General features: G+C 66.8%; 94 protein-coding genes, 3 tRNA genes and 1 pseudogene (1 of these 98 running past the window's edge). 46 read left to right on the top strand and 52 right to left on the bottom strand.

What is annotated here, in order from left to right; translation table 11 throughout:
- Positions 1-949: the 5' portion of a leucine--tRNA ligase gene (gene leuS, locus A5678_RS02730; protein ID WP_068038244.1), read on the bottom strand. The gene continues 1,964 nt to the left of window position 1, outside the view; the window shows 949 of its 2,913 coding nt (coding positions 1-949); its start codon is at positions 947-949; its stop codon lies off the left edge, out of view.
- 179 nt (positions 950-1,128) lie between these two features.
- Between leuS and A5678_RS02725 the strand changes: the two genes are divergently transcribed.
- Positions 1,129-2,289 carry an LpqN/LpqT family lipoprotein gene (locus tag A5678_RS02725; RefSeq protein WP_068038014.1) on the top strand — a complete coding sequence of 387 codons (1,161 nt, stop codon included), beginning with the start codon at positions 1,129-1,131 and terminating at the stop codon, positions 2,287-2,289.
- Between the two features lie 64 nt (positions 2,290-2,353).
- Positions 2,354-2,695 (top strand): hypothetical protein, encoded by a 342-nt coding sequence (locus tag A5678_RS02720; protein ID WP_068038011.1) that lies wholly within the window; start codon positions 2,354-2,356, stop codon positions 2,693-2,695.
- An 18-nt stretch (positions 2,696-2,713) separates the two neighbouring features.
- Here the strand turns inward: A5678_RS02720 and A5678_RS02715 are convergent, their stop codons facing one another.
- The gene (locus A5678_RS02715; RefSeq protein ID WP_068038008.1) at positions 2,714-3,319 is read right to left on the bottom strand and encodes a YqgE/AlgH family protein; all 606 of its coding nucleotides are present in this window, start codon (positions 3,317-3,319) and stop codon (positions 2,714-2,716) included.
- Positions 3,320-3,461: 142 nt separating this feature from the next.
- Here A5678_RS02715 and A5678_RS02710 point away from each other — a divergent pair, with 142 nt between their 5' ends.
- Both A5678_RS02710 and A5678_RS02705 read left to right on the top strand, forming a co-directional pair.
- A complete protein-coding gene (locus A5678_RS02710) occupies positions 3,462-4,781 on the top strand; it encodes an MFS transporter (RefSeq protein ID WP_068038240.1) in 1,320 nt (439 codons plus the stop codon).
- The gene (locus A5678_RS02705; RefSeq protein WP_068038005.1) at positions 4,781-5,554 is read left to right on the top strand and encodes a TIGR03084 family metal-binding protein; all 774 of its coding nucleotides are present in this window, start codon (positions 4,781-4,783) and stop codon (positions 5,552-5,554) included. The genes A5678_RS02710 and A5678_RS02705 overlap by 1 nt, the downstream gene beginning before the upstream one ends.
- 72 nt (positions 5,555-5,626) lie before the next feature.
- On the opposite strand, the gene A5678_RS02700 is transcribed toward A5678_RS02705, so the two are convergent.
- Positions 5,627-5,947 (bottom strand): DUF2710 family protein, encoded by a 321-nt coding sequence (locus A5678_RS02700; protein ID WP_156746740.1) that lies wholly within the window; start codon positions 5,945-5,947, stop codon positions 5,627-5,629.
- 69 nt (positions 5,948-6,016) lie between these two features.
- On the bottom strand, positions 6,017-7,807 hold the full coding sequence (locus tag A5678_RS02695; protein WP_068038002.1) for a DUF5631 domain-containing protein: 1,791 nt from the start codon (positions 7,805-7,807) through the stop codon (positions 6,017-6,019).
- Positions 7,808-7,889: 82 nt separating this feature from the next.
- Here A5678_RS02695 and A5678_RS27425 point away from each other — a divergent pair, with 82 nt between their 5' ends.
- Complete coding sequence (locus A5678_RS27425) at positions 7,890-8,033, top strand: hypothetical protein (protein WP_167374087.1); 144 nt, start codon at positions 7,890-7,892, stop codon at positions 8,031-8,033.
- A 5-nt stretch (positions 8,034-8,038) separates the two neighbouring features.
- Here the strand turns inward: A5678_RS27425 and A5678_RS02690 are convergent, their stop codons facing one another.
- The 6 genes from A5678_RS02690 to A5678_RS02665 all read right to left on the bottom strand — a co-directional run bounded on the left by A5678_RS02690 (position 8,039) and on the right by A5678_RS02665 (position 12,152).
- Positions 8,039-8,350 (bottom strand): DUF2694 family protein, encoded by a 312-nt coding sequence (locus tag A5678_RS02690; protein WP_067737733.1) that lies wholly within the window; start codon positions 8,348-8,350, stop codon positions 8,039-8,041.
- Positions 8,347-8,664 (bottom strand): ESX-1 secretion-associated protein, encoded by a 318-nt coding sequence (locus tag A5678_RS02685; protein WP_068037999.1) that lies wholly within the window; start codon positions 8,662-8,664, stop codon positions 8,347-8,349. The genes A5678_RS02690 and A5678_RS02685 overlap by 4 nt, the downstream gene beginning before the upstream one ends.
- Before the next feature lie 51 nt (positions 8,665-8,715).
- Complete coding sequence (locus A5678_RS02680; protein WP_068037996.1) at positions 8,716-10,071, bottom strand: DUF4226 domain-containing protein; 1,356 nt, start codon at positions 10,069-10,071, stop codon at positions 8,716-8,718.
- 125 nt (positions 10,072-10,196) lie between these two features.
- Positions 10,197-10,559, bottom strand: coding sequence for a DUF4226 domain-containing protein (locus A5678_RS02675; protein ID WP_068037993.1), 363 nt, complete (start codon positions 10,557-10,559; stop codon positions 10,197-10,199).
- A 16-nt stretch (positions 10,560-10,575) separates the two neighbouring features.
- Positions 10,576-11,385, bottom strand: coding sequence for a C40 family peptidase (locus A5678_RS02670; RefSeq protein WP_068037990.1), 810 nt, complete (start codon positions 11,383-11,385; stop codon positions 10,576-10,578).
- Positions 11,382-12,152, bottom strand: coding sequence for a helix-turn-helix domain-containing protein (locus A5678_RS02665; RefSeq protein ID WP_068037988.1), 771 nt, complete (start codon positions 12,150-12,152; stop codon positions 11,382-11,384). Before A5678_RS02665 ends, A5678_RS02670 begins: the two co-directional genes overlap by 4 nt.
- Before the next feature lie 143 nt (positions 12,153-12,295).
- On the opposite strand from A5678_RS02665, the gene A5678_RS02660 reads away from it, so the two are divergent.
- The 4 genes from A5678_RS02660 to A5678_RS02645 all read left to right on the top strand — a co-directional run bounded on the left by A5678_RS02660 (position 12,296) and on the right by A5678_RS02645 (position 15,511).
- Complete coding sequence (locus A5678_RS02660; RefSeq protein WP_068037984.1) at positions 12,296-12,712, top strand: WhiB family transcriptional regulator; 417 nt, start codon at positions 12,296-12,298, stop codon at positions 12,710-12,712.
- Positions 12,713-12,800: 88 nt separating this feature from the next.
- The gene (locus A5678_RS02655) at positions 12,801-14,183 is read left to right on the top strand and encodes an acyl-CoA dehydrogenase family protein (protein WP_068037982.1); all 1,383 of its coding nucleotides are present in this window, start codon (positions 12,801-12,803) and stop codon (positions 14,181-14,183) included.
- Positions 14,184-14,210: 27 nt separating this feature from the next.
- Positions 14,211-15,182 carry a pirin family protein gene (locus A5678_RS02650; protein ID WP_068037978.1) on the top strand — a complete coding sequence of 324 codons (972 nt, stop codon included), beginning with the start codon at positions 14,211-14,213 and terminating at the stop codon, positions 15,180-15,182.
- Positions 15,179-15,511 carry a GNAT family N-acetyltransferase gene (locus A5678_RS02645; protein WP_068037976.1) on the top strand — a complete coding sequence of 111 codons (333 nt, stop codon included), beginning with the start codon at positions 15,179-15,181 and terminating at the stop codon, positions 15,509-15,511. The genes A5678_RS02650 and A5678_RS02645 overlap by 4 nt, the downstream gene beginning before the upstream one ends.
- Before the next feature lie 97 nt (positions 15,512-15,608).
- Here A5678_RS02645 and A5678_RS26945 read toward each other — a convergent pair whose 3' ends face one another.
- The 4 genes from A5678_RS26945 to A5678_RS02630 all read right to left on the bottom strand — a co-directional run bounded on the left by A5678_RS26945 (position 15,609) and on the right by A5678_RS02630 (position 18,849).
- Positions 15,609-16,097 (bottom strand): hypothetical protein, encoded by a 489-nt coding sequence (locus A5678_RS26945; protein WP_156746732.1) that lies wholly within the window; start codon positions 16,095-16,097, stop codon positions 15,609-15,611.
- Positions 16,098-16,108: 11 nt separating this feature from the next.
- Positions 16,109-16,531 (bottom strand): hypothetical protein, encoded by a 423-nt coding sequence (locus A5678_RS02640; protein ID WP_068037973.1) that lies wholly within the window; start codon positions 16,529-16,531, stop codon positions 16,109-16,111.
- A gap of 3 nt (positions 16,532-16,534) precedes the next feature.
- Positions 16,535-18,412 carry a hypothetical protein gene (locus A5678_RS02635; protein ID WP_068037971.1) on the bottom strand — a complete coding sequence of 626 codons (1,878 nt, stop codon included), beginning with the start codon at positions 18,410-18,412 and terminating at the stop codon, positions 16,535-16,537.
- A gap of 354 nt (positions 18,413-18,766) precedes the next feature.
- Positions 18,767-18,849: transfer RNA gene (locus A5678_RS02630), tRNA-Leu, on the bottom strand.
- 243 nt (positions 18,850-19,092) lie between these two features.
- On the opposite strand from A5678_RS02630, the gene A5678_RS02625 reads away from it, so the two are divergent.
- The 7 genes from A5678_RS02625 (at position 19,093) to pknB (ending at position 28,948) form a co-directional block, all read left to right on the top strand.
- Positions 19,093-20,709, top strand: a complete 1,617-nt coding sequence (locus A5678_RS02625) for a DUF3662 and FHA domain-containing protein (protein ID WP_068037968.1) — start codon at positions 19,093-19,095, stop codon at positions 20,707-20,709.
- A gap of 124 nt (positions 20,710-20,833) precedes the next feature.
- Positions 20,834-21,301: an FHA domain-containing protein gene (locus A5678_RS02620; protein ID WP_046183038.1), complete on the top strand. Its 468-nt coding sequence runs from the start codon at positions 20,834-20,836 to the stop codon at positions 21,299-21,301.
- Positions 21,302-21,377: 76 nt separating this feature from the next.
- Positions 21,378-22,883, top strand: coding sequence for a PP2C family serine/threonine-protein phosphatase (locus A5678_RS02615; RefSeq protein WP_068038235.1), 1,506 nt, complete (start codon positions 21,378-21,380; stop codon positions 22,881-22,883).
- Positions 22,880-24,289 (top strand): FtsW/RodA/SpoVE family cell cycle protein, encoded by a 1,410-nt coding sequence (locus A5678_RS02610; RefSeq protein WP_068037965.1) that lies wholly within the window; start codon positions 22,880-22,882, stop codon positions 24,287-24,289. The genes A5678_RS02615 and A5678_RS02610 overlap by 4 nt, the downstream gene beginning before the upstream one ends.
- The gene (gene pbpA, locus A5678_RS02605; protein ID WP_068037962.1) at positions 24,286-25,764 is read left to right on the top strand and encodes a D,D-transpeptidase PbpA; all 1,479 of its coding nucleotides are present in this window, start codon (positions 24,286-24,288) and stop codon (positions 25,762-25,764) included. Before A5678_RS02610 ends, pbpA begins: the two co-directional genes overlap by 4 nt.
- Positions 25,761-27,077 carry a serine/threonine-protein kinase gene (locus A5678_RS02600; RefSeq protein ID WP_068037959.1) on the top strand — a complete coding sequence of 439 codons (1,317 nt, stop codon included), beginning with the start codon at positions 25,761-25,763 and terminating at the stop codon, positions 27,075-27,077. Before pbpA ends, A5678_RS02600 begins: the two co-directional genes overlap by 4 nt.
- Positions 27,074-28,948: a Stk1 family PASTA domain-containing Ser/Thr kinase gene (gene pknB, locus A5678_RS02595; RefSeq protein ID WP_068037956.1), complete on the top strand. Its 1,875-nt coding sequence runs from the start codon at positions 27,074-27,076 to the stop codon at positions 28,946-28,948. Before A5678_RS02600 ends, pknB begins: the two co-directional genes overlap by 4 nt.
- Here the strand turns inward: pknB and A5678_RS02590 are convergent.
- Positions 28,926-29,612 carry an aminodeoxychorismate/anthranilate synthase component II gene (locus tag A5678_RS02590; protein WP_068037953.1) on the bottom strand — a complete coding sequence of 229 codons (687 nt, stop codon included), beginning with the start codon at positions 29,610-29,612 and terminating at the stop codon, positions 28,926-28,928. The genes pknB and A5678_RS02590 overlap by 23 nt on opposite strands.
- 26 nt (positions 29,613-29,638) lie before the next feature.
- On the bottom strand, positions 29,639-30,382 hold the full coding sequence (locus tag A5678_RS02585; protein ID WP_068037951.1) for a DUF881 domain-containing protein: 744 nt from the start codon (positions 30,380-30,382) through the stop codon (positions 29,639-29,641).
- A gap of 118 nt (positions 30,383-30,500) precedes the next feature.
- On the opposite strand from A5678_RS02585, the gene crgA reads away from it, so the two are divergent.
- Together crgA and A5678_RS02575 are read left to right on the top strand one after the other, a co-directional pair.
- Entirely contained in the window at positions 30,501-30,782 is a 282-nt protein-coding gene (gene crgA / locus A5678_RS02580) for a cell division protein CrgA (protein WP_067208633.1), read from the top strand.
- Between the two features lie 155 nt (positions 30,783-30,937).
- Positions 30,938-31,363 (top strand): PH domain-containing protein, encoded by a 426-nt coding sequence (locus A5678_RS02575; RefSeq protein ID WP_068038232.1) that lies wholly within the window; start codon positions 30,938-30,940, stop codon positions 31,361-31,363.
- Positions 31,364-31,385: 22 nt separating this feature from the next.
- Here the strand turns inward: A5678_RS02575 and A5678_RS02570 are convergent, their stop codons facing one another.
- Positions 31,386-31,934: a peptidylprolyl isomerase gene (locus A5678_RS02570; RefSeq protein ID WP_068037948.1), complete on the bottom strand. Its 549-nt coding sequence runs from the start codon at positions 31,932-31,934 to the stop codon at positions 31,386-31,388.
- Positions 31,935-32,062: 128 nt separating this feature from the next.
- On the opposite strand from A5678_RS02570, the gene cwsA reads away from it, so the two are divergent.
- Positions 32,063-32,497 (top strand): cell wall synthesis protein CwsA, encoded by a 435-nt coding sequence (gene cwsA / locus A5678_RS02565; protein ID WP_068037945.1) that lies wholly within the window; start codon positions 32,063-32,065, stop codon positions 32,495-32,497.
- A gap of 14 nt (positions 32,498-32,511) precedes the next feature.
- Here the strand turns inward: cwsA and A5678_RS02560 are convergent, their stop codons facing one another.
- Entirely contained in the window at positions 32,512-35,685 is a 3,174-nt protein-coding gene (locus A5678_RS02560; protein ID WP_068037942.1) for an adenylate/guanylate cyclase domain-containing protein, read from the bottom strand.
- Between the two features lie 129 nt (positions 35,686-35,814).
- Positions 35,815-36,573: a phthiotriol/phenolphthiotriol dimycocerosates methyltransferase gene (locus A5678_RS02555; protein ID WP_231983557.1), complete on the bottom strand. Its 759-nt coding sequence runs from the start codon at positions 36,571-36,573 to the stop codon at positions 35,815-35,817.
- A gap of 127 nt (positions 36,574-36,700) precedes the next feature.
- On the opposite strand from A5678_RS02555, the gene A5678_RS02550 reads away from it, so the two are divergent.
- Both A5678_RS02550 and A5678_RS02545 read left to right on the top strand, forming a co-directional pair.
- The gene (locus tag A5678_RS02550; RefSeq protein WP_068037939.1) at positions 36,701-38,428 is read left to right on the top strand and encodes an AMP-binding protein; all 1,728 of its coding nucleotides are present in this window, start codon (positions 36,701-36,703) and stop codon (positions 38,426-38,428) included.
- Between the two features lie 15 nt (positions 38,429-38,443).
- A complete protein-coding gene (locus A5678_RS02545; RefSeq protein WP_068037936.1) occupies positions 38,444-39,493 on the top strand; it encodes a rhamnan synthesis F family protein in 1,050 nt (349 codons plus the stop codon).
- A gap of 14 nt (positions 39,494-39,507) precedes the next feature.
- Here the strand turns inward: A5678_RS02545 and A5678_RS02540 are convergent, their stop codons facing one another.
- The 13 genes from A5678_RS02540 to dnaA all read right to left on the bottom strand — a co-directional run bounded on the left by A5678_RS02540 (position 39,508) and on the right by dnaA (position 60,927).
- Positions 39,508-40,209: a GAP family protein gene (locus A5678_RS02540; protein ID WP_082945356.1), complete on the bottom strand. Its 702-nt coding sequence runs from the start codon at positions 40,207-40,209 to the stop codon at positions 39,508-39,510.
- A complete protein-coding gene (locus tag A5678_RS02535) occupies positions 40,206-41,462 on the bottom strand; it encodes a glycosyltransferase (protein ID WP_068037932.1) in 1,257 nt (418 codons plus the stop codon). The genes A5678_RS02540 and A5678_RS02535 overlap by 4 nt, the downstream gene beginning before the upstream one ends.
- A 17-nt stretch (positions 41,463-41,479) precedes the next feature.
- Entirely contained in the window at positions 41,480-42,793 is a 1,314-nt protein-coding gene (locus A5678_RS02530) for a condensation domain-containing protein (protein WP_304528359.1), read from the bottom strand.
- A 163-nt stretch (positions 42,794-42,956) separates the two neighbouring features.
- The gene (pks2, locus tag A5678_RS02525) at positions 42,957-49,337 is read right to left on the bottom strand and encodes a type I polyketide synthase (RefSeq protein WP_082945355.1); all 6,381 of its coding nucleotides are present in this window, start codon (positions 49,335-49,337) and stop codon (positions 42,957-42,959) included.
- Positions 49,338-49,722: 385 nt separating this feature from the next.
- Positions 49,723-49,795, bottom strand: a tRNA-Ala gene (locus A5678_RS02520).
- A gap of 154 nt (positions 49,796-49,949) precedes the next feature.
- A tRNA-Ile gene (locus A5678_RS02515) sits at positions 49,950-50,023 on the bottom strand.
- A gap of 60 nt (positions 50,024-50,083) precedes the next feature.
- A complete protein-coding gene (locus A5678_RS02510; RefSeq protein WP_068037921.1) occupies positions 50,084-50,989 on the bottom strand; it encodes a DUF3566 domain-containing protein in 906 nt (301 codons plus the stop codon).
- Between the two features lie 114 nt (positions 50,990-51,103).
- Positions 51,104-53,620, bottom strand: coding sequence for a DNA gyrase subunit A (gene gyrA / locus A5678_RS02505; RefSeq protein WP_068037919.1), 2,517 nt, complete (start codon positions 53,618-53,620; stop codon positions 51,104-51,106).
- Between the two features lie 35 nt (positions 53,621-53,655).
- Entirely contained in the window at positions 53,656-55,689 is a 2,034-nt protein-coding gene (gene gyrB / locus A5678_RS02500; RefSeq protein WP_068037916.1) for a DNA topoisomerase (ATP-hydrolyzing) subunit B, read from the bottom strand.
- Between the two features lie 255 nt (positions 55,690-55,944).
- A complete protein-coding gene (locus A5678_RS02495) occupies positions 55,945-56,502 on the bottom strand; it encodes a DUF721 family protein (protein WP_068037914.1) in 558 nt (185 codons plus the stop codon).
- A complete protein-coding gene (gene recF / locus A5678_RS02490; RefSeq protein WP_068037911.1) occupies positions 56,499-57,656 on the bottom strand; it encodes a DNA replication/repair protein RecF in 1,158 nt (385 codons plus the stop codon). The genes A5678_RS02495 and recF overlap by 4 nt, the downstream gene beginning before the upstream one ends.
- Entirely contained in the window at positions 57,657-58,856 is a 1,200-nt protein-coding gene (dnaN, locus tag A5678_RS02485) for a DNA polymerase III subunit beta (RefSeq protein ID WP_068037907.1), read from the bottom strand.
- A gap of 538 nt (positions 58,857-59,394) precedes the next feature.
- A complete protein-coding gene (gene dnaA, locus A5678_RS02480; protein WP_068038223.1) occupies positions 59,395-60,927 on the bottom strand; it encodes a chromosomal replication initiator protein DnaA in 1,533 nt (510 codons plus the stop codon).
- A gap of 550 nt (positions 60,928-61,477) precedes the next feature.
- Between dnaA and rpmH the strand changes: the two genes are divergently transcribed.
- The 9 genes from rpmH (at position 61,478) to A5678_RS02445 (ending at position 67,848) form a co-directional block, all read left to right on the top strand.
- Positions 61,478-61,621 (top strand): 50S ribosomal protein L34, encoded by a 144-nt coding sequence (gene rpmH, locus A5678_RS26290; protein WP_073880743.1) that lies wholly within the window; start codon positions 61,478-61,480, stop codon positions 61,619-61,621.
- Positions 61,622-61,644: 23 nt separating this feature from the next.
- A complete protein-coding gene (gene rnpA, locus A5678_RS02475) occupies positions 61,645-62,007 on the top strand; it encodes a ribonuclease P protein component (protein WP_082945354.1) in 363 nt (120 codons plus the stop codon).
- Positions 62,004-62,345: a membrane protein insertion efficiency factor YidD gene (gene yidD, locus A5678_RS26285; RefSeq protein ID WP_082945353.1), complete on the top strand. Its 342-nt coding sequence runs from the start codon at positions 62,004-62,006 to the stop codon at positions 62,343-62,345. The genes rnpA and yidD overlap by 4 nt, the downstream gene beginning before the upstream one ends.
- Positions 62,329-63,432 (top strand): membrane protein insertase YidC, encoded by a 1,104-nt coding sequence (yidC, locus tag A5678_RS02470; protein ID WP_156746730.1) that lies wholly within the window; start codon positions 62,329-62,331, stop codon positions 63,430-63,432. The genes yidD and yidC overlap by 17 nt, the downstream gene beginning before the upstream one ends.
- 81 nt (positions 63,433-63,513) lie before the next feature.
- Positions 63,514-64,062, top strand: a complete 549-nt coding sequence (locus tag A5678_RS02465) for a R3H domain-containing nucleic acid-binding protein (protein ID WP_068037897.1) — start codon at positions 63,514-63,516, stop codon at positions 64,060-64,062.
- Between the two features lie 57 nt (positions 64,063-64,119).
- On the top strand, positions 64,120-64,845 hold the full coding sequence (gene rsmG, locus A5678_RS02460) for a 16S rRNA (guanine(527)-N(7))-methyltransferase RsmG (protein WP_068037893.1): 726 nt from the start codon (positions 64,120-64,122) through the stop codon (positions 64,843-64,845).
- A gap of 80 nt (positions 64,846-64,925) precedes the next feature.
- The gene (locus A5678_RS02455; RefSeq protein ID WP_231983562.1) at positions 64,926-65,822 is read left to right on the top strand and encodes a ParA family protein; all 897 of its coding nucleotides are present in this window, start codon (positions 64,926-64,928) and stop codon (positions 65,820-65,822) included.
- Between the two features lie 23 nt (positions 65,823-65,845).
- The gene (locus A5678_RS02450; RefSeq protein WP_068037887.1) at positions 65,846-66,829 is read left to right on the top strand and encodes a ParB/RepB/Spo0J family partition protein; all 984 of its coding nucleotides are present in this window, start codon (positions 65,846-65,848) and stop codon (positions 66,827-66,829) included.
- 266 nt (positions 66,830-67,095) lie between these two features.
- On the top strand, positions 67,096-67,848 hold the full coding sequence (locus tag A5678_RS02445) for an acetyltransferase (protein ID WP_068037884.1): 753 nt from the start codon (positions 67,096-67,098) through the stop codon (positions 67,846-67,848).
- Here the strand turns inward: A5678_RS02445 and A5678_RS02440 are convergent.
- The 8 genes from A5678_RS02440 to A5678_RS02405 form a co-directional block, all read right to left on the bottom strand.
- On the bottom strand, positions 67,845-69,065 hold the full coding sequence (locus A5678_RS02440) for an N-acetylmuramoyl-L-alanine amidase (RefSeq protein ID WP_068037881.1): 1,221 nt from the start codon (positions 69,063-69,065) through the stop codon (positions 67,845-67,847). The two genes, A5678_RS02445 and A5678_RS02440, sit on opposite strands and share 4 nt — an antisense overlap.
- Positions 69,066-69,200: 135 nt before the next feature.
- Positions 69,201-69,554, bottom strand: a complete 354-nt coding sequence (gene trxA, locus A5678_RS02435; protein WP_068037878.1) for a thioredoxin — start codon at positions 69,552-69,554, stop codon at positions 69,201-69,203.
- The gene (gene trxB, locus A5678_RS02430; protein WP_068037875.1) at positions 69,551-70,558 is read right to left on the bottom strand and encodes a thioredoxin-disulfide reductase; all 1,008 of its coding nucleotides are present in this window, start codon (positions 70,556-70,558) and stop codon (positions 69,551-69,553) included. Before trxB ends, trxA begins: the two co-directional genes overlap by 4 nt.
- Positions 70,559-70,648: 90 nt before the next feature.
- Positions 70,649-71,377 carry a hypothetical protein gene (locus A5678_RS02425; RefSeq protein WP_068037871.1) on the bottom strand — a complete coding sequence of 243 codons (729 nt, stop codon included), beginning with the start codon at positions 71,375-71,377 and terminating at the stop codon, positions 70,649-70,651.
- Positions 71,370-71,981, bottom strand: coding sequence for an RNA polymerase sigma factor SigM (sigM, locus tag A5678_RS02420; RefSeq protein WP_068037863.1), 612 nt, complete (start codon positions 71,979-71,981; stop codon positions 71,370-71,372). Before sigM ends, A5678_RS02425 begins: the two co-directional genes overlap by 8 nt.
- A gap of 64 nt (positions 71,982-72,045) precedes the next feature.
- A complete protein-coding gene (gene murJ / locus A5678_RS02415; RefSeq protein ID WP_231983556.1) occupies positions 72,046-75,666 on the bottom strand; it encodes a murein biosynthesis integral membrane protein MurJ in 3,621 nt (1,206 codons plus the stop codon).
- Positions 75,663-78,044, bottom strand: coding sequence for a hypothetical protein (locus tag A5678_RS02410; protein WP_068037859.1), 2,382 nt, complete (start codon positions 78,042-78,044; stop codon positions 75,663-75,665). The genes murJ and A5678_RS02410 overlap by 4 nt, the downstream gene beginning before the upstream one ends.
- Positions 78,041-78,775 carry an NUDIX hydrolase gene (locus A5678_RS02405; protein ID WP_068037854.1) on the bottom strand — a complete coding sequence of 245 codons (735 nt, stop codon included), beginning with the start codon at positions 78,773-78,775 and terminating at the stop codon, positions 78,041-78,043. Before A5678_RS02405 ends, A5678_RS02410 begins: the two co-directional genes overlap by 4 nt.
- 648 nt (positions 78,776-79,423) lie before the next feature.
- On the opposite strand from A5678_RS02405, the gene A5678_RS02395 reads away from it, so the two are divergent.
- The 9 genes from A5678_RS02395 to eccCa all read left to right on the top strand — a co-directional run bounded on the left by A5678_RS02395 (position 79,424) and on the right by eccCa (position 92,963).
- The gene (locus A5678_RS02395) at positions 79,424-80,860 is read left to right on the top strand and encodes a CCA tRNA nucleotidyltransferase (RefSeq protein WP_068037851.1); all 1,437 of its coding nucleotides are present in this window, start codon (positions 79,424-79,426) and stop codon (positions 80,858-80,860) included.
- A gap of 24 nt (positions 80,861-80,884) precedes the next feature.
- On the top strand, positions 80,885-81,394 hold the full coding sequence (locus A5678_RS02390) for a pullulanase (protein ID WP_068037848.1): 510 nt from the start codon (positions 80,885-80,887) through the stop codon (positions 81,392-81,394).
- Positions 81,395-81,494: 100 nt separating this feature from the next.
- Positions 81,495-81,824, top strand: coding sequence for a DUF2563 family protein (locus tag A5678_RS02385; RefSeq protein WP_068037845.1), 330 nt, complete (start codon positions 81,495-81,497; stop codon positions 81,822-81,824).
- Positions 81,825-81,974: 150 nt separating this feature from the next.
- On the top strand, positions 81,975-82,538 hold the full coding sequence (locus A5678_RS26275) for a hypothetical protein (protein WP_082945362.1): 564 nt from the start codon (positions 81,975-81,977) through the stop codon (positions 82,536-82,538).
- A gap of 1,961 nt (positions 82,539-84,499) precedes the next feature.
- A complete protein-coding gene (locus A5678_RS28275; RefSeq protein WP_368664886.1) occupies positions 84,500-85,186 on the top strand; it encodes a DUF5631 domain-containing protein in 687 nt (228 codons plus the stop codon).
- Between the two features lie 127 nt (positions 85,187-85,313).
- The gene (locus A5678_RS02370; protein ID WP_231983555.1) at positions 85,314-86,240 is read left to right on the top strand and encodes a hypothetical protein; all 927 of its coding nucleotides are present in this window, start codon (positions 85,314-85,316) and stop codon (positions 86,238-86,240) included.
- Positions 86,241-86,421: 181 nt separating this feature from the next.
- On the top strand, positions 86,422-87,264 hold the full coding sequence (locus A5678_RS02365; RefSeq protein WP_068038211.1) for a transglycosylase: 843 nt from the start codon (positions 86,422-86,424) through the stop codon (positions 87,262-87,264).
- Positions 87,265-87,266: 2 nt separating this feature from the next.
- On the top strand, positions 87,267-88,754 hold the full coding sequence (eccB, locus tag A5678_RS02360) for a type VII secretion protein EccB (protein ID WP_068037840.1): 1,488 nt from the start codon (positions 87,267-87,269) through the stop codon (positions 88,752-88,754).
- 3 nt (positions 88,755-88,757) lie between these two features.
- A complete protein-coding gene (gene eccCa, locus A5678_RS02355; RefSeq protein ID WP_068037838.1) occupies positions 88,758-92,963 on the top strand; it encodes a type VII secretion protein EccCa in 4,206 nt (1,401 codons plus the stop codon).
- On the opposite strand, the gene A5678_RS02350 is transcribed toward eccCa, so the two are convergent.
- Positions 92,938-95,805, bottom strand: coding sequence for an RND family transporter (locus A5678_RS02350; protein ID WP_068037836.1), 2,868 nt, complete (start codon positions 95,803-95,805; stop codon positions 92,938-92,940). The genes eccCa and A5678_RS02350 overlap by 26 nt on opposite strands.
- The gene (locus tag A5678_RS02345; protein ID WP_068037833.1) at positions 95,798-96,178 is read right to left on the bottom strand and encodes a hypothetical protein; all 381 of its coding nucleotides are present in this window, start codon (positions 96,176-96,178) and stop codon (positions 95,798-95,800) included. The genes A5678_RS02350 and A5678_RS02345 overlap by 8 nt, the downstream gene beginning before the upstream one ends.
- A gap of 132 nt (positions 96,179-96,310) precedes the next feature.
- On the opposite strand from A5678_RS02345, the gene A5678_RS02340 reads away from it, so the two are divergent.
- On the top strand, positions 96,311-97,528 hold the full coding sequence (locus A5678_RS02340; protein WP_068037830.1) for a sensor histidine kinase: 1,218 nt from the start codon (positions 96,311-96,313) through the stop codon (positions 97,526-97,528).
- The gene (locus A5678_RS02335; RefSeq protein ID WP_068038209.1) at positions 97,528-98,190 is read left to right on the top strand and encodes a response regulator transcription factor; all 663 of its coding nucleotides are present in this window, start codon (positions 97,528-97,530) and stop codon (positions 98,188-98,190) included. Before A5678_RS02340 ends, A5678_RS02335 begins: the two co-directional genes overlap by 1 nt.
- A 16-nt stretch (positions 98,191-98,206) precedes the next feature.
- On the opposite strand, the gene A5678_RS02330 is transcribed toward A5678_RS02335, so the two are convergent.
- Positions 98,207-98,527, bottom strand: coding sequence for a hypothetical protein (locus A5678_RS02330; protein ID WP_231983554.1), 321 nt, complete (start codon positions 98,525-98,527; stop codon positions 98,207-98,209).
- 201 nt (positions 98,528-98,728) lie between these two features.
- Positions 98,729-99,967 carry a cytochrome P450 gene (locus tag A5678_RS02325; protein ID WP_068037828.1) on the bottom strand — a complete coding sequence of 413 codons (1,239 nt, stop codon included), beginning with the start codon at positions 99,965-99,967 and terminating at the stop codon, positions 98,729-98,731.
- Between the two features lie 253 nt (positions 99,968-100,220).
- Between A5678_RS02325 and A5678_RS02320 the strand changes: the two genes are divergently transcribed.
- Positions 100,221-103,469 carry a LuxR C-terminal-related transcriptional regulator gene (locus A5678_RS02320; RefSeq protein ID WP_068038203.1) on the top strand — a complete coding sequence of 1,083 codons (3,249 nt, stop codon included), beginning with the start codon at positions 100,221-100,223 and terminating at the stop codon, positions 103,467-103,469.
- Here the strand turns inward: A5678_RS02320 and A5678_RS02315 are convergent.
- The 6 genes from A5678_RS02315 to A5678_RS02290 all read right to left on the bottom strand — a co-directional run bounded on the left by A5678_RS02315 (position 103,460) and on the right by A5678_RS02290 (position 109,523).
- Positions 103,460-104,788: an SRPBCC family protein gene (locus tag A5678_RS02315; protein ID WP_068037826.1), complete on the bottom strand. Its 1,329-nt coding sequence runs from the start codon at positions 104,786-104,788 to the stop codon at positions 103,460-103,462. The genes A5678_RS02320 and A5678_RS02315 overlap by 10 nt on opposite strands.
- A 10-nt stretch (positions 104,789-104,798) precedes the next feature.
- The gene (locus A5678_RS02310; RefSeq protein WP_068037823.1) at positions 104,799-106,571 is read right to left on the bottom strand and encodes an amidohydrolase family protein; all 1,773 of its coding nucleotides are present in this window, start codon (positions 106,569-106,571) and stop codon (positions 104,799-104,801) included.
- Between the two features lie 116 nt (positions 106,572-106,687).
- Entirely contained in the window at positions 106,688-107,824 is a 1,137-nt protein-coding gene (locus A5678_RS02305) for a phosphotransferase (protein WP_068037821.1), read from the bottom strand.
- A 111-nt stretch (positions 107,825-107,935) separates the two neighbouring features.
- The gene (locus A5678_RS02300; protein WP_068037818.1) at positions 107,936-108,556 is read right to left on the bottom strand and encodes a TetR/AcrR family transcriptional regulator; all 621 of its coding nucleotides are present in this window, start codon (positions 108,554-108,556) and stop codon (positions 107,936-107,938) included.
- A gap of 89 nt (positions 108,557-108,645) precedes the next feature.
- Positions 108,646-109,086, bottom strand: coding sequence for an ATP-binding protein (locus A5678_RS02295; protein WP_068037815.1), 441 nt, complete (start codon positions 109,084-109,086; stop codon positions 108,646-108,648).
- Between the two features lie 59 nt (positions 109,087-109,145).
- A complete protein-coding gene (locus tag A5678_RS02290) occupies positions 109,146-109,523 on the bottom strand; it encodes an STAS domain-containing protein (protein ID WP_068037810.1) in 378 nt (125 codons plus the stop codon).
- 437 nt (positions 109,524-109,960) lie between these two features.
- Here A5678_RS02290 and A5678_RS02285 point away from each other — a divergent pair, with 437 nt between their 5' ends.
- From A5678_RS02285 to A5678_RS02275, 3 genes are all read left to right on the top strand, one after another.
- Positions 109,961-111,010 carry a catalase family peroxidase gene (locus A5678_RS02285; RefSeq protein ID WP_231983561.1) on the top strand — a complete coding sequence of 350 codons (1,050 nt, stop codon included), beginning with the start codon at positions 109,961-109,963 and terminating at the stop codon, positions 111,008-111,010.
- Entirely contained in the window at positions 111,007-111,585 is a 579-nt protein-coding gene (locus A5678_RS02280; RefSeq protein WP_082945350.1) for a cytochrome b, read from the top strand. Before A5678_RS02285 ends, A5678_RS02280 begins: the two co-directional genes overlap by 4 nt.
- A gap of 114 nt (positions 111,586-111,699) precedes the next feature.
- A complete protein-coding gene (locus tag A5678_RS02275; protein WP_068037806.1) occupies positions 111,700-112,593 on the top strand; it encodes a fructose bisphosphate aldolase in 894 nt (297 codons plus the stop codon).
- 1 nt (position 112,594) lies between these two features.
- Here A5678_RS02275 and A5678_RS02270 read toward each other — a convergent pair whose 3' ends face one another.
- Complete coding sequence (locus tag A5678_RS02270) at positions 112,595-113,683, bottom strand: DUF190 domain-containing protein (RefSeq protein WP_068037804.1); 1,089 nt, start codon at positions 113,681-113,683, stop codon at positions 112,595-112,597.
- Between the two features lie 910 nt (positions 113,684-114,593).
- Here A5678_RS02270 and A5678_RS02265 point away from each other — a divergent pair.
- Positions 114,594-115,283, top strand: coding sequence for a DUF732 domain-containing protein (locus A5678_RS02265; protein WP_068037801.1), 690 nt, complete (start codon positions 114,594-114,596; stop codon positions 115,281-115,283).
- Here A5678_RS02265 and A5678_RS27730 read toward each other — a convergent pair.
- Positions 115,272-115,343: pseudogene (locus A5678_RS27730) on the bottom strand (TetR family transcriptional regulator); the annotation flags it as partial. The gene A5678_RS02265 and the pseudogene A5678_RS27730 sit on opposite strands and share 12 nt — an antisense overlap.

Genomic DNA, 115,343 nt, shown 5'->3' with positions numbered 1-115,343 from the left:
GCGCCCGGGTGCCGGTGGAGCGGCCGATCCAGTTGCGCTGCATGGTTTTGACCGGCTCCGGCCAGTCCAGCAACTCCAGGTCGTCGAGCAGCCGGTCGGCGTATGCCGTGATCCGCATCATCCACTGCCGCAACCGTTTCCGGAACACCGGGAAGTTGCCGCGGTCGCTGCGGCCGTCCGCGGTGACCTCTTCGTTGGCCAGCACCGTGCCCAGGCCCGGGCACCAGTTCACCATCGAGTCGGCGCGGTAGACCAGTCGATGGCCGTCGATCACCTCGGCCCGCTCCCCTGCCGACAGCGTGCCCCAGTCCCGACCGTCCTCGAGCGGCCTGGCACCGGAGTCGAACTCCGCGATCAGCTCGCCGATCGGGCGGGCCTTACGGGCCGAAGTGTCGAACCAGGCGTTGTAGATCTGCAGAAAGATCCACTGTGTCCACTTGTAGAACTCGACATCGGTGGTCGAGAAGCTGCGCCGGCTGTCGTGGCCGAGGCCCAGCCGGCCCAGTTGACGCCGGAAGTTCACGACGTTGGCCTCGGTCCGCGTACGCGGATGGGTGCCGGTTTGCACGGCGTATTGCTCGGCGGGCAGCCCGAACGAGTCGAAACCCAACGCGTGCAGGACGTTATGTCCAGTCATCCGGAAGTAGCGGGCGTATACGTCGGTGGCGATGTAACCCAGCGGGTGGCCGACGTGCAGTCCCTCGCCCGAGGGATAGGGAAACATGTCCTGCACGAACAACTTGTCCGCGGGGACCGGAGTGCCATCGGTCGGAGCCAACGAACCGACCGGGTTGGGCACGTTGAACGTCCCGAGCTTCGCCCAATTCTCCTGCCAGGTGCTTTCGATACGGCCCGCCAGCGCCGCGGTGTAGCGATACGTCGGCGCATCGGGGTCCGTTTGAACGGCACCGGAGTTGCTCTCGGCGCCGGTGGTCGGGGGCTCGGTCACCTGAACAGGGTATAAGGACCGCCTCGGGCCGACCGCCGGCCACAGGATGATCTCGGTTCCGTTGCGCACCGATCAGGGGTTCATCCCAGCTCTATTTCGAGCCTATCCACAGCCTTTGACCTGTAGTTACAGTCGGCCTCTAACGACCTGACAGTGCGCCATTGGAAGGACCGAGGCTGATGATCGAGATCGTCCCCGCCCGCCGTGCGCTCCTCGGGGGTATGGTCGCCGGCCTGATGGGCATGGCGGTCTTCACGGGCGCGCAGGCATCGGCGGACCCCTTACTTCCCGCGCCGTCGCCCGCTCCCGCCATCCCGGCGCCACAGAACGCCGCCGTGGTACCCGGGCAGGCGCCCACCAACCGGTTCCTCGCCACCCCGCCGGCGCCGAATCCCGTCGCATCGCCGACGGCCCCGGGTGCGGCCGTGCCGGCGGCCGCGCCCGCCGTGCCGGTGGCCCCCACGGTCACCCCGGCTCCGGCCGCCTCGGGGACGATTCGTGAATACCTGCAGTCGAAGGGGGTTAAGCTCGAGGCGCAAAACCCCCAGGGGCTCAAGGCACTTGACATCACCCTGCCGGTGCCGGCCCGGTGGACTCAGGTGCCCGACCCCAATGTGCCCGACGCGTTCGCGGTGATCGCCGACCGGCAGGGCAGCAGCATCTACTCCTCGAATGCCCAGGTGGTGGTGTACAAGCTCGTCGGCGATTTCGACCCCCGAGAGGCCATCAGCCACGGCTACGTCGACAGTCAGAAGCTGCCGGCCTGGCAGCCCACCAACGCCTCGATGGCCGATTTCGGCGGCTTCCCCTCGTCGATCGTCGAAGGCACATACCGCGACGGCGACATGATGCTGAACACATCGCGACGCCACGTCATCGCCACCTCGGGGCACGACAAGTACCTGGTGTCGCTCGCGGTGACCACCGATCGTGCCGTGGCCGTCGCCGACGCGCCGGCCACCGACGCCATCGTCAACGGCTTCCGTGTGACGGTTCCCGGCGCGTCGGCGCCGGCGCCGGTCCAGACCCCCGCAGCCTCGCCGGTCGGACTGGCCCCGGCCCAGGCACCGACCCCGCCTGTTCCTGCGACGGCTCCGGCTCCACAGGTTCCTGCGACGGCTCCGGCTCCGCAGATTCCTGCGACGGCTCCGGTGGTGCAGGCGCCAGTCACCGCCCCCACCCCGCAGGTTCCCGCCGTGGCTCCGCTCCGGCAAACCTCGGCGACCGCTCCGGTGGGCCTACCCCCGGCGCCCATGCCCAGCCGACAGCCCACACCGAACCTGTTGGCCCTGGTTCCCGGCCTTCCCCCACTCCCGAATTTCTCGTTTCTGCAGCACTAAGCGGTGCAGCGGCTCCCTCGGAGCCGACTGAACGGACCAGTGTCCGGGCTCGTATTGTGAGGCCATGCTGATTGCGGGAGTGCTCTGCATGTGTGCGGCGGTGGCCTCCGCCGGGTTCGGAACTTGGTCATTGGCGCGCACCCAAAATGTCGACCCCACCGCGCTCGCGCTGCGGTCCATGGCGCCGGCGCAACTGGCGGCGGCAATCATGCTGGCCGCCGGCGGTGTGGTGGCGCTGGCCGCCTCCCCGCACACCGCGCTGGTGGTGCTGATCGTCTGCGTAGTCGGCGCCTTCGGAACGGTGGCAGCCGGGTCATGGCAGAGTGCGCGCTTCGCGCTGCGGCGGGAAGCGGCGGCACCGGCCTGCGCGGGGACCTGCGCCGGCTGCACGCAGTCTTGCCACTGAGGTCTGGCGGAGGGCCCGCTAGTTGCGGCTGAGGTCTATCGGGTGGGTGGCAAGCAACGACAGGGGCAACGGCTGCCGGCGCAGCACCTGCGCCCACAGGTCGGACCTCGCCCCCGCCAGGACGTCAGATGGCAACCCCGACAAGACAATCCAGTCGTCGCGTTCGATTTCGCCTTCCAGCTGGCCGATGGTCCAACCGGAGTAGCCCGCGAAAATTCGGACTCCCTCCACCAGTGGAGCGATCGTGTCGGGGTCGGCGTCGAGATCGACCATCACCACGCGGCCGTCTACATGCCGCAACCCGGCCACGCCCTGCGGATCGGCGCCTACCCGCAACGCCGCCAGGCATAGCGCCGCGTCCCGTTTCACCGGGCCGCCGATGAACATCGTCTTGGGCTTGGCCGCCAATTTGGTCCACTGCGGCAGCACGTTGTACACCGCGGTCTCGCTGGCGCGGTTCAGCACCACCCCCAGCGTGCCGCCGTCGTTGTGCTCGACGATGTAGATCACGCTGCGCCGAAACGTCGGTTCGAAAAGGTCGGTGTTGGCAAGCAGCAACGTCCCCGCGCGCACCCGCTGCGCGGCCGGCGCGACATAGTCCTCTGGGTCCTCGGGCGGCGGCACCCAACCATCATCGCATCCGTCGCCTGTCGCCCGGGGGAATCAAGCGCCGGGCGTGAAGATTTGTAGTGTTGGTAAGTCGGCTCGGACGGTGACGAGCTTGCTAGCCCCAATTGTGGAAGTCGGTTTTGTGATCCAATCCCGGATGCACTCAAGCGCACCCGTCGAAATATGGCGGTCAGTGCGCAGTTTGCCAGACTTCTGGCGGCTGCTGCAGGTGCGCATGGCGAGTCAATTCGGCGATGGGCTGTTTCAGGCCGGCCTGGCCGGAGCGTTGCTGTTCAATCCGGACCGGGCCGCCGATCCGATGGCCATCGCACGGGCGTTCACCGTGCTGTTCCTGCCGTACTCGCTGCTGGGGCCGTTCGCCGGCGCGCTGATGGACCGTTGGGACCGACGGCTGGTGCTGGTCAGCGCCAACGTCGGCCGCCTCCTCCTGATCGCCGCGATCGGCACGATCCTCGCCCTCAGGGCAGGCGACCTGCCGCTGCTCTTGGGCGCGCTGTTCGCCAATGGCTTGGCGCGGTTCGTCGCGTCCGGACTGTCGGCCTCGCTGCCGCACGTGGTGCCTCGCGAACAGGTCGTGACCATGAACGCCTTAGCCAACGCGTCCGGGGCCATCGCCGCGTTCATCGGTGCCAACTTCATGCTCGTGCCGCGGTTCCTAGTCGGCGCGGGGGACAAGGGCGCCTCGGCGATCATCTTCGTCACCGCTGTACCCGTGTCGATCGCCTTGCTGCTGTCGTTGCGGTTCGCTTCTCGCGTGCTGGGCCCGGACGACACCAAGCGGGCGATCCACGGACCGGTCTTCTACGCCGTAATCACCGGTTGGCTGCACGGTGCACGCACCGTGGCCCAGCGGCCGACGGTCGCCGCCACGCTGTCGGGACTGGCCGCCCACCGGATGGTGGTCGGCATCAACTCTCTGTTGGTCTTGCTTCTCGTACACCACCTGACCGACCCCGCGGTCGGGGGACTGGGTACCGCTCTGGTGTTTTTCGGCGCCACCGGCCTGGGTGCGTTTCTGGCCAACGTGCTGACTCCGCCGGCGGTCCGTCGCTGGGGTCGCTACGCGACGGTCAACGGTGCGCTCGCGGCCTCGGTGGTCATCGAGGTCGCCGGCGCGGGGCTCCTGCTGCCCATCATGGTGGCGTGCGGCTTCTTCCTCGGTGTGACCGGGCAGATGGTCAAGCTGTGCGCCGACTCGGCCATGCAGATGGACGTCGATGACGCCCTTCGCGGACACGTGTTCGCCGTCCAAGACGCGCTGTTCTGGGTCGCGTTCATCGCCGCGATCACGGTGGCCGCGGCGTTGATTCCGGCCGACGGCCATGCGCCCGCATTCGTGCTGGTCGCTTCGGGGCTTTATTTGGCCGGGCTGGCCATGCACGGCGTCCTGGGCCGGCGCGGCGAACAAGCGAATAATCACTCCCCGGCGGGGGCGACCGACGAGCGGAGGCAATGATGGCGGGTCCCGAACCGATCGTGGCCGACTTACGCGCGGAAAGCGACGAGCTTGACGCCCTGGTCGCTCCGCTGCCCGCCGAACGATGGGCCGATCCGACGCCCGCGCCGGGCTGGACCATCGCGCATCAGATCGGGCACCTGTTGTGGACCGACAAGGTCGCACTGACCTCGGTCACCGACGAGGCGGGGTTTGCCGAACAGCTCGAGGCCGCCGCCGCGGACCCGACGGGCTTCGTCGACGCGGGTGCCGAAGAATTGGCGGGTCTAGCGCCGGCTGAGCTGCTCGCCGACTGGCGGGCGACCCGTGGCCGGTTGCATGAGGAGCTGTTGAGGGTTCCCGCCGGTCGCAAGCTTCCGTGGTTCGGGCCGCCGATGAGTGCGGCGTCGATGGCGACCGCGCGGTTGATGGAGACCTGGGCGCACGGATTGGACGTCGCCGATGCGCTGGGCGTCAAGCGTGCGGCTACCGACCGGCTGCGGTCGATCGCTCACCTGGGGGTGCGCACGCGCGACTACGCTTTCTTCGTCAACAATCTGCCCGCCCCGGCCGAGCCGTTCCTGGTCGAGCTGCGCGGACCCGGCGGCGACACGTGGAGCTGGGGACCGCCGGACGCCGCGCAGCGGGTCACCGGTTCTGCCGAAGACTTCTGCTTCCTGGTCACTCAGCGGCGCCCGCTCAGCTCCCTCGGCATCATCGCCCAAGGGACCGACGCGCAGCGCTGGCTGGAGATCGCACAAGCCTTCGCGGGCCCGCCCGGCGCCGGTCGATGAGCGCGCGAGCGCGCGAAGAGAGCCGGCGCCGATCCGACCCAAGCGCCGGTCGATGAGCGCGCGAGCGCGCGATTACTGCAGCGGTCCGCCGTAACTCGCCCGGTTCTCAGCCTCGGCCTCTTCGCGTAGCGCCGCGATCGCGAGGTTCAGCCTGTCGGCCAGCTCGCCATGGGCGTATCCGGTCATCACGCCGGGGTGCAGAGTCAACTCGAGCAACCGGCCGTCGGAGTTCGCCACGGCATAGATGTCACCGAGATCGACGCTGTAGGTGACGGCCTCGGCCTGGGCCACAAGGGCTTCCCACTTGTCGGCTGCCTCGCTCAGTTCGCGAAGAACTGATTCGACGAGGTCCTTGTCACTGAGATTCGCGCGACCGCCCGAACCCGACACGATCACAGTATGTCGACCCCTCCAACCAGCGTCAATTCAAACTCGCAGGTGCCCGGCGGGCTCGGTAGCGGCCTAGGGGGCGGGTGGTTGCGTGGCGAGTTTCTGATACCAGGCGAGGTGATAGTTCGCCGATACCGCGTCTCCGCTCGCGATGCCTTCGGTGGCGGCCATCAACAGACACTTGAGCAGGAGCGCCGGATTCACGGTCGGATACTGGACCAAAAGCTGGTAGCGCGCCGTATCCAGGTGCACACGCAACACGTCGACCTCTTGATCGATGACAACCGCATCCGCGGCGGCAGCGTCCGCCAACCTCTGCACGATGCGGGGGAGTCCGTCGAACCGGCGTGTGGTCCCGCTCAGTACCGTGGCGAGATCCTCGATGGCGGGCAGGTCGCGCGGTTCCAACGACGATTTCGTCGCGGTGAAGTCGGGCGAACGGCGCAGCGAATCGCCGGGCGCGTAGCTCACGACGCGCGCCGCGTCGCCGATCAAGGCGGTCACCCTGCCAGTGCGTCGCTCGGGCTCCAACAACCGCACGCCCGCTGGAAGGTTGATCCCCGCCGGTATCCAACCGTGGGCAAGGTCGGTTACCAGGACCGTCGTGCCGTCCAGAAGGTCGCCGACCGCCCAATTCAACCGCGGCTCTTGGCGGACCACGAATTCGAGGAGCCGATTCAGCCGGTCAATTTCGAAACCCGTTGCGGCGGTGTCCTTTTGCTGGCGGGTCGGGGCGGCGGGTTCCCCAGCTGCCCCTCGTTGGTCTTGGCCCGCTTCCGGTTCGGCCGGCTCATCCACCAGGGGCTCGGCCTCGGCGATGGCGGGAATGACCTGCGTCTCCTCCATCGAGGCGACCGAGTCCTCGACGGGTTCTGGTGGCTGCGCCTCGTTCTGGGCCGGTTCTTCGGGCACGGCGTGGTGGCGACCATTCTCGGCCGGCGCGCCAATCGCGGGCTCGCTTTCGGTGATTGCGGGGATGATCTGCGTCTCTTCCATCGAGACCGCCGCGGGGTCGTCCCCGGGGACGCGGTCCGGCTCATCAACCACGGGCTCGATTTCGGTGATCGCGGGAATCACCTGCGTCTCCTCCATCGACCCCACCGGGGCGTCGTCCCCGGCGTCGAAGTCGGACCCCCATTCGGGTTGGTCCTGCTCGGTGGTCGACTCTTCGGCCTCCAGGTGGTGGCGACCGTTGGCGACGAGCGGCGCGTCGGCGACGGGCCCCAGCCCGGTGACAGCAGGAATGATCTGCGTCTGCTCCATATCCGGCGCGCTGGCGGTCTGTTCGCCAGGAGTGTCATCGACAGGTGCCTCGACTTCGTCCCCGCCGCCTTGCGGCACGGAAGGAGCCGGCTTGTCGGCGACCCGCCAGCGCGGTTTACGCACACTCCTGGTGGACGCATGGGGCAGGGGTTCCCCCTCCGTGACGGCAGGGATGACCTGGGTCCGGTCCATGTCCCGTGCCGACGGCTCGTCGAGCTGAGGGCGGGGATATCCGGCGATCACCCCGGCCTCCACCGCGCGCAACTGGCGAATCGTCGATTCGACTCGGCGCACGGCGCGGACGCGCGCTTCGTCGATGACCCGAGCCTCCTCCGCCTGACGGGACAGATCGGCCAAACCCGCCCGCTTGACCATCTTCAGCTGCTCGTTCGCGCTGTCGGCGATCCGCTGCAGGTCGGTCTTCAGATATTCTGCGAGCGAGGCGTTTTCGGCGGTGATCGTCGACAGCTCGGCAGGCCAAAGCCCACCGATCACCCACGGGGTGCAATCGATGGGAGAGCTGAAGGCCGGCATCGCCAATGATTCCCGGGTAGCTCTCCGGAGGCGCTGACGCGCCGTCATCCGACCGAAGATCGCCACCGGCTAAGCGTACCGGCATCTGACGAACGGCTTATTCGGTCGGTGAATTGTGCAGCTGTGACGGCCTCGGTACCGTGCAGATATGGCTGAATCTGCCCTGCAGCAGCAACTCGACGAAGTGCGTGCTTTGCTTGCGCGCGCACGAGAGTTGTTCGGCCCCAACCCTGTAGAGCCGCCCACCGATATCGCTCCAGATCCCGAGGCGGCCAAGACCTGGCTGTTGTAGGCCTGCTAGATGGCGCTGTGACGGCGCCGCAGTTTATGCGCCAGTAGCTTCTCGATCGCAGCATCCAGGTCTCGCGGGGTCGGCACCTCGGCCGAGGGGGTGTGTCCGGCCGCGACGATTTCGTCCCGAATCTCCAGCAATGCCTTGAGGCAGGACACGTCAGCGGTCAGCAAAATGCCTCGTGCCAGCGTTTCGGCATCGGTCTCCATCGCCTCTTCGCTCAGCGCAACGCTGTGCATGTACCCGCCGCGGCAGGAGCGGACGAGGATGTGCCCACTCGGGTGAACGGTGTCAAAAGCGGGGTTCGCGTCGGTCATCGACCGCGGTCAGCAATGCCGCGGAAGTCGCGCGCCGCATCCTGCTCGTGCTGCTCCCACATCGCGGCCGACGCCGACAATTTGTCCGCCAGGTCGGCGTGGTCCGCGGCTTGTTGCTCATAGCACTGTCGTCTGAGCTCAAGCAGTTCCCGCCCGGCATCGCGTAGTTCACCGAAGATCGGTCCCAGCGAATCGAGGCTTTCCTGGATCGCCGCGTGCGACGACGGGACCGTGCGCAAGTAATCGGACGTTTCCTGATGGCGCGCAGCGGCTTGACGCAAGTGCGCGGGGACCACATGGATCGGATCTGCCATCCGCTGTCTCCTGTTCACGCCCGCCGGCTCGAACCGGCGAGATCACTATTGTCAGGTGGTCGACGAGGTCGCCGGCCGCGTGGGTGTCGGTGTGTCAGGCTTCGCCGGCGCGGTCATGGCCGCGGCCGGCGGATGTTCCCAGCCTAGAAAGCTCGGGCCGCTCACGGTGGCGCTGTCTTGAATTTGGCCATCGAGAAGGGCTTTTCCGGGCCCGAGAGCAAGCGCGTGTCGGTCGATGAACATCCCGATATCCGCCGGAGTGACGTGCGAGGCGTCGATAGGGTTGGTGACAGCGGTTCCTGGCGGCGGGATCGTTATTCCCTGCTGTTGGAACGCATCTGGTATCGCCGTTCCGCCGACTGCCGCTTTGATCGCAGCTGCCAGCTGGGGGCTGGCAGCCGTCACCGTTTCCCCGTCGGGCAGGGTCACCGTGGTCGGACCAGCAGGTGACGAGTCGCCCTCCACCGCCGCCGCTTCCTCGTCAGTGTCGCTCGGTTGATCTGACGAAGCGTCGGGCTTCGGATCCGCATGCTCCGCGGAGTCCAGTAGGCCTTCGTCGTCGAGGCCTTGCAGCGCAGGATCCGTTCTGTCGTCACCCTGCAGGTCGGGAAGTGGCAGGCCACTGGGTATCGCGCCCAAACTCGGCAGGCCCGAAGCGAAGTTGGGCATTGGCGGCGGCAGCACAGGAGCCAGGGGCGCCGCCGGAGCGGTCGCCACATCCGGCACAACGCCTCCCGGCAGATCATCGGTTGCCGGGCCCGGATCGTCGGCGAACAACGAATTTAGCAGCGGATCCCGTCCGGGGTCCTCTGTCATGGCAGAGTCGGCGCCGTCCGTCGCGGCCGACGGGCGTTCGTCGGGACTGTTCGGTTGGCCCTTGGATGCGTCGTACAGCGATGTCCAGGCGGCCATCAGGGCCGACTTCGACGTGTCGTCGAGGCTCGCGTTGAGAACCACCGCACGAATGTCTCTGAGCTTGCCGATCAGAAATCTCTGGAAGTCGCGCGCACCGGCCGGAGTGTCCAGGTCCGACCGCGTTCGCACCGCGGCTTCGGTGTCTTGCTGCAACTTGGTCAGCGCTTGGCTGCCCTCGACGGCGTTGAGGTGGGCGTTCAAGATGGCCGTGATCACCTGCATGTCCAGCTGGGAACTGGCCGAATTCTGGTGCGACAACGCCACTTCGGCGTGCGCGATCGCTTCCGCTGCCTCGCCCTTCTCCCGATCCGGTGCGGCTGCGTCTTGTTGGCGGATCTTGCCGGCGATCGCCTGCAGGTGTTCGGGGCGCGTCGTCGGGGTGATCACCGCGGCCCGCTCACTGGGCGACAGACCCGCCAGCCACGCGTTCGGGTCACCGGTACGGTCTCGGACATATTCCACCGCGGCGAGCAGCTCCTCGTGCGCCGACATCCGCTACGCACGTCCTTGCCGGATGCGTTGCGACACCTCCATGCCCGGCGACAGTACCCAGGCCTTTGCCTGGCGACAATTCACAATGCCGGGCCGCTGTGGATGACACTGCAACCGCAGCCTTGCTAGGCGTTGCCGGCGGCGTACTGGTCTCGAAGGCCTTCCAGCACCGCCTTTTTCGCTCGGCTGAGTTCGCGGGCGCCCTCGACGACCTCGGTGATCTCGCGTTGTTTGGCCAGCAGGAACCTCTGAAATTCGCGAGCCCCCAAGGGCGTATCGACGGCGAGGTTCGCCTGGTGCACGGTGGCGTGCTCGATCTGCTCGGCGATGGCATCCAGACGCCTGCCGCCCTCGCGCATCGCGGCATGCGCGCTGCTGAGCACCTCTGCCAGCACCCGGTCGGCGTCGGCTGCGGTGCCGTGCTGGCCGGCCAGGGCCGACTGCCGCGCCTGCATAGCGGCTACCGAAGGTCCTGCTTGTTCCGTCATCGGCTCACCCTGTGTGTCATAGCGGTCGTCGAATCGCAACGTTGGGGCCTAGCCGGCTGATCCGCACCGAGGCGCCCGAGTACGGCGCTTCGATTACCAGGTTGTTGCCGATGGCCAGCTGGACATGCCCGGCGTGTGGGAACACGAGGTCACCCGGCCGGACTTGCGAACGGGGGACTGGGATCCCGTCGTTGATCTGTTGATAAGTGGTGCGGTCCAGATGAATTCCCGCTTGCGCGTAGCTCCACTGGACCAGCCCCGAACAATCGAACTGGTCGGGCCCGGTCGCGCCCCACACGTAGGGTCGGCCCAGGCGCGACAATGCGGCGCGTACCGCGATGGCGGCACGCCCGTTTGATCCGGCGGGACGGTAGCGCAGAAGTTGGTAACGCAGCGTCCGCAGTTCGGCGAGGCGTCGACGCGCCCGGAAGCGCGCCGACAGGACGTGTGCGTGTTGAGCCCGCAGCCGCGCCACCCGACGGCGCATCGCCTCACGCTGGGCCATCGGCGTCGCCGGAACGACCGCGTCGGCGCGGGCTTCGTCAAGGACGCCCCCGGTCAGATCACGGGCCTCGGCCCGATCCCGATGGGCGCTGGCGATGACGCCCGCCGCGGCAGCGTCGGTGGCGGCGGCACCAGCGAGCCGTTGCCGGCTGTGATCCACCACAAGCCGATAGCCACCGCGCGCCACTCCGTCGTTCAGTCCGGCCGCTCTGTGCAGCAGGTTGCGGTAATGCCCGGTACCCGCGTCCAGCACCGCCGGTCGGGTGCTGCCGACGAATATGTCATGAGCGCGGCTCAGTACCTCTATTTCGCTTTGGCTCACGGCGCCCCCTCGCCCAGTTGGCGTCCCGACTCGACGACGTCGGTGAAGGCGCGCACGCGGGGGAGTGCCCCCGGGGGGATCACCCCGCGGTTGCGGATGTCCCAGAGCTCCTCGACGTCGACCCCGACCAACGCAGCGATGACCGTCTCGGGCAACGATGACTGTGCGCATGCCGCGTCGAAGCGGGCGCTCAAGCTGGCCGGCATCCGTTTCAGCAGGGCCGTACGCGTCGCCTCGAGGGCTTGGAGATGTTTCATCAGCCGGTCCGTGGAGTCCGCGCCCGCGTTCACGGCGACCCGCCACGAGCCGGCGGCGAGCATCTCTGCCTTCACGCACTGAGCGATCACAGACAGAATATACGTCTCATATTCGTTTGATGTTGTCGCAGGCAACCGATCGATGACGGATTTGAGGGCTTCCAGTTGGGCTTCGGCATATCCTTCCAGCACTTCTGTGTCGCTGTGCCGGTCCACGACCACAGGCCCGGTGCGCCTGGCGGGGACGGCGGCCGGCGGTTGCGCGGCCATCAGCCGGGCCAGTTCCGCGGCGGGATCCGCCGCCACCAACAGTCGGGAATAGGTGCCTGGCGGCAGACCCAGACCGTTCTCGACCTTCTGAACTGTGCTTTTGTGCGGCTTGCGGGTACCGCGCTCCAGAAAGCTCAACCCCATGATGCTGACACCGGTCGCGGCGGCGAGGTCGGCTAGCGACCAGTCTCGCGACTCTCGCAACGCGCGGATCGCCGCACCGGCCGATTCACGGCTCACCGCAGGCTCCGGCCATAGGCCGGATAGTACACAGGCCGCAGCGTATCCCTCTGAATATACGTTTTCGTCTCGTTTCTCTTGCGTTCCGCCGCTGTGGTTGTATACGCTTTTGCCTACGTTTCAGGCTCGACAAGGAGACCGACATGGGACACCCCTGCGCTACCAACCCGGAACTGTGGTTCGGCTACCCCGACGACGACGGTGGCGACGGTGCGGCCAAGGCCCGTGCGTACGAGCGATCGGCCGTCGAGGCGCGCATCCAATGCCTGCGGCGCTGCCCGTTGGCGCAGCAGCGCCGGTGCGCCCAACATGCCATCGCGCACCGCGAGGAGTACGGAGTGTGGGCCGGCGTCAAACTCCCCGGCGGCCAATACCGCAAGCGCGAGCAGCTGGCCCAGGCCCACGACGTCCTGCGACGCATCGCGTCAGGCGAGATCAACTCGCGCCAGCTACCGGAGAACGCGGCCCTGCTCGCCAACCACGAACACGAGGCCGTTGCGGTGGCCGCGGTGGTGTTGCATCTGCCCCTGGCGCAAGTGGGGCCCCGTTCCGCGGCCTGACGCTCCGCCCTTGTACGGCCGTTTGTTGACTCAGCCAACGGGGTAGAGCTTCGGCACGAACGAGTCTGTCGACCCAAAGGCGGGATCCATGACGTTCGACCTGACCCCGACGGCGGCGCAGCACGACCTGGCCAGGCGGGCCCACGAGTTCGCCGAAGAAGTGATCCGCCCCGTGGCGCTCCACTACGACCAACGGCAGGAGTTTCCGTGGCCGGTCCTGGAGGAGGCGGCCCAGCGCGGCTTCTACAGCCCGTTGTTCTACCGCGATCTGATCGGCGATCGGACCGGGCTCTCCTTGCCGATGTTCATGGAGGAGCTGTTTTGGGGCTGCGCCGGGATCGGGTTGGCGATCGTGATGCCGGCGTTGGCACTGTCGGCGATCGGGCAGGCGGCGTCTCCGGAGCAGATGTTGGAATGGGCTCCCGAATGCTTCGGCACTCCAGGCGATCTCAAGCTCGCCGCGCTGGCGATCTCGGAGCCCGAGGGCGGCAGCGACGTCCGTAATCTGCGCACCCACGCGCGCCGCGACGGTGACGACTGGATCATCGACGGCCACAAGATGTGGATCGGCAACGGGGGGATCGCCAACGTACACGTGGTCAATGCGGTGGTCGACGAAGAACTAGGCCACCGCGGTCAGGCGCTGTTTGTGGTGCCCGGGGGCACCCCCGGGCTGAAGCTGGTGCGCAAGCTGGACAAGCTGGGCTGCCGTGCGTCCCACACCGCGGAGTTGCTGTTCGAAGGCGTCCGTGTTCCGGGAGCCAATTTGCTTGGGGGACAAGACAAATTGGAGCACAAGCTCGCGAAAGCGCGCGAAGTGGTCGCGGGCGCCAAGCGGTCGGGCTCGGCGACATTGGGCACGTTCGAGCAGACGCGGCCGATGGTGGCCGCCCAGGCCATCGGGATCGCGCGCGCCGCGCTCGAATACGCGACGGCGTACGCCACGGAGCGCGAGGCGTTCGGCGGACCCATCATCGACAACCAAGGCATCGCCTTCCCGCTGGCGGAGCTGGCCACCCAGATCGACGCGGCGCGGCTGTTGACGTGGCGGGCGTCGTGGATGGCGGCCAACAACGTTCCCTTCGAGCGCGGCGAAGGCTCGATGTCGAAGATGGCGGCCAGCGAGGTGGCCGTCAAGGCCACCGAACGTGCGATTCAAACCATGGGCGGCTGGGGGTACATCACCGATCACCCGGTGGAGAAGTGGTATCGGGATGCCAAGCTTTACACCATTTTCGAGGGCACGAGCGAGATTCAGCGGATGGTGATCGCCAACGCGCTGGGCGCCAGCGTCGGCACGCCGCCGCTGCACGTGGTGCTCGAGCCGTCCGGCGGTCCGCTGAACCGGGTCTTCGGTCGCGGCACCCCGCTGCGCTCCCGCGCCGCCGACGCTGCGCTTTCCATGCAGGACCGGGTGCCCGAACCCGTCATGCGGCTGGCCATGAAGGTGCTCCGACCGCCGCGCAAGTAACGAGGTCTGGGTACGGTCAAGTGGACGATGAGCAACCTTGAGTCGGCACCAGTCGAAGTCGCCTGCGCTGCCTCACCGGGCGCGGGCACCGAAGTACTGGCGCCCCGGGAGGTTCCGCTGGGTGGGCCGCGGGCAATGCGCGTGCGACGCACGCTTCCGCAACGGCAGCGATCGCTGATCGGGGCATGGTGCTTCATCGACCATTACGGCCCGACGTCGCAGCGCATGGACGTTCCACCTCATCCGCACACCGGACTACAAACGGTCAGTTGGTTGTTCAGTGGGGAAGTGGAGCACAACGACAGCGCAGGTGTGCACGCGGCGGTACGGCCGGGTGAGCTGAATCTGATGACTGCGGGTGCCGGTATTTGTCATTCCGAGGTGTCGGTTACATCGCCGGCCGCCCTGCACGGAGTCCAGCTCTGGGTGGCGCTGCCCGATTCCGATCGCCACACCGGCCGCGACTTCGCCCACTACGTGCCCGAGCCCGTGTCGCTTGCGGGCGCGACGGCGCGGGTGTTTCTCGGCGGACTGGCCGGAAGCCGGTCACCGGTGCATACCTTCACACCGCTGCTGGGCGCGCAGGTCGATCTCGACGCCGGCGCCTGCCTGGATATCGCTGTCGGCGCGGCCTTCGAGCACGGTGTGCTCTGCGATCTGGGCGACGTCCGTGTGGAGGAGACCGCCCTGACGGTCGCTTCCCTGGCTTACCTAAACCCTGGCCGCTCCTCGCTCCAACTGCGAAACGTCGGGAATGAGCCCGCGCGGGTGCTGGTGCTCGGCGGCACTCCGTTCACCGAAGAACTCGTGATGTGGTGGAACTTCGTCGGGCGAAGCCACGACGACATCGTGGGTTACCGCGAACAGTGGGAAGACGGTGACGAACGCTTCGGCGCCGTCCACGGCTATCGGGGTTCGCTCACCCGACTGCCCGCCCCGCCGCTGCCGGCCACCCGGCTGCGGCCTCGACCCGTAACGCAAAGAAAGGAAACACCATGACCGCCGATAAGACCGGAGCAGATGCGACCGTCAACCTCGAAGAGGGCCGGTACACCATTGCCGTGGAAGGCAAGCAGGTCGGCCTCGCCGACTTCGCCGACCGCGGCGACCAGCGCGTCTTCTACCACACCGAAATCGACCCGGCGTACGGCGGACGCGGCCTGGCGACCATCCTCGTCGAGGAAGCGCTCAACGAGGCCCGCGACGAAGGCAAGCGCATCGTCCCCGTGTGCTCGATGATCGGCACGGTGCTCAAGAAGCACCCCGAGTACGACGACATCACCGACGCCGTCACGCCAGAGATTCAGCGGTGGGTGCAGTCGAGTTAGCCGACGGTAGACGCTGCGGCTCCACACTATCGGCTAATCGACGTGCGGATTCGTATCTAGTCCGCGGTCCGCTCGTCGGCCCTCGTCGGACCTGGGCTCAAGTAAGCCCTCGCTGCTCTCGCCAGCTTGACCAGTAGCTCTCCGCACCCGCACGGCGCAGCGTGCTCAGCTCGTCACAGGTGGCTTCCAATGGCGAAGCGTCGGAAAACAGTTTTTCGACGCGGCCGAGATTCTCACGCATCCAGAGCGCCTCATCTGCAGCAGGCAAATATCGGATCTGTGCGTCATTGTCGACGTATTGTTTAATCAAGCAAGGCCAGGAGTGGTTTTTTCGCGTCAATAGCTGGGCTGGTGCGGCGGAGATTTGTATCCGGTCTCGCTCGTTGATCAGCGAAAACGTCAAGAGGGGTCCCATAATCGTCAAGGAGGCGCTGGGTGCGGGCCCGGCCACATGCGAATCGGTGATCCGGTAACGCGGGTCTAGGTACAGGAAATCAAAGCGCTTCAGGTAAAACTCTATAGTGTTTTCACCTACAGGAACTCGATCTAGCGAACCAAGGTCGGGAGCCTCTGTTTTCAGCAGCACAAACGCCTCGACTAACCTTGCGATGGGCCGAAATACTTGTCGGCGAGGAGCTTTGCCAAGTTGAGAAGTTTCTCGCACGACCCGTCTGCCTTTGCATCGCTGAGCAGGTCCTCGATGCGTTCTAGGTTATCGCGAATCCAAGCCACCATTGCCTCCGGAGAGACGGTGTTTGTCTCATCATAGTTATCCAGATACTGACGAATAAGCGAGGCGCGGAACCAGTTGTCCGGTACCGCGGCCGACTTAGTTGGGGCGAAACTAACCCCAATTTGGCCACGATCGTTGGAAATATGCCAACTGAGTGATGGGCTCGCCACCGTTAGCGAGGCATTGATTGTCGGGTTGCCGGATGTCGACGAGTCGGTAATACGATAGCGGGGATCTAAGTAAAGGAAATCAAAGTACTGCAGGTAGAACTGTAGCAATGTTCTCATTATTTATCGTGCCCCTTCGATCGATGGAAGAAGTACATTGTCACCCACTCGCTGATACCCGTGTGCTTCGAGATATCGAAGTTCTGCAGCGGTGAACGTATTGGGGTCAATGCGATAGAACGGCACCGACAAGGTGACCTTATCGCGATTTGCAATAGCCACGTCGAGTACATGCTGATTAGCTGCCAGTTGCTCGGTGGAGGTCAAGGAGTTCCACGCTGGGCCCAGGTCGAAGTAGCTGGCTCCACGTTGTTCCGCGACCTCAATGTAGGAGGGGCCTCCGTCCGGTGGTCTAAATGGGCCGAGGACGGTTTCGCCGCTGCCGGTCAGGTGTTGCTCGGACAGTGCTCGCAACTCCGGGGTCATGTAGTCGAGCGGATTGTGGAGCACGAACTCCGGATGCGATGGGTCGACCACGACCGGCGGCGGAAGACCGTCCGGCGCCACCGGCACATGCGGACCCGCGGGCCCAGGGTCCGGCGGGAGCTCACCAGTCCCACCGCCCGGGTGGGGCGCGTGCTCGACGACGGGTGGCGAACCAGGGTGGGCGGCGCCCGGCACCGGTTGTCCGCTGACGTCCGGAATTGGCGAGCCATGCGGTGGAAGATCCGCTTCCGCGATCGCCGCGCGCATCTCGGCCGCGCTCAGCGCGCGGGGGAGGACATTGTCGGCGGAAAGACCTTGCAGCGCTTCGCGACTGAAGAGTGTCTTCAGGCCTTGCCAGGCCACCTCCCCGCCGGCCTTGAGTTCGGGGCCGCCGACGGCCAAGGTGATGGCGCTCCATAGCGGTTCGGGGGTGGCTTCTACCTTTCCGGGATCCGGTGTGCGCATGCCGGTCAACTTGCCGCCGCTGAACGCATAGGACGTGCCCGTGGCTTGGTCGAAGAATTCGCCCGCGCCGTTCTTGAGCTGCCCGAAGACCTGCACGGGCTGTCCATCCACGTTGTAGGTGAACGTGAAACGGCCGTCAGCAGTGGTGGTTATCGATGCGGGGTCGATGTTTTTGTAGTCGGGAATCTTGCCCAGATCATCGATCGCGTGGGCCAGGTCGGCTTTCAGCTTGGGCAGGCTCGCGCTGGCCGCCTCGCCTTCGGGTGACCCCGGGCCATGGGTATAGAGGTCGGCCATGGCCTTGTTCAGCGCCTCCTGCGCGGCGCGCACCTTGCCCATCTGATCCACCACCGCTTGGTTGGTGATCTGGCGCAGGTCAGCTAGCGCTTGCGTCTGAAGCTCGGAAGGCTTCGGCGAACCGTCGGCGTCAACATCATGAAGGGGGGCGGGATCGTATCCGTCGGTTCGCAGGTTGCTGAGCGAATTCCGTAAGCCGTCGGAGTAGCCATTGCGTATCGAATGAAGTTGTGCCAGCGCTCCTTTGGTGTCATCGATGGCATCTCTCTCACAATTGTGGATGAGCACATCGAGGGTGTGCCTGTCAGCCGCACTGAGGTGGCTGTCGTTCTCCATTTCGACCGCTTGGCCGATCAAGCCGTCGAGCGTTTGCAGCTGATTCTCAAGCGCCGCGATTTGTCCGGCCGCGGCCTTCTGCGCCTCGGCCAAAGAGGCGGCGATGTTTTCCAGGTCAACGCCGATCCTGGGCAGCTGCAAAGACTGCGCACCGAGCGACTGCGTGACCCGCTGCACTTCGGCGGCGTCGTTGATCGGATGGCCGCCGCCTTGGCGGTTCCACGCTGCGCCGAAGCGGTTGCGGGCTTGCTCGAAGGCGTGCTGGGCCTCAGAGGTGCATCGGCCCGCTCGGTGGAAGGCCTCCGCCAGAGAAGAGATCTGCCCGGGGCTGCCCGATTGCAAGCTTCTGTTGATCGCCCACGGGTCACCGCCGGCCTCGGCAATCAACGCCCCGATGCTTATGTAACGCAGCTGCATCGCACCACCCGTAGCTGCGCAGCGTCACACGCCGTGACGAACATTGCCACCCCTCCTGAGCTGGCAATTACGCTACTAATGCGGATTCGGACGTCAATTCACTACGCCGGCACGGGTTTAGGGGGACGCGGTGGAAGGCCCACGGCTCCGAACCTGGGTACGAGGCGTCGGCGCACGGCGCCATGCCGAATACGCCGCTTCCCGAGTGGGCCCACTGGGAGGACGACGGCGAGGACCACGACGGTGGCGGGGTGCGCTGACGCTCCCACCACGACACCCGGAAAGCACAAAGGCCACGAGCCCCTTGCGGAGTTCGTGACCTCAGCGCCGGCGGCTCGGAGAACCGCTCAGATGTGGGCGAAGGGGGACTTGAACCCCCACGTCCCGAAGGACACTGGCACCTGAAGCCAGCGCGTCTGCCATTCCGCCACTCGCCCGGAAAAACAACCGATGGACCATACCACTCTAATAGCCGCATTCCCCAACCCCCCTGTTCGGGCCTCGAAGCCGTGGGGCGCTGCGGGACAACGCCTCTGAACAGGGCCGACGCAGTTCTCAGAGTTTCGACGGTGCCGCGACATCATGCTGTCCCGATACCATGCTGGAGTGAGAGGTCAACGTGCGAATCGTTTGCCGCGCGCCAGCGACATGCCGCGGCAAGTGCGGGCGAACGCGAGCGCATGAGTAGCCAACGGGGGCTGGCGGCGCGGATCGAGCGCAAGCTCGAGGCGACCGTCGACAACGCCTTCGCCCGGGTCTTCGGCGGGTCGATCGTTCCGCAGGAAGTCGAGGCCCTGCTGCGCCGCGAAGCGCGCGACGGTGTCCAGACGCTGCAGGGCAATCGCCTTTTGGCCCCCAACGAATACATCATTACCCTCGGTAGGCACGACTTCGAGAAGGTGGGCGCCGACCCTGATCTCACGTCGGGCGCTTTCGCTAGGTACTTGGCCGACTATATCCATGAACAGGGGTGGCAAACGTATGGTGAGGTGGTCGTCCGGTTCGAGCAGTCGTCGAACCTGCGGACCGGCCAGTACCGCGCCCGCGGTGCTGTCAACCCCGATGTGCAGCCCCGCCCGACGGTCGACGATCCCGTCCGGCCACAATCAAATAGTGCGTTCGGCGCAGAACGAGGAGTAGCACCAATGACTGACGATTCGAGCTACCGCGGGGCTCAGGGGCCGGGGCGGCCCAGCGATGAGTATTACGACGACCGCTACGGGCGTCCGCAAGAGGGTGGCGCGGAACCGCAGGGGGGACCTGAGCAACGCGGCGGGTATCCGCCCGAGCAGAGCGGCTATCCGCCGCAGCAGGGCTACCCGCCGCCCCGCCACCCCGAGCAGGGCGGCTACCCCGAACAAGGGGGCTACCAAGGGCCGGGTGGCTACCCCGAACAGCGCGGGTACCAAGGCGGCCAGGGCGGCTACCCCGACCAACGCGGCTACCAAGGCGGCCAGGGCGGCTACCCCGAGCAGGGCCAGGGCGGTTACCCGCCGATGTACGAGCAGCGTCCCCCCGCACCCGGCGGGTACGGCGGCCAAGGCTATGACCAGGGCTACCAGGGCGGTGGATACGGCCCACCCGCCGGAGCTCAGCCCGGCGGCGGGCAACAGGGCTACGGCGGGTATGGCGACTACGGGCGCGGACCGGCCCGCCCCGAAGAGGCCGGTTACGCTCCGCCCGAGCAGCGGCCCGCCTACCCCGAACAGGGCGGCGGTTACGAGCAGGCCGGTGGGTACGAGCAGGGCGCCGGGTACGAGCAGGGGTACCAGCAGGGCGGCGGATACGGTCGGCAGGACTACGGCCCCGGCGACTACACGCAGTACGCCGAGAACGTCCCGGGCGGGGGATACCCCGGTCAGGGCGGCGGCTACGGCGAGCCCGCCCAACGCGACTACGACTATGGCCAGCAGGCCGAGTACGCCCAGCCGAGTGAGTACGGCCAGCCCGTCGACTACGGGCAGCCCGCCGGCGGCTATGGCGGTTACGGTGGCGGCTACGGCGCGGCCGGAACGACGGTCACCCTCCAGCTCGATGACGGCAGCGGCCGGACTTACCAGTTGCGTGAGGGCTCCAACATCGTGGGCCGTGGACAAGACGCGCAGTTCCGGTTGCCCGACACCGGGGTGTCACGGCGTCACCTCGAGATCCGGTGGGACGGGCAGGTGGCGCTCCTTTCGGACCTGAACTCGACCAATGGGACCACCGTGAACAACGCGCCCGTGCAGGAGTGGCAGTTGGCGGACGGCGACGTGATCCGTCTGGGCCACTCGGAGATCATCGTCCGGATCCACTAGACCCGCTGGGCTCAACGCTGCCGTGCTTCGCCCCGCGTCGACCGCCGTCCAAGTATCGTGACGTTGCCGATGTGCTCGGGGTCACGGGCGCCAGGGGGACGGCGCAGGACGGAAAGGACGCCAGATGCAGGGACTCGTACTGCAGCTGACGCGTGCCGGATTTTTGATGTTGTTGTGGGTATTCATCTGGTCCGTGTTGCGGATTTTGCGGACAGATATCTACGCGCCCACCGGCGCAGTCATGGTGCGCCGGGGTTTGGCCCTGCGCAGCACCCTGCTGCCGTCGCGGCAACGCCGGCATGCCGCTCGCTACCTGGTGGTGACCGAGGGGGCGTTGGCGGGGGCGCGCATCACACTCAGCGGGCAGCCGGTATTGATCGGAAGAGCCGACGACTCCACCTTGGTTCTCACCGACGATTACGCTTCGACTCGGCACGCCCGGCTATCTCAGCGCGGTTCGGAATGGTATGTCGAGGATCTAGGATCGACCAACGGCACTTACCTTGACAGGGCAAAGGTGACCACTGCGGTACGAGTTCCAATAGGAACGCCGATTCGGATCGGCAAAACGGCGATCGAGTTGCGCCCGTGACCCGCGCTCACGACGATGATGCCGGCGCAGCCGGGATCGTGGGGGCACCTCCCACTCGCGGGGGAGAGTGGCGCCCGTGACGCTGGTTCTGCGATATGCCGCGCGCAGCGATCGCGGCTTGGTGCGCGCCAATAACGAAGACTCCGTATACGCCGGTGCGCGGCTGCTCGCCCTCGCCGACGGCATGGGCGGCCACGCCGCAGGCGAAGTGGCCTCCCAGCTGGTGATCGCCGCGCTCGCTCATCTCGACGACGACGAGCCCGGCGGCGACCTGCTCGCCAAGCTCGACGCCGCGGTGCGCTCCGGCAACGCGGCGATCGCCGCGCAGGTGGAGGCCGAGCCCGAGCTCGAGGGGATGGGCACCACGCTCACCGCAATCCTGTTCGCGGGGGACCGGATTGGATTGGTACACATCGGCGACTCGCGCGGGTATCTGCTGCGCGACGGCGAACTCACCCAGATCACCAAGGACGACACGTTCGTTCAGACCTTGGTCGACGAAGGCCGGATCACCCGCGAAGAGGCACACAGCCACCCGCAGCGGTCGCTGATCATGCGCGCACTGACCGGTCACGAGGTCGAGCCGACCCTGACCATGCGCGAGGCGCGGGCCGGTGACCGCTACCTGCTCTGCTCCGACGGGCTCAGCGATCCGGTGAGCGACGAGACCATCCTCGAGGCGCTGCAGATTCCCGACGTGGCCGAAGCCGCCTACCGCCTCATCGAGCTGGCGCTGCGCGGCGGCGGCCCGGACAACGTGACCGTGGTTGTCGCCGACGTCGTCGACTACGACTACGGCCAAACTCAGCCGATTCTCGCGGGCGCGGTTTCCGGCGACGACGACCAGATGACGTTACCCAACACGTCCGCAGGCCGTGCCTCCGCGATCAGGCCTCGCGACGAGGCCGCCAAACGTGTTGCGCCGCAACCAGAAACGCCGAGCCGACCGCGGTGGCCGCGGCGGCGCATGTTCTTCGTCGTGACACTGGCGGCGTTGTTCGCTCTGTCGGGCCTTGCCATCGGGTGGTGGGTCATCCAGCGCAACTACTATGTGGCCGAATACGACGGCAAGGTGTCAGTCGTCCGCGGCATCCAGGGGTCCTTGTTGGGCGTGCCCCTGCAGAAGCCCTACTTGGTGGGCTGCCTGAGTGCCCGAAACGAACTGTCCCTCATCGGCTACGGCGAATCGAGTCACTCGAACTGCCAGCTGATGACGCTGCGGGACCTGCGCCGTCCCGGCCAGGTTCAGGTTCAGGCCGGGCTGCCGGGCGGCAGCCTGGACCAGGCCGAGTCCCAGTTACGGCAGTTGCTGGCCGAGTACCTGCTGCCCACCTGTCCGTCGCCGCGCGCAACGTCGCCGCCTGGCTCTCCGCGCACCGGGAGCGGCACCCCCGAGTCAACTGTCGCGGCTCCGCCAGCACCGACCACCGCTTCTTCCGGGCCCAGCGGCCCCACCTCTACCAGCACCACCAGCGGCCCCGCGACTCCGTCGCCGGTGGGCCCCACCACCACTTCTCAAACTGTCACCGCGCTTCCAGCGCCTCCACTGCAACCGGGCATCGACTGCCGGACGGTGGCATGACGACACAACTCCAGCCGCCGGTCGCGGTCACGCCTCCGCTGCCCACCCGTCGCAACGCCGAGCTGCTGCTGCTGTGCTTCGCCGCGGCGATCACCGTCGCCGCGTTGCTGATCGTGGAGGCAAACCAGGACCGCGTATTGCGTTGGAACGTCATCAGCTACGGACTGGTTTTCCTGCTCGTGTTCGGGTCGGCGCACCTGGCCATCAGGCGCTTCGCGCCCTATACCGATCCGCTGTTGTTGCCAATTGTGGCGTTGCTCAACGGACTTGGCCTCGTGATGATCCATCGGCTCGACCTCGTCGACAAGCAGCTCAGCGGCCGCCATCACCCGAGCGCCACCCAGCAGATGATGTGGACCCTCGTCGGGGTCGTCACGTTCGCGCTCGTAGTCACATTCCTCAAAGACCATCGGCAGCTGGCGCGGTACGGCTACATCTGCGGAATCACCGGCCTGGTGCTGCTGGTGATCCCCGCCCTGCTGCCGGCATCGCTGTCCGAACAGAACGGCGCAAAAATCTGGATTCGACTCCCCGGCTTCTCGATTCAGCCGGCCGAATTCTCAAAGATCTTGTTGCTGATCTTCTTCTCCGCCGTGCTGATCGCCAAGCGGGGCCTATTCACCAGCGTCGGCAAGCATTTCATGGGCCTGACCCTGCCGCGCCCGCGCGACCTCGCGCCTCTGCTGGCCGCCTGGGTGATCTCGATTGGTGTGATGGTCTTCGAGAAGGATCTCGGTACCTCGCTGCTGCTCTACGCGTCGTTCCTGGTGGTGGTTTACCTTGCGACACAACGGTTCAGCTGGGTGGTCATCGGCCTTGTCCTCTTCGCGGTGGGCAGCGTCATCGCCTATTTCGTCTTCGCGCACGTCCGGGTCCGCGTGCAGATGTGGTGGGACCCGTTCTCCGACCCCGACGGCAGCGGCTACCAGATCGTGCAGTCGCTGTTCAGTTTCGCCACCGGCGGCATCTTCGGCACCGGGCTGGGAAACGGCCAACCCGATACCGTGCCGGCCGCGTCGACCGACTTCATCATCGCCGCGTTCGGTGAAGAACTCGGGCTCGTCGGGCTCGCCAGCATCTTGATGCTCTACACCATCATCATCGTCCGCGGCATGCGCACCGCGATCGCGACCCGGGACAGCTTCGGCAAGCTGCTGGCCGCGGGCCTGGCTTCCACCCTGGCCATCCAGCTGTTCATCGTCGTCGGCGGCGTAACGCAACTCATCCCGCTGACCGGGCTGACCACACCGTGGATGTCTTACGGTGGATCGTCGTTGCTGGCGAACTATGTGTTGCTGGCCATCCTCGCCCGCATCTCCAACAGCGCCCGGCATCCCCTGCGTGGCCGTGAGCGCAAAGATTCGCCGATCGCGGCGGCCAAGACCGAGGTAATCGAGAAGGTATGAACACCTCTCTGCGCCGCATCTCGATCACCGTCATGGCGTTGATCGTGCTGCTGCTCCTCAACGCCACGATGACGCAGGTGTTCGCCGCCGACTCACTACGCGCCGACCCGCGCAATCAGCGCGTCCTGCTCGACGAGTATTCGCGTCAGCGCGGCCAGATCGTCGCCGGCGGCCAATTGCTCGCGTATTCGGTGGCCACCGACAGTCGCTTCCGCTTTCTGCGGGTCTACCCGAACCCGGCCGTCTATGCGCCGCTCACCGGCTTCTACTCGCTGCGCTATTCCAGCACGGGCCTGGAGCGCGCCGAGGACCCGCTGTTGAACGGGTCCGACGAGCGGCTGTTCGGGCGCCGGCTGGCCGATTTCTTCACCGGTCGCGATCCGCGCGGCGGCAACGTCGACACGACCATCAGACCGCGGGTCCAGCAGGCCGGTTGGGACGCGATGCAGCAGGGGTGCGGTGGACCGCCGTGCAAGGGCGCCGTGGTCGCCCTCGAACCGTCCAGCGGCAAGATCTTGGCCATGGTGTCATCGCCGTCCTATGACCCCAACCTGCTGGCGTCGCACGATCCCCAGGTGCAGGCGCAGGCATGGCAGCGCCTGCGTGACGACCCCGACAATCCGATGACCAACCGCGCCCTCTCGGAGACCTACCCGCCCGGGTCGACGTTCAAGGTGATCACCACTGCGGCCGCGCTGCAGGCCGGCGCGACCGACGCCGAACAGTTGACGGCGGCGTCCTCGATTGTGCTGCCCGACAGCACCGCGACCTTGGAGAACTACGGGGGCCAACCCTGCGGCAGCGAGCCCACGGTGTCGCTCAAGCAAGCGTTCGCCCTGTCGTGCAACACCGCGTTCGTCCAGCTCGGCATGCACACCGGATCCGATGCGCTGCGCAGCATGGCGCGGTCGTTCGGCCTGGACACCACCCCGAGCGTTATCCCGCTCCAGGTCGCCGAATCAACCGTCGGGATCATCCCCGACGCCGCGGCGCTGGGCATGACCAGCATCGGCCAGAAGGACGTCGCGCTGACACCGCTGGAGAACGCCCAGGTCGCCGCGACCATCGCGAACGGCGGCGTCACGATGCAGCCCTACCTGATCGACAGCCTCAAGGGCCCCGACCTGGCCAACATCAGCACCACCGTTCCCTATGAGCAGCGCCGCGCGGTGTCACCCCAGGTCGCCGCTAAGCTAACAGAGCTGATGGTCGGCGCCGAGAAGGTCGCACAGCAGAAAGGGGCCATTCCCGGCGTGCAGATCGCATCCAAGACGGGTACCGCAGAGCATGGCACCGATCCGCGTAATACGCCGCCGCACGCGTGGTACATCGCCTTCGCGCCCGCGCAGACGCCGAAAGTCGCCGTGGCAGTGTTGGTAGAGAATGGCGGCGACCGCCTGTCCGCGACGGGAGGTGCACTCGCCGCGCCGATCGGACGGGCTGTGATCCAAGCCGCGCTACAGGGAGGACCATGAGCCCGCGAGTTGGTGTGACGCTGTCGGGCAGGTACCGCCTGCAGCGCCTGATCGCCACCGGCGGCATGGGCCAGGTCTGGGAGGCGGTGGACAGCCGGCTCGGCCGGCGCGTCGCGGTCAAGGTACTAAAACAGGAGTTCTCCCAGGACCCGGAGTTCATCGAGCGGTTCCGCGCCGAGGCACGCACCACCGCGATGCTCAATCACCCCGGCATCGCCCAGGTGCACGACTACGGCGAGAGCCAGTTGGACGGTGAGGGCCGCACTGCCTACCTGGTGATGGAGCTGGTGAACGGCGAGCCGCTGAACTCGGTCCTCAAGCGCACCGGCCGGCTGTCGCTCCGGCACGCGCTGGACATGCTCGAGCAGACCGGCCGGGCCCTGCAGGTCGCGCACGCCGCCGGCTTGGTGCACCGCGACGTCAAGCCGGGCAACATCCTGATCACCCCGACCGGCCAGGTGAAGATCACCGACTTCGGAATCGCCAAGGCCGTCGACGCCGCGCCGGTCACCCAGACGGGGATGGTGATGGGCACCGCCCAGTACATCGCCCCCGAGCAGGCCCTCGGGCACGACGCGACGCCCGCCAGCGACGTCTACTCGCTGGGCGTCGTCGGCTACGAGGTGGTGTCGGGCAAGCGGCCCTTCAGCGGTGACGGCGCCCTGACCGTGGCGATGAAGCACATCAAGGAGCCCCCGCCGCCGCTGCCCGCCGAGTTGCCGCCCAACGTGCGGGAGCTCATCGAGATCACCCTGGTCAAGAACCCCGCGATGCGCTACCGCAGCGGCGGGCCCTTCGCCGACGCCGTGGCGGCGGTGCGCGCCGGACGCCGTCCGCCGCGCCCAAGCCAGTCCCCGCCTCCCGGCCGGGCATCGCCGGCCGCCATTCCGTCCAGCCCGACGACCCGGGCGGCCGCCGTGTCGAGCACCCGGGGCGCGGCGCCCCGCCGATCCCGGCCGTCCACCGGCGGCCATCGCCCGCCCCCGGCCCGGCGCACCTTTTCGTCGGGTCAGCGCGCATTGCTGTGGGCCGCCGGGGTGCTCGGAGCGCTGGCCATCATCATCGCGGTGCTCATCGTCATCAATTCCCGCGCGGACACCCAGCAGCAGCCCCCGCCGCCGACGGTGACCGACACCGGGAGCCCGCCCGCGCCGCCGGCGAGCAACACCCCCGGCGGCTTGGCGCCACGGCTCAATTGGACGGATCGCGGGACGATAAGTAATTCTGGACTGCAACGCGGGCCGGCCGAGCACGGGTGGGGTGAACCACTAACGCTCAGCGCGTCTCCGGCCCGACACGAGATGCCAAGATGACCACCCCTCAGCACCTGTCTGACCGCTATGAACTGGGCGAAATCCTCGGATTCGGGGGTATGTCCGAGGTTCACCTGGCCCGCGACGTCCGCTTACACCGCGATGTCGCGGTCAAAGTGCTGCGCGCCGACCTGGCCCGCGATCCCAGCTTCTATCTGCGGTTCCGCCGCGAGGCGCAAAACGCCGCCGCGCTCAATCACCCCTCGATCGTCGCGGTCTACGACACCGGCGAGGCCGAGACCCCGACGGGGCCGCTGCCTTACATCGTCATGGAGTACGTCGACGGCGTCACGCTGCGCGACATCGTGCACACCGACGGCCCGCTACCCCCGCGCCGGGCCATCGAGATCATCGCCGACGCATGCCAGGCACTGAACTTCAGTCACCAGAACGGCATCATCCACCGCGACGTCAAGCCGGCGAACATCATGATCAGCAGCACCAATGCGGTCAAGGTGATGGACTTCGGCATCGCGCGCGCGATCGCCGACAGCGGCAACAGCGTCACCCAGACCGCGGCGGTGATCGGGACGGCCCAGTATCTGTCGCCCGAGCAGGCCCGCGGCGACAGCGTGGACGCCCGGTCCGACGTCTACTCGCTGGGTTGCGTGCTCTACGAAATCCTCACGGGCGAACCGCCTTTCACCGGAGACTCGCCGGTCGCGGTCGCCTACCAGCACGTGCGGGAGGATCCGATTCCGCCGTCGCACCGGCACGAGGGCATCTCCGCCGACCTCGACGCCGTCGTGCTCAAAGCGCTGGCCAAAAACCCGGACAACCGCTATCAGACCGCCGCCGAGATGCGCGCCGATCTGGTGCGGGTGCACAACGGCGAACCGCCCGAGGCGCCCAAGGTGCTCACCGATGCCGACCGGAGCTCGCTGCTCGCCGCGGGCGGGAACGCCCCTGGCCCGCGCACCGACGCGCTGCCCCGGCAACCCCTCAGCCGTATCGACGACCGCAACGGCGCCTCGGTCGGACGCTGGATCGTCGCGGTCGCTGCGCTGGCGGTGCTGACGATCGTCGTCGTCATCGCCTTCAACACCTTCGGCGGCACCACCCGCGATGTGCAGGTGCCCGACATGCGGGGCCAAGTCTCCGCCGACGCCATTGCCGCGCTACAGAATCGCGGCTTCAAAACGCGCACCCTGCAAAAGCCCGATTCGACGATCCCGCCCGACCACGTCATCAGCACCGACCCCGGCGCCAACGCGTCGGTCAGCGCGGGCGATGAGATCACCATCAACGTCTCTACCGGTCCCGAACAGCGGGAAGTGCCCGACGTCTCCTCGCTGGGTTACGCCGACGCGGTCAGCAAGCTCAAGGCCGCCGGCTTCAGCAAGTTCAAGCAGGCCAATTCGCCGTCGAGCCCGGAATTGCTGGGCAAGGTGATCGGCACCAACCCGCCGGCCAACCAGACGTCGGCGATCACAAACGTGATCACCGTGATCGTCGGCTCGGGACCGGAGACCAAGCAGGTGCCCGACGTAGCGGGCCAGACCGTCGACGTCGCGCAGAAGAATCTCACCGTCTATGGCTTCACCAAGGTCACGCAGGCACAGGTGGACAGCAACCAGCCGGCCGGTGAGGTGATCGGCACCAATCCGCCTAAGGGCCAGATGGTCCCGGTGGATTCGGTGATCGAGCTGCAGGTGTCCAAGGGCAACCAGTTCGTCATGCCCGACCTGAGCGGCATGTTCTGGACGGATGCCGAGCCGCGGTTACGAGCGCTGGGTTGGACCGGGGTGCTGGACAAGGGGCCCGACGTGGACGCCGGCGGCTCCCAGTCCCACCGGGTGGTGTATCAGAATCCGCCGGCCGGCACCGGTTGCAACCGGGACGGGATCATCACGCTGAAGTTCGGCCAGTAGCCGCCGGCTCGGCCGGGAAATAGGGCTGCACCGCCGTCCGCACCTCGTTCTCGAGCCGGCGGACCAGCGTGTCGTCGCGCGCCCACCCGCAGTAGGCGAGCCAGTTGGCGAGCATCCGATGCCCGCCCTCGGTCAGGATCGACTCCGGATGGAACTGGACACCGTGAATCGGTAGCTCGCTGTGCCGCACCCCCATGATGACGCCGCCGCGGGTGCGCGCCGTCACCTCCAGCACCGGGGGCAGCGACTCTGGAATTATGGTCAGCGAGTGGTAACGGGTCGCGGTGAACGGATCCGGAAGTCCTTGCAGCACACCGGTATTGGTGTGGAAGACGCTGCTGGTCTTGCCGTGCAACAGTTCGGGCGCGCGGTCCACCGTGGCCCCGAAGGCGACGCCGATGGCTTGGTGCCCGAGGCAGACCCCGAGCAGGGGGGTGCGCTCGGCGGCACACGCGCCCACCAGACCGATCGAAGCGCCCGCGCGCTCCGGGGTACCCGGACCGGGGCTGAGCAGCACACCGTCGAACCGCGTCGCGACGGCGGCCTCGTCGGAGAGTCTGGTGTCGTCGTTGCGCCACACCTCGGCCTCGACGCCCAGCTGGCCGAGGTACTGCACCAGGTTGAACACGAAGCTGTCGTAGTTGTCGACGACCAGGATCCGCACCGTGTCAGGTTACCGTCCGCCGAAAATCAATAGCCGATGGTTCCCATGGGCTGCGCGAAATGCAGCCGGTCCGGCTCGGTGTGGCCGACGATCTGCACGTCGGGCTTGACCTCTTCCCGATAGCCGAGCCCGAATCGGACCACGTACTGGCGGTACAGGATGACCAAGGGAGCGGCGGCCAGGGCGGCCTGCATGGCGGCTGCGTTGCCGATCGCGGTGACCGTGTAGGGCGGGCTGTAGGTGCGCCCGTTGAGCAACAGGGTGTTGCCGACGCAGCGGGGCACCGAGGTGGCGATGATCCGCTGGTCCTGCATCTGGATCGCCTCGGCGCCGGCGCTCCACAACGCGTTGAGGACGGCTTCGATGTCTTGCTGGTGCACCACCAGGTCGTCGGGGGATGCATCGCGCGGGAAACGGCCGTTGGCGTCCCGTTGGGCGTCGTCCAAGGTGACAGTGAGGCCCGGCCCGTGCACCGGGTTCATGTCCGCCTCGGCGGCGAGCTCGGCGGAGCGTCGCAGCATCGCCGCCAACGCCAGATCCGAGGACCGTCCGTGCGCGGCATCGATCTTGCCGGCCAACGAGTCGCGTTGGGCGTTGAGATGATTCACCGACGCTTGGGCCTCGCGAACCAGATCGACCAGCCGCGGGGCGTCACTGCGGCGAATCTCGGCGCCGCCGGACACCCCGTGGGTGGCAGCGAGGAGCAGGCCGGCCGACAGGCACACCACCGGGACGCCGAAGCGCCATGGTGACCGGCGTCCGTCGCTCATTCTGCTCTCCAATTTCCTGGTCGGCGTGCCAGGTGAGTTAGTCTCGTAGCCAAGCTGTGCGTGCAGCTGCGGTCTTTATCGTTGCACCCCGTCCACTCACCGTCTTGTTGAGGTAATCATGCCCAAGTCCAAGGTCCGCAAGAAGAACGACTTCGCCGTCAGCGCGGTCAGCCGCACGCCGGTGAAGGTGAAGGTCGGACCGTCGAGCGTGTGGTTCGTTGCCTTGTTCGTCGGCCTCATGCTGATCGGACTCGTCTGGCTGATGGTGTTTCAGCTGGCCGCTGTCGGCAGCCAGGCACCGACCGCCCTTAACTGGATGGCGCAGCTGGGCCCGTGGAACTACGCCATCGCCTTCGCTTTCATGATCACCGGTTTGTTGCTGACGATGCGCTGGCACTGAGCGACGCCCGCCGCGGAATGAATTCATTTTCAGGTTGCTCCGTTACTGCGCCAGCAAAATTCCTACCCCCCAATCACACGCGTGTGATTTATCCCCACTGTTGATAGCGTCTGTGGATAACTCCATAGGCCGTGGTGGGAGGGGCTGAGTCGCGCGTGCAGCAAACGCAATGGGAGCCCAGGACGACGGGAATCGCTGGTTGCGGGGCCGCCGGTGTACTGATGGCTATCGCGAGTGTGACCGTGGTCACAGACGCGCCGGGGCGGATTCTGACGGGGATTGCCGCGGTGGGTCTGGTCTTGTTTGCGGGCGCGACGTGGCGCGCGCGACCGAAGCTGGCAATTACCGCCGACGGCTTGCTGCTGCGGGGATGGTTCCGGACGCAGGTATTACGACCCGACGACATCAAGATCATCCGGATCACCGAGTTCCGCCGCTATGGCCGCAAGGTCCGGCTCCTCGAGGTGGAGGCGGCCGACGGCGGCCTGGTGCTCTTCTCCCGCTGGGACCTCGGGACGGACCCGCTGGAGGTGCTCGACGCATTGACCGCCGCCGGTTACGCGGGACGTCACCCGCACTGACCGCGGCGTCCGGCGAGCCGGCCTACGAGATGGTGATCGACTCGATGACGACCGGCTCGGTGGGGCGGTCGTTGCTGTCGGTGGACGTCGTCGCGATCGCCTCGACCACCCGCTGCGATTCGGGGTCCGTCACTTCGCCGAAGATCGTGTGCCGCCGGTTCAGGTGGGGCGTCTTGCCGACCGTGATGAAGAACTGGGAGCCGTTGGTGCCCGGACCCGCGTTCGCCATCGCCAGCAGGTACGGCTTGTCGAATTGCAGTTCGGGGTGGAACTCGTCGGCGAACTTGTAGCCCGGGCCGCCACGCCCGGTGCCGGTCGGGTCGCCGCCCTGAATCATGAAGCCCTGGATCACCCGGTGAAAAACCGCGCCATCGTAGAACGGACCGGAGGACCCGCCCGACGCGTTCTGGGTCGAGTACTCCTTGGTGCCCTGCGCCAGGCCAACGAAGTTGGCGACGGTCTTCGGCGCGTGGTTTCCGAACAAGGCGACTTTGATGTCGCCGCGATTGGTGTGGAGCGTGGCGGTCGCGGTCTGATGGGGGCTGTTGGTCACGGCATGTGAGTCTGCCACTACGCGCGGGCATGCCCGCACCCGGTGTCACTCAAGCGGAGCCGCCGCCGAAACTGCGTCGCGCGCATAACGGTTCCGTCGACGTCCTTATGCTGGCAGTCTGTTCAGCACGCACAGAAAGGCGGCAGATGAGCGCAAGGGCGGAATCCCGGCTGACCCCGCGGGAGCGACTGGCTCGCGGGCTGACCTACTCGACACTGGGTCCGGTGGACGTCACCCGGGGAGTCGTCGGCCTGGGTGTCCAGTCGGCGCAGTCGACCGCATCGCAGATCCGCCGCAAATACCAAGAAGGGCGCCTGGCCAGGGAACTCGCCGCGGCCCAAGAGACGCTCGCCCAAGAGCTGGCCGCCGCGCAGGAAGTGGTCGCGGGACTGCCTCAGGCGCTTCAGGACGCCCGGCGGGGGCAGCGGCGCGGCAGGCGCCCGTGGGTTATCACGGGAGTCGCTGTCGCGGTGCTCGCCGGCGGCGCCGTCGCGTTCAGCTTGGTGCGGCGCTCGGTGCAGGCGAAGCCTCAGGAACCCCAGTCGCGGCCGCCCAGCGTCGACGTGCAGCCGCGCCCCTGAAAGACCGGCCTCTCCTACGGCATCGCGTCGGCCCAGTCGATGTGCCCTTCGAGGCCAAGCGTTCTCGCCATCTCCCGGTAGCGATCTCTGAAATGCGAGTACGCCTCCCTATCGCATCGAGCCCGCGCCAGAAGTGCGCGCATCCGCTGCAGCCAAATCTCACGTATCGCCAGACCCCCATCGGCCGGCGCGACCGCTAACCGCTCGATTGCGGACTCTGCTTCGGCGACGTCACGTTCGGTCCCCCGGTCGAGCAAGGTCTCCACCAGAATGCCCGTAGTCGGAATGCCCCATGAGAGCATCTGTCCGCCGCGGGCGAGGTGGTCGACGGCGGCGCACATCTGCGGTATCGCTAGGTCGCGATCCCCTCGGCGGGCCGCCTCACGCGCCACGTATGCGTCAAGTAGCGGTAGATCGCACAAGAAGTGCCCGCCGCGCAGGAACACTTCGTGGACTTCCGCCAGCAGCTCCTGCCCGCGGTCACGCTCGCTGTCCGTGTGGCGGTGCACCAGCGCAAGCCCCAGGGTCAACCAGGCGAAGCCCAACTGCAGGTTGTCGCCGGACCGTTCGGCAATGGTCAACGCATCCTCGATCTCCCGCACCGCGGAATCGTCGGGCCGCAGCGCGCCGGACGGTATCCCCGCGGAGTAGACGTAGCTGACGAGGGTGACGTAGGACAGCGAGTCGGCGCCGTGCGCCACGGCCAGGCCGCGCCGCAGGTCCTCCTGCCATCCCGAACGACCCAGGGCATAGCGGGCGATGGCGCGCTGCGCGAAGCCGAGCGCCAGGGGAGACCCGAAAAGGAGGTTGCCCTTGGCGGGGTCACCGGCGGCCAGGTCGATGACCCGCTGGGACAGGCGAAGCATCTCAGACCACTCGCCGCTTGCCATCTTGGCGCGGATCGGCGTGAAGGACAGCCCTACCGTCAACGTGGGATCGCCGATGGACTCGACGAGGGTCACGGCCTCCGAAGCCAGCCGCGACGCCTCGGGCACCCGGTCCTGGTACGTGTGATCCGCCACTAGCGCTGCCATGGCGATGGCCAGTGACGCCTTGTCGCCTGCGGCGTTGCACAACCTCCGCAATTCGTCGAAGCGATCGCCAGCCACACTCATACGGACGCGCCAGGCGGTCGCGCACAACATAGTGCGCGGTGCGATGCGCATGGCTGCTCGGTCCGGGTCCTCGGCGGGTAACGCATCGGCGATCTTTCTGGCACTTTCCCAACCCAGACGCGCCGCGGCGATGTCGCGGTAAGTCGCCCACATCGCCGCGCGCATGTGCCACCCGTAGGCATCCCGCAGGTCGCCCGCGGCTTCGAGGTGTTCGGCGATCAGTGCCGCGTTCTGGTCGGCCGATTCCGGCTCGCGGGCCTCGATGGCGGCGGCCAGACGCCGGTGCATCTGGGCGCGGTCGGATTTCAGTTGTGATTCGTAGGCCACGGTGCGGATCAGCGGGTGGCGGAACGCGAACTCGGCTCCCGGAGTGAAACGGACCTGATCAATCAGCGCGGCGCTGAGGAGCCCGTCGAGGGCAGGGGCATTGCCGACCGCGGCGAGCAACTCGGGCGTGAAGCGCGAACCGATCACCGCGGCGGCATTCAGCGTCTGCTTGGCAGCGGGATCCAGACGGTCGATGCGCGCGGCGATGGTGGCCTGCAGGTTCGCCGGAACGGTGACGTCGGCGAGGTCTGTGGCGCACGTGAAACCGCCGCGGTCGCCCTCGAGCACGCCGCGCTCGGCGAGTTCGCGGACCATCTCCTGTGCGAAGAACGGGTTCCCGCCGGCCCGTTCGGCAAGAATCGACTTGATCCCGGTGACCGACGGATCGGCGCCCAACAACTCGTCGAGCAACGTTGCGGTTTCCGACTCGCTCAACGGCGCCAACGAGATCGTCTGCGCGCCAGGTACATTGGCGAGCACACCGCGGTACTCGGGGCGGTACGTGATCAGCACCATCGACGGCGTTTGGGGGATGACGCTGAGCAATTCGGCCAGCAGCGACTCGCTGACCTCATCGATCCAATGCGCATCCTCGACGACGTAGAGAACCGGTTGGGTGCGGGTCAACGAGATTGAGTTGATCAGTGCCGTCAGCCGCCGGCGCCGCGCGTCGGGACGGATCGTGGGGGGCGGCGTCTCCGGGTCTCTAATTCCCATCAGGTCATACAGCAGCAGCACATCTTCATCGGACGCATCGGGCACGCTGGCGCGCACCTGTGCGCGCGCCGCCTCGTCGTCGAGCTCGGTTATCCGGGCGACGTCGCGCAGCAGGCCCGCCGCCACGAGGAAGGGGACATCGCTGGTATGCGACTCGCAGAACACCGACGACACCTCGACACCACGCTGGCGGGCCATCGAGACAGCCTCGCCAGCGAGTCGCGTCTTGCCGATGCCCGCCGGTCCGACAACACAAACCACGCATCCCCGGCCACTCACTGATCGATCCAAAAGGCCGGTGAGCGTGGTGAGTTCGAGGTCTCGCCCCACCAACGCGGCTCGCAGCTGGCCGCTTTCGTCATGCCCGCCGGAAATGCTCAGCAGACGGCGGGCCAGCACCGGGACGTCGCTGCCCTTTAAGTGAACCTCCTCGGCGTCGGCGAGCACGGTGGCGTACTGAACGAGTCGAGCGGTGGATTCGCTGAGCATCACTCCGCCCGGCGGCGCCACCGATTCCATCCGTTGGGCCATTCCGACCTGTTCACCGATTGCGGTGTAACGGAACGGTCCGGAACCGATTTCACCGGCGATCACCTGACCGGAGTTCAGGCCCACCCGCAACTGCAGCTCCACCGCGTCGCGCTCCCGGACCTCGACAGCGAGCCGCTTGATCTCGTCCTGAATACCCAGAGCCGCCAGGCAGGCGCGAACGGCGTGGTCTTCCATTGCTACGGGCGCACCGAATACCGCCATGATTCCGTCGCCGGTGAACTTGTCCACCGTGCCCCCGTAGCGGTGCACCACCTCCGTGCAACGGTTGACCAGTTCGGCCATGATCTCGCGCAACCGCTCCGGACCAACGGCGGTGGCGATGTCCATGGAGTGCACGACGTCCGCGAACAGCACCGACACTTGCTTGTACTCCGCATGCGCGGCGGGCTCGGCAACCGGCGCGCCGCATCCGTGGCAGAACCGCGCATTCTCGGGGAGATCGATGCCGCACGCCTCGCATGCTGCTACGGCCGTCATCCGACCCCTCCGCCAATCCGGGCCCCGCGTTTGCCGGGGTTCTCAAAGAATAGGCCGTTGGACGCTCCGCGAGGGAGTGTTGGCTTCACTCCGGGTGACGCCGGCGCGCGGGATCAAGCGTCGGCCGCCTCAATCCTTAGCAAAGCGGAACAGCCGGTACGAGGCCTCCCCGTTTTCCAGACGGCGGTAAATCAACGAGCCCGGTCCGCCTGCGTAGTCGTGGGCTATGCCGCGCAGAACGGCGATGTTCGGGAGGCGCCGGATGATCTGGTCGAAGAACCGGTTCTTCTCCAGGCCGCGCATGACCTCCGCGTTGATGGCGTTCCCCGAAATCAGGCGCAAGGGGATGGCGGTGAGGTCCGCCTCCCAGGCGGCGATCTGGTCGGCGTAGCGGATGTCGGCGTACAGGAAGTCCCCTCCCGGCCGCAGCACCCGTGCGACCTCGGCGAAGAACCGGGGGACGTTTCGGTAGTTGATCGCGGCTTCGACATTGATCACCGCGTCGAAGGAGCGATCGGGGAAGGGCAGGCTCTCGGCGTTTCCCTGCACGAAGTCCAGACCGGGTAGCTTGTGCCGCTTGCGGCAGAACTCTATGCCGACCGTGTTGAGATCCAGGCCGGTGTAGGAGGCCGGGTGCAGGGTCCGCATCAGATATGAAGCGCCGCCGCCGTGGCCGCAACTGACCTCCAGCACCTGTTTCCCGGTGAGATCCGCTTGGGTCGCCGTGCGGTGGTAGAGCTGAATGGGGTATCGGTCCGGCTCGTCGGAGGCCGCCAGCGGCAAGGCCATGGGCGGATCCTCCTCGTATCCGTAATTGAGGAACAGCACGTCGTCCCTGGTGAGCAGGCGGCTGAGCAACCGATAACCGTATTTGAAGCGCAAATCCAAGAGCTGCAGCGAGATTGGATTGCGGTTCAGCCGCTCGATCAGGCTCTCGGTTGCTGTACGTCGCAGCCGGTCGTCGTCTTCAACGCAAGCCCGGCGCGGTGGGAATGGCCGAGGTAACCTGACGCCCATGCTTAAGTGTCCCATCCCGACACTGCTGGGTGAACGCGCCAGTCTGCAGCCCAACCGGACGGCGTTCACCTTTATGAATTACGAACAAGACCAGGCCGGCATTGCCGAGAGCGTGACGTGGGCGCAGTTGTATCGCCGCGCGCTCAACGTCGCGCAGGAGCTCAGGCTTCACGGGTCAAGAGGTGACCGCGCCGTGATTTTGGCGCCGCAGGGACTCGACTACATCAGCGCGTTTCTTGGCGCACTACAGGCTGGGCTCATCGCGGTTCCCCTCGGTGGCGCCAGCGACGAACGCGTTGGTGCGGTGCTGCGAGACGCATCGCCCTCCGTCGTTCTCACGACGTCCAGCGTCGCGGCCGATCTCGCCCAGCATGCCGGCTCGATGTCCAGTGAATCCGCTCCATCGATTATCGAGATCGACTCGCTGGAACTCGACTCGAAGAAACGGCCCGCGGCGCGGTTCGACATTTCGGCGGACACCGCCTATTTGCAGTACACGTCCGGCTCGACCCGCACCCCCGCGGGCGTTATGGTTTCGTACGCAAACATCATGGCCAATTTCGAGCAGATCAATGCCGGCTTCTTCGGAGACCACGGGGGTGTTGCCCCACCGGATACCACGGTGGTGTCCTGGCTGCCGTTCTACCACGACATGGGTTTGCATCTCGGAATCATCTTTCCCATTCTGACGGGATTCCACACCGTGCTCACCAGTCCGGTCTCGTTCCTGCAGCGGCCGGCCCGGTGGATGCAATTGCTGGCGAACAACATTCACGCCTTGTCGGCTGGGCCCAACTTCGCTTTCGATCTGGCGGCTCGGAAGACATCCGACGACGACCTGGCCGGGCTTGATCTCGGCAGTGTGCTCAGCATCCTCAACGGCAGTGAGCGGGTACAGCCGGCGACACTGCAGCGCTTCAGCGAGCGGTTCGCCTCCTTCAACCTCCGCGACCGAGTGTTGCGGCCCTCATACGGGATGGCAGAAGCGACGCTCTATGTCGCGACCCGCGAAGCGGGTCAATCACCCCGAGTTGTTGATTTTGAATCCGAAACGCTGACCGTCGGCCACGCGAAGCGCTGCCCCAGCGGAACCGGCACGCCCCTGGTCAGTTACGGCGCGCCCCGGTCACCAATGGTCCGCATCGTCGATCCCGAGACCCGCTACGAGTGCCCGGGGGGGACGACCGGCGAGATTTGGGTGCACGGCGGCAATGTCGGAGCGGGCTATTGGCAAAAACCCCACGAGTCCGAGAAGACATTCGGCGCAACGCTCGTCGCTCCGTCGGCCGGCACCCCCGAAGGGCCGTGGCTACGAACCGGAGATATGGGATTCCTCTCCGACGGAGAACTTTTCATCATCGGCCGGATCAAGGATCTGCTGATCGTCTACGGGCGTAACCATTCTCCCGACGACCTCGAGGCGACGATCCAGAGCATCGCGCCGGGGCGGTGCGCGGCGATCTCGGTTCCGGACGATGGCACGGAAAAGCTCGTCGCAATAATCGAGTTCAAGGGTCGGACCGACTCCAACGAGGCGGCGGTTGACGCCTTCGACGCCGTGAAACGCAAAGTCACCTCTGCGATATCCAACGTGCACGGCCTGAGCGTCGCCGATCTCGTTGTGGTAGCGCCCGGTTCGATTCCCATCACCACCAGCGGCAAGGTCCGGAGGGCGGCGTGCGTCGAACGCTACCGGCAAAATGAGTTCGCTCGTCTGGACGCCTAGCACCGCGGGGTTGTTGTGAAGTTTCCGAACCTGGTGCGCACCGAATCGGAGCGCACCGTCGCCGCCGTCCGGCACCGCCTACACCGCAACACTTCTCACTTCATTTGCGAAACCCACCTGCAGCTTCCTCCGCAGCCTCCGGCCGATCGCCGCACCCTCGTTTTCTTCGCTCACTTCGACCCCCAGGGGATCGTCGATCCGTACGTCGCCCATTACCTCACGGCGCTGCACGACCTCGGGGCGACCATCGTCTTCGTCTCCGGCTCGCCCACCCTCACGCCGGAATCGGTCGCTTCCATCCGCTCCCTGTGTGCCGGGATTTACACCCGCCGCACGCTGTCTTTCGACTTCGGCTCGTGGCACCTCGCATGGTCCATCCTCACGCAGCACGGCTGGTCGCTCGATCAGTTCGACCGTTTCGTCGTCGCCAACGACAGCGTGTTCGGTCCGCTCTTTCCCCTTCAAGAGATGTGGGGCTCATTCCACGACGCGGACATGTACGGTGCCATCGAAAACACCCAAATGGTCACCCATCTCCAATCATTTTTCCTGGCTTGGGATCTCAACTCGCGCACCCGCCCGTTCCTCAACCAATTTTGGGATGATTTTCAGTATGTCGTCCACAAAGGCATGGTCATATTTCGGTACGAGATCGGCATCTCCGCGCGTGCTCGCAGAGCAGGGCTGAGCGTCAAACCGTTCGTGTCCGCCGGCGCCATCGAAGCCGCCTACCCCTGCCCCTCGGCATATCCGTGGGCCCGCAGACGGTCCGCGCGAAACAACGGCACCCTTTACTTGTGGGACAGCCTCATCGAGGACTTCCGATTCCCGTTCCTCAAGGCGAACCTGGCGCGCTATGACATGCCGTGGCATGCGTCCATGTCGCACCTGCGCGACGTCATCGAGCAACACACCGCCTATCCTTTCCAACTGATCCAATCGAACGTCGACAGACTCGGCCGGACAGCGCCCTCCCTGTTCAGCGGCTATGCCCGCCCGACGGCCAGTTGGAGACGCCCTGAAGCGCGCGAACGCTTTTCGGCCAGGACTGCCGGTTCAACATGAACGACGCCGTCAGCTCAGATGCTGCTTACACCCGCAACTACCAGCATTAGCCCCACGACAGCGGGGACGACGACGAGAATCCGCCGCCGATGAGCGACAGCCCATTTCTCCAGCTGCACCATGGCCGCCTGAGTTTTCGCCGGCATCACCAAATAGCTGACGAGCGGGACCTCGACGAGAACAAGCACCACGAGGGTGAATATCACGACTGCCCCAAGTTGGGTGCCGATCGCGGCCCTCGAGGAGACGATCATGATGAGCACGACGAGATAGTCGACAGGTGGCACCGTCGATAGCAGGCCGACTGCAAACGCCACCCACGGATTCCCACCTTGCAACGCATGACGGACGCGGGCCCTGAAACGTGCCGGTGCGCTTAGTGTGAGCGGTTTGACGGCCGGCGCCGGCGGGCCGCCCGCGTACGCCGATGCTCCTGCCGCGATCAATAGGGCGAGCACGCCGATGGCGATTTGGAAATAGCCGCCCGTGAAGCGCGCGACCGTGGACCTCATACCTTCCATAACCGCCGGTAGGGAATTGCCGAGCAGTGCAAAGGCGGCAAAGCCTGGAGCAATGCCCGCTGCCAGGCCGCCCACCCAGTATGCAAGTAGGTTGTGCCGGGGCCGGGGTCGTGACATCAAGACTCCGCCGATGACAAGCCGCGTCGGGTCGAGCGACACCCAAAGTGCGATCGCCAACAACGTGCCCCACATCATCTGACGCCCACCCCGAGGGCGGCGTCTTCAAGGAGATCGGCTGCGGCTGCGACGCTTTCGGCAGGCTTGGTCATGTGCCTGGCGATTTCACGGGCTCGGTTCGCGTATTGCGGCGCAAGCAGCTTGCGGAGGTGCGCGGCCAGCGATCCCCCGGTGGTGGTCGATAGGCGCCGGGCGCGGCCGACTCGCATTCGTATGACCTGGGCCGCCCATAGCGGCTGTTCGGCCACGTCCCAGAGGATCAACGTAGGAATCCCCGCCCGCAGGCCCGCGGCCGTGGTGCCTCCGCCACCGTGGTGGACGATCGCGCGGCAGATCGGAAGGACGGCCGTATAGTTCAGCGGGCCCACTAGCCTTACCTGTTCGGGATCCAAGCTGCAGCGGGAGCCGCTCGCGCCGGAATAGATCAAGGCCCGTTCGCCGAGCTCAGCGCACACCGTGGCAATCATGGTGATCGTGTCGGCGGGGGCTTGAACCGGTGTGCTGCCGAAACCGAAGTAGATGGGCGGCGTTCCCGCGGCGATCCACGAAGCCACCTCACCGTCGGCATCCGTCGGCAGGTCCATGGTCAGCGCGCCCACGAAGGGTCGCCGGCCTTTCCACTCCGCCGTGAGCCCCGGGAAGCAAACCGCGTCGTAGGCCTGGATTTCGAGCGATCCGCGCTCCGCCATCCGTTGCACCGCGGGGGCCGCTGTCCGGGGTAGGCCCAATTCACGACGTTGCGCGTCGTCGACGTCCTTGGTGATTCGCCAATACAGCCACCAAGCCGCCCTCAACGTGGAGCGGACCAGGGGAGCCGGCGAGGGTATCGACGGAAGGGCGAGCCGGCCATTGACGCAGATCGGCATGTGGTGGAGTGCCGCACACGGAACGTCGTAGTACTCGGCGACATTGGCGACGACCCCATGGTACGTCTGGCCGGTGACCAGCAGGTCGGCCCCGTCCGCGAGTGAAGTCAGCGTCGTGCTCATCTGCGCCCAGCCCTCGATGAACAGTTCCCTGACGTCGCGGACCAGGTTGACCGGATTCTGCAGCGTGAAGACATGGTGATGAAAATCCGCGAGCGCGTTAACCTGCTTATCCGAATCCGGCCCGTACCCCACCGCACCAAGCCCGGCCGATTCCACGAAGTCCACCAGGTTGGGCGGAACGGCCATGCGCACTTCGTGCCCTCGTCGCAGCAGCTCCAGACCCATGGCGGCGCAGGGCTCGACGTCGCCTCGGGTGCCGTGGGCGGCCAAGACAACCTTCATCGGCGCGGCCCGGCCCGTCAGTCGTCGTCCGCGTAGGCGAGGTCCGTGACTTCAGCCATAGGTGCACCTCCGGGACGGCCGTTCACGACTCGGCTGAAGACGGATTTCAACGCATTCAGGTATCGGGTCACCGAGTCCCTTGCCATGGGATTGTTGGGAAAATTCACCCATATCGACACCTCGTCGAAGAGGCGAATCACCGAGATATACACGTGCGCCGGATCCCTTGGGTCGCAGTAGATCCGGATGTTCGCATCCTTCATGTGCGAGGCGACGGTCGCGGAGAACGGCGGCAGCCCCGTATCCATGTAGTTGACCATGGTGCAGTTGGGACCCCACGGTCTGAGCCACGGCGCCAACTTCAATACGTCGTTGAATGACACATCCGCCAGATCGAGATTCGAATCGAAGGAACCCTGCGCCGCACGGGCGGTCTCTTCAAAAGAGGTCGGATTGACGGGGACAGTCAACGGAACCACGCCGGTGAACCACCCCATCGTGGAGAACTCCGCCAACGACCTGCGCTTGTCGGTCGGAGTAAGTCCGTAATATGTTGGCGCACCGGTGATCGCATATTCGGCTAGCGCCACGCAGGCGAACAAACCGCCGCTGAACCGGGCCCCTGCTTGCGTGCAAAGGGATTCGAATTCGGCTGTCTGGTCCTGATCCATCAGCCGCTCCACCGCGAGGTCACCACCAGTGGGTACCGACAAGTCACCGAGAGGGAGGGGGAAGTCCGGCAGGGTCCCGCCGTTGTCTTCGGCGAACTCGATCCACTTGCGAACCTCAGGGGAGGCCGGGCTCAAGGCCGACAGTCGCTGCTTTTCCCGAATGCAGAAATCGTCGTGACTGGCCGGGGGTGGTGACTGAACGAGCGCCCCGCCCTTAACCAGGACGCGGTAGTTCATCAGGATCTCGGTATACAAGCCCGAGAGGATCGTCGGGTCACAGTGGATGTGATCGACGATCGAGAAAAACGTGAAGTGGTCCGCACGCTGAATGATGCCGAACCTGAAGCAATCCCATTGCACCGGATCAGGGGTGGACAGCACGAACTGGTGCCACTCGCTTGTCGTCATCTCCTCGTGCCGGACGGGCATGAATTCGATGTCGGCGGGATCGTCGATGGTATGCCGGACAATGGTTTCCGCATCTTGGTACACGAACCAACTGTGATACGTCTTGTGCCGGCGAAGGTGTGCGTTGATGACGTAACTCATGGCTCGGATATCGCACCGCCCGGGTTCGTCGCCAGAGCCGATCACTAGCCGGGCGTAGTTGAGGCCCCGGGCCGCATACCGTGAAAAGCCGCGCAGGTGGGCTTCTTGCATGGCACTGAGCGGAACGTCGCTGATCGGGGCCTGCAAGACTTTCTCAACCGAGGCCGGCGACGCTCGCCAAGACACGACCCTGCCCGGCTCTGGTACCCAGTCACGCACCGTTCCCACGAACAGCCCGCGCGCTGGGCCTGCACCTACGAACACTCTTGTCCCTTCAATTCCTTGGGCGAGCGGACATGTCGACGTGCAGTGTGTCGGGGCCGTCGTCTGCCGGCCATTGAGATTCCAGCGTCTCGGATAGCAGCCCGGCCAGGCCCCGAATCGTGGTGATGTCGTTGGTGGTGACGCGTATCCCTGTCTCGGCCTCGATGCGGGTGCGCAACTCGAGGTTGCCCATCGAGTCGAGGCCATATTCGGAGAGGGGGTGATCCGGATCGATGGTTCGCCGCAGGATCAGGCTGACCGCGTCGGAGATCATCCGGCGAAGGCGGATAGGCCGCTCCTCTGGTGGCAGCGCGCACAACTCGCTGAGCAATTCGCCCTTGCCCGCGGATGTCTGGTCCTTGGACCGGAATAGTTCGGCGAACTTGCTGCGCTGCGCGTAGGCGGCAAACCACGGCGTTCCCGTCATCCTTGCGTATCCGGAATACGGGCGGTCGTGGCACAGCAGGGCCTGGAACGCGTGGGCCCCCTCGTCGGCGGTGAAAGCGGTGTCACGCCAGTGCGCCAGGGCGGTGCCTTCGCCGCCCTGTCCGGGACCCACATCGTCACCGGCCTCGGCTCGGCGCTCGGTGGCCTGACCCACCTCGCCCCACAACGCCCAACCGATCGCGGTGGCGGGCAGCCCCTGGGTGCGCCGCCACCGCGCGAATGCGTCCAACCAGCCGTTGGCCGCCGCGTAGGCCGCCTGCCCGGGCGAGCCCACCAGACCTACCGCCGAGGAGAACAAGCAGAACCAGTCCAGGTCAAGAGCGACCGTGGCTTGGTGTAAGTTCCACGCTCCGTGGACCTTTGGCGCCCAATTGCGGTCGATCAGATCGTCGGTCATGTTGGCCAGCATTGCGTTTTCGAACACCGCTGCCGCGTGCAGGACCCCGCGCAACGGAAGCCCGGTCGCGGTCGCGGCGGCGACCAGGCGCGCCGCCGTGCCGGCTTCGGTGATGTCGCCGCACTCCACGTCGATGTCGGTGCCCATCGCCCGCATGAACTCGATCGTTTCCAGCGTCTTGGAATTGGGCTGGCCGCGCGAACTGAGCACGATGCGGCCGCAACCCGCGGCGGCCATCTTCTCGGCGAGGAAAACGCCGATGCCGCCCAAACCGCCGGTGATGATGTAAGAGCCGTCAGGACGGAACGCCGGGACGTGCTCGGGCGGTACCACGACTCTGGTGTGCCCGGACTGGGGCGCGTCGAGCACGAACTTGCCCGTGCGCTCCGCGTCGCTCTTCACGCGCAGAGCCGTGGCCGCAGCGGCCATCGGGTAGTGAATGATCTCAGGTAACGGCGATTCACCGTCTGCCACGTGGCGGTACACCGTGGCCAACAGTTCGTTGATCCGGTTCGGGTGACTCTCGGACAGCCTTGTCAGATCGATGTGATGAAGCGTCATGTTGCGGTGTAACGGGAAGGGGACCGGCTGCGTGTTCGCATGGCCATCGTGCTTACCGATCTCCACGAATCGCCCGCCGGCCGCCAGCGCGTCCAGCCCTGCCCGCTGCGCGGGGCCGGTGAGTGAGTTGAGCACGATGTCCACGCCCTCGCCGTCGGTGTCGCGGCGTACCTGCTGAGCGAATGCGGTGCCGTGCGAGTCGTAGACGTGCTGGATGCCCCCGTCGCGCAATAGCCTTCGCCGCTCCTCGCTGCCGGCGGTGGCAAAGATCTCCGCTCCTGCGGCACGGGCGATCGCGATCGCAGCCTGCCCGACACTACCGGTGGCGCAGTGGATCAGGACACGGTCGCCGGCGGCGATCCTCGCCTGATCGTGTAGCCCGTACCAGGCGATGGCGTGCGGTGTGCTCACGGCGGCCGCCTGGTCATCCGCGAGGCCGGGTGGCAACGTCACCGCGAGGCGGGCGTCACAGGTGACAAATGTTGCCCAGCAGCCGTTTTCGGAGAACCCGCCGACATGGTCGCCCACCCGGTGAGTTGTCACGTCCGGGCCGACCGCGCTCACAATGCCGGCAAAATCCTTGCCGAGCTGTGGTGCATCCCCGTCGCTACCGGAGTCCTGTCCCGAGGCGAAGAGGAGATCGGCGAAGTTGATGCTGGATGCGGTCACCGCGATCTCGATCTCTCCGGGCACGGGCGGAACGCGTTGGAACGCAGCCAGTTCCATTGTTTCCAGGTCGCCAGGCGTGCGGATCTGTACGCGCATTCCGGCCCGCGTGTGGTCCACGACGGCGGTCCGCCGCTCCTCAGGGCGTAACGGGGCGGGCGTCAGGCGCGCCACGTACCACTGGCCGTTGCGCCAGGCGGTCTCGTCCTCCTGCGAGGGCCCCAGCAGCTGGCGTGCCAGCTGCTGGGCGTCGGTGTTCTCATCCATGTCGATGTGGGCGGCTCGCAGATGCGGATATTCAGTGCTGATCGCTCGCACCAGGCCGCGGAGCCCGGCCTGCTCCAGGTTCGTCGTAACCCCGGGCAGCACCGCCTGGGCGGCGCGGGTCACCACGTACAGGCGCGGCGGTTCCGAGTCGAATTCGGTGATCTCCCGGGTGATTCGCACCAGGTGACGCACGTAGTCCCCGCCGCGCAGGGCACACTCCTCGTCCGGGTTGCCGTTCCGGGGACCGGTGAGTATGACTACGCCGGCGACCCCGTGGCCAGCCAGATGGGAGGCGAGCGATTCGGCGTTGGCCCGGTGGTCCGAATGCTGCGGCCACGTCATGGTTATGCAGCCGGCGCCTTCGGCTTTCAACGCATCGGTCAGGCTCGTGGCCATGACCGCTGCCGTCGCAGAAGTGCTGATCAACAAGCAGGCTCCCGGTCCTACCTGGTCCACAGCGGGCAGCGTCCGCTGTTCCCACTCGATGGTCAGCAGCCGTTCGTTCAGCACGCGATCACGGTTGGCCTCCTCGGAGGCGCCGGTGCCGACTTGCAGCCCGCGCACCGCGACGAGGACGGTCCCGTGCTCATCGAGCACATCGAGGTCGGCCTCCAACCCGGGCCCGCTACCACATGTCACCCTCGTATAGCAGTAGCGCGCGGTGCGGGCGGGAGCGTAGGCACGGATCCGGCGTACGCGCAGGGGCAGCAGCAGGCCGGAGCTACCCGCGGCCCGGGCGGCGGAATGTGCCGCCACCGACTGGAAGCACGCATCCAGCAAGGCGGGATGCGCGCCGTAGGCGCTCTGTTGCGAGCGGATCGGGCCGGGCAGCCCGACCTCGGCCAGCAGCGTGCCCACCCCCTCGTCCGCGCGGTGCACCGCGGCCAGTCCGGCGAAAGCCGCACCGTACTGCAAACCGTGCTCGTCGAACTGCTTCCGCAACTCGGCCCCCTCCAGCCGGCGCGAGTGGGCCGCGAGCAGGGCGGGCATGTCGTAAGCCGGCGCGTCCTCATCCGCTGCAACATGCAGCACTGCCGTCGCCCGTCGGGTCCGGGAGCCGGCCTGGAAGGTCTCCACAACGAAATCGACGACGCCCGGCGAGGTCACCGACGCGGCCGCGGATATCGGCGTCTCGTCGTCCAGGAGCAGCGTCGCCTCGAAAGTGATATCCCGGACCTCGGATTGCTCGCCGAGGACGTTATGGGCAGCGGCCCATGCCATCTCGCAATAGGCCGCTCCCGGCAGGACCGGGACATTGTGGATCCGGTGGTCGCCCAGCCAGGGTTGCGCCGCGGTGCCGACCTCACCCTGCCAAACATGGCGCTCCGGCTCGTGCAATCGAACATGCGGCCCCATCAATGGGTGCACCGGGACGGTGCAAACACCGCGTGCCCGCGACACCTGACCGTTGCGGGTCAACAGCAGCGGGCGGTGGTTCCACGTCGGTAGTGGCGCGTCCACCAGCCGTCCCCCCGGGCAGGTCACCGAGAAATCGATTGCGGCGCCGGCACTGTGCAGATCCGCGAGGAATCCGCGCAGTCCGTGCGGCAGCTCCTGATCCCGGCGCATGGCGGCGAGTGCGGCCAGCGGCATGCCGAGTCCGGCGGCAGTCTGCTCGACCGCGTGGGTCAGTAGGGGATGCGGAGCCAACTCCGCGAATACCCGGTAGCCGTCCTCCAACGCCGCCTGCACGGCTGCGGCGAAGCGCACCATGTGGCGGAGATTGTCCGACCAATACCAGGCGTCGCACACGGGTTCCTCGCGCGGGTCGAACGCGGTCGCGGAGTAGAAGGGCACCTCGGGTGTCATGGGTCTGAGCTCCGCCAGCACGTCGGACAGCTCGTCGAGGATCGGGTCGACCTGTGGGGAGTGCGAGGCGACATCGACGGCGATCTCGCGGGCCAACACGTCTCGTTGCTCCCACGCTGCGACCAGATCGCGCACCGCCTCGGTCGCGCCGCCGATCACCGTGGACTGCGGCGAGGCCACCACTGCCAGCACGACGTCGTCGACGCCGCGAGCCATCAGCTCCAGCAGCACTTGCTCGGCCGCCAGTTCCACCGACGCCATCGCCCCGGAACCTGCGATCGTCGACATCAGCCGCGAGCGGCGGCAGATGACGCGTACGCCGTCCTCCAGCGATAGCGCTCCCGCCACAACCGCGGCCGCGGCCTCGCCCATCGAGTGACCGATCACGGCGCCCGGCCGCACCCCGTAGGCGCTCATCGTGGCCGCCAGCGCGACCTGCATGGTGAACAGGGCGGGCTGGATCCGGTCGATCCCGCTCACGGCGGAGGGCGCCGAAATCGCTTCAGCCACCGAGAATCCCGACTCCCGGGCGATCAGCGGCTCCACCTCGGCCACTGTCGCGGCAAACACCGGTTCGGTCGCGAGCAGGTCGGCGCCCATCGCGGCCCACTGCGAACCCTGCCCGGAGAACAGCCATACCGGTCCTCGGTCGTCCTGCCCGACCGTTGGCTGGTATGGGAAGTCTCCTTCGGCGACCTCGGCCAAGCCCCGAGTCAGCTCTTCGAGATTGTCCGCGATAACCGACGTGCGCACCGGCCGGGGCGCACGTCGGCGAGCAAGGGTGTACGCCAGATCGGATGCCGTCAACCCCTGGGGGTGTGCGTCGATCCAGTCGGCGAGCCGCCCCGCGGTTCGCCGCAGTCCGGCGGCCGAGGTGGCTGACAGCGGGAAAAGCAGCGGGCCCGCGATGCCGGCCGAGGCCGGCGCGTATTCGGGTACGTTCCCGCCGGGAGCTTGCTCCACGATCGCGTGCACGTTGGTCCCCGAGAATCCGTACGACGACACCGCCGCGCGGCGGGGTCCGTGGTGGCCGTTGCTGGGCCACGACGTATTGTCTTGTGGCACAAAGAGGTTGGTTTCGATTTGGGCCATTTCATCGGGCAGCCGGGTGAAGTGCAGATTGCGCGGAATCACACCGTGCTGCACCGCGAGGACCGCCTTCATCAGCCCCAGCGCTCCGGCGGCCGACTGGGTGTGCCCGAAGTTGGTCTTCACCGATGCGAGCGCGCACGGCCCGTCGAGGCCGTATACCTCTGCCAGGCTGGCGTATTCGATCGGGTCACCCACCGGCGTGCCGGGGCCGTGCGCCTCGACCATGCCGACGGTACGGGCGTCCACATCCGCCAGGGCCAACGCGGCCCGGTAGGCCTCGACCTGTGCGGCGTGCGATGGCGTCACAATATTCACCGTGCGGCCATCCTGGTTAGCGGCCGTGCCCCGGAGCACGGCCAAGATCCGGTCGCCGTCGCGAAGCGCATCCGGCAACCGCTTGAGGAGAAGCACGGCGCAGCCCTCCCCGGCAACAAACCCGTCGGCGGCGACGTCGAACGCATGGCAGCGCCCTGTCGCAGAGAGCATTCCGATGGCTGAACCCGAACAGGATTTGCGTGGTTCGAATGACACCGAGGCTCCACCCGCCAGGGCGATATCGCTCTCATCGTCATGCAGGCTGCGGCAAGCCAGATGCACCGCCGCCAGGCCGGATGAGCAAGCCGTATCCACGGTCATCGCCGGGCCGCGCAGCCCCATCGTGTAGGCGATCCGGCCGGAGCCCATGGCGAAGCTGTTGCCCATGTAGCCGTACGGCCCCTCCAGGGCGTTGGCCTCGGCGTGCACGAACTGGTAGTCGTCATGCATCAGTCCCATGAAGACGCCGGTCCGCGATCCGGCCAGCGCGTTGCGAGTCAGACCGGCGTGCTCCATCGCCTCCCAGGAGGTCTCCAGCAGCAAACGGTGCTGCGGATCCATCGCGGTCGCTTCGTTTTCGGTGATGCCGAAAAACTCGGGATCGAAACCGGCGACGTCGTCCAGGAATGCGCCCCATTTCGACAGCGACCGGCCAGGCACGCCGGGCTGCGGGTCGTAGAACTCGTCGGCGTCCCAACGATCCGGCGGAATTTCGGTGACCAGGTCGTCACCGCGGAGCAACGCCTCCCATAACCGTTCTGGTGAGTCGATGCCTCCGGGCAGCCGGCAAGCCATGCCGATGACGGCAACGGGAGTGACTAACGGACCCGAAGACATTGCCCATCCTCAGTCCGCACCCCGCTCGATATTGGCCCGAACAAAGCAATTTCCTCCTCGCGGCAAAGGTGCAGATGCGTCGTGGGCCGCCTCATCGCTGGCTGGCACCCTCGCCGTCGCCGGGTTGCCTACTGCGACGTCGATCTTTGGGGTGTGTGGTCGGGCTTGGGCTTTCTCGCAGGTCAGCCGCCCCACAGCGGCTGCGATACACCGGTCACGCGATCGGTGTTTTCACATGTTAGCGGGATCACTATCGACCGGGACGTTAAACGCGCGACGATTCCCGGCGTGGCGTGAGTTACCTGAAATCGGTTTCGGCCGGGCCGTTATGCCGACTCCTACGATGCTCTTTCGCCATGCCCGACGACCGGGCGTCCGCGATCTGTGGAGCCTAGGGGAATCGAACCCCTGACACCCGCCTTGCAAAGGCGGTGCTCTACCAACTGAGCTAAGGCCCCTCAACGTGACTGGGTGGCTGACCGGTCGTGTCGTCCACCGCCACGTGCCAGACCTCGACTCCGCGTCGGGACCGCACCACCACCGCCGCCACCACAGCGATCAGTGTGATGGGCAGGGCAAGTCTTACGCAACGTCTTGACGGGCACATGGTTGTGGGCCTAGGAGGACTCGAACCTCCGACCTCTTCGTTATCAGCGAAGCGCTCTAACCGCCTGAGCTATAGGCCCGTACTCGGGGTACGGCCGAGCGACGAGATTACCGCAATCGCCGCCCCACCCCCAAAAACGCTAGTCGCGGTCGGCCAACGTCACTTCGATGCCGCCGATGAGATCGGTGGTCAGGTTGTAGACGAAGGCGGCGATGGTGGCCATCGCGGTCAGCAACACGATGTTGACCAAACCGATCAACACGGCGCCGCCGAAGATGGTGCCGCTCGAGACCAGCTCGCCGCTGCTGCCGCTGGTGTTGTTCAGCAGGTCGCCGACGTTGCTGTTCAGCTTCGACCAGACGCCCATGCCGCCGAGCACGAGGTACAGGAACGCGACGGCGATCATCCAGACGAAGAACAGGGCAACCGAGAGCAGCAGGGAGACCTTGAGCGTGCTCCACGGATCGATCCGGCGGATCTGCATGCTGGCCCGCACAGGGCCGCGCGGCCGCCGGGACACCTGGGTGTGGCTTTCGCGGCCTTCGCGGCCCTCCCGGCTTTCGGAGCCCGACGAACGGCCGGACCCCAGCGGGCTCGCAGCCTCCGGCGTGCGGTCGGGCGGCGTCTTGCGCTGCGGCCCACGCGGCGTCGGGCCGGACAAGTCCGGCAACTCGCTGGCATAGGCCTCCGCCGGCGGCCCGTCCCCGCGCGCCGGCGGGGCGTCGGTCTCGTGCGGTTGGTTCTTCGCCTGCGGGGGCGCGCCGGCGCCTGGGGCCGCGGTGCCGGAGATGAAGCGGTTCAGCCGCGCCTCCACGCCGGTGGGCGGCCCCGAAGGCCGGGCCTCGGTCGGCGGCTCGGTCTGCCGCTGCGGCGCCTGCGAGGGCCTGGGCCCGCCACGCTGCCACTGCGGTGAATCCGGGGCATCCGGGGCGCGACCGGGCTGTGCGGGCGGCGTCGCGCGGTGTACGCCGGCGCGCTCGGCCGAACCATCCCCATTGAGGCCATCACCCTTTTTGGGGGCGCCCGGCTCGTTCGGTGAGCTCACCCCGACTCCTTTGATCTCCTGCCACGACCCCCGGGGCGATGGCAGTCACATTTTGTCTGGTCGGGCCGAGTCTAATTGCCCGGCTGTTCCCCGGACCCCCGGGATTGTCACCGACTAGCCGTCCGAGTCAGCGGTGCCTTCCGCTTCCTCGACGACTTCGTCCGCGTTTTCCTCGGCGTTGCGCGCGATGGCCAGCAATGTGTTGTCGTCACCCAGGTTCATCAGGCGAACGCCCTTGGTCTGCCGGCCCGCCTTGCGGACCTGCCTCGCCGCGGTGCGGATGACCCCGCCTCCGGAGGTGATGGCGTACAGCTCGCTGTCGTCATCGACGATCAGCGCGCCCACCAGCTTGCCGCGCCGCCGGTCGAACATCACCGTCAGCACGCCCTTGCCGCCGCGGCCCTGCACCGGATACTCCTCGATTGCGGTGCGCTTGGCGTAGCCGCCGGATGTCGCCACCAACAGGTAGGTGCCCTCGCGAACCACGTTGAGCGACAGCAGGTAATCGTCGGTGTTGAACCGCATGCCCTGCACGCCGGAGGTGGCGCGTCCCATCGGGCGCAGCGCCTCGTCGGTCGCCGAGAACCGGATGGATTGGCCGTTGGCCGACACCAGCAGCAGGTCGTCCTCCGCCGAGCACAGCACCGCGCCGACCAATTCGTCGTTGTCGCGCAGGTTGATCGCCACGATTCCACCGGACCGGTTTGAGTCGAAGTCGGTGAGCTTGGTCTTCTTCACCAGGCCGTTGCGGGTGGCCAGCACCAAGTAGGGGGCGTCCTCGTAGCCGCGGATCTGGATGACCTGTGCGATGCGCTCCTCGGGCTGGAAGGCCAGCAGGTTGGCGACGTGCTGGCCGCGGGCGGTCCTGGACGCCTCGGGCAGTTCGTAGGCCTTGGCGCGATAGACCCGGCCCTGTGTGGTGAAGAAGAGGATCCAGTCGTGCGTCGAGCTGACGAAGAAGTGCTTCACGATGTCGTCTTGCTTGAGGCCGGCGCCTTGCACGCCCTTGCCGCCACGTTTCTGGCTGCGGTACAGGTCGGTCTTGGTGCGTTTCGCGTAACCGGTCTCGGTGATGGTGACGACGACGTCCTCGCGGGCGATCAGGTCCTCGTCACTGACCTCGCCGTCGGCCGCGACGATCCGGGTGCGGCGGTCGTCGCCGTGCTTCTCGACGATCTCGGCGAGTTCGTCGCGCACGATGCCACGCTGGCGCTCCGGCTTGGCCAAAATGTCTTCCAGATCGGCGATCTCGGCCTCGATCTTGGCCAGGTCGTCGATGATGCGCTGGCGCTCCAGGGCCGCCAGCCGGCGAAGCTGCATGTCCAGGATCGCCTGGGCCTGGATCTCGTCGATGTCGAGCAGTTCGATCAGCCCGGCCCGGGCGATGTCGACCGTTTCCGACGCCCGGATCAGCGCGATCACCTCGTCGAGCGCGTCGAGCGCCTTGACCAGACCGCGCAGGATGTGGGCCCGTTCGTTTGCCTTGCGCAGCCGGTAGGTGGTGCGGCGGACGATGACGTCGAGTTGGTGCGCGACGTAATGACGGATCATCTGGTCGAGCCGCAGCGTGCGCGGGACCCCGTCGACGATGGACAGCATGTTGGCACCGAAGCTGGTCTGCAGCTGGGTGTGCTTGTAGAGGTTGTTCAGCACCACCTTGGCCACCGCGTCGCGCTTGATCTCCACGACGATGCGCACACCGACGCGGTCGCTGCCCTGGTCCTCGACGTTGGAGATGCCGGCGAGCCGGCCGTCGCGGACCTGCTCGGCGATGGAGGTGATGAAGTTGTCGTGGTTGACCTGGTACGGCAATTCGGTGATCACCAAAGACGTTCGGCCCCTGGTCTCTTCGACCTCCACCACGCCGCGCATCCGGATCGACCCGCGGCCGGTCTTGTAGGCGTCGGCGATGCCCGTCGTTCCGACGATCAGGCCGGCGGTGGGGAAGTCGGGGCCCTTGACGCGTTCCATGCACGCGGCCAGGGTGGCTTCCTCGTCGGCCTCGTGGTTCTCCAGGCACCAGAACACGGCCTCGGCAAGCTCCCGCAGATTGTGCGGGGGAATGTTGGTCGCCATGCCGACCGCGATGCCGCCGGAGCCGTTGGCCAGCAGGTTGGGGAACCGGCTCGGCAGAACCGTCGGCTCCTGCACCCGGCCGTCATAGTTCGGGATGAAATCGACTGTCTCCTCGTCGATTTCACGCAGCATCTCCATCGCGAGCGGAGTCAGCCGCGCCTCGGTGTATCGCATCGCGGCCGGCGGGTCGTTGCCGGGCGAGCCGAAGTTGCCCTGGCCGTCGACCAGTGGGTAGCGCAGCGACCAGGGCTGCGCCATGCGCACCAGGGTGTCGTAGATCGACGCGTCACCGTGCGGATGGTAGTTACCCATCGTCTCGGCGACCGACCGCGCCGACTTGGCGTGGCTGCGGTCCGGGCGGAAGCCCGAGTCGTACATCGCGTACAGCACGCGGCGGTGTACCGGCTTGAGGCCGTCGCGCACCTCCGGCAGGGCGCGCCCCACGATCACGCTCATCGCGTAATCGATGTAGCTGCGCTGCATCTCCTGCTGAATGTCGACCGGCTCGATGCGGTCGCCCGCCTCGTCGCCCGGTGGCAGCGTGGTGTCAGTCATCTATTCCCCTTTGTGGGTTGGCGTGCCTGACTGGGTCAGACATCCAGGAAACGAACGTCTTTGGCGTTGCGGGTGATGAAGCTGCGGCGGGCGTCGACGTCTTCGCCCATCAGAATGGAGAACAGCTCGTCGGCCGCCGCGGCGTCGTCGAGGGTGACCTGGCGCAGCACCCGCACCGACGGGTCCATCGTGGTTTCCCACAACTCCTTCGCGTCCATTTCGCCCAGACCCTTGTACCGCTGGATGCCGTCCTCTTTGTTGATCTTCTTGCCGGCCTTCAGCCCCGCTTCGAGCAGGCCGTCGCGCTCGCGGTCGGAATAGGCGAACTCGGGGTCGGAGCGCTGCCACTTCAACTTGTACAACGGCGGTTGGGCCAAGAACACGTGCCCGTTCTCGATGAGCGGCCGCATGAACCGGAACAACAGCGTCAACAGCAGGGTCGAGATGTGCTGGCCGTCCACGTCGGCGTCGGCCATCAGCACGATCTTGTGATAGCGCAGCTTGGCGAGGTCGAACTCGTCGTGAATCCCGGTACCCAGCGCGGTGATGATCGCCTGGACTTCGGTGTTCTTCAGCACCCGGTCGATGCGCGCCTTCTCGACGTTGATGATCTTGCCGCGCAACGGCAGGATCGCCTGGAACATCGAGTCGCGGCCGCTCTTGGCCGAGCCGCCGGCCGAATCACCCTCCACCACATAGAGTTCCGACTTGCGCGGGTCGGTGGAGCGGCAGTCTGCGAGCTTGCCGGGCAGTCCGCCGAGGTCGGTCGCGCTCTTGCGGCGCACCAGCTCTCGCGCCTTGCGTGCCGCGATCCGGGCCTGTGCCGACGACACCGCCTTGTTCACAACGGTTTTGGCCTCCGACGGGTTGGCCTCGAACCAGTGCGTCAGCTGTTCGTTGCACACCCTCTGCACGAACGACTTGACCTCGGTGTTGCCCAGTTTCGTCTTGGTCTGGCCCTCGAACTGCGGCTCGGCGACCTTGACCGAGATGACCGCCGCCAAGCCTTCGCGGATATCGTCACCGGTGAGGTTGGGGTCCTTGTCCTTCAGCAGCTTCTTGTCCTTGGCGTACTTGTTCACCACCGACGTCAAGGCGCTCCGGAAGCCCTCCTCGTGAGTTCCGCCCTCGTGGGTGTTGATGGTGTTGGCGAAGGTGTGCACCGACTCCGAGTAGCCGCCGTTCCACTGCATGGCGATTTCGACTTCGTGGCCGGGGCCCTTTCCGTCGAAGTCGATCACGCTCTGCTGGATCGGGCTCTTGGTGCGGTTGATGTGCTTGACGAAGTCGACCAGGCCGCCGGGGTAGTGGAACGTGCGGTGCTTGACCTTGTGCGGCGCAGTCGATTCCGCCGCCTTCTCCTCGGCGGACTTGGGCGCCTCGGCCGTGTCGCTGACCACCTCGTCGACGACCTCGTCCTGCTCTACTCGTTCGTCGACGAGATTGATCGTGAGACCTTTGTTCAGGAACGCCATCTCCTGCAGGCGCCGCGCCACGGTTTCGAAGTCGTATTGCGTGGTCTCGAAGATCTCGGGATCGGCCCAGAACCGGATCGTGGTGCCGGTCTTCTTGGTGGCCTCGCCCTGCTTGAGGGTGCCGGGCACGGCGCGGTCGTAGTACTGGAACCACTCGTGGCCATCGCGTTTGATGTTGACTTCCAGGCGGGTGGACAGCGCGTTGACCACCGAGACACCGACGCCGTGGAGCCCGCCGCTGACGGTGTAGCCACTGTTCTCGCCACCGAACTTGCCGCCGGCGTGCAGCTGGGTCATCACGACGTCGACGGTGGGGGCGCCGGTGGCGTGCATCGCCACCGGAATGCCGCGCCCGTCGTCGATCACCTCCACGCTGCCGTCGTCGAGAAGCCGCACATCGACCTTGGTGGCGTACCCGGCCATCGCCTCGTCGACCGAGTTGTCGACCACCTCCCAGATGAGATGGTGCAGCCCACGCTCACCGGTGGACCCGATGTACATCCCGGGGCGTTTGCGGACGGCCTCCAGCCCCTCGAGCACGGTGATCGCTGAAGCGCCGTATTCGTCTTGCGCCTTCTTCTTCTGGGCAGCCACGGTCGGAATGCTCTCCTTGGGAATTCATGCGGGCGGTTCCAGTCACCGCATCAGCCGCATGCCGCCAGTCTACCGTGATGAGGCGTCCGTACCGATTCTCTGGGCGCGTTTCTACCCAGCTAAGCGCGCCGTGCGGGCGATTTTTCTATTCCCGCCGCGTCCCGACGTGCGTCAAGGCACTTCACGTCGTCTTAGCGGCTTTGAGCGGCCTGTTAGTGAAGGGGCGTCTGGGGATCGTCGGCGCCGGTCGAGGCGCTAGCCGTAGGTGTCGCGCGGACCCCTCCCCGCGATGTGACGGGGCCCCTTGCGCCACGACGGCGCGGCGGGGCCGGTGATTTTCAGCGACGTGACCACCCCGTTGCCGACCGCTGCGGCGATCTTGGCCAGCAGCTGCGACTGGATCATCCGCAGCTGCGTGGCCCAGGCGGTGGATTCGGCGGCCACGCTGAGCACCCCGTCACTCAGCGCAGTCGGGGTGGCATGGTCGGCGATCTGCTGGCCTACCACCGACGGCCAGTTGCCGAGCACCGTGCCCTCGGCGACCTGCGTCGACCAACCGCGTTTCTTCGCCAGGTCGCGCGCCAACTTGCCCAACGGTTGCGGATCGCGGACATCGGGTCCGGGGCCCGACCAGCTCCGGCGCTGCCCCGCGACTCGTCGGGTGGGCGGCGGAATCGATCGGCCCCGCCCGGCGTCCTTGCCTTGTGCGCGGGCCGCGGCGCGGGCTTCCTCGAGGGTGCGCCTGACCAGGTCGATGCCGTGCAGGCGACCGGGTTGCACGGCGGCGGAATCTTGTTCGTCGCTGTCGCTCATGACCGCACCGCCGACACCCGACCGAGATCGTCGTCGCGCAAATCGATGTGCACCTGCGTGGCGGCCCACCCCGCGGGAATGTCTTCCAGGACCGCGGCCGTCACCAGCACCTGCTCCGCCGATTCGGCCACCGTCGCCAACGCTCGGCGGCGGGCCACGTCGAGTTCGGCGAACACGTCGTCAAGCAACAACACGGGTTCACTGCCGTCGGCCCGCAATAATTCATACGCCGCCAGCCGGAGAGCCACCGCGAAAGACCACGATTCCCCGTGGCTGGCAAAGCCTTTCGCGGGTTGATCACCCAGCCACAGCTCGAGGTCGTCACGATGCGGGCCGACCAGACACATGCCGCGTTCCAACTCCGCCTCACGGCGTTCGGCCAACGCTGCCAACAACGCGGCCTCGAGAAACTCGCGGTCATTACCTCCGCTGCCCACGCCGGCATGCGCACCGAGGCTGGTGCGATACCCGATCGCCGCCGGCCGGGACGCCGGGGCCAGCAGCTGATAGGCCTTCTCCACCTCCGGCGCCAACTGGTTGACCAGGTCGATGCGCGCCGCCATCAACTCGGCACCGTGCTGCGCCAACCGGCTGTCCCACACGTCGAGGGTGTCCAGGACGCCGCGGTCACCCCGGTGCCGGATCCCGGCGGCGGACTTCAACAACGCGGTGCGCTGGCGCAGCACCTTCTCGTAATCCGCGCGCAACCCGGCGACCGCCGGCCGCCGAACCGTCGCCAGGTCATCCAGGTAGCGGCGCCGCTCCCCGGGGTCCCCGCGCACCAACGCCAAGTCCTCGGGAGCAAAAAGCACCGCGCGCAAAACGCCGATCACCTCACGCGTGCTGCGCACCGGTGACCGATTCAACCGCGCCTTGTTCGCCCGCCCGGCCGCGATCTCCAGGTCGATCGCGCATTCCCTGCCCTCGTTGACCACGATGGTCGAAACCACCGCGCGGTCGGCGCCGGCCCGGATCAGCGGTGTATCGGTGCCTACCCGATGCGATCCCAAGGTGGTCGAAAACCACAGCGCCTCAATGAGATTCGTCTTACCGAAACCGTTGGAACCCACGAACACCGTCCGACCCGGCTGCAGTTCGAGGTCGGCGTGCGCCCAGGACCGGAAATCGCGCAGTCCCAAATGCCGGACGTACACCTATCCGGGCAACCGAACTGGCATCAACAGATAGACATAATCAGTCGGCAGCGCCCCGAAGGGTCCGTTCCCGGTGGGCGGACTGTCATCCGCCGAGGCCGGCCGCAGCAGCGCCGGCTTGCCCGGCGTCGTGAAACCGAACGACACCCGCTCCGAATGGACCGCGGCCAGGCCGTCGGTCAGGTAAGTCGGGTTGAACGCGATCGTCAACGGCTCGCCGACGAAGTCGACGGCAAGGTCTTCCTCCGCCCGACCGACATCGTCGGCGCCGGCGGACAACCGCAGCGAGCCTTCGGAGAATTCCATTCGCACCTGGGCGCCCCGATCGGCCACCAACGCAACGAGCTTGATCGCCTCGGTCAGCTCGGCCACGTTGATGGTGGCCACCGCCGTGTGCTCGGCGGGCAACAATTGGCGGAACTTCGGGAACTCCGCATCGAGGAGCCGTGTCGTACTCCGCTTGCCGTTCCCGCTGATGCCGAGCAGCCCGTCTTTGCCGACTCCGCTACCGGCGCCCAGCGACAACCGGACCTCGGAACCGTCCGCGCCGGCCCTCGCGGCCTCCGCCAACGTTTTGGCAGGCACCAGCACCGCCGCTTCGATGTCGGGAGACGACGCGGACCAAGTCAACTCGCGCACCGCCAACCGGAACCGGTCGGTGGCAGCCAAAACGACCGTGTTGCCTGAGATCTCAACCCGGATCCCGGTCAACATCGGCAACGTGTCATCGCGGCCGGCCGCAATGGCCACCTGGCTGATCGCTTCGGCGAAAAGCTCGGCGGGCAGCGTCCCGGTCTCTTCCGGCAAGCTGGGCAGCGTCGGGTAATCCTCGACCGCCATCGTCGGCAGCGAGAATCTGGCGCTGCCGCAGTTCAGCGCGACGCGATTACCGTCGACATAGAAGTCGACGGCCTTGTTCGGCAACGCCCGGGTGATGTCCGACAACAGCCGCCCCGACACCAAAACACTTCCCGGAGAAGCAATTTCCGCGGCAACCTGCGCTTCGGCGGAAACCTCGTAGTCGAATCCGGAGATCGTCAATCCCTCATCGGACCCGGATAACAACACTCCCGACAACACCGGCACCGCCGGGCGCGTCGGCAGATTCTTCGCCACCCACGACACCGCGTCGGCGAAGGACTCCCGCACCAAACGGAACTTCAAGTCGCTGAGGCCCGCTCTTGTCGTCGCCGCGTCCATAGCGTCCCTTCACCTACCAAGCGTTTTCAAAGTCAGTGGCCAGCCTCTCCCCGCTAGCACGGGGTTCCGCCGCGAACGCCACCGACATGTCATGCCACCGGCGACCGCAACGGCAGTCGAAGAACAACCGTAGATCGTCCGGGGCCATCTTTAAAGCTAATCGCGAAGCCCGACAAGCCCGGTTACCGGCGGATCCTCGACGCCCGGCCGACCGTGCGTCCCCAGCGCTGTATTTCAAAGAAGAAACGACGAATAGATCTCAGTACTAGTAATAAGGGCTGTGCAATCTGGGGACAGCGGCGGTTCGATGCAGCTAGGGGAGGGATCGGGCTGTGGATCACTGCGTGGACAACTGTGTGTCGCGTGTTGAGCTGTTGGGGAGGAAGCATGGCTGTGCACGCGGCGCCGCTTACTACACGGCTGTTTGATTGTGTTGTGCACAGTCCTGCGCACAACCCTTGGCTGTGGCGCCTGTGACAGACGTGCGAGAAGTTTTTTGGAATTTGTGGCGCGGAAATGGGGCCAGGGCACCGTGGCGTCAGCGCTTTGAGCGTTGGCGGATGCGAGTGGTGAGCTCTTTGACGTGATCGAAGACCTCACGCCGTTCGGCCATCTCGGACAAAATCTTGCGCTGCGCGTACATCACCGTGGTGTGGTCACGCCCGAATGCCTGGCCGATCTTGGGCAGCGAGAGGTCGGTCAACTCGCGGCAGAGGTACATCGCGATCTGGCGGGACTGTGCCAATGCGCGCGTCTTGCCGGGCCCGCGTAGTTCTTCCACGGTGGTGTCGAAGTATTCGGCGGTGGCGGCCATGATGGTCGCCGCGCTGATCTGCATCGTGCTGGCGTCGGCGATGAGGTCGCGTAGCACGATCTCGGCCAGGGCCTTGTCGATCGGCGTCTTGTTCAGCGAGGCGAACGCGGTCACGCGGATGAGGGCGCCCTCGAGTTCGCGGATGTTGCGTTCGATGCTGCTGGCGATGAGCTCCAGGACGTCGTCGGGCACCGCAAGCCGTTCCATCTGTGCCTTCTTGCGCAAGATGGCGATGCGGGTCTCGAGTTCGGGGGGCTGGACGTCGGTGATCAAGCCCCACTCGAACCGGGTGCGCAGGCGGTCTTCCAGGGTGGCGAGCTGTTTGGGCGGGCGGTCCGACGAGATGACGATCTGTTTGTTCGCGTTGTGCAGCGTGTTGAAGGTATGGAAGAACTCTTCCTGAATACCTTCCTTGCCCTCGATGAACTGAATGTCATCGACCAGCAGCACGTCGACGTCGCGGTAGCTGCGCTTGAAGGCGACCTTGCGATCGTCGCGCAGCGAGTTGATGAAGTCGTTGGTGAATTCCTCGGTGGAGACGTACTTGACCCGCATCCCGGGGAACAATCGCTGCGCGTAGTTACCGGCGGCGTGCAACAGGTGCGTCTTGCCGAGACCGGATTCACCCCAGATGAAGAGTGGGTTGTAAGCGCGGGCCGGTGCTTCGGCGATTGCTAGAGCCGCGGCGTGCGCGAAGCGATTGGAGGCTCCGATGACGAACGTGTCGAAGGTGTAACGGCGGTTCAGGCTCGTACCGCCGGCGACCGCCGGATCGGCGGCATGCGGACGCTCGGTGAAGTAGTTCGGCCAACTCTCGGGTGCGGCGTCGGCCCCTTCGCCGTTCTCGTCTGCGTCGTCGGTTTCGACCGTGTCGTCTTCCGCGAAGGCCGCTTCGGCTTGAGGAAGCGGATCGCCTTGGGCGATGACAACATCGTTGCCCTCGTCGTCGGGCGGTGCGATGCGCACCCCGAGCTGAATCTGCTGTCCAAGGCGGCGGCTGAGGGCGTCGGTGATCGGGGCGCGGAGGTGACGTTCGATCTCGTTCTGGACGAAACTGCTGGGCACCGACAACAAGGCGAATCCCTCGACGATGGTCAACGGCTGCACCAGGTTGAGCCAGGCGCGTTGCTGCGGTGTGAGGGGAGCGATGAGCGTGGTGCGGTTGGCGGCTACCCCGTCGGGGCTGGATTCGCCATTGAGCTCGGAAACAACCGCGTTCCACACGGTTGTGAAACCTGAACCGGGGTCATCGGTCAACGACGCATCCCCCTGGTTCTCGAGCATCCCGGGTCGAGCAACAACCACGCTTGGTGACAAAGCAACTGTCCACATAGTTATACACAGGTGTGGACAGGATGAGCGTATGCGAGCCAGAACCTACCGGCGACGGCTCGCGATCTCCGTGCTGGAAGAAAACCGTTGACGGCTGTCTAGGCAGCTAGTCGACCCACCATCCTCGCTTCGTTGTGGAGCGTCGTTGCAGTCTAAAACGACACTGGCAGAAGCTAACAGTTTTCCGTGCGGCTGCCAACCGTTCTGCTGCATTCCAATCGGGTTGTTTAGGGTTCCTTGGGCCCCGTTCGACTCGTCACCGTGGTGTGCGTTGGGCCAGGCCAGGTTTGACCAGGCGAAGCGTGGTCAGTACCCTCAAACAGTCGCCCGAAAGTCGGCGATGCGGCTGCGACCCAGGTCCGCCTGGGGACCGCGCCGGCCAGCAGCAAGATTACCTCCGACCGACCCGCAGACGAACCTGAGCGAGACGTCTGGCCGGCCGGATGGAAATGCGAGACACAACGAGGAGAACGTCGTGGCCAAGGGCAAGCGGACCTTCCAGCCGAATAACCGGCGCCGAGCCCGCGTGCATGGCTTCCGGTTGCGCATGCGCACCCGCGCTGGACGCTCGATTGTGTCGAGCCGGCGCCGTAAGGGGCGCCGGGCCCTATCTGCCTGATCGCAACGTCGGGTTTTTCGGCGGTGCTTTCCGCACGCAACCGCATGAGGCGATCAACGGAGTTTGACGCGACGGTGAAGCATGGGACCCGCGCGGCGCAGCCGGACATCGTGGTGCATCTCCGGCGGGTGAACGAGCACGACGAGGCGGTGGCCCCGCGGGTCGGATTGATCGTCGGCAAGTCGGTGGGCTCGGCCGTGGAACGCCATCGGGTGTCGCGGCGGCTGCGACATGTCGCGCGTTCCGTTTTGGCCGACCTTCAGTCTTCTGATCGGCTCGTGATCCGGGCGCTGCCGGGCAGCCGAACCGCATCGTCGGAGCGGTTGGGACAGGAGCTGCGCCGGGGTTTGCGGCGTGCGCTCGCGTCGGCAGGACGGCCGGGGTGACCGGGCCGGAGCGGGCCGCCATCCACACGCTGGGCGCGGTCGCCGCGCGGGGCTTGATTTTTCTGATCCAGCTGTACCGGCACATGGTTTCGCCCCTGCGGCCGGCGACATGTCGCTTCGTGCCGACGTGCAGCCAGTATGCGGTCGACGCGCTGACCGAGTACGGCTTGATGCGGGGGAGTTGGTTGGCTGTGTTCAGGCTCGCCAAGTGCGGACCATGGCATCGGGGTGGATGGGATCCGATACCGGAACGCCCCGGATGTCACGTGAACTTCGAAGATGCCAGCGACGCTTGGGCCCGCCCGGCGGCGCGAGGGGAGAGTGGAACTCTTGTTTGATTTCTTTAGCCTCGACTTCGTCTACTACCCGGTGTCGTGGATCATGTGGGCTTGGTACAAGCTGTTCGCCGCGATGCTGGGACCGTCGAACTTCTTTGCGTGGGCGCTGTCGGTGATGTTCCTGGTTTTCACCCTGCGCGCGCTGCTCTACAAGCCCTTCGTGCGCCAGATTCGCACCACCCGCCAGATGCAGGAACTGCAACCGCAAATCAAGGCGCTGCAGAAGAAATACGGAAAAGACCGCCAACGGATGGCGCTCGAGATGCAGAAGCTGCAACGCGAGCACGGGTTCAACCCCATCCTCGGATGCCTGCCGATGCTCGCGCAGATCCCGGTGTTCATCGGCCTGTATCACGTGTTGCGATCGTTCAACCGAACCACCGGGGGCTTCGGTCAACCGCACCTGTCGGTGGCGCAGAACCGCCTCACGGGAAACTACGTCTTCACTCCCACCGACGTCGGCCACTTCCTGGATGCGAACTTATTCGGGGCACCGATCGGCGCGTTCATGACGCAGCGGACCGGGTTGGACGCGTTCACCTTCTTCAGCCGGCCGGCGGTGATCGCGGTGGGAGCGCCGGTGATGATCCTGGCCGGCATCGCGACCTACTTCAACAGCCGGGCGTCGGTTGCGCGGCAGAGCGCCGAAGCCGCGGCCAACCCGCAGACGGCGATGATGAACAAGCTTGCGCTGTACGTATTTCCGCTCGGCGTGGTCGTCGGCGGTCCGTTCCTTCCTCTCGCGATCATCCTGTACTGGTTCGCGAACAACATCTGGACGTTCGGTCAGCAGCACTACGTGTTCGGCATGATCGAAAAAGAGGACGAGGCCAAGAAGCAAGAAGCGCTGCAGCGCCGGGCGGCCAACGCGCCGGCGCCGGGGGCCAAACCGAAGCGGAATCCCAAGGCGGCGCAGCCAGCCGGCAACGGTTCGGCGACGGCCGGCGAGGGGGAGGCGGACTCCAAGGCGCCCGACGGGGAAGCCCCGGCGGCGAAGCCTCAGGCGGACAAGCCGAGTGGACAAAACGGTGGCGCGCCCAACCGCACCCCGCGGCCGGGCGCGCGACCCAAGAAACGCAAACGCTGACAAGGGAGACATCGCCGTACCGGGCTGCCCTAGGAGGGTGACCCCGATTGGCAGGGACCCGTGGATGAGGGAGTGAAAGACATGACCGACGCAGACACCACCGAAATCGATACCGAACTCGACGCCGAGCGGCCGGCCGAGGAAGGCCCGGACGACTTCGACGACCAGGAGGAGCGATTGGTCGCCGAGGGCGAGATTGCCGGCGACTACTTGGAAGAGTTGTTGGACCTGTTGGACTTCGACGGCGACATCGATCTGGACGTCGAGGGCAACCGGGCGGTCGTGAGCATCGACGGTAGCGACGACTTGAACAAGTTGGTGGGCCGCGGCGGTGAGGTGCTCGATGCGCTGCAGGAGCTCACCCGACTGGCGGTGCACCAGAAGACGGGCGTCCGCAGCCGGCTGATGCTCGACATCGCCAGTTGGCGCCGCCGACGTCGTGAGGAACTGGCCGCGCTGGGCGACAAGGTGGCGCGGCGAGTACTCGAATCCGGGGAACGCGAAGAGCTCGCCCCCATGACGCCGTTCGAGCGCAAGATCGTCCACGATGCCGTTGCGGCGGTGCCCGGCGTGCACAGCGAAAGCGAAGGCGTGGAGCCCGCGCGGCGGGTCGTGGTCCTGCACGACTAGCCGAGTTACAGCGGTGTAGTTCCGGCGCGGGCGATCGCGCGTCAGGCGATGCGGAGGATGTTTCACGTGAAACATGTCGGCCCGGTCGACCCCGACGCGGACCAGCCTGCTTCGTCCGAGCCGGACGCCGCGGTGGCGATCTTCGGTCCACGCCTCGACCTCGCGCGTCGGTACGCGGAACTGTTGGCCGGCCCCGGCGTGGAACGGGGGCTGCTGGGTCCGCGCGAAGTGGAGCGAATCTGGGACCGCCATGTACTCAACAGCGCTGCGGTCGCCGAGCTTCTCGAGGCGGGGGAGCGGGTGATCGACATCGGTAGCGGCGCGGGGTTGCCCGGCATTCCATTAGCGCTTGCGCGTCCCGATCTCGAGATGGTGTTGCTCGAACCGTTGTTGCGCCGCAGCGAATTTCTCACCGAGGTCGTCGAGCAACTAGGGTTAGCCGTCGAAGTGGTCCGCGGCCGTGCCGAGGAACTGTGGGTACGTCACCAGTTCGGGGAAAGGGATGCTGCGGTGTCAAGAGCGGTTGCGTCGTTGGACAAGTTGGCGAAGTGGAGCATGCCGCTGCTGCGGCCCGGCGGTCGGATGCTTGCGATCAAGGGCGAGCGCGGCCGCGACGAAGTTGAACAGTACCGGCGTGTGATGGCTGCATCGGGCGCCGTTGATGCCAGGGTGGTGACATGTGGCGCGACCTATTTGCGTCCCCCCGCGACCGTAGTGGTAGCCCGACGCGGGAGGGAGCCGCGCGGCCAGTCGACACGGATCGGGAAGGCCGGGAACCGATGAGCAATCCGGGAGACTCGCCGGCACCCTCGGGGTCGGCCCCGAGCACCGCGCCCGTACAGGCGCCCGTCGCACCCGACGCCATGGGGGATCCAGCGGCGAATGTTTCACGTGAAACAGCGGACGAATTCGATACCCCCATAGGCGCCGCCGCCGAGCGGGCGATGCGGGTCCTCCACACCACATATCCGCCGCTGCGCCGACCGAGCCACCGCCGGGTCCTGACCGTTGCCAATCAGAAGGGTGGTGTCGGCAAGACCACCACCGCGGTGAATCTCGCCGCGGCCCTGGCGCTGCAGGGCCTCAAGACGTTGGTCATCGATCTCGACCCGCAGGGCAATGCCAGCACAGCGCTCGGTATCACCGACCGGCAATCGGGCACACCCTCGTCGTACGAGGTGCTCATCGGCGAGGTGGCCGTCAAGGACGCGCTGCGGCGCAGCCCGCATAACGAGCGACTGTTCTGTGTCCCGGCGACCATCGACCTGGCGGGCGCCGAGATCGAATTGGTCAGCATGGTGGCGCGCGAAAATCGGTTGCGGACCGCCCTGGCCGAACTGGACGACCTCGACTTGGACTACGTCTTCATCGACTGCCCGCCGTCGCTGGGACTACTGACGATCAATGCGCTCGTCGCCGCGCCGGAGGTGATGATCCCGATCCAGTGCGAGTACTACGCGCTTGAGGGTGTGTCGCAGTTGATGCGCAACATCGAGATGGTGAAGGCCCACCTCAACCCAGGGCTCGACGTCAGCACCGTCGTCCTCACCATGTACGACGGTCGGACCAAGCTCGCCGACCAGGTCGCCGAAGAGGTGCGCCGGTACTTCGGAACCAAGGTGCTGCGCACGGTGATCCCACGCAGCGTCAAAGTCTCGGAGGCTCCGGGTTACAGCATGACCATCATCGACTACGACCCCGGTTCTCGGGGGGCGATGAGCTATCTGGACGCGAGCCGCGAGCTCGCCGAACGCGATTGACCACCATCCGTGAAGGGACAACCATGACGCAGCCGTTACGCAAGAAGGGCGGCCTCGGCCGGGGCCTGGCTTCGCTGATCCCGACCGGTCCCGCGGAAGGCGACTCGGGCCCCGCGACCCTCGGCCCGCGGATGGGGGATGCGGCGGCCGACGTGCTGATCGGCGGTCCGGGTCCGGACCTCGCCCCGGCGGGCGCGGTGTATCGCGAAATCGCGCCGGCCGACATCGAGCCCAACCCGCGCCAGCCGCGGCAGGTGTTCGACGACGAGGCGCTCTCCGAGCTGGTGCACTCCATCCGCGAGTTCGGTCTGCTGCAGCCGATCGTGGTGCGGGCCGTCCCGGGAGCCAAGACCGGCCCGCGGTATCAGATCGTCATGGGGGAGCGGCGCTGGCGCGCCGCCCAAGAGGCGGGACTCGCGACCATCCCCACCATCGTCCGCGAGACGGGTGACGACAACCTGCTCCGTGACGCCCTCCTGGAGAACATCCACCGGGTACAGCTCAACCCCTTGGAAGAAGCGGCGGCATACCAGCAGCTGCTCGACGAATTCGGCGTCACTCACGATGAACTCGCCTCGCGCATCGGCCGTTCGCGGCCGTTGATCAGCAACATGATCCGGTTGCTCAAGCTGCCGATCCCGGTGCAGCGGCGGGTGGCCGCGGGCGTGCTGTCGGCCGGCCACGCCCGCGCCCTGCTGTCGCTGGAGGCGGGGCCCGAGGCGCAGGAGGAGCTGGCCAGCCGGATCGTCGCGGAGGGATTGTCGGTGCGGGCGACCGAAGAGGCGGTGACGCTGGCGAACCGGAGCGGCGCGACCGCTCCGGTGCCCCAGCGGCGGAAGCCGATCCAGATGCCCGGCCTGCAGGAAGTCGCCGACCGGCTGTCAAACGCCTTCGATACCCGGGTGTCGGTCAGCCTGGGCAAACGCAAGGGGAAGATCGTCGTCGAGTTCGGCTCCGTCGACGATTTGCAGCGAATAGTCGACATGATGACCACCGCGAACGCGTGAGCCGCCATACCCTGTAATTACGTCACTGTGACACCGGAGCGGTTACGGATCGGCAACACCGGGCCGACGGCACCGTCGCATTTGCGAAAGCGCGTGGTTTTCAAGGATTTTCGGTAACGACTGGGCCCGGACGGTAACGCGCTGAGCGTTCCGGCGCCGTGATCGGTGGCTCGACGACAAAGCTGGCCGGATTGCGACCTCCTCTCCTATCCTGGAGGGGTTGCCGGTGCCATTGGCTGCAGTACCGCACAGGAGCCAGGAGGCTAGTGTCCGTTCGAATCACCCCCCTGCGCCTAGAGGCCTTCGAACAGCTTCCCAAGCACGCGCGCCGCTGCGTGTATTGGGAGGTCGACCCGGCGACGCTCGGTAATCAGGACCACCTCGCCGATCCGGAATTCGAGAAGGAAGCCTGGCTCTCGATGGTCATGCTGGAGTGGGGGTCGTGCGGTCAGGTGGCGACCGCGGCCGTCGACGACAGAAGCCAGAGTGAACCCCCGTGTCTGGGCTATGTGTTCTACGCGCCGCCGCGGGCGGTGCCGCGGGCGCAGCGGTTTCCGACCGCGCCGGTCTCCGCGGACGCGGTCCTGCTGACTTCGATGGGCATCGAGCCGGGGCAGGCCGCCGACGATCTGCTGCACGGGCTGCTGGCCCGGGTGATCGACGAGCTGGTCCGGCGTGGAGTCCGGGCGCTGGAAGCCTTCGGCCGCACGCCGGCCGCGTCGGAGTTGCAGGACCCGCTCGCGGCGGCCCCGGATGTGCTGCCGGTGTTGGAGGCCGTCGGCGACTGCTCGGTGGACCACTGCGTCATCGACGCGGAGTTCCTGCAGGACGCGGGTTTCGTTGTGGTGGCGCCCCACCCGTACTTTCCGCGGCTGCGTCTCGAGCTGGACAAAGGCCTCGGGTGGAAGGCCGAAGTCGAGGCTGCCTTGGAGCGCCTGCTGGAAAACGCACAGTTGCAAGAGCCGGTCGGAGCCGGTTCCGCGTCAGGAAATACGTTGCGGGGAGCCGAAATCGGCTAAGAGCCGCCGAGCCGGCTGGCGCGTTCGACGGACAATTCATGGGCCAGCAGCTCGGCGAAGGTGAAAGTGCCGGTGGGCCGGTCGTTCTTGCCGAGGAGGTAGAGCCGCTTGACCGCGGCGAGGATACCTTCGGCGATGGCGTCGCGGGTCTGCGTCGAGATCAGCATCGCGCGATCATGCGGATTGGTGATATAGCCGACGTCCACCTGCACCGTCGGCATCCGAGTCAGGCGCAACAGATCCCACGTCCGGCCATGCGTCCGGCAATCCCGTAACCCCGTGCGGGCCACCACTTCTCGTTGAATGAAGTCCGCCAGATTGCGCCCGATCGTGGACACCGAGCCGTGCGAATTTCCGAAATGAAAGGAAGCGACGCCGTTGGCGGCGGGGCTGGGCTGGTTCTCGCAGCGCAAGCTGATCATCAGGTCCGCCCCGACGTTGTTGGCCGTGGCGGCGCGTTCTGCGTCGGACGGACTGCGATTGACCGGCCGCGACAGGAAGGTTTCCATGCCGATGGCCGTCATCCGTCCCTCCAGGCGGCTTGCCAAGTCCCACAGCACATCCGCTTCGCTGACCGGTCCGGACGGACCCTGCATGAGCTCGCCGTGATCCGTGCCGCCGCGACCCGGATCGATGATGATCCGCTTGCCCGACAGCTTGGGTCCTGATCGGCGGACCAGCTCCTCCTCGCGGATCGCGTGCGGCGAGCCACCGGTGACTCGAGAGCTCAGAAAGTACAAGGAGCGCAATGTCTCTGGACCGCAGATACCGTCGGCGGCGAGCCCGTACTCACGTTGGTAGGACATCAACGCGTTGTGCGTCTGCAACCCGAAGTGGCCGTCGACCAGGCCGGTGTAGAAACCCAGGTCCTGGAGCCGGGCCTGCAATGTGGCGACGTCGTCACCGTAGAGCGGGGCACCGAATTGGTGATACAGCGTGCGCGCGCCGAGCCGGTACGACGCCTCCTTCAGCGCCCGGTAGGTGGCCTCGCCTACGATGCCGTCCACCAGCAGTCCGCGTTGCTGCTGGAAAGCGCGCACCGCCTGGTCGAGTTCGACATCGAAGAGCTCGAGGGGTACGTGTCGACCGGTGGTGAGATCGTCCTCGGCGCCGTCCAGCAGCCCTAGCGCTGACAATGTAGCCCGGATTTCGGTCACAGCTGCACTACGGTCACCGCAGCGCAGCGCATCGCCGTATTCACGGCGCGGACTCGACATACCAAAGGCCCTCCGGGACACACTGACAGGCTCGCATCTGAGCAACAGCTAACAGCAATTGTCGCAGATGCTTCGCATATTCGGGAAAACCCCAGGCTGAACGCCGGGGCGTGGTGCGGCGAACTTAGATCACGATCAGCTCAGGTTGGGAACCGCGTCCGAGAGCTCCCGCAGCAAGGCCGCCTTACCCTTGGCGCCGACGATCCGCTTCACCGGCTGGCCGTCTTTGAACAGAATCATGGTGGGGATGGAGACGACTTGGAAGTCGCGCGCGGTCTCCGGATTGGCATCCACATCGAGCTTCGCGACGGTGAGCTGCTCGGCGCGCTCGCTCGCAATTTCCTCGAGAACCGGCGCGACCATCTTGCACGGCCCGCACCAGGTCGCCCAAAAGTCAACCAGCACAGGCTTATTGCTGGACAATACCTCCGTGGAGAACGACGCGTCAGAGACTTCGATTGTGGCCCCGGCTTTTTCGGAGTCGGTCATTGAGGTGCTCCAATCATCTCGGTACTGCCAGGAAATTCAGTTGCGTCGCTTTGAGCGGCCGAGCTCGATTCGACATGTTCGGCCAGCCACCGTTCGGCGTCGATGGCCGCTGAGCAGCCGCTGCCGGCGGCGGTGATCGCCTGGCGGTACGTACGATCCACCAGGTCCCCTGCGGCGAACACGCCCTCGATCGAGGTGGCCGTGGTGCGGCCTTGGACTAGCACGTAGCCGTCGGGGTCGGTGTCGAGAACATCGCGCACCAACTCCGAGCGCGGGTCGTGACCGATCGCCACGAAGACTCCCGTCACGGGCAGCGTGGATTCCTCCCCGGTGAGGGAGTCGCCTATTCGCAAACCCGTCACCGTCTGGTCGCCTTCGACGCCTAGCACGGCCTTGTTGGTCGCAAAGGTGATTTTGTCGTTGGCCCGGGCGCGTTCGAGCATGATGCGCGAGGCGCGGAACTCGTCGCGGCGGTGCACCAGGGTGACGCTGCGCGCGAACCGGGTCAAAAAGGTGGCTTCCTCCATCGCCGAGTCACCGCCACCGATGACCGCGATGTCTTGGTCCCTGAAGAAGAACCCGTCACAGGTCGCGCACGAACTCACGCCACGGCCTAGCAACTCCTGCTCACCGGGCACCCCCAGGTACCGCGCCGCCGCGCCCATGGCCAAGATGACCGCCCGGGCGCGGACGGTTTCTCCCTCGGCGGTCGTCACCGACTTGACCGGCCCCTCCAGCGACACCGACTCGACGTCTTCCATCCGCAGATCGGCCCCGAACCGCAGCGCCTGCTCGCGCATCTGGTCCATCAACTCAGGACCGGTGATGCCGTCACGAAAACCCGGGAAATTCTCCACCTCGGTGGTGGTCATCAGCGCACCACCAAACGACGTCCCTTCGAACACCACCGGCGCCAACTGCGCCCGCGCCGCATACAACGCCGCGGTGTATCCAGCGGGACCTGAACCAATGATGATCACGTCGTGCACAGTGTCGGCGGTCATAGAACCCTTTCAAACGATCGTCCCTGGATTCGTACAAACGCCAGCGTAGGCACGGCTGTTCCCGGGTGTCGGACAACCCATGGCACCACACTAGGGGCGGGGGACTTCGGTGTTGGCCAACAAGCCGGTATCGGCGGCGCTGCAGTTCAGCGCGACCGCGTAGACCGCCAGGCTGTGGGGAGTATCGCCGGCCACCACCAGCACGACGCCAGGGCGGGCGTTGATCTCGACCCGGCGCGCGCCGAGCACCTGCGTGGATGCCGGGTAGCCCAGGCCGGTGAGGCAGGAGGCGCGCCGGGCCGGGTCGTCGAGGGGGCCGTAATCCGGGCTCTGGTTGAGCAGGCCCAGGATCTCGTCCTGCGACAGCGGGACCACCATCGGCGGGGTCGACACGGTGATGTGCTCGGCGGTGACCGGGGTGCTGGGAGCGGGCTCCGGGGCGGTGATCAGCGCCGCGGTGCCCACCCCCACCGCCGCGAGCAGCGCGCCCACGCCCGCCACCATGGCGACGACCCGCGCGGGCCGGACCCGGGGCCGGGCCGAGTGGGCGACCGGCTCATTTGCCTCCGCCGAGGCCAGGGCTGCCGAGATGCGTGCGGTGACCTCGGGCGGGACTTCGGGTGCCGGGCCGGCCCGCAGCGTGGCGACGTCGCAGCGCGCCCGGGTGAGGGCGCGCAGAATCTGCTCGGCCTGCGGGTCATCGCGGACCCGTCGACGTACGCGGGCGGCGGATTCGTCGTCCAGCAGCCCGGCTTGCAGGTCGGCGAGAAGCTCAACCGTCAGGGGCGGCTCGTCGGCTTCGTCGTCGGCTTCACTCATCCGCCCCAGTGTCCGTCATGCGCTGCTTGACGGCCATGGGTGGCCCCGGGTCGGGCGTGGCTTTGAGGTAGCCCAGCAGCTCGGCGAGGCGCATGCGGGCCCGGGCGCATCGGCTCTTGACGGTGCCCTCGGCGACGCCGAGCAGGGCGGCGGTGTCGGCCACCGAGTAGCCCTGCATGTCGACGGCCACCACGGCGGCCCGCTGCTCGACGGGAAGGCGCATCAAGGCGCGTTGCACCGCGATCGCGTTCTCGACCTGGGCCGTGCGATCGGCCACCGGGTAGACGTCTTCGAGCGGGACGGTCGGATGGGCCTTGGTGCGCCGCAGCCGGTCCAGGCAGGCGTTGACGACGATGCGGTGCAGCCAGCTGCCGACCGCGGCGTCATGCCGAAACGCCCCGGCGCCGCGGTGCGCCGAGAGCATGGCGTCCTGCAGCGCGTCCTCGGCATCCTCGGCAGTGCGCGTGGTGAGCCGGGCCAGCCGGTGCAGCTGTCGCTGGTGACGTAGGAACAACTCGCCGAAGGCGTGCCGGTCGCCGGCGACGTGGGCTGCCAGCAGCTCGGCATCACTGCGTTCGCGCTGGATGTCTCGCCGGGAGCCCACGGCCGGACAGTAACCAATCGGCTGCGGGGCGGCACTTCACCGCGGCGGGGCGCTGTGAGCGCGGTCAGGAAGCGGCCTGGACCGTGATCTCGAAGAAGCCGGCCTGGCTCTTACCGTTGGTGGTTCCCAGCGTGGAGATCCACACCAAGAGGTTTGACGTCGGCGCACCGGCGCGGACCGGGATGACGTTGTGACCCGGCTTGAGCGTGAAGGCGGGCGCCAGCACCGTGGTGTCGTTCAGCGCCGCCGGGGAGGCCGTGGCCGACGAGCGAATCTCGACCTTGGTCCCGCTGCTGGGCGTGTCGATGGTGACCTGCCCGACCACGGTGGCGCTGGGCAGCTGCAGCATTAGCCCTTCACCCTGCTTGAAGCTGGGGAACGGGACCGCGTCGGTGTAGACCTCGGTCGCCCATGCGGTGGAGGGGTCGCCGTCGATCGCCTGCCCGGCCGTGCCGGCGTTGTCGGCATCCCCGTCGGGGGCGTAGACCGTGGCCTTGGTCGGCTTGACGACACTGCCTGCGGCCGCGGAACTGGGGGCCGATGACGAGGTGGAGGAGGAGGGGCCGTTCAGTCCGAGCTCGTCTTTGTTGAGGCCGCCGCCGACGTTGCCGAAGATCTTGCTCACCACCGACGCGAGCACCAACAGGGCCACCACGATGACGACAAGTCCCGCACCCACGCCGATGACCACGTTGCGGCGTCGGCGCGCCAGGGTCGCCTCGTCCTGACCCGCGGACGCGCGGGCGGTGGCCGGCGCCGGCGAATCGTCGATCGGACCAAGCACCTCGGTCCGGTCGGCGACCGCCGTCGCTTGTTGCAGGAGATTCAAAAGCGTTGACGCGCTGCGTATCCCGCCGTCCTCCTGAACCGCGCGGACCGCGACGGCCGAGATCTGGAAGGGAATGCTGCGGTCGATGACCATCGGCTCCACGGGCTGGCCCGTCGAATCGCGTCCCGCCGGGGCGAGCCCGCTGCGCACGCTCGACTCCGCGAGCGGCCACCGGTTGACCAGCAGCGCATACAGCGCGGCACCGATCCCGCGGATGTCGCCCTGCGGGTTGGCCTCCGGCATGGTCGCCGGATACGCCAGCACGACGTCGCCCTCGATGCTGACGCGCACCCGGCTCGGGTGGTCGATCGACAACGCGACGCCGGCGCGGTGGGCGGCGTCGGCAGCCGCCGCCAACGACTGCATGGCCCGGACGGCGCCGACGGGCGACGGCGCGGTGTCCGCCACCTCCTGCAGCGAACCGCCCCGCACCCACTCCGAGACGACCAGGCCACCGTGCCCGGTGTGGACCACGTCGAGCACCCGGGCGACGCCGGGCTTGTCGATGCGGCTGAGCCGCAGAGTGCGGGACAGGATTTCCTGCAGCACCTCGTCGGGCAATGCACCGTCGGGGTCGACGAAGGTCAGCGCCACCTGCCGATCCAGCGCGGTGTCCAGCGCCTGCCAGAACTGCAGGGGCGGCGCGCCGCCGTGGAAGACCAGCAGGCGATACCGGCCGCCGGCGATGCGAGCGCCGGGAACCAAATGGACGTCGTCTCCGGCCGGGTCCCCGCCGCGGTCGCGGGGCGCGTCAAAGGGGGCCGGCCCGCCCCGCGACTCGGGCGCAACGTCGCCGTTGCGCTTGTCGGACGGGCGCGAGGCCGCCTGCTCGGGCGGGTGGTCGGCGGGGATGTCGGGTTGGAAGTCGTCGGCAACCGGTCGTGGCAGCTCGGCACCCGACGCGGCACTCTCGACAGGGCGGTCGGTCACCTCCGGTCCTTTCGCTATCCGGGCTGGCATTGCCCGCTCCGGAGGTCTGCGCCGGATCGGCTCCTGGACCGCATTTACCCCAGGCGGGGACGAATTCCTCTGCTCAGGGTACGTGACCGGGGACCGCCCGGACGATCGATCCGGGGTCATCGGTTTGCGGGTAACCGCCGCACGGTCTCCGAGGCGGCGTCTGACGGCGTCCAGTGCAGCCTGCGCCTCCGGGACACGCGCGCGGAGCATCACCGTCGCCATGATCGGCAGCATGATCACTGCCAGGATGAGCAGGCGCAGCAACGAGCCCGCGCCGCCGGCATGCGCGGTCAGCAGGTCGAGTCGCAACAGGCGGTCGGCCACATGGGCCACCAAACCAGCCAGCATCGAGGCGGTGATCGTCACCAGGATGGTGCGCAGCTCGTCTTTGCCAATCAGGTGGCCGCCCTGCGGCAGCAGGGCGTGCCGCAGCAAGAGGTAACCGATGACCGCGCCGGCCAGAAACCCGATGCCGTTTGCCAGCCCCAGATAACCGGCCACCAGCTTGGGATCGCCGGTGAGGTGCGGCGCCAGCACGGATCCGACGATCTTGACGGCCGTGATGACGAGGATGATCACGATCGGCGTCCAGGGCTGCTCGCGCGCGTAGAAGACGCGTAGCTGTAGCAGCACCAGCCCGTACGGGATCAGCGTGAACGCCGACAGGGCGATCGCGGCCCCGAGGTACCCGGCGTCGACCCCGCCGAAGTGGCCGTAGGCGAACAGTGCGCTACCGATCGCCGGACCGCCGACGGTCATGAACGCGACGATCGGGATCAGCGTGATCAGCGTCAGGCGGGTGGCCAGCGACAGGTCGGCAAGCACGGCCTTGGTGTCGTCGGCGGCGGCGTTGCGGCTCAGCCGCGGCATCACCACGGTCAGCACGGTCACGCCGATCATGCCGAACGGCAGCATGAGGACCAGCCAGGTGTAGTTGTAGATCGCGGGGCCCGAGGCCGCCGCCGTGCTGGCGATCTGGTTGCCGACCACCAGACCGAGCTGGCTGATCAACACGTAGAGCACCATCGCGGCGGCCATCGTGCCGAAACGCTTGAGTCGCTCGTCGATTCCCCACAGGGGCCGCAGGTCAACACGCTGGCGGCGCAGCGCCACCAGAAGCACCGCGGTCTGGGCGAAGACGCCCAGCGTGGTGCCGATGCCCAGGACCAGCAGCTTGGTGTTGCCCATCCGAACCGGATCGACGGACAACTCACCGGGGACGGCCGCGTAGACGGCCAAGGTCGCGAGGGCGACGACGTTGTTGACCACCGGCGCCCATGCGGTCGGCCCGAACACGTTGCGGGTGTTGAGGATCGCCATGAACACCGACGTCAGGCCGTAGGCCAGCACCTGGGGGAGCAACAAGTAGGCGAACGCGGTGGTCAGTGGCTGGTTGACCTGCGGGGCGCGGCCGAGCATGAGCCGCACCAGCAGCGGCGCGGCAAGCACCGACAACGCGGTCGCCAGCACCAGCAGCGCGGTCGTCAGCGTGACCAGCCGCCGCACGAAGGCGGCGCCGCCGTCGGGGTCGTTCTGTTCGGCGCGGGCCAGAACCGGCACGAAAATGGCGGTGAAGGTCGCCTCGAGTACCAGCGCGGCCACCAGGTTCGGCAGTTGATTGGCCACCGAGAAAGCGCTGGACAGCGCGGCGCCGAGGATGGCCGCCAGCAGTACGATCCGGGCGAAGCCGGTCAGCCGGCTGACCAGCGTAGCGAACGCCATCGCCCACGACCGCGATACGAGGGCGGCGTCGGACAACTCGGGTCGCCGGCGATCGATCCCCGCGGGGACGGGCGGCAGCGGTCCCGTGGGCGGCGAGCCCGGGATTCGGGGTGGCCGCGGCGCCTGTGGCGGGCGGTGGTGGTGCGGCGCGGCCTGCCGGCGGGCGGAATTCATACTCGGTGCTCTTGCTCGACCCGATCGTCGTTCTGCCCGTCCACGTGCGTAAATCTGGCTCCGGGTGGGTCCGGCCGGTCCAGGTCGGCGCGGTCGGGCTGGCCGCGGAAGCGGTGCCACAGGCGCCGCCCGGCCAGCAATACCAGCACGGCCGCTGCCGTCATGGTGATCGCGAACAGCACCTTGCCGTAGGCGTTGGAATGCACCGACAGCCGAACCGGCTCGCCCAGGCGCATGCCCTCCGGAGTTCGCAGCGTCACGTCGATGGCGACGCGCTGGGTGAAATTCACTTCGATCGGCACCCGCAGCGGTAGGTATCCCGGCGGCAATTCGATCTGGCCTACGTCGGTGACCGACATCCCCGGCGGGGCGTCGACCTGTAACCGCACGCGGATGGGAACCGCCAGGCCGTTGTGCAACGCCAGCGGTAGGGGACTGTGCTCGGTGGCCAGGGTGTAGGAGCCGCCCGGGTTGACGATCGTGACCGCGCCGAACAGGTCGCTGATCGTCTTGCCCACGACGGCCAGGCGCTGCTGGGCCATTCCGTTACGGGTGTCGGGCGGTTCGGATTGGCTCAGCGCGCGCAGCATGTCTTCGCGCAGCGGGGCGGTGTACTGGATGCCGGTCAGCCCAGTGCGCTCGTCGGTGCTCAGCGCCGACGTCAGGCCCCAGAGCCGGCCGACCTGAGCGGCCACCGCGGCGGCGACGTCGTCGCCGAATCGGCCGCGCACGGAGGCGTAAGCCCCCGCCGGCTCGGACTGCTCGGTGCGGGCCGCGGCTTCGGCGACCACCGCCGGAAGCGGTCGCGGTACCGCAAGACCGGACCGGATGGAGGTGGTGAGGGCGGTCAAGATGACGTGGGCGTCGTCGGCCTGCAGGTTCCATGTCGCCGGGGGGACCAAGACTTGGGTGCGGGGCGCGTCGTCGTGGCGCAAGGCGTGCCAGAACATCGAACCCAAGGCGTCCTGGCGGCGCGCGGTGACCGAGTCGTGCGCGAGCCGGACGGTCAGCGACGGGTCCAGGTAGGTGGGGGCGGAGGGGGAACTTCCCGCCCCGGCCAGCGCGGCGCCCACCGCCGGATCGAACGGCGCAACCACCACCTGCGCGGACAGCCGCCGCGGCGCGGTGTCGACGGTCGCGTCGGCGGATCCCTGCGCTTCCCCGGCGGACAGTTCGGCGGCGGCAACGGCGACGGTGCTTTCGTTGCCGCCCAGCAGGCTGACCGCGCGGTTGGTCAGCGGGCCGTCGGGCAACAGCGTCGCGCCGCGGACGGAGGCGACGTCCAGAATGCGGTCGACGATGCTGTTGACGCCGGTGGTGGCGGCGGCGCTGAGCCCTCGATCGTTGACGCGTTGCAGGGCGTCCAGGTCGGCTTGCGCGTAGGGGAGCGGCGCGACGCAGGTGCGGTGCGCCAGGGCGCGCAGCCGGTTGAGCCACTCGGCCGCGGCGGCCTGCCCGGCGCCCGGATGGGTCGGGGTGCCCGGTAGCTGGGCGGGGCCCTCGGGCGAATCGGACACCACGTAGCCCGCGGTCATCGCGTTGACGGTAACGAGCAGGTCGGGGTCGACGGCCAGGCACAACGCCCGGCCGACCGCGCCGTCCGGGTCGACGTCGTGGCTGGTGGCGACCTCGGCCGCGGACAGCAAAATGTCGAGCCGGCCGCCGCTGGCCAGCGAGGTGGCGAGGTCGTCGTCGACCAGACGCACCGGAATGGTGCCGCCGGGCACCCCGGGGGCCAGCCGGGGCCGGTCTGCCAGGGGCCACAACATGGTGATCCACACGGGTTTGGAGGTGTCGGGCGCGACGGCGGAGCCCAGATCACCGCCCTGATCGGGGGGTACACCGACCACCGGCAACAGGAATCGTGCGTTGTCGAGGCGGGCGGGGGCGCCGTAGTCGGGTGTGCCGTTCACGTTGACCAGGACCGGATAGATGCCCGGCTTGCTGATCCCCAAGGACTGTTTGGTCAACGAGCGCAGCGGCGCGGACAGGGTGAAGCCGGCTTCCTGCCCGCGCTGCAGTTCGGGAGCGACCGTGAGGAAATCGGCGGCCGCCTGATACCCGTCGGTCTCGCCGTCCAGGGTGGTCCGCAATCCCGCGGACGCGGTGATCGCCCCGGCGTGTTCGAGCCGAACCATGACGTCGCGGACGGGGCGGTCGCCGATGTTGGTCACCATGCCGCTGACGGTGACGACGGGTTGGCTGGACGTGGTGACCACATCTGGGGTGACTTGGTCGATGCGGACGCGGACGAACGGTGTCACGCCCGGCTCGCCCGCGGCCGCGCGCGGCATGACGGGCGCGGTGAGCATCGCGAACCCGGCCACGATGCCGATCACTGCCGCGAGGCGCAACAAGCAGAGGCGGGGCGCCGTCACGGCCCTGGCCCGTGGCCGTTCTTCCGGCTGGTCGCCGGCTTGTCGGCGTGCCGGGTGCGCGAGTGCGTCTGCGGGCGGCGCCGGGGAGAACTGGGCGGCAGCGGCGGCAGAGCGGCGGGGCCGTGGTTTTGGAGCTTGTCGATCAGCTCGTGGGCCACCCGGGCGAGTCGACGTTCGTCGGCGTAGGCCAGCTTCGACGGCAGTTCGTGCATCGGCACCCAGGCCACCTCGGCCACTTCGAGGTCCTCGTCGGACAACTCGCCGCCGGAGAAGCGCATCAAATAGTGGTGCACGGTCTTGTGGACCCGGCGGCCGTCGGTGACGAACCAGTAGTCGATGCGTCCGAGCGCGGCCAGCACGCTGCCGCGGATGCCGGTCTCTTCGGCGACTTCTCTTATAGCGGTCTGCTCTGCGGTCTCACCGAGTTCGATGTGTCCCTTGGGCAGCGACCACAGCATTCGGCCCCGGCGATCGATGCGGCCGATAAGCGCCGCGACCTGAGAGTCGCGGGGCCCGTCGAGGCCGTCGATGACCAGTCCTCCGGCGGAGGTTTCGTGCACGGTCCGCAGCCGGTCCGGTCCGCGGCGCGGCGAACGGGATCGGCGCGATTTCGTCGCCGTCGAGTCGGCGGGGGCTTGGCCGTTCGTCTGGTTCTCGGTCGAACCGGCAGCGCTGCGACCGCGCCGCCGCCCCCGGCGCCTACGTGGCTTGCCTTGTTCGCCGTCCGACACCCAAGCGATAGTAGCTGGCACGCCATAGTCTCCCAGGACATACTCGCCGCTAGCGGGCGCGCGAAGGTTCCGGCCGAATGTTTCTGATCAGATCGCGCCGATCGCTCCGGCGATAACGAAAGCAGGAATGAAGATCAGGAGGGAGAGCGGCCCGGGCGGGTTGCCAATCATCATTCCGCGACGACTGCGCTGACGCCGCCATTACCGGGAGAACGATAAATACCAAGGGCCACATCGGTAGAACAAACAGCCAGGTGACGAAATCCCCCACGAAGACGTGGACTATCGCTACTGCTGAAAGTCAGCGGCCCATGGCGATTGTTCGACGTTCCGACTAGCACGGTGGCGGGCAGCATCCATGCGCGCTCACCGGCGTACGCGCTATGCGCGTCGAACGGCCATCTACCCAGCAGCCACATGGCGACAAGCGAGGTTGCCAGGATCAGTTGGACGACAAAAGGTGCCGACCATGTCGCCGAACGCCAGGCGCGGGCGTGGAGGAAGTTCACTCGCTCAGAACTCGACACGCGGTTGCTTTCGAGTCCTTCCGTAACGCCACGGCCGGACGTCGGCCGGTCAATTCACCGCCAGCACGTGCGAGGCTCCGCACACGGGCCTTTCGGGCGCGTCCGACTAGGCTGATCGAACGTGTCCGAAGCCGATGTCGAGCTGCTTGCCGCCGCCGCGGTTGCCCTGAATCAACATGCGCCCATGTTGCGCGAGTTGGGCTTCGCGTTCGACGCCGCGGGCCGCGAGTTGTACCTCGTCGGTGGCTCGGTGCGAGATGCCGTGCTGGGCAGGCTGAGTCCCGACTTGGACTTCACCACCGATGCCCGCCCCGAGCAGGTTCAAGAGATCCTGCGCCGATGGGCCGATAACCTGTGGGACACCGGCATCGACTTCGGCACCGTCGGTGTCGGCAAGGGCGAGCATCGCTTGGAAATCACCACTTTCCGCGCCGACGCCTACGACCAGGTCTCCCGGAAACCTGCGGTGCAGTACGGCGAACGCCTGGAAGACGATTTGGTGCGCCGCGATTTCACCGCCAACGCCATGGCCGTGCGTATCACGCCAGACGGACCGGGTGAATTCCTTGATCCCCTCGGCGGTTTGGCGGCGCTGCGTGAGCGGGTGCTCGACACGCCGGCGGCTCCGTCGGTGTCCTTCGGCGATGACCCCCTGCGGATGCTGCGCGCCGCGCGGTTCGTTTCGCAGCTCGGCTTCGCCGTCGCCCCGCGGGTGCGCGAGGCGATCGAGGAGATGGCACCGGAGCTGGCCCGGATCAGCGCCGAGCGGGTGGCCGCCGAGCTGGACAAGCTGCTTCTCGGCGACGACCCGGTGTCCGGCATCGACCTGCTGGTGCAGACCGGCATGGGTGGGGTAGTGCTGCCCGAGGTCGGCGGCATGCAAATGGCCATCGACGAACACCATCAACACAAGGACGTCTACCAGCATTCGCTGACGGTGTTACGGCAGGCGATCGCCCTGGAGGACGACGGGCCGGATCTGGTGCTGCGCTGGGCCGCGCTGCTGCACGACATTGGCAAGCCCGCCACCAGGCGGCACGAAGCCAACGGCGGCGTGAGCTTCCACCACCACGAAGTGGTCGGCGCCAAGATGGCCCGAAAACGGTTGCGGGCGTTGAAGTATTCGAAGCAGATGGTCGAGGACGTCTCGCAGCTGGTGTATCTGCATCTGCGGTTCCACGGGTACGGCGAGGGGAAGTGGACCGATTCCGCGGTGCGCCGATACGTCACCGATGCCGGGCCGCTGCTGCCGCGGCTACACAAGCTGGTGCGCGCCGACTGCACGACCCGCAATAAGCGCCGGGCCGCGCGGCTGCAGGCCAGCTATGACCGGTTGGAGGCGCGGATCGGCGAGCTCGCCGCGCAAGAGGATCTGGCCCGCGTACGTCCGGACCTGGATGGCAACCAGATCATGAAGCTGCTCGACATCCCGGCGGGCCCACAGGTCGGCGAGGCATGGCGCTTCCTGAAAGACCTGCGGTTGGAGCGCGGGCCGTTGACGGCCGACGAGGCAACCGCCGAACTGCTGAACTGGTGGCAATCGCGCAGGAACCCGTAGCTGCGGTCTCGCGTCCCATCTTTCGTGGACTATTGCATGGCTGGCGATGATGGCGCGGCGGATATGTGGCACCGGGACCTCGACCTTGACCTGGATGGCGACGGCCGGCTCGATGCTTTCGGGCTGGACTTCGACGGTGACGGGTTGCACGACGATGCACTCGCAGATCTTGATGGCGACGGCATCGCCGATCACGCGGTGCTCGACCTCGACAACGACGGCACGCCCGAGGCGTACTTCACCGACGACGGATCCGGGACGTGGGGCATAGTTACGGACCAAGGCCGGCAATTGCGATGGTTCGGGCTCGATGGCCTCGAGCACACCGGAGGCCCGCTGGTCGATTTCGACGGCCACGGCCGCGCCGACGATCAACTCTTCGATCTCGACGGCGACGGACTGGCCGACCGGGTGCTGTGCACCGATGAGGGTGGCGTCACCGGATACGTCGACACCGACGGCGATGGCAAGTGGAATGTCCGGCTGAGTGATTCCGACGGTGACGGTCTCGCCGACGGCGCCAGCACGCTGTAAGGGCTGACAGCGGGCAAGGTGAATTGACCACTGCTGCGGGGGTATTTAGCCTGGTTAAGAGTGGCGCGGGTATCGCTGCGATCGATCGGAAGGGGTGGCAATGTTCGTCAACACAGCGCTGCTGCACTCCGGGGGCAACGATTCGCATCGCGCAGGTGGGCACGCGCAAGAGGGAGCTGATCAGCTCGCGCGGGGACCGCTGGGGTCGGGGATGTTCGGTGACTTCGCCGCCGCCGATGCGTTCCATTCCGCGGTCACCGCCGCGCACACGCAACACATGCAGACCCTGCAGGGCCACCGGCAGACGCTGACCGATGTGGGTTCGAAGGCGCATCACGCGGCCAAAGGATTCACCAGCATGGACGAGAACAACGCCAGCGAAATGCAGGCGGTGCGGCCGGGTTCCGGTACGTCGACGCCGCGGGTCTGATCGCTTTAGCCTTGTCGGCTCTGGCTGCGGGCAGCAGTGTTAGTTCGTGAGGAATCGCATTGACCCGGTCTCTTACGGTGTTGATGTGCAGCGCACGTGGATAATTCAACAGAAGGTCTCTTACGGGATAAGCAAGTTGAGGAGGGCTGCATGGGGGATGTGCCTCCGAACTTCGGTGGGGAACCGCCAATTGTCCCGCCGCCGGCTCAGTGGCAGCCGGCCTACCCACCCCAACCTTTGAAGCGTCCACGAACTTGGCCGGCGATTGCACTGGCATTGATCGCTGTTCTGCTGGGAGCTGTTGCCCTAGTGGTGGCGGCTACACGGTCTACGAATAACTCCACGCAAGGCTCACCGACCACCTCAGCCGCACCCGCGTATAACGCCGCGGAATCGGCGGCCGCGCACAAAAAGCTCTGCGACGTCTACACCGTGGCCGCGCGTGCCGTCCAGATAGAAACGAACGGCGACAATCCGGCGTTGTCCGGCATTGCCGTTGTCAATGGAGCGGTAATGCTGGAACACGTGGTGGCTGTGAATCCGGCAATGCCGCCTGGCGACCGGGACACGGCACTTGCACTGGCTGAGGCTTACAGCAATTCCCAGGCGACGGCCGCCACGGTGCAGCAACGTGATGATCCGTTATGGCAGTCAACGATCAGTGATGTCAACAATAAAGACGCTGCGATGAAGAGGGTTTGCGGTGGCGGGTGACCGCGCGATGCATAGCTAGGCCGGCCATAGACGGTGTATTCGACACCTCGCGTTCGCATCGAACCGTAGCCGGATCAGAAGCCGTCCGAGAGGCCCATGGGGTAGGGCTAGAGCGCGTGCTTGAAGACATGACGCCCTAATGGTGAGTTACAACGTATACGGCGCATCGAATCGTGGGTTGTACGCACGCACCAGCGCGCAACGCCGGTGAATTGCTCGCCCCCCGGTTGCCTGTTCCACTATGGAGTGGAAGGCGGCAGACATAATCGGAGAACCGCGTCCAATCGGGTTCGTTGGCTTCGAGGAGGGGTGGATGGCGGGGAGCCGGTCTTGGGGGTCTGGTGCGGCTCCGGTCCTCGACTCCAACCACCGCGATGCCGCGTGCGTGTTGGAAGTTGATTGCCCAACGGTGGCCGTGAAGAGCAGCTACGGCGTTGCTACGAACACCGATTTTCACCCCGCGCTAGATAACGTCATCGCCAAGGATGGCGCGATGAAAAAGGAATGCAGTGGCGGTTGATCTTCCGCCGGGTAAGTGGACTCCGGCGCTAATTGGACCCTGGTGGCCGGCGCCGTCGACCGGTCTACGCGCCGGTGTTCAGCACTGGAGCCAGGCGTGTGCCGAGCAGCAGTTATTTTCGCAGGACCTGCGCAATCAGTGGACAGTGATCGCGGCACATAATCAAGGCCACACGGCGGACGACCTTATATCCAGATACCAAGAAGGAGAAAAGTTTCATCTGGATCTCGCCGAGAAGTACCAGGCGAAAGCAGGAGCATTTAATTCGGGCGCTGATTCAGTCGACTATCTACGGAGTCGATTGGCAGACATAGCGAATACAGGTAATAAAGAGATCGATCAAATTCTCGCGTCGAAAAAGCCGCTGCAAGAGAAGGTCGCAGAGGTGCAGGCGGTCCAGTTGCGTTGCAACGGCGATGCCGCCAACGCGAGCATGACGGCGGTCGACAAACTTCTGATGGCGACTCAGAAGATTTTGGACGCTGAAGGCGTCGGGGGGGACGCCCGAACCTGGGCGCGTGAACGCGGCTTCAATATGGACGATGCTTCACCGCCGCACCTGCTTAGCGGTGAGGATTTAGGATCGTCCAGCCCGCCGTCTGTCGGCGGGGGTTCTGTGCATAATGCGTCGGCACCTCACGGCCACTCACCGGGAGCGTCGCCGGCAGCGGTTGGAGGTGGTTCGGCGCCTAATGCGCCGGTACCGGGTAATGGTGTTCCAGGGACAGGATTTGGGGGCGGCTCCGTACCAAGCGGTCCAGGAGTTGCGCCATCGCCCGGAGTCCACCTGCCCAGCGGTGGTGGATCGGTGTCGCCTGGAACGCCAGGTGCATCTGGCAGCCCCATGACGATGTCACCAGCCGGACTTGGCCAGGGCGGCGCGTCACCCAACCTGGCGCAGTCGTTCGCATCCGGCATGGCAACGGGGCAGCCGGCCGGCGCCGGCGCTCAAGGGCTGTCGTCAAGCGCTATCAACGCAATGGAACCCGGAGCCGCTACGCCTCAGGCCGAACCACCTGCAGGGACGCCGCCGCCGGTGACACCGACCGCACCTAGCGCCGGGGTTTTCATTCCGACGGGCACTCCGGCCGACATGCCCCCACCGGCCGCTCCCGCACCGCCGACCACTGGAGGAGCCGCCCCAGTCGCCCCAGTAGTGACGGGGGGATCTTGGTCGGGATCGGCAGCGCCGGTAGCCGGCGGCCCGAGCATCCCCGCCGGGCCGCTGCCCGCCTACGGCTCCGACCTGCGCCCATCGGGCGCAGCGCCCGCTGCAATGCCTTCGGTACCCACGGGGCCCGTCTCGGGCGCGCCGGTCGCACCCTCCGCCGCATCCTCCCCGTCCGCGGGCGGACCGGTGGTTTCTCCGGTGGAACGCGCGGCTTCAGGAACCGCCGGGCAAGCGGGCGCGAGCTCGTCGAGCATGGCCGGCGCGTCAGCAATGTCCGCGGCAACCGGCGCGACCGCCGGTGCGGTGTCCAGTAGAGCGGCCGAGCAGCAGCGGCTGCAGCGGCTCGTCGATGCGGTGGCCCGCCAGGAGCCGCGATTGTCCTGGGCGGCCGGTCTGCGCGACGACGGCACCACCAGCCTGCTGGTCACCGACCTCGCCGGCGGATGGATTCCGCCTCATGTCCGGCTGCCGGCCCATGTGACCCTGCTCGAGCCGGCCGCGCGCCGCCGCGATGCGAGCGTGGTGGACTTGCTGGGGGCCGTCGTGGTCGCTGCCGCTCATGAGCACAACACTTACGTGGCCGAATCGGACCCCGAGGCCCCCACGCTGACCGGTGATCGACCGGCCCGATCGGCAGCCGCCCCGCCGGTAGATGAACTGGGACCTGCCCTTGTGGAAGCTGTGCGCCGTCGCGATGGACTGCCGCGAATTGCGCAGGCTATCGCGGCGCCGGCGGTACGACATACCGGCGTACTTGAAAGCGAAGCTGAACTCCTGCGCAGCCGCATTGCCGAAATTCAGAATTCGGTGCTCACGGCGTACCCGGATTACGCCTCGGCCGCTGTGGGCGATTGGATGCTACTTGCGGCAATTGAGGCCCTGATCGATGGGCATGAGTACCTCGCGAATTACCACATGGCGTGGTTCGACGTAATCAGCCATCAAAGTGCCGCATAGGGCGTTGCGAGGCCGCCGACTGCGAGGTGAATACCGATCCCAACGCACTGTGCCAAAATGATGCGATAGCCGATCTGGTGCCGCAGTTAGCACCAGGCAGTTCTACACGCGGGGCGGAGGTGAGGCTATGACCGGGGGCGATGGCACCGTCAAAAGCGCTCCAGCCGTATTAGGAGGGTTGGTCAGCGCGCCGGAAGCGCCACCGCCTACGCCGTTTCCTCTGTCCGCAGGTGGAACCAGCCCGGCCGACGGGTTTCGGGGAGCACTTGAAGCTGCCGGCAACGCCGGCGTGCCAAAAGACGCGGCAGACGCCGCTGCCGCGGACGCGGATCGCCGCGCGCACGCCGCCGACGCGGCCGCGAAATTCCCTGTGAACGAAGCTGAATCGCAGCAGCAGATGCAGAACGTCGGTCAGCAAGCCCCGCAGATGCTGCAAAGCATCACCGGCGCGCTCGGCGGCGCGGTCGGCGGCATCATGCAGCCGCTGACGCAGCTGCCACAGCAAGCGATGCAGGCCGGCCAGAGCGCTATCCAGCCGCTGATGAGCGCGGTTCAGGGTGCCCACGGCGCGGGCCTCGCCAGCGACGCCCATCTTGTCGACAGCGTCGGCCCAGGCTCCGGAGTCGGAGCCGGCGGCGGCTCGGGCGGCGGTGCGGGCCTCGGTGGCGGCGGGGGCACCACGCCGGCCAGCTCGCTGGGCCCGCCACCGGTGCCGACATCGTCCCCGCCGACGACCCCGGCCGGAGCCGCGAAGGCGGCCATGCTGCCCCCCGTTAGTGGCGCCCCGATCACGTCGGGGCAGACGGGCATGGGTGGTATGGGCATGATGCCGCCGGGCGCGATCGGAGCAGGCGGCGACGGAAACAAAGAGAAGCCCCCCGAGAAGCGCATCTCGGCGCCGGGTGTTCCCAACGGCCAGCCCGTCAAGGGCCGCCTGACGATGCCGCCTAGTCCGCCGGGGCCCAAGCCCGGCGAGGAAAAACCAACGGTCGTCAGCAACCGGCCGAATCGGCGAATCGTCATCATGCCCAGCGAGGACGAGGCAAAGGAATAGGCGCCACCGCAAGCCATTCCCACTCCACCCCACGGTGAGTGGTCGGTCCGCGCGCCCGGCAGTAGGGTCGCTACGTAATCGCTCGTTATTGACAGCGCAACTGCCCGTTCGTGCATGCTATTGAGTACGGATTTTCGCGGCCAGAGGGTGTGGGAAAAAGGGGATCAGGGTGGGGCAGTCCTTGACTGATCCGCTGATACAGACGGTGACGACATTGTCCCGCGGACACAACCTGTTCGCCGGCGAGCCCATTACCGCACGCATCGTCACCACGCGCGAACATCCCGGCGTCATAACCGCCGGCCTGCCCTACGCCGCAGCCACGAGGTCGACGAGCTCGCTGAACGAAGTCCGCCGGTCCGCCGACACCGACCGCGCGCTGGCACGCATCATGGCGGCGGCGCGGGACGACCACGCGCAGGCAAGGACGGCCACGAGGGCGGTCTTGGAAGACGCGAAGACTGACAGCACCCCGGCCGATACGCCGATGGCACGGCGCGAGGCGATGGCGCGGATGGCGGCGAGGCTGCGCACTCAGCACCGGCACATCCTGAACTCGCGCCGGCGGGCACGGCTCCTGGCGCTTCGAATAAGGCGGTTGCGCTACCGACAAAGGCGGGCGACGATGCGAGGCGACCAGGGCAGCGGCCGGGCGGCGGTCCTGGCGGCGATCCGCAAAGCCTTGGATATCAAGGGAATTCACGACCCGGCGGCGCGCGCCCGCTGGGAGCGCGGCATGGATCTGGTGGCTCGCCGCGAGTCCAACTACAACGCCAACGCCGTCAACGACTGGGACTCCAACGCGGCGCGTGGCACCCCGAGCAGGGGCGCCTGGCAGTTCATCGAGCCCACATTCGCGGCCTATCACCAGCCGGGAACGCCACGCGACATCCACAATCTGGTAGCGCAGGCGTGCGCGTTCATCAACTATGCGATGGGCCGCTATCACGTCGCCGCGGACGCCTCGAATTTGGCCGATCGGATTCAGCAGGCCGATCCTCGCCGATCTCCTAAGGGGTATTGAGCATGCCGCTGAGTTTGTCGAACCGCGACCAGAATTCCGGTCACCTGTTCTACAACCGACGGCTGCGCGCGGCGACTGCCCGCTTCTCGGTGCGGATGAAGCATGACGACCGCAAGCAGACCGCCGCGCTGGTGCTGTCGATTTTATTAGTGGCCATCATCGCTGGGTGGATGATGCTGCTGAACGTCCTGAAACCGACTGGCGCAGTGGGCGAATCAGCGATCATCGGTGATCGCGACTCGGGCGCGATTTACGCCCGTATCGACGGCCGGCTCTATCCGGCCCTGAACCTGACGTCCGCCCGGCTGGCCACCGGAACGGCGAACCCACCAACGTGGGTGAGGCGCAGCGAAATCGCGAAGTATCCGACCGGACCGCTCATCGGCATTCCGGGTGCGCCGGCGGCGATGCCGGTGAATCGCGGCGCCATTTCGGCGTGGGCCGTGTGCGATACGGCCGGGCGGCCGCGCAGCGGCGAGAAGCCGGTCGTCACGTCAATAGCGGGCACGCTCGACGGCGGCGGCCGCGCGGCCCCGCTGGCCGACGATGCCGGCGTGCTCGTGACGTTCGAGGGCAACACTTATGTGATCTGGGGCGGCAAGCGCTCGCAGGTCGACCCGGCGAGCAGGGCCATCACCCTCAGCCTGGGGCTGGATCCCGGAGTGACGTCGCCAGTGGAGATTTCGCGCTCGCTCTACGACGGACTCCCCGCAACCGAGCCGCTGCGCGTCCCCGACGTACCTCAGGCGGGCGCGTCGTCGACGTGGGTCTCCGGTTCGCAGGTGGGCGCGGTGCTGCAGGCCCAGACCGCCGGCGGCGGCAAGCAGTTCTACGTGCTCCTGCCGGACGGGGTGCAGAAGATCACCAGCTTCGTCGCCGATCTGCTCCGCAGCGCGAACTCGTACGGGTCGACGGCGCCGCGGGTGGTGACCCCCGACGTGTTGGTCAACATCCCCCAGGTGAACTCGCTGGCCGTGGACTACTACCCGACGAAGCGGCTGAATTTCGTTGACACGGCTGCTAATCCGACGACCTGTGTCGGCTGGGAGAAGGGCTCCACGGATCCGCAGGCGCGAGTCGTGATCTACAACGGGCGAGGCCTTCCGGTGTACTCGTACCTGGACGACCGGATCGTGCACCTGGTGCGCGACGACCGGGACCCGGCATCGGTAGTTGCCAACCAGGTGCTGGTGCTGCCGGGGGCGGCCAACTTCGTCACCTCGACCAGCGGTGTGATCACGTCGGATTCGCGCGAATCGTTGTTCTGGGTATCCGACAACGGCGTTCGATTCGGCATCGCCGCCAACGACGACACGATGCGCGCGCTCGGGCTCGACCCGGCCTCGGCGGTGCAGGCGCCGTGGCCGTTGCTGCGGACTTTCGCTGCGGGCCCGGCCTTGTCGCGCGAGGCGGCACTCGTGGCACGCGACACCGTGCCGGCACTCGGCAAGGCGGCCGTGGTGACGACATCGGCGAAGGCGGGAGGCTAGGGGATGTCAAAGAAAGCGTTTCCCATCAACCGGGTCAAGCTCGAGCCGCCGAAACCCGTTCGGGTAGCGCCGAATGCGCCGATTGCCCTGCCGGAGCGCGAGCCCCGCAACATCTGGGTGATGATCGGGGTGCCGGCGCTGATCGTCGCGCTCATCGGCACCATCGTCATGCTCTACGTGTCCGGGGTCCGAAGCCTCTCCACCGGGTTCTTCCCCTTGATGGGTATCGGCGCATTCAGCATGCTGGCGTTTTCCGGCCGCTTCGGGCGTGCGCGCAAGATCACCTGGGGCGAAATGGAGAAGGGTCGCCGCCGGTACTTGCGCGACCTCGACACGAACCGAGACGAAATCCAAACCGCCGTGTGTGCGCAGCGGGAATGGCAGAACGCGTTGCACTCCGACCCGCGGGGGCTCGGGGCCATCATCGGCGGGCCGCGGATGTGGGAGCGCGGCCGCGGCGACGTGGACTTCCTGGAGGTGCGGCTGGGCACCGGGGTGCAGCATGCGCCCGACTCGGTGTTGTCGGTGACGTGGCCCGACATCGCCTCCGATGAAGAGCTCGAACCCGTCACCGGCCAGGCACTGCGCGATTTCATCCTGGAGCAGCGCAAGATTCGTGACATCGCCAAGGTGGTCAACTTGCGGTCGGCACCGGGGTTCAGCTTCGTCGGCGACGACCTGGACCGGCTGCGCTCGCTGATGCGGTCGCTGTTGTGCTCGCTGGCGGTGTTCCACAACCCGCGCGACGTGAAATTGATGGTGGTGACCCGCAATCCCGAGGTGTGGTCGTGGATGGTGTGGCTCCCGCACAACCTGCACGACGAGCTGTTCGACGCGTGCGGCTGGCGGCGCCTGGTGTTCACCACGCCGGAGGAGCTGGAGGAGACCCTCGGCGCCGAGCTGCACATGAAGGGGAAGCGTGGCGCGTGGACGCCGCCGGCGGCGGCCAGTCCGACCGCGATGGGCTCGGCCCTCGAAACCGGCTCCGACACGGTGGATCTGGGGCCACACCTGGTGATCGTCGACGACAACACCGGCAGTCCCGACGCGTGGGAGAGCGTGGTCGGGCAGGTGGGCAAGGCCGGAATCACCTTGCTGCGCATCGCATCCCGGGTCGGCACCGGCGTGGGTTTCGCGCAGGACCAGGTTTTCGAGATGGGTGAGCGGCACAACGCGTCGGTCGCTGGCGAAGTCAAATTCGGCCGCAACGGCTTTGACGCCGACGGCGAAGACGGCCGCCCGGCGCCCCTGCTACGGGTGCGCGACAAATTCTTCGCCCACGCCGACCAACTGTCGATCCACCGCGCCTACCGATATGCGCGGGCGATGGCGCGGTGGTCACCGACCACGCGCAGCGTGATCGCCGATTCGAGCGGCGGCGCCACCGAACTGCTGCGCGCGCTTGGCATCGTCGACCCCCGCCAACTGGACGTCGACCGGTTGTGGGCTGAGCGGCGCGGCCGAGGTGACGAGAGATGGTGTGAAATCCCCGTCGGCGCCAAACCGACCGGCGAGCTGCAGAACATCATCATCCGCGCGAAAGACTTCGGGGGCTTCGGTTTCCACTCCGTGGTCATCGGTACCAGTGGCTCGGGAAAATCGGAGTTCTTCCTGTCGTTGGTGTACGGCATCGCGCTGACACACTCGCCGGAGACATTCAACGTCATCTTCGTCGACATGAAGTTCGAATCGGCGGCCCAGGACATCTTGGGTCTGCCGCATGTGGTTGCCGCCCTGTCGAACCTCGGCAAGGACGAGCGGCATCTGGCCGAACGGATGCGCCGGGTCATCGACGGCGAGATCAAGCAACGCTATGAGCTGTTCACCTCGGTGGGCGCGCGCGACGCCAATGACTACGAAGAGATCCGGCTGGCCGGACGGGACCTGCCGCCGGTGCCCGTCCTGCTCGTCATCGTCGACGAGTACCTGGAACTCTTTGCCAATCATGAGAAGTGGATCAACCTGATCATCCACATCGGCCAGGAAGGCCGCGGCGCCAACGTCTTCTTCATGTTGGGCGGGCAGCGGCTGGACCTGTCGTCGTTGCAGAAGGTCAAGTCCAACATCGCCTTCCGGATCGCACTGCGCGCGGAGTCCGGTGACGACAGCCGCGAGGTGATCGGATCGGACGCCGCCTACCACCTGCCGTCGAAGGAGAACGGCTTCGCCCTGCTGAAGGTGGGTCCGCGCGACCTCGAACCGTTCCGCTGCTTCTACCTCTCGGCTCCCTTCGTAGTGCCCAAAGGCAAGGAGGTCGCGACCACCGTCGACATGACCCTGACCAAGCCGCGGCTGTACAACTGGCAGTTCCAGCCGCTCGAGGCGGCGGACGCGGCGGCGTTGAAAGCGGCCGCTGCCGCCGACACCGAACCGGACGAATTCCTGTACCACGAGGACGGTTTCAAGCGGAAGAAGATCGTCGACGTCCTGCGGGAGTCGTTGCACGACGTTCCCCACCGGTCGCCGCGGCGGCCGTGGCTCGAACCGCTGGAGGACCCTGAGCCCGTCGACGTTCTGGTGTCGGCCTACCGCGGCAAGCCGTGGCATGTCGACTACGGGCAGAACGCGGGCCTGATGTTTCCGGTGGGCGTCATGGACATCCCGGAGGAGTCCAAGCAGATCGTGCACGCGATCGATGCGCTGCGCAGCAATGTCATCGTGGTGGGGGCCAAGCAGCGCGGCAAGACGACCGCCCTGATGACGCTGATGTGCTCGGCCGCAACGATGTACAGTCCGGCGCGCGTGACGTTCTTCTGCATCGGCGGTGCGACCCTGGCCCAGGTGGCGTCGCTGCCGCACGTCACCGACATCGTGTCGCCGAAGGACGCCGAGGGCATCGAGCGCATCTTGAGCAGCATGGACGCGTTGATCGATGCGCGCGAGGACTCGTTCCGGCGGCTGAAGATCGACCTCGACGGCTTCCGTGAGCGCCGGTTCGGACCGGGCAGCGACGGGCTGGGCGGTACCGACCCCAGCGACCCCTTCGGCGACGTGTTCGTGGTGGTGGACGACTACGACGACGTTTATTCGAAAGACACCGTCCTGGGTGATCGGATCATCTCGTTGAGCAGCCGCGGTCCCGAGTATGGGGTCCACGTGATGTGCAGCGCCGGCGGCTGGATCCACGGGCAGCGGCAGAGCCTGTTGCAGAACGCCACGGCGCGAATCCAATTGCGACTGGCCGACCCCAGCGAGAGCCAGATGGGGCACTCGTCGCTCGAGTCGCGTGACGCCGCAAGACGGACCCTGAACCGTCCGGGCTTCGGTCTGACGGACAGCTTGCACGAGCTGCGAGTCGGTGTCCCGGCGCTGGCCGATCCGGCCACCGGTGCGCTGGTGAGCATCGTCGATGTCGGCGCGCAGATCGCTGACGTCGCGGGCGTGACCAAACACGCGACGTTGCAGCGGCTTCCGCAGCGGGTGGAGTTGCGGGCGATCCTGGAGTACGACGCCGCGCATCGATGCGATGACGACCTGTCGATCGCGTTCGCCATCGGTGAGCGCCACGAACTGGGCCCGGTGCCGCTCAAGCTCCGGGAAAGCCCGGGCTTGATGATCCTGGGCCGGCAGGGCTGCGGCAAGACGCTTTCGCTCGTGTCGATCGGTGAGGCGATCATGAACCGGTTCGGCCCCGAGGAGGCGCAGCTGACGCTGATCGACCCGAAAACGGCCCCGCACGGTCTGCGGGATCTGAGCGGGCCGGGCTATGTGCGTGCGTACGCCTATGACCAAGACGAGATCGACGAGGTGATCACCCAACTCGCACAACAGATCCTGCTGCCCCGACTGCCCCCCAAGGGCTTGAGCCAGGAGGAGCTGCGAGCGCTCAAGCCGTGGGAGGGCGCCCGGCACTTCGTGCTGATCGACGATGTCCAGGACCTGCGCCCGGATCAAAGCTACCCGCCCAAGCCACCGGTGGGCGCGGCGTTGTGGAAGCTGATGGAACGCGCCCGGCAGATCGGCCTGCACGTGTTCACCACCCGCAACAGCGCGAACTGGGCGACGCTGCAGATGGATCCGTGGATGAGGTTCCAGAACTCGGCGAAGGTGGCGCAGCTCTACATGGACAACGACCCGCAAAACCGGATCAACCGCTCGGTCCGCGCCCAGGCGCTCCCGCCGGGCCGAGGCCTGCTGGTGAGCGCCGACGGCGACGTCGAGGGCGTGTTGGTCGGAATGCCGTCTACGTCCGCGGTCCCACCACCGTAGCGACCCGAAGAGGCCGCGGCTCAGGCTTTCTCGCGTTGGCACTGGCTCGGCGGGGGAACGGGTACGGCCACCAGAACCACCGGTCCAGCAGCGCCACGATTGACGGCACGATGAACGCCCGTACGACCAGGGTGTCCAACAGCAGCCCCACCGCGATCGTCGTGCCGATCTGGGCGATGCTGAGCACGCTGCTGCTCAACAACGCCAGCATGGTGAGCCCGAAGACTATGCCGGCAACGGTGACCACCCCGCCGGTGCCGCCGAAGGCGCGAATGATCCCGGTCTTCAGGCCCGCCGCCGCTTCCTGTTTGATGCGCAACGCCAGCAACAGGTTGTAGTCCGCGCCGACGGCGATCAGGGCGATGAACGCGATCGGGGCGACGGCCCAGTGCAGATCCTGGTGCAGCAGGTGTTGCCAAATCAGCACACTGGCCCCGATAGCCGATGCGTACGAGGTGACGACGGTCCCGACCACCACCAGGCCCGCGACCGGGCTGCGCAGCATCGCCGTGACGATCAAAAAGATGAGGACCAACGCGGCGCCCACGAGCAGCCTGGTGTCACCCGCGACGAAGCGCTGCAGATCCGCAGTCACCGGACCGACGCCGGCAAGGTCGACCTCGACCGGCGTCAGGGTGCCTTCCTTGGTGGCCTCCTTGATGGCGGCGCGCACCTGGTCTGCCCGCTTGGCGCCGTCGCCGCCCCACTCCGAGCCGTCGCCGTAGACCAGTAGGTAAGCGGCGCGGCCGTTCTCGGAGATCAGGTGGCTCAATGCGGCGGTGTACCGCGGATCGATCAGCGCCCGCTGCGGCATATAGAAGTCCGCCGCCGCACTGCCCTGAAACTGTGTCGCCATCTCGTTCAGGTAGTCGGTCAACTGACGCATCTGGGGTCCGAGCGTGTCGGTCAGGCCCAGTAGGTCGCGTGTGGCCGAACGGGCCTGCCCCAACGCGCCTTTGATCGCGTTCACGCTTTGCGGCAGACCGGCCATCGCGGTGGCGGCCGCGCTCGAGCCGCTGGTCAGCTCCGCGGCGCCGGCGTCGAGGCGCGACGACGTTTGGACCAGGCTATCGACCGGCTGGAGCACTCGGTCCACCGTCGAGCAGATCGGATTGACGGCGCAGTCGGGGGTTCGGCCGACGAAGTCGCGCAACGGGTCGAGGTAACCCGACACCGTAGTGACGTTGCGCCGCAACCCGTCCATGCCGGCGCGCATGTCGTCGGCGGCGCCGGACATGTCGGCTAACCCCGCACTGCCACCGCGCAACCCGTTCCCCAGGCCGTCCACCGCGAGCTCGGTTCGCGCCAGCGCGGCGTCCAGCTGGGATACCCGCTTCAGGCGTTCAGTCAGCGAGTCTATGGTGTCCCCGAACTGACGGCCGAGCACGCCGGCCTGATAGCTCAACGTTGCCTGTTCCGGGACCTTGCCGTCGGGGCGGCTGGCGGATTGCACCGCACGCACACCCGGTACGGCCATGATGTGGCGCGTGATTCGCTCGATGGCGATCAGGCCGGCCGGGTTGCGCAGGTCGTGGTCCGCCTGGATCGCAACGACATCGGGCAACAGCGAATTGGCGGCGAAATGCCGGTCTGCGCTGACATAGCCGCGGTTGGAGTCCGTGGCAGACGGCGTGGCGGCGGGTTCGCTGAAGCCGACCCGCATGGTACTCAGCGGCAGCGCGACCAGCAGGGTCAGCGCGCCCGCGGTGATCAGGATCGGCCCGGGCCAGCGCGCCACCGCCGTCCCCACGCGGCGCCAGCGTCGTGCCGTCTTCGACGGGTGCGGTTCGAGATACCCCCGGCGGATGGCCAGGGACATGAGCGCGGGCGTCAAGGTCAGCGCCGCCACCATGGTAACCAAAATGCCGATGGCGCAGGGCAATCCTGCGCTCCGGAACGAGCCCACCTGCGCGAACACCAGGCAGGCCAGTGCCACGGACACGGTCAGCGCCGACCCGATCACCACGGGCGCGATGGAACGGTAGGCCTCCGTCAACGCTTGGCCCGGCGCGACGCCGTGGCGGCGGCCCTCGTGATAGCGACCGACCAGGAAGATCGCGTAGTCGGTACCTGCGCCCAGCGTCATGGCCGCCATCAGTGCCACCGAAAACAGCGACACTTCAACGACATTGGACTGGCCGAGCGCGGCGACGACGGCGCGGGCCAGCGCCAGCGCGAGCCCGACCGAGACCAGCGGAATCGCAGCCGCGATCGGCGATCGGTACACCGCCAGTAGCAAAAGCAGGATGAGACCGATGGTGGCGGCGGTGATTCCGAGCATCTGTCGATCGATCGCGGAGAATTCGTCGACGATCGTGGCGCCCGGCCCGGTGACATGGACTTCCAGGCCGGCCGGCGGTGAGAGTTTCTGGACGGTGTCGCGGACAGCGTTCACCGAATCGCGTGCCTGCGCGGTGCCGAGCATCCCGGCCAGCCGCGCCATGACGCTGACGGCCCGCCCGTCCGCACTCTGCGCGCCGGCGGCCGTGGCGGGCTGCGACCACAGGTCGGTCACCGCGTACACGTGCCGGTGATCGGAACCCAGCGCCGCCGTCACCGCGTCGTAGAACTGACGGTCGCGTGGCGTCAACTTGTGATTGCGTTCCAGCACAACGTAAACGAAGTTGTTGCTGGGCGTCTGATCGAACAGCTGGGCGGCGTGCGAGGCGGCGACGGCGCTCGGCGCATCGGTCGGCATGAAGGATCGGGCGTGCGAGTCGACGACTCGCTCCAGTTGCGGGACCGCCAGGTTCGCACCGGCCGCCGCCAGGACCCACAGGCCGACGATCAGAATCGCATAACGGCCGGTAAGCCGTGTCAGCAGTCCCTTTCCGTCATGCAACGGTCTGCCGATCGCCGGTCGGTCCGCCGAAGAGGCCAACGGCGACGTGCTCGCCCCGGGACAGCGAGCGCACCCGCAGCGACCTCCGGGATCCGATCCGCACCAAGGCGTGCAGGCCGGGCTCGGCGGCCTCGAGGTCGGCTCGCACCTGTTCCGCCGCCACGCCCTCGTGCGCCGCCTGATCCAGCTTGGCCACCAGCATGGTGATCCAGCGCTGTCCCAGCGAAAGCAGCAGCCCCTCGTCATCACCGAACAACCGGGCTACCTCGGATGAGTTGTCCATTAACGCAAGTGCCGCCTCGGGATCGGTATCGGCGGCTTTGATCACATCGGCCATGAAGGCCATTCGGTCGTGCAGCAGTGTCCATGTCATGACTCGACGCTAGGAAATCGGCCGCGCCTGCGCGTCGTGCCGAAGTGCAGTCTTCGCCTCCTACCACGGGCGGAGGCAAGTGCCGCCCACGGCATGATGTGGGCAGGTGGCGCGCTCTCTTAAGATTGGACGATGTTGCGCACCGCAACGAGATACTTGCGCGAACAGTTTCGCCGGCGAAGCGAATTGATACCCGTCGGCATCACCTGGGCGGCGCTGATCACCGTCGACGCAACCGAGGTGGTCGGCGGCGTGATCGCGATCCTGCAGCGACCCACCGCCGACCTGCCCATCGCACTGGCCGCGTTCGCGGTGTGCATCTCACCGACGCTGATGTTCTTCTTCCTGAACATGAAGCTCAGCCCGCTGTTGATGTGGGGGACCTGGTCGACGGCCACCGCCATGATGCTGTTCGGGACGTCGACGCCCATTCACGCCGATTTCGCCCCGGCGCTGATGGTGCTGATGGTTTTGTCGGTGACGACGTTGAGTTCCGTTGCGGCCGGCTTGTTGTCCGCCGCGTCGGCCACGGCACTGCTGCTCGCCGCGTCCGCACTTCACCGCTTGGACGCGGTGGTGCTGTATTTGGGATTTGTGGCGGCGGGCTGGCTGCTCGGCTACCTCATGCGCGGGCAACGGTTGCTGCTGGCCGAACAGATCGGGGCGCAGAAGATGCTCGCCGAGCACGCCGCCGCCGACGAGCGCCGACGCATCGCCCGTGAAGTGCACGACGTTATCGCCCACTCGCTCAGCATCACCTTGCTGCACGTGACGGGTGCGCGGCGCGGACTGCAGCAGGACCGCGACGTCGACGACGCGGTCGAGGCGCTCGAACAGGCCGAACGCCTGGGCCGGCAGGCAATGGCCGACATCCGGCGCACCGTTGGACTTCTGGACAGCTCACCGACGAAATCCGCCCAGACCACGCCCGAACCCGGCATCGACGACGTCGCTGTCCTCGTCGCGGATTTTCAGCGCGCCGGCCTGGAGGTCGTGCTGCGCATCGACGGGCCCACCGAACGCGTCTCGGCGGCGGTCGGCCTAGCGCTTTACCGCATCACCCAAGAATCCCTGACTAACATCGCCAAACACGCGCCGGACTCGAAATCCACAGTGGCGCTTAATATCTCGGCGGCATCGGCGAGCCTCACGGTCGACAACCGATTACCGGTGGCGATCGCCGCCCCGCGTTCTGCCGAGGGGCGCGGGCTGCGTGGCATGCGCCAGCGCGTCGAGCTGCTGGGCGGGGCCATCGACGCCGGCCCGACGCACGACGGATGGTCGGTGCGCGCCGACATACCGCTGGACGAAGGTGACGCCGGCTGGCGCCCGTGGTGGTGCAAGGCGTGATCCCGCATAGCCCGGAGACCCCCGAGATCACCGTCCTGCTCGTCGACGACCAAGACTTGGTGCGCTCGGGACTGCGCCGGATCTTGAGGCGCAAGGACGGCTTCGTCATCGTCGCTGAATGCTCCGACGGTGACGAGGTGCCGGCCGCGGTGGCCGAACACCGACCCGACGTCGTGGTGATGGATCTGCGCATGCGCCGAGTCGACGGCATCGAGGCGACTCGCAGGCTCGGAGGCACGCCGCCGGTGCTGGCGCTGACCACATTCAACGAGGACGAGCTGCTGTCCGAGGCGCTGCGCTCGGGTGCGGCCGGGTTTGTGCTCAAGGACTCGTCCGCCGAGGAACTGATTCGCGCCGTGCGCGCGGTCGCCCGGGGCGACAGCTATCTCGATCCCGCGGTCACCGCGCGCGTCCTCACCACCTACCGCAAAGCCGCACCGGGGCCGCGTGGCACCGCTATCGGCGAGTTGACCACTCGCGAGCTCGACGTTCTGACCTTGATAGGCAGGGGCCTTTCCAACGCCGAGATCGCCGACCAACTCTGCATCTCCGGCGTCACGGTCAAGAGCCATATCGGCCGGATCTTCGGAAAGCTCGACCTGCGGGACCGCGCCGCGGCGATCGTCTACGCATACGACAACGGCATCGTCGTCCCGCGCTGAAGGAGACTTCGGCGGATCACAGAGGCGTGCCCTGCTCCGCCAGATTCAGCAGAACGTAAGCCATGCACATCAGGAGGTTCAACACCACCAGGACCAAGCCGGCGAACAACATCGAGCGGGTGCCCTGCCGCTTCAGCCGCTTGTATCGCGCGGCGCGCGTTTCACGGTCGAACCGCAGCGCTATCAGCGCGAAATTGACGTCCACTACTTCATCTGCCGCAAGCGGCGCACCCGCCAGCATCTCCTGCACGCGGTCGGGCGCCGTCCGGACGCCGACGCGCTCGAAGTTCTGGCACATTCGCCGCGCGCGTCGTCGCGCGAGTGGTTGATATCGCATCTGCAGATGATGCGCGAGTTGCCCTCTGTCGTCCCCCCACGGGTTTGACGGGGTCATCACGAAACGGATTCTAAATCGCATCGGGCCGATTACGGCGTGTCTACACGAATTATCTTCGTCGAGTGGCACTTCGTCGCGTCGTTGCGGGACGTCGGTAGGTCGAGGTACCCCGCGGATACCGCGCCCAGAGTACAGCCGGGCTCAGTGCGCGACATCGAATTCGATGGGCAAGGTGATGGGCCCGCCTAGCGCGTTCACCGGTTTCCAAGGGGCCGCACCGGTGCGGCGGGCGTTGGGCATGCGCCGCGTAATCACAATCAGCGCTTCGGCCAACTCGAGGCGGGCAAGGTTGGCTCCCAGGCAGTAGTGCATTCCGCCACCGAACGTCTGGATCGGTGGGGCACCTGTGCGGCTGATGTCGAGACGGTCGGGGTTGTCGCAGACGGCTGGGTCGCGGTTGGCCGCGCCGGTGTTGACGACGACTATTGTTCCGGCGGGGATCTTGATGCCGGCGAGTTCGACATCCTCGGTGGCGACGCGCAATGTGACGAATGTAATGGGTGAATGGCGTATGAGCTCACGGACGGCACTGACTGCGAGCTCTGGATGCCGGCCCAGGAGTGCCCATTGGTCGGGGTGATCGCACAGCGCGTGCACCGCGCCACCCAGTTGGAGGCGGGTGGTGTCGGTGCCCGCCATTAGTAGCGAGGCGACGAGCATGCGGAGTTCGTCGGTGCTGAGGCGATCGCCGTCGTCTTCGGCGCGTATCAGCTCGGAGATCAGGTCATCGGTCAATGTGTGGCGCCGCCGCGCGATCATGTCGTCGATGTAGGCGTCAAGGGCTGCCCAGGAGGCCAGGATCGTGGGTGTCTGGCTTTCCGCGTTCCAGCCGAAGGCCTCCAAGATGTCGTCGGTCCAGTCGGAGAACAGTTCCCAGTCCTCGGGTGGTGCGCCAAGTAGCGCGCAGATGACCGGAATCGGATATTGGCGGGCGATGTCGGTGACCACGTCGCAGTGGCCCTTGGCGCTGTGGCGGTCAACGAGTCCGCTGATGATGTCGATGATCGTCGTGCGCAGCCGTTCGGTCGCCCTGGGGGTGAAGGCTTTGGAGACCAGGCGGCGCAGCCGGTGATGCTCTTGGCCGTCGAGACTGAGGATGTTGGTGGCAAGGCGGTCCCATAGTGGGCCGCTGGTGATGCCTTGCGCGGCAAGGAACATCCCTTGTGGCACCCGGAATCGCGGGTCGCGGAGCGCGGTGTGCACGAGATCGTAGGTCAGCAGCTCGGGCCCGTATGGCCCGATCGCGATCGGCGCGTTCTCGCGGGCCGCACTGATGATCGCGTGGGCTTCGTCGGGATGCTGGGCATCCCCGTAGTTGATCGTCGGTAGCCCGGCGTCGAAAACGCTCGGGCAACTCGATCGGTCGACGGCGGTGGTCATGGCGTTCCTCCTGATCGGACCTCGTCCCCTCGACAATGCGATTTGCGGAGTGACACTCCATCGGGGAGAACTCGGAAAAGGGCGGTCCATTCTCTGACCCGCGATCCCGGCTGCCACTGGGCGGTGGCGTAGTGGGCTTGGGCAAACCGACTGGTCAGCGGCGACGGGTTACGAGATTTCCCTGATGTTTGCGACGCTCGGGCCCGCGATGCTGGCTAGCATGACCGAAACTGATCAACGGAGTGAGTTGGGCGTGAGCGAGCTGCCGACCGGGACGGTGACGCTGCTGCTGGCCGATGTCGAGGGCTCGACCCGGCTGTGGGAGACCAAACCCGAGGATATGACGGCTGCCGTCGCTCGGTTGGACCGCACGCTTACCGACCTGTTGGCCGTATATGGCGGGGTGCGGCCGGTCGAACAGGGTGAGGGCGACAGCTTCGTTGTCGCGTTCGCCCGGGCGAGCGAGGCGGCTGCCTTCGCTTTGGAGTTGCAGCGTGCGCCGTTGTCGCCGATCCGATTACGCATCGGATTGCACACCGGCGAGGTTCAGTTGCGCGATGAAGGCAACTACATCGGTCCGACGATCAACAGGACTGCCCGGCTGCGCGATCTCGCGCACGGAGGCCAAACAGTGCTGTCCGGCACCACCGAGGATTTGGTCGTCGACGCGCTTCCGCTAGACGCGTGGCTGACCGATCTCGGCAGGCACGAACTTCGCGGCGTCGCCCGTCCCGAACGGGTGATGCAGCTGTGCCACCCGGATATCCGCAACGACTTCCCGCCGCTTCGGACGAAAGCCGTTGCCGCTGAGCATTTGCCGGTACAGCTGACGAGTTTCGTCGGCCGCGGCACGGAGATCGATGACGTGCGCGAGATTTTGGCCGCCAATCGGTTGGTGACCTTGACCGGCACGGGAGGTGTGGGCAAAACCCGGCTCGCTATACAGGTAGCGGGCCAGATCGCCTCCGAGTTCGGCGATGGTGTGTGGTACGTCGACCTGGCTCCGATCGCCGACCCCTACTTGGTGCCGGTTGCGATGACCGATGCCCTCGGCCTCGTGGATCAGCCAGGTCGCTCCACTACCGACATGGTCACGCGGTTCGTAGGAGAGCGCCGGATGTTGGTGCTGCTCGACAACTGTGAGCATCTTTTGGACGCCGTCGCCGAACTGGCCACCGCCGTACTGAGCGCCTGCCCGGAACTGACGCTGCTGGCAACGAGTCGTGAGCCGATCGGGGTGGCCGGCGAGGTGATTCGGCGGGTGCCGTCCCTCTCTTTGGAGGACGAGGCCATCGAGTTGTTCGTCGACCGGGCCCACCGGACGAGATCCGATTTCACCATGACCGAAGACGCCGTCGATACAGTAAGGGAGATTTGCCGTCGCATCGACGGCATGCCGCTGGCCATCGAACTGGCCGCGGCCCGAGTGCGGGCGTTGTCGCTCGAAGAGATCGTCACGAGCCTGAATGACCGGTTCCGGTTGTTGACCGGAGGGGGGCGCACCTCGGTCCGCCGCCAGCAGACATTGCGCGCTTCGGTCGATTGGTCGCACGCGTTGTTGACCGAATCCGAGCGTGTGTTGTTCCGACGGCTCGCGCCGTTCATGGGCGGATTTGACCTCTCCGCCGCCCGAGCCGTCGCCGGCGGCACCGAGGTGGAGCGCTACCAGGTGCTCGATCAGCTCACGTTGCTGGTGGACAAGTCGCTGGTGGTGGCGGACAACACCGGCGGTCGAACGCGGTATCGGCTGCTAGAGACCGTGCGCCAGTACGCCTTGGAAAAGCTCGGGGAGTCCGGTGACGCCGACACCGTGCGCTCACGTCACCGCGACTACTACACGGCCGTAGCCGCCCAGCTTGATGCGCCGGCGGCCACAGGCCACCAGCGACGCGTCGAGCAAGTAGAAACCGAGATCGACAATTTACGGGCCGCTTTCGCCTGGAGCCGGGACAACTTTGACATTGAGCCGGCATTACAGATGGCGTCGTCATTGCAGCCTTTGTGGCTAACTCGGGGACGGCTGCGCGAAGGGCTGAGTTGGCTCGATTCGGCACTGGTCGACCTTGACACCGTTGACCGCGGCGTCGCGCCTGCGGTGCTGGCGCGAGCGCTGGCCGACGCGGCTCTGCTCGACGGCTGGGTGGGCGTGCCCGAGCGTAAGGAGCAAGCCAACGAAGCCCTGGCCATCGCTCGTCAACTGGACGACCCCGCCTTGCTGCTCCGCGCCCTCACCGCCTGCTGTGGTACAGCCGCCTTCGATGCCGAAGAAGCGGCAACCTACTTCGCCGAGGCCATCGAGCTGGCACGGGCCCTGGAGGACAAATGGAGGCTGAGCCAGCTGCTGGGCTTTCAGGCGTACGCGGCGATGATGGCCGGCGATGCGAGAGCCGCGCTAGCTGCCGGGGAAGAAGGACGCGACCTAGCCGATGCGATCGGTGACCGGTTTGCCTCGGGGCAGTGCCGCGTGTGGGGTATAGGCGGGGCGCGCGCGGTGTTGGGCGACCTGGCCGGCGCCGAAGTGGGGTTACGGGAGTCGATTGCCGACGCCGATGCGGCCGGCGACCCGTTGTGCAGGTTTAACGCACTCATCACGATGAGCTTCAACCTTGGGTGGCAGGGCAAGACGGCCGCGGCGCGAGCTGCAGCGGAGGCCGCCATCGAGTCCGCCGACGAGCTCGGAACGGTGATCGAGGGACTCGGCTATCTGACGTTGAGTAACGCACACCTGGTCGGCGGCGACGTCGCGGCCGCCAAGGACGCGCTTACACAGGCCTACGGCCGCCTACCGGACGTCGGGTTTCTGATGACGAACATGGGATGGAGAGCCGAAACCGAGCTTGCGGCAGGCAATGTCGTTGCGGCTCGGCCCTCCGCCGATCAAGCCGTGTCGGCGACCGCCGGATTCTTCCGGATGAAGGCGCTGATTGTCCGTGCTCGGGTGGCGTTCGCCGAGGGCGACGCGGAAGCGGCGGAGCGTGATCTGCAAGAGGCGCTCGCATGCGCAAACGACATCGGAGCTCAGCTGGGTGTGCCCGACATCTTCGACCTTCTTGCTCGGCTCGCCGCGCATGCCGAAAGCTACCGCGAGGCGGCCCGGTTTCTCGGCGCGGCGGAGGCCCTCCGGAAGCGCACCGGCGAGGTGGCGTATGAGATCTACCGCGCCGACCGCGAAGCGTCGGACGCCACACTCCGGGATGCTCTGGGCCAGAACGACTTCGACACCGCATATGCCGAGGGCGCCGCGTTGGTGACCAAGGAAGCGATCGCCTACGCCCAGCGCGGCCGCGGCGAACGCAAACGCCCGTCTACCGGCTGGGCTTCGCTCACCCCTACCGAGCTGGATGTCGTCCGGCTCGTCAGTACGGGCTTGGGCAACAAGGACATCGCCGCAAGGCTTTTCATTTCACCACGCACCGTCGAAACCCACCTCACGCACGTCTACACCAAGCTTGGTCTTTCTTCCCGCGTCCAACTCGCCCAAGAGGCGGCACGTCACGATTGAGCGCTCATCCGCTCAGACTGGGGTAGGTCCAGATAACGCTCCAGGTTGCGGTGCATGTTGATGACGCGCCGTTCCTCGCTGGACAACACCAGATGGGTGAAACCCGGCTGATGCATGCCGCGCTGCAGGCCCGCGAGCACCTGGATGTCCTGGGTGAGCACGACGCCGGGCTCGGCCTCACCGGCGGTGACCCGGACATCCGTCGGCTTGGCGCGCGCGGCGCCCGGCGGCACCCGCGTGTTCAAGAACATGACCAACTCGCCCCTATCGGGATCCGGGCCGGGGCGCGAGCACATGACCGTCAGGTGATCGGCGTTGGCCAGCAGGGTCATGTTCGGGAAGACGTTGTACTGGTGGAGGCGGGTGATCCGGTCCGTGTCGGCCCAATCGAGGTCCACCCCGCGGGTGGCGGCGAATGCCCTGGTGTACGCGGCGATCAGGTCCTGGACCGTCTGCCCGGGCCGGCGTTCGCCGCTGGGAAAAGGGGTGCCTTCGGCGGCGCCCATGAGCGCCCCCTGCGTGTAAACGTAGGCGTCCCAAACCTCTTCGTCGCTCAGCGCCCCGTCGAAGCGTGGACTCTGCACGCCGTAGGGTTGGTCGGACTTTCCGGTGTGACCCCAGATCTGTTGGGGCGCATGGATGTCGTCGACACAACGCAGCAATTCCGGGTGCAGCGTCTGAATGTGGTAGGTCTCGCTGTAGCCGTCGGCGATCGTCTTCCAGTTCGCGTCGACCTCCACGGTCAGCGTGGCATAGCAGCGGAAGTCGCTCAGCCGGCACCAGGCGATGTCCCCGGGCAACGCCTCCAGGTACTCGGCCAGCGGCATCGCCTCGAGGTCGAGATTGACAAAAACGAGTTCCTCCCAGGTATCCACCCGGACCGGCACCAGCGGGAAGTCGGACATTTTCAGCGACCCGAAACCCTTGCGGTTGGGCACCCGCTTGAGCATGCCCGCCAAATCCCAGGTCCACCCGTGATAGCCGCACTTGAGCTCCCGCAGGCCCGAACCGGAGCCCACGCAGACCGAGTTGCCGCGGTGGCGGCAGGCGTTCTGGAAGGCGCGCAGCACCCCGTCGTCACCGCGCACGATCAGTACGCCGTATGGGCCGCAGCGGTATTCGAAGTAGTCGCCCGGCTCGGCGACGTGGCCGACCATGCAGGCGAGCTGCCAGACCTTCGGCCACATCCGTTCGACCTCGAGCGCGGCGAACTCGGGCGAGTAATACCGCTGCGCCGGCACCAGGGTGGGGCTTTCCGGCGGAGTGCCGATGGCGTCCTCGTCGCGGCTGCGGGTCGGGTTGCCGGCGGGCGCGTTCATACCCGGAGCCTTAACGCGCTCCGCGCACCAAACGCCCCGGACGCGCCCCGGTGTCGACGTCGTCGCGCCGGGTCACGGTACCGCTCACGACCATGGCCGCATATCCGCTGGCTCCCTGTAGGATCCGGTTGCCTCCGGCGGGCAGGTCCCACGCCATCGCCGCGGGATGCAGGGTGAGGGCGTCCATGTCAATGACGTTGATGTCGGCCTTCTTGCCCGGTTCGATGGTGCCGCGATCGGTGAGGCCGAAGAGGTGGGCGGTGTCGCGGGCCTGCTTGCGGATCACGTATTCCAGCGACAGCTTCTCGCCGCGGCGGCGGTCCCGCGCCCAGTGGGTCAGCAGGAACGTGGGATACGAAGCGTCACAGATCATTCCGCAGTGGGCGCCGCCGTCGGACAGGCCGAGCACCCCGGCGGGGTGCAACAGCATCTCGCGGATGGCATCGCAGTTGCCGTCGGCGTAGTTATAGAGCGGCAGCATCAGCATGGCGGTCGCGTCCGACTCGAGCATCAGGTCGTAGAGGGTGGACAGCGGGTCCTCGCCGCGGGCCTTGGCGATGGCAGCGACGGTGCGGTCCGGGGTGGGCTCGTAGTCGGGCGGATCGCCGAGCGCGTACAGCCGGCCGAGCGAGTGCTGAACCAGGGCGAACATGCCGTCGAACAACAGGGTCGGGTCGGGCGGCAGGTCGTCCTCGGACAGGATCGCGGCCTTCACCGCGGGGTCGGCCAGGCGCTGCGCGAGTTCCTCGCGGCTACATTCGGCCTGCAGCCGGCGGTAGGTGGGCCGGTGGCTGAAGCCGTGGTGGCCCTGGAATCCGATCATCATGCCGAAGGGGCGCGCGGCGATCTGGGGGTACAGGCGGGCGCCCGCCGCGTGCGCGTCCGCGGACAGATCCAGCATCTCGCGCCACAGGTTCGGGTCGGCGTCGACCTGGATGAGGGCGAACGACACCGGACGGTCGATCTCGGCGCCCAACCGGCGCATCCACTCCAGTTCCTTCTTGGGGGCGACGATGTCCTCGCCCGCGGCGCCCTGGGGGGCGAGCTCGAACACCGCTTGCCCGCCGGCGGCCATGGCCCGCCCGAGGCCGAACAGTTCATCCTCGGCCGCGTAGGTGCCGGGGACCGGTTCGCCGTCCATGGCGCGGTGCCCCATCGTGCGGGAGGTGGAGAATCCGAGCGCGCCGGCCTCGATCGCTTCCCGTACCAGCCGGCCCATCGCCTCGATGTCGTCGGGGGTAGCCGGCTCGTTGCGGGCGCCGCGCTCGCCCATCGCATACGCGCGGATGGCGCCGTGGGCGACCTGGCTGCCGACGTCGACGGCGAACTTGTGCTTGCCGATGGCGTCGAGGTACTCGGGGTAGGTCTCCCAGCCCCAGGTGATGCCCTCGGTGAGCGCGGTGCCGGGGATGTCCTCCACGCCTTCCATCAGCTCGATCAGCCACTGCTCGGTGCCGGGCCGGACCGGGGCGAAGCCGACGCCGCAGTTTCCGGTGACCACCGTGGTGACCCCGTGACCGCTCGACGGTTCGAGGAGGCTGTCCCAACTCACCTGGCCGTCGTAGTGGGTGTGGATGTCGACGAAACCGGGGGCCACCACCCGCCCTGTGGCGTCGATGGTTTCGGAGGCTTCAGCCGTCTGCAGGCCGCCCATCGCGGGGTCAGCGGCGGCGCGGCGGACGACGTCGACGATCTTGCCGTCCTTGATGCCGACGTCAGCGCGGTAGCGCTCCGCGCCGGTGCCGTCGACGACGGTGCCACCGATGATCTTCAGGTCGAACATGAGACTCTCCTTGCCGCCAGGGGCTGAAGACGCAAAAGACCCGCAGCATTACGCTACGGGAGGTAGCGTAACTCTTGCTGCGGCCACCGCAATAGGTTCGGCCTAACTTGCGTGCCTCAGAGGGAACTCTTCAGCGCCGCGACCGTTTCCAGATCGTCGAGCGCCGCGACGCCGCGCCGAAGCCCTTCGATGGCGATGTCTTCGACCTGCATGCCGCCCATGCCCGCGGTGATGAGCGGCGCCACGTACGCGTAGAGCGCGGCCTGGCGGAAGCGCAGCCACAGTTCGTCGCGGTCCAGTTCGGGCCCGCCGGCCGCGGCGAGCGAGCGGCGGTAGTCGTCGAGTAACTCGCGCTGGGTCGCCCGGCGATCTTCGGGGGTGAGGCTGGTGATCAGGGTGTAGGCCAACTCGCGCGACGGGTGCCCGCGCCGAACCGCCTGCCAGTCCAGCAGTCCGGCCTTGCCGCCGTGGAAGTACATGTTGCCGGGATGGGCGTCGCCATGCATGACGGTGTGCGGGGGAGTGTCGATGAGGGCGGCGACGGCCCGGTAGTTGTCGGCAATGAAACGACCGCTGTCGACCGGGATCTCGGTGCGCTCGGCAAGTCGCTTGATCGAGGCGTGCATGAGCGAGCCGGTCAGCAAGGAGGTGACGTCGCCGGATGGCGTGTAGAGCCAGCCCAGCGGACCGCGTCGGTCGCGGGGGAGTCGTTGCCAGAAGGTGGCGTGCAGGTCGGCGAGCAGCTCAACCATGAGGCTGGCCTGCTCGGGCGAAAGCGGGTGCAGGGTGTCGGGGAACTCGCATGCCTCGGCGGGCAGGTCCTCCAGCACCAACAGGTAGCGCCCCGTCCACGAATCGAACGCCGCGCCGTAGGCATACGGGGCGCCGACGACCTGCGGCGCGAGCTGGCGGTAGAACCGGACCTCCGTATGCCCGAGCCGGCCCAACTCACCCATCAGCCGGGTCGCCGCCGTCTTCGCCGCGAGCTTGACGAACACCGAGTCGGGGACGTTCTTCCCGGTCAGGACCAGCCGCGCGCGCGACGATGTCCCAGCGTCGCTGCCCAGGACACGGACCGATCTGACGGTGGTGCCCATCACCTTGGAGAGCACCGCCGCGTCGATGTCTTCCACCCGCCGGGGCAACCCCAATCGGCCACCGACCACCGCGTCGGTGGCCACGCGGCCCACTCCCCGGCCGAGGTGAGCGGCCAAGCCGAGGGCCGAAAGAGCCTGCGCCAGAGGGTTATTCATAGCCGTCCGTTTCTAGGTGAGGACGTGTCACCCGCACCGCGAGCCGTTCGGACGTCGCGGCACGGGGTCAGACAAAAATACCCGAACGTCTGAATATCAGACAATACGTCGTTATTGTCTGATCTGCGGCACCAGCGCCCTCACCACGAACTGCTCGACGAACTGCCGCTTGTCGGCGGCCGGGCGGTACCGCCACGAGGGCGCCAGGAGAAACAACGTGGTCGCGTGCAGCCATTGGACGACCGACCGCGGGTCGACATCGGCGTGCAGGCGGCCCGCCGCCTTCCACCGATCCAGCAGCGGTTGGTAGTGCCGCAATAGCGTCTCCACGATGGGCTCCGAACCCCTCTCGAGGGCCGTCGCCACAGCGGTGCTCTCGGCAGCGAACAACGCCTCGTTCAGTGGGTCGCCGTCGACCGACTCGACCCGGGCCAGGACCATCTCGGGCACAGACCGGACCGGATCGTCGGGAGCGGCCAGCGAGCGGACCAACTCGTCGAGTGCGTGGTCGACCCGCATCAGCATCAGGCCCAGCAGGACGTCATCGCGGCCGGGAAAATACCGGTAGACCGTGGACCGTGATACCCCTGCCTCGTCGGCCACCTCGCCCATCCGGAACTGAGTGTTGCCGCGCTGCACAATGCAGCGGGCCGCGGCGTCCAGGATGCGCCTGCGGGCCTCCTCGTCGTCGAGGATCGCGCGGTCGTCGCCCCACCGGCGACTCGGTTCCATCGCGCAGATGTTACGGGGTCCGTTCTGCATAACAGCGGATTCCGTTGCGAATAAAGCACATCGGGACGCATGCCACGTAGGGCGCGGATTCAAGCGCTTGGGCGTCGTGTCAGATCGGTCCAGGTCAAGGTGACGCGGGTTCCGCGCGGCGTGCGGTCGATGCTCACTTCGTCGGCAAGTGTCTCCATCAACGGGATACCGCGCCCACGGAGCTGCTGCTGGTATCGGGCCGGAACCTTCTGACGCCAACGGCCGCGATCGTCGACGATGACGGACAAAGTGTCGGACGGCCCGTCATAGGCCGCGCTCACATCCAGCGTCCCGCGCTGTGGGGTCTCGCAGTAAGCGAATTCCGCGGCGTTGGCTATGGCTTCGTTTACCGCCAGCAGGACGTCACTGAACCGGTCGGAACCGAGAGTGAAATGCGTTTCGAGCCAGGCCCCGAACTCGGCACGGGCCCGAGCGGCGCTACGCGGGTCGGCGGCGACCCGATTCCGCGCGAAGCGGGATCGGTTATCGGTATTCGACACGCCATGCGGTTGAGGATCAGAGCGCCCCATCGTTTCCAGTTGTGCCCCCATCTCGAGGTTCACCCACCAGCAATGCCGCTCAGTGCGTCGTCAAGCGAGCTGTAGAGTGCGAGCACGCTGTCGATTCCCATCAGTTTGATCGGTCTGCTCGTGGCCGAGCCATTGGCAACGACCGCGAATTTCGTCGGCGGCTGGGTCTCGGCCTGCGCCGTGACGAGCACGGTCATCCCGGCTGACGCCAAGAAGTCCACTTTCGACAGGTCAACGACTAGCGCGGCGGGCTTGGTCGCCATCGCGGTCTGGATCGCCTCGGCCAGGTGCGGCGAGCTGAGCATGTCCACTTCACCCGAAACGGTCAGCACGACCGCCTCGTCTACCTGCTGTTTTCCTACTGAGAAAGCCGTCGGATCGATTGGATCGTTGGTTAGTTCGCCCATGGTCTATCACTCACATTCGGTCCCAGGCGGGACACTGTTAGCTCATAAAATAGCTACTGCCAACCCCGGGGGCTGCTTGTTCAACCCCACGGAAAGCGCTTGCCCTTCGGAGGAGAGACACTCCGTCGATCCGCGCCCTAGCTACAGATGCAGCCGCAAGTTGTTTATTCGATGGTATGACACGCGGCGAACCACACCCAAAACGAGTGAACGAATCGCGCCGGCGTGACGTCCTGTGAGTGTGTGCGACGCCCCCCGTGAAAGTCGCGCATGGCATTCGCCCATGCGTGAACCGCCTCCACCGAATTCGTGTCCAGCCTGGGCTTCATGGCCTGCACAAACGCGGGAGGACGGTCGGCGTGGAGCCCGGTGATCGCGATGCCCAGCGGGAAGACCCGCAGGCCGAGGTCGAGCCCACCGGGCCCCGTGCGGACGCAGTGACACGGCGGCGCGCATTGGTGGGCATCGGAGCGGTGGCCGGCATCGCCGCAGTCGATGTCGGTGGCTTCGCCTATGCGGGCGGCTGGCTGCGGCCCGACGCGCTGACGCCGCCCCGGTTCGCCGACCGCTTCGAACACGTCTACGGACGCCACGACGGATTTCGCCGGAATCACGCCAAGGGGCTCAGCGCGGTCGGCACGTTCGCGAGCACCGGGGCAGGGGCGGCGATCTGCCGGGCCGCGGTCTTCCGGCCCGGGAGCGTGCCGGTGATCGGGCGGTTCTCCCTGTCGGGTGGCCTCCCGGATCAGCCCGATGCGCCCGCCACGGTCCGCGGACTCGGCCTGCTCTTCCAGGGCCCCGACGGCCAGCAATGGCGCACCGCGATGGTCAACATCCCCGTCTTCCCGGACAGCACGCCGCAAGGGTTCTACGACCGGCTCCTCGCGTCCAGACCCGTGGCCGGGACGGGCAAGGCGGACCCGGAGAAGATGGCCGCCTTCCTCGATCGCCATCCCGAAACGGTCGCGGCGATGAAGTTGATCAAACAGGCCGCGCCGAGCGCGGGGTTCGCCGACAGCGCGTTCTACGGTCTGAATGCATTCCGGTTCACCAACGGCTCCGGCGCGACGGTTCCGGTGCGCTGGGCCGCCATTCCGCAGGAACCGGCGGGCGCCCAGGTGCCGGCGGCCGGCAAGGACTACCTGTTCGACGACCTTGTCCGCGCGGCCGCGCGGCGACCACTGAGTTGGCGGCTCGTACTCACGGTCGCGGAGCCGGGTGACCCGACCCACGACGCCACGAAACCCTGGCCGCGGTCGCGCCGCACCGTCGACGCCGGCACCATCACCATCACGGCGGTACAGACCGAGGCGCCCGGAAACGCCCGCGATATCAACTTCGACCCGCTGGTGCTGCCGGACGGCATCACGACTTCCGACGACCCGCTGCTGGCCGCGAGATCGGCGGTATATGCCCGCTCGTTCACCCGCCGCGCCGAGGAACCAAAGTCTCCCAGCGAAGTCGACGTCTCCCGGGTGCTCCGGTGAAGGAAGGCACCGCCGCGACCCGGTTCGCGCTCCCGTCCCGCCTGCTGCACTGGCTGATGGCGCCGATGGTCGTCGCGCAGCTGCTCATAGGCGTCACCATGGTCGCAGCGCTGAGCTACTACCCGCTGCTGCTGACCATCCATCGGCCGCTGGGCGTGCTGATTCTGGTGTTCGCCGTGGTGCGGCTGGCGAATCGGCTCGGGCACCGCCCCCCACCGTTTCTGTCCACCATGAGCGGCGCCGAACGACGCATCGCCACGTGGTCGGAATACCTGCTCTACGCACTGTTGCTGGTGCAGCCCCTGACCGGGTGGGCCATGCTGTCGGCGGCACGGTACCCGGTCACGCTGATCGGGCGGCTGCGGCTGCCCGGCATCGCGCCGCACAGCATCGATGTGTTCGCGGTGCTGCGCGAGTGCCACGGCGCCCTGGCGTTATTGTTGTTCCTGACATTCACAGCCCACATGTGCGCGGTGCTCTTTCATACGCTCGTTCTGCGCGACCGGCTCCTTGATCGCATGGCGCTGTGGCGCGTCGGACCCAGCGCAGCGCAGCCAGACCAGGCCGAGCTGTAACGACCTGCGTCCCAAAGCTCTGATCGGGCGAATATGATCGGCACGGTTAGCGCAGGGTGCTGAGCACCGTAGGCGCCGTGACCATACGGAACCACGAAGGAGTGGAGAACTTCCATGCCGAACGAGAAGCAAGCGGACCGGATGACGTCGGGGAAGGGATTCATCGCGGCGCTCGACCAGAGCGGCGGCTCGACGCCCAAGGCGCTGCGCCTCTACGGCATCCAGGACGACGCGTACTCCTCCGAAGAGGAGATGTTCGACCTCATCCACCAGATGCGCTCGCGGATCATCACCTCCCCGGCGTTCACCGGTGACCGCGTCCTGGCCGCGATCCTGTTCGAGCAGACCATGGACCGCGAGATCGAGGGCACCCCGTCGACCACCTATCTGTGGGACACCAAGGGCGTGGTGCCCATCCTCAAGATCGACAAGGGCCTGGCCGAGGCGTCCGACGACGTGCAGCTGATGAAGCCGATTCCAGGACTGGACGAGCTCCTGGAGCGCGCCGTGATCAAGGGCGTCTTCGGCACCAAGGAACGGTCGGTGATCGGTGGCGCCAACGCCAAGGGCATCGCCGCCGTGGTCGCCCAGCAGTTCGAGCTCGCCCATCAGGTGCTCTCGCACGGCCTGGTGCCCATCATCGAGCCCGAGGTCACCATCTCGATCTCGGACAAGGCCGAGGCCGAGGGCATCCTGCGCGACGAGATCACCAAGCAACTCGAGAACGTGCCCGATGGTCAGCGCGTGATGCTCAAGCTGAGCCTGCCCACCGAGGTCAACTTCTACCGCCCCCTGATCGAGCACCCGAAGGTGATGCGGGTGGTCGCGCTCTCCGGCGGCTACTCCCGCGAGGAGGCCAACGAGCTGCTGGCGAAGAACACCGGGCTGATCGCCAGCTTCAGCCGCGCACTGACCGAGGGGCTCACCGTCGACCAGTCCGACGAGCAGTTCAACGCCACGCTGGACAAGGCGATCCAGTCGATCTACGACGCCTCGGTCGCCGGCTGAGCTAATAGCGGTGGTCGGCCATGCGGGGCGGGCCGTCGCCGGCGTCACGTTCGTCCGACACCAGCGCGGGCACCATCTCGCTCGTCACCAATCCCTCGTCGCGCGTCAATTCGTCGATCACGTCGAAGGATTCGGCGATATTGGCCGGGGTGTCGACGACGATGGTCACCACGGGGACGCGACGGCGCAGCGAGAGCAACCTGTCGCCGTGCGGTTGATGGTCGCCGTGGTAGCCCCAGATGCCCCGCACCACCGTCGCGCCGTCGGGTGCTTCGCGCTGACGGAGCCGCTGCACGATCGCGCGATGAATCGGCACCCCGCCGTGTAGAGCCGACTCGGACGTGTAGATCGTCAACTTCTGGAACAGCGGCAAACCGCGTTCGTCGACCCCCGGGAGGGCGTGCGGCCGTTCCAGGAGTTCGCCGTCGCGTTTGCACACTCGGACCCGCTCCAGCGTGACCATGGGTTGGCGCAGCCGCCCTGTCAGCTCCGGCAACACCCCTGCGATGCGCTCGCCCGATCCGACGGCGACGATCATCATCGGGACGTTGGCGTTACGACCGAAAAAGCGTGCACGGTGCCGCTGTCCGTCGGTGACGCCGTCGACCCCCAGCAGCACCGATGCGCCCGCTATCCGCCGCCGATGTAACAGATCGCAGACGGCGACGTAGGCGGGTGCGCCGTTGACACGTTCCTTGCGGCCGACATAGACGGTCAGCTTGACGGCTTCCCGCAATTCGTCGGGGAGTTGCAGCGGCGCCAGAGGTGCCCCGCCGTCGCGTAGCAGCCGCGCCCGCTCCAGGGTGACCAGGCCGCGCTGCTTGACGGCGAGCACCGGGTCGAGCACGGCCTCGACGTTCGTCTTGGTGTCGACCGCGATGATCGCGACGGGCGGATCCTCGGACAACGTCAGCGACTCGTCCGTCCTGAGGTGGCGCCCGGATCCGAAGCCGCCGATGCCTCGCAGCACCACGCCGCAGGCGATGCGATGCCGGGCATAAAGATCGAGCAGCACGTCGGAGACAAAGCCGTCGTCGGTCCGCCGGCGCTCGGCCAGGTAGGTGGTGAGCTTCAGGCAGTCTTCGTCCATGGCCGCTCCTAAGGCGTTGCGGTGCAGGAGTCTTCACGCGCCTTGCGGGCAACCGCTCCGCCGATGTTGTCCTGTCGCTTCGCGTTGATCTTACGCGCGGCTGTAGCCGGGAGCATGGCACCGCTGATCTGATCGGGTTGCCACTCAACGCTCCCTGGTAATTTTCGGCGCGGTGCCGCCGAAGACGGGCTGCTCAGTGCCGCGGTGGTTGTGCCCGGATGCGACGAACCTTGACGCGAAATGCGTTGCAGCACACTGGCGCCATGCTGAGCAGCGGCCAGCACGTCATTCGCCGGGTGGCCGCCGGCCCCGCAGCGCGGGCCGACATCGGCGAGTACACCGGTGCACTGAATGAGTCTTCGCAAGTACGCTTTTCGTGTACGGGATACTGCTGCGTTCGTTGGCTAACAGCCAGTTAGCAGCTGAAACTCAGGATATGCCCATGCCGCAGGCCGAACGCGGCGGTACGCTCAAGGCATGCCGTGTTCAAACGGCGTGCCCACTGCTGGAGGCAGCATCCAGCGGCTGTTGGGATCTGGCGGAATGAGCGAGGAGTACCCCGCCCAACTTTCCGGGTTGCCCTGCCGCGAAGCGCTCATGAGATTGGCCACTGACCCTTCCGTTGACGGCTGTCGCCGACGATTCGTCAGAATGGCGAATCCAGCGCTGTGGCATCCAAACATTCTGCGCGTCAACGATTGAGGCGAGTTCTACGGATAGTCGTGCATTCCGATCTGCTTCGTCGACGGAACTGCCGCCGCGAGCCAGGTGTGGGGCCGCTATCCGACCGGCATGCCAACGCTCGCTGATTTCGCCCACGCGCCGGAAACTGCCAGACGCCCACGCCCGCGGCGCAAATCACGATCCAAAGCCCGTCAGCTGACGGCACTGGCAGAAACGGAAACCTCTCATGTTCACCGGCATTACTGGCCACGTTGGCGCTCTGGTCGCCAGCATCCTGGTCCTTATCGGCGGCGCAACCCTGCGTGGTGGCGCAGCAACGGCCGACCCAAACCAGGACGAGCAGTTCAAGGCACTTCTCAACCAAGAGGACATTCCCGCCGAAGAAGGCGTACCAAGCCTCATCGACACCGCCCACAAAATTTGCCTCGTACTCGACCGCGGCATATCGGTGGACACCATCGTGGGCGCGATGCTGAACAATGCGTACACCCAGGATCCGGTCGAGCGTCTCTACCCTCTGGGCCGCCTCGAATCCACCATGAGACGATTCATCACCGCGTCAGTCGGGGCCTACTGTCCGCGAAATCAAAGCAAGATAGCTCCCGTCCTGGCTAATCCCGCGCCGGCATCAAATGGGCCGGCGCAGCCCGCGGCCGCGTATCTGCACAGCGCCGCGGGTGACCCGGGGCAGATACCCCCGAGCACTGAGCGCGCGGGACCACCACTCTTCATGGCAGGCGGCGCTTTCGGCGCCGGCCGCTACGTGCGCGAACCATCGGACGGTGACGCGCGCGGCACGGCCCTTGCCTCGCATACCAGAGCGCTTCCTTCCGGAGATATGACCCCGCCAACCCCACCGGAGATTCCGCCACCGCCCCCGGTGGCGCATCTGCGGACGCCGCCCCCGATCCGGTAGGGAGCCCCCGCGGCTGAGCCAGTCATCGAGGGCGATGCGCACGGTCGCCATGGCCAGCGC

Source organism: Mycobacterium sp. E2733, from assembly GCF_001667585.1.
Classification (GTDB): domain Bacteria; phylum Actinomycetota; class Actinomycetes; order Mycobacteriales; family Mycobacteriaceae; genus Mycobacterium.
This window is presented reverse-complemented; position numbering and strand designations above follow the sequence as displayed.

What these genes read in the sequence shown, in the direction of transcription:
- A5678_RS02585 (WP_068037951.1), bottom strand. Translation starts at nt 30,382, where the DNA reads ATGAGCGACGGACGCCGGTCACCATGGCGCTTCGGCGTCCCGGTGGTG.
- A5678_RS02690 (WP_067737733.1), bottom strand. Translation starts at nt 8,350, where the DNA reads ATGACCGACGCGAACCCCGCTTTTGACACCGTTCACCCGAGTGGGCAC.
- A5678_RS02725 (WP_068038014.1), top strand. Translation starts at nt 1,129, where the DNA reads ATGATCGAGATCGTCCCCGCCCGCCGTGCGCTCCTCGGGGGTATGGTC.
- trxB (WP_068037875.1), bottom strand. Translation starts at nt 70,558, where the DNA reads ATGACCGCCGACACTGTGCACGACGTGATCATCATTGGTTCAGGTCCC.
- A5678_RS02345 (WP_068037833.1), bottom strand. Translation starts at nt 96,178, where the DNA reads ATGACATGGACACTGCTGCACGACCGAATGGCCTTCATGGCCGATGTG.
- A5678_RS26275 (WP_082945362.1), top strand. Translation starts at nt 81,975, where the DNA reads ATGGGGGATGTGCCTCCGAACTTCGGTGGGGAACCGCCAATTGTCCCG.
- trxA (WP_068037878.1), bottom strand. Translation starts at nt 69,554, where the DNA reads ATGACCGACTCCGAAAAAGCCGGGGCCACAATCGAAGTCTCTGACGCG.
- A5678_RS02495 (WP_068037914.1), bottom strand. Translation starts at nt 56,502, where the DNA reads ATGAGCGACAGCGACGAACAAGATTCCGCCGCCGTGCAACCCGGTCGC.
- A5678_RS02705 (WP_068038005.1), top strand. Translation starts at nt 4,781, where the DNA reads ATGGCGGGTCCCGAACCGATCGTGGCCGACTTACGCGCGGAAAGCGAC.
- A5678_RS02370 (WP_231983555.1), top strand. Translation starts at nt 85,314, where the DNA reads ATGACCGGGGGCGATGGCACCGTCAAAAGCGCTCCAGCCGTATTAGGA.
- A5678_RS02720 (WP_068038011.1), top strand. Translation starts at nt 2,354, where the DNA reads ATGCTGATTGCGGGAGTGCTCTGCATGTGTGCGGCGGTGGCCTCCGCC.
- A5678_RS02385 (WP_068037845.1), top strand. Translation starts at nt 81,495, where the DNA reads ATGTTCGTCAACACAGCGCTGCTGCACTCCGGGGGCAACGATTCGCAT.
- A5678_RS02440 (WP_068037881.1), bottom strand. Translation starts at nt 69,065, where the DNA reads ATGTCGAGTCCGCGCCGTGAATACGGCGATGCGCTGCGCTGCGGTGAC.
- A5678_RS02640 (WP_068037973.1), bottom strand. Translation starts at nt 16,531, where the DNA reads ATGAGAACATTGCTACAGTTCTACCTGCAGTACTTTGATTTCCTTTAC.
- A5678_RS02625 (WP_068037968.1), top strand. Translation starts at nt 19,093, where the DNA reads ATGAGTAGCCAACGGGGGCTGGCGGCGCGGATCGAGCGCAAGCTCGAG.
- A5678_RS02600 (WP_068037959.1), top strand. Translation starts at nt 25,761, where the DNA reads ATGAGCCCGCGAGTTGGTGTGACGCTGTCGGGCAGGTACCGCCTGCAG.
- A5678_RS02610 (WP_068037965.1), top strand. Translation starts at nt 22,880, where the DNA reads ATGACGACACAACTCCAGCCGCCGGTCGCGGTCACGCCTCCGCTGCCC.
- pks2 (WP_082945355.1), bottom strand. Translation starts at nt 49,337, where the DNA reads ATGTCTTCGGGTCCGTTAGTCACTCCCGTTGCCGTCATCGGCATGGCT.
- A5678_RS02450 (WP_068037887.1), top strand. Translation starts at nt 65,846, where the DNA reads ATGACGCAGCCGTTACGCAAGAAGGGCGGCCTCGGCCGGGGCCTGGCT.
- gyrA (WP_068037919.1), bottom strand. Translation starts at nt 53,620, where the DNA reads ATGACTGACACCACGCTGCCACCGGGCGACGAGGCGGGCGACCGCATC.
- A5678_RS02315 (WP_068037826.1), bottom strand. Translation starts at nt 104,788, where the DNA reads ATGAACGCGCCCGCCGGCAACCCGACCCGCAGCCGCGACGAGGACGCC.
- A5678_RS28275 (WP_368664886.1), top strand. Translation starts at nt 84,500, where the DNA reads ATGTCCGCGGCAACCGGCGCGACCGCCGGTGCGGTGTCCAGTAGAGCG.
- A5678_RS02265 (WP_068037801.1), top strand. Translation starts at nt 114,594, where the DNA reads ATGTTCACCGGCATTACTGGCCACGTTGGCGCTCTGGTCGCCAGCATC.
- pknB (WP_068037956.1), top strand. Translation starts at nt 27,074, where the DNA reads ATGACCACCCCTCAGCACCTGTCTGACCGCTATGAACTGGGCGAAATC.
- A5678_RS02685 (WP_068037999.1), bottom strand. Translation starts at nt 8,664, where the DNA reads ATGGCAGATCCGATCCATGTGGTCCCCGCGCACTTGCGTCAAGCCGCT.
- A5678_RS02465 (WP_068037897.1), top strand. Translation starts at nt 63,514, where the DNA reads ATGACCGACGCAGACACCACCGAAATCGATACCGAACTCGACGCCGAG.
- dnaN (WP_068037907.1), bottom strand. Translation starts at nt 58,856, where the DNA reads ATGGACGCGGCGACGACAAGAGCGGGCCTCAGCGACTTGAAGTTCCGT.
- A5678_RS02660 (WP_068037984.1), top strand. Translation starts at nt 12,296, where the DNA reads ATGGGACACCCCTGCGCTACCAACCCGGAACTGTGGTTCGGCTACCCC.
- A5678_RS02680 (WP_068037996.1), bottom strand. Translation starts at nt 10,071, where the DNA reads ATGTCGGCGCACGAGGAGCTGCTCGCCGCGGTGGAATATGTCCGAGAC.
- A5678_RS02710 (WP_068038240.1), top strand. Translation starts at nt 3,462, where the DNA reads ATGCACTCAAGCGCACCCGTCGAAATATGGCGGTCAGTGCGCAGTTTG.
- A5678_RS02530 (WP_304528359.1), bottom strand. Translation starts at nt 42,793, where the DNA reads ATGCAAGAAGCCCACCTGCGCGGCTTTTCACGGTATGCGGCCCGGGGC.
- A5678_RS02655 (WP_068037982.1), top strand. Translation starts at nt 12,801, where the DNA reads ATGACGTTCGACCTGACCCCGACGGCGGCGCAGCACGACCTGGCCAGG.
- A5678_RS02310 (WP_068037823.1), bottom strand. Translation starts at nt 106,571, where the DNA reads ATGTTCGACCTGAAGATCATCGGTGGCACCGTCGTCGACGGCACCGGC.
- pbpA (WP_068037962.1), top strand. Translation starts at nt 24,286, where the DNA reads ATGAACACCTCTCTGCGCCGCATCTCGATCACCGTCATGGCGTTGATC.
- A5678_RS02675 (WP_068037993.1), bottom strand. Translation starts at nt 10,559, where the DNA reads ATGACGGAACAAGCAGGACCTTCGGTAGCCGCTATGCAGGCGCGGCAG.
- A5678_RS02300 (WP_068037818.1), bottom strand. Translation starts at nt 108,556, where the DNA reads ATGGAACCGAGTCGCCGGTGGGGCGACGACCGCGCGATCCTCGACGAC.
- A5678_RS02325 (WP_068037828.1), bottom strand. Translation starts at nt 99,967, where the DNA reads ATGACCACCGCCGTCGACCGATCGAGTTGCCCGAGCGTTTTCGACGCC.
- A5678_RS02620 (WP_046183038.1), top strand. Translation starts at nt 20,834, where the DNA reads ATGCAGGGACTCGTACTGCAGCTGACGCGTGCCGGATTTTTGATGTTG.
- A5678_RS02270 (WP_068037804.1), bottom strand. Translation starts at nt 113,683, where the DNA reads ATGGACGAAGACTGCCTGAAGCTCACCACCTACCTGGCCGAGCGCCGG.
- A5678_RS27425 (WP_167374087.1), top strand. Translation starts at nt 7,890, where the DNA reads ATGGCTGAATCTGCCCTGCAGCAGCAACTCGACGAAGTGCGTGCTTTG.
- A5678_RS02540 (WP_082945356.1), bottom strand. Translation starts at nt 40,209, where the DNA reads ATGATGTGGGGCACGTTGTTGGCGATCGCACTTTGGGTGTCGCTCGAC.
- A5678_RS02535 (WP_068037932.1), bottom strand. Translation starts at nt 41,462, where the DNA reads ATGAAGGTTGTCTTGGCCGCCCACGGCACCCGAGGCGACGTCGAGCCC.
- A5678_RS02305 (WP_068037821.1), bottom strand. Translation starts at nt 107,824, where the DNA reads ATGAATAACCCTCTGGCGCAGGCTCTTTCGGCCCTCGGCTTGGCCGCT.
- eccCa (WP_068037838.1), top strand. Translation starts at nt 88,758, where the DNA reads ATGTCAAAGAAAGCGTTTCCCATCAACCGGGTCAAGCTCGAGCCGCCG.
- cwsA (WP_068037945.1), top strand. Translation starts at nt 32,063, where the DNA reads ATGAGCGCAAGGGCGGAATCCCGGCTGACCCCGCGGGAGCGACTGGCT.
- A5678_RS02275 (WP_068037806.1), top strand. Translation starts at nt 111,700, where the DNA reads ATGCCGAACGAGAAGCAAGCGGACCGGATGACGTCGGGGAAGGGATTC.
- rsmG (WP_068037893.1), top strand. Translation starts at nt 64,120, where the DNA reads ATGTTTCACGTGAAACATGTCGGCCCGGTCGACCCCGACGCGGACCAG.
- A5678_RS02330 (WP_231983554.1), bottom strand. Translation starts at nt 98,527, where the DNA reads ATGCGATATCAACCACTCGCGCGACGACGCGCGCGGCGAATGTGCCAG.
- A5678_RS02560 (WP_068037942.1), bottom strand. Translation starts at nt 35,685, where the DNA reads ATGACGGCCGTAGCAGCATGCGAGGCGTGCGGCATCGATCTCCCCGAG.
- A5678_RS02455 (WP_231983562.1), top strand. Translation starts at nt 64,926, where the DNA reads ATGGGGGATCCAGCGGCGAATGTTTCACGTGAAACAGCGGACGAATTC.
- murJ (WP_231983556.1), bottom strand. Translation starts at nt 75,666, where the DNA reads ATGAATTCCGCCCGCCGGCAGGCCGCGCCGCACCACCACCGCCCGCCA.
- A5678_RS02290 (WP_068037810.1), bottom strand. Translation starts at nt 109,523, where the DNA reads ATGGGCGAACTAACCAACGATCCAATCGATCCGACGGCTTTCTCAGTA.
- A5678_RS02635 (WP_068037971.1), bottom strand. Translation starts at nt 18,412, where the DNA reads ATGCAGCTGCGTTACATAAGCATCGGGGCGTTGATTGCCGAGGCCGGC.
- A5678_RS02550 (WP_068037939.1), top strand. Translation starts at nt 36,701, where the DNA reads ATGCTTAAGTGTCCCATCCCGACACTGCTGGGTGAACGCGCCAGTCTG.
- A5678_RS02645 (WP_068037976.1), top strand. Translation starts at nt 15,179, where the DNA reads ATGACCGCCGATAAGACCGGAGCAGATGCGACCGTCAACCTCGAAGAG.
- crgA (WP_067208633.1), top strand. Translation starts at nt 30,501, where the DNA reads ATGCCCAAGTCCAAGGTCCGCAAGAAGAACGACTTCGCCGTCAGCGCG.
- eccB (WP_068037840.1), top strand. Translation starts at nt 87,267, where the DNA reads ATGCCGCTGAGTTTGTCGAACCGCGACCAGAATTCCGGTCACCTGTTC.
- A5678_RS02340 (WP_068037830.1), top strand. Translation starts at nt 96,311, where the DNA reads ATGTTGCGCACCGCAACGAGATACTTGCGCGAACAGTTTCGCCGGCGA.
- A5678_RS02650 (WP_068037978.1), top strand. Translation starts at nt 14,211, where the DNA reads ATGAGCAACCTTGAGTCGGCACCAGTCGAAGTCGCCTGCGCTGCCTCA.
- A5678_RS02425 (WP_068037871.1), bottom strand. Translation starts at nt 71,377, where the DNA reads ATGAGTGAAGCCGACGACGAAGCCGACGAGCCGCCCCTGACGGTTGAG.